Raw genomic sequence first — 115,343 nt, forward strand, 5'->3', positions numbered from 1 at the left:
GCGAAATTATTTCTTTGTTTCCACAGCAGTTTTCTGGGCGCTGTTTGCCCTTGCCCCATTGACTATCTTATTTGATGTTCTTTGGTTGGCCCCAAGGTTTGCTTGGCAAGAAGGGGATAAGGAAGCAGAGAAGGCGGAGGGAAAACTCTTAACTCTTAACTCCTAACTCAGCACTAAAAAAGTAGAGGTATAAAATGAAGTTTTTTCGCCTTTTAACGCCATTATTGTTGGCAATTGTAGCTGTTTTGTGCTTTACACCCGCAGCTTGGGCATTTTGTGGATTTTATGTAGCCAAAGCTGATACAAAACTGTATAACAAAGCTTCTCAGGTGGTAATAGCGCGGGATGGCGATCGCACTGTCCTAACAATGGCAAACGACTTTCAAGGCGAAGTCAAAGATTTTGCAATGGTAGTTCCTGTGCCAACCGTGCTACAAAAAGAACAAGTTCGTGTTACTGAACCCAAAATTATCGAACGCCTAGATGCTTTTAGTGCGCCGCGATTGGTTGAATATTTTGACTCAGATCCTTGTGCCCAAGTTTACAACGAAAATTTACCACAAGCTGCACCTAGACCAGCAGCAAGCCTTGAGTCAGGGAGTACGAGAGGCCGTGATGCTAGTTTAGGCGTGACAGTGGAAGCACGTTTCAACGTCGGCGAATACGACATCTTAATCCTCAGCGCTAAAGAATCTGGTGGATTGGAAACTTGGCTCAAACGCAATGGCTACAAAATCCCCAGAGGTGCAAAACAGTTACTTCAGCCTTACATCCGCTCCTCAATGAAATTCTTTGTTGCCAAAGTCAACTTGGATAAATTTGAGAAATCTGGCTACCAGTTCCTTCGTCCGCTACAAATTTCCTACCAGTCACCCAAATTCATGCTGCCAATTCGCTTAGGCATGATCAATGCTACGACAGAGCAGGATTTGATTGTGTACATCCTCTCGCCCCAAGGACAGGCAGAAATCACTAACTACCGGACGGTAAAAATTCCCTCCAACACAAATATTCCCTTGTTTGTCAAAGATGAATTTAGTGAATTCTACAAATCCATGTTTCAAACTATCTACACCAAAGAAGACAGAAAAGTTGGTTTTTTAGAATACGCTTGGGATATGGGTAGTTGCGATCCTTGTTCTGCCGATCCCCTAACCCAAGAGGAACTCAAGCAAGCAGGCGTATTTTGGCTAGATGATAATTCTGCAAGCAATGTACCAATACGCCCCGGCTTTCGTCGTCCCTTTCCTAGAAGTAATGTCTTCATCTCCCGCTTGCATGTCCGCTACACCCGCAACAAATTCCCTGAAGACTTGATGTTCCAACAAACTGCCAACAGTGAATCTTTCCAAGGGCGTTATGTTTTGCAACATCCGTTCCAAGGGGAACTTAAATGTCAGGCGGGTAGAGAATATAAACGGTCTTTACCCAAGCGTTTTGAACAAGAAGCGCAAACTCTGGCTAAACTAACCAACTGGAAAATCCAAGACATTCGTAACAAAATGAAGCTGAGTGTTGGTAATCTGACATATTCCTGGTGGGAAACTTTATTTTCCTGGCTGGGTTTATAGTCATCGTGGCGAGCGTGGAGATGAGCGAGTTTTGAGTAGCCAGTGCTGAGTGGGGAATCTCACTTCTTTACTTAGAACTCTGAACTCTGAACTCTGAACTCTGAACTTTTTTGCCCAATGCCCAATGCCCTTTGAAAAAAGATATAGCATCTTGACGAAAGGTAATTTTTTAAGGCGTTGTTATAGGCAATACTAAGATATTCTTGCTTTCTGTCCGAAGATTGTCATGGTTCAATTCGATGAACAGCTACGCGGCTTAGTTACCGAAGCCTGTGGACACCCACCTGGAAGCCCTCAGCGTCAGAAGCTGCTCACGCAAATTATTCGCTTGACAGCAAATAAACTCTGGAGGGAAAGTACTCCCTACTATCAAGATGCATTACAACAAACTTGGTTGTATTTCTGCCGCAATGTTTGTGAAGGTTTAACAGGTCAAATCTATGACCCCAATTATGGCAGTGTTGTCACTTGGCTAAATGCTTACCTAAAACGTAGACTACAAGACTTTTACATTAACCAGAACCGGGAACAAGCTATAACAGTCCCTCTTCGGGTTCGTCAGTCTACATCGGGTGGAATAAGTGAAACCATTGATCCTGTAGATAACCTCCCAGCTAGCCCCCAAGCACCTCCCATTCTGGAAGACTTGGAGATATGGGCTAAGACAGATTCTGAAGGAGAACTGCGCCGTACTTACATTAAAGGACATCCAGATGTGAATTGTCAGATGTTAATTCTCAAACGCCTACCTCCAGAAGTTAGCTGGAGAGAATTATCTGAGGAATTTGGGTTGTCAATTCCGACATTAAGCAGTTTTTATCAGCGCCAGTGTCTACCACGTTTGCGTAAATTCGCCGAATTTGAGGGATTGTTATAAACAAGGGAGAAGGGGAGTCAGTCGGTTGCGAACTCTCCCAAAGATAAAAAGACTTCTAATGAGGATGTTTGAAAAGTATTATTGCTAACATCAAAATCTTAAAAACCTAACCCCCCTAGCACTCCTTCCCTACAAGGGAATGGGGGTTTCAAAGCCCCTCGACCTTTCGGGGAGAGGAATGGAAACGGGTTTTTAGTATACTTTTCGACTTTTCAAACATCCTCTAAGAGGTTTTACTACATAAAACCTCTCCCTGCCTTGAACTAAAGTTCAAGGCAGGGAGAGGTTCGTATCACTTGGTAATAGACAAAACCCAATCGCCTAAAAGTTGGTTTACTTTATCGGGTATTTCATCATGGGGACAATGACCGGCTGTTAAGAAATGTTCTGTGAGTTCAGGATAATATTGACGAAATTTTTGAGAACGTTCTCTAGCATTCATCCAAGGGTCAGCTTCTCCCCACAACATCAACAGAGGACAAGTTAATTGCTTTAGTAGCACATCAACTTTTTCTCCTTGAGGAGTGCTAAAGACTGACACAAATACTTCCATTGCACCAGGATCATAAGCAGGGCGAGAAATTTCTTCTACTAATTGTTCTGTAATGGCACTTTTGTCAAGATAAACTTTTTCTAGAGTTTGGCGAATTACCCAACGTTGTCGCACGTATTGAAATAACAAAGATTGGGCTAAAGGTTGTTGAAAAATCCACTTAGTGCCGTCACCAAGAAGTTTCTGCAAAGTAGCGGGTTGTTTTGGAGCCTGAATTTCTGATTGTAAAGCTTCAGGCTCAGATGTAGACTGGCTTTCGCTAAAAGGCCCTGCACTATTGAGCAAAACTAAACCAGCCGCACTGTCGGGACGTTGCCCTGCAACACACAAGCCAGCGTAGCCACCAAGGGAATTACCTGCTAATACTGCTTTTTGACCAATTACTTCACTGATAAAATCATGGAGTTGGTCACGCCACAAGTCGCCGCTATACTGCAATTTCGGTTTTGCCGATCGCCCGAATCCTAAAAGGTCGATCGCAAATACTTCAAAATCTTGACACAATCCTGTGATATTCTTGCGCCAGTGGTCTGTGGAAGCACCAAAGCCATGTACCAAAAGCAAAGGCGGACGTTGCGCTTGCTTCTCTCCCGCACGCACATAATAAACGTTGTGCCCGCGCCACTGCCAATATTTACCAGGAATTGGGGTTGTAGAGAGGGCTGTAGTTGCCTGCATGATTCAAAGAATTGTTAAGTAGCTTTTAATAATTGTAGGCTAGTCGAAGGAGTGAAGGAGCAAGGGAGACTGGAGGGGAATCACTAATGACTAAAGAAAAATTGATTACAGGCAAAACTAGACTACTAGGGGTAATTGGACATCCAGTGGAGCATTCGCTATCGCCAGCGATGCATAATGCTGCGATCGCTAATTTGGGATTAGACTACGTTTATCTTCCCTTTCCTATCGAACCACAGAATTTAGAGGTGGCGATCGCGGGTTTCGCAGCTATTGATCTTGTCGGTTTTAGCGTGACAATACCTCATAAGCAGGCAATCATGCCTCTCCTCTCAAAAATTACCCCTCTTGCTCAAACTATAGGCGCAGTGAATACTGTTAGTCGCCAAAATAATCAATGGGTGGGGACAAACACAGATATAGAAGGATTTATCGCTCCTTTGCAGACAACGTATCAGCAGGATTGGAGCCAGAAGGTAGCGGTAATTTTAGGCAATGGTGGCGCGGCCAGAGCAGTTGTAGCAGGTTGTCACCAACTAGGTTTTGCCAAAATTCATGTTGTTGGGCGTAATGTGCAGAGATTACAAGAATTTGGTAATAGTTGGAGCAATTCACCCATAAGCGAAAATTTACAAGTTCATCAATGGGAGGAATTGCCAAAGCTAATTCCCCAAGCAAATCTGCTGGTAAACACAACCCCCATAGGTATGTATCCCAAGGTTGATGAGTCGCCTTTGAGTCTAGAGGAAATAGGGAATTTACCCAAGGGTGCGATCGCTTACGATTTAATATATATTCCGAAACCGACGCAATTTCTTCAGCAGGCAGAAAAACAAGGCGCAATTGTGATCGATGGCTTAGAAATGCTAGTTCAACAAGGGGTAGCAGCATTAAAAATTTGGTTACAGCAGGAAACTGTACCTGTAGAAGTGATGCGCCAAGCATTGCAAAAGCATTTAGGTTTAGGTTGATGGAGAAATAATTACCTTATTTACCATTTACAGATAAATCTATTGCCAACCTTAGCATTGGCGGATAGATTGTACTTCTTTAAGTCATTTGTCCCGTCCTTTCGTCTATGTTTGCTAAACCCAAAATACTTTTATCATGGCTTGTATTATTACTAAGTTTTGCAAGTCTATTTCTTAGTTCTTGGATTCTTCTTCCTGCTCCAAATATGTTTTTACTAACGCTAGCAGTGGGAGCGCCAGAAGTCAGTCCTTGGTTATTGTTATTAAATTTGCTATCTTTATTGCTTTCTTTGTTTTACATCCGTCGCCGTAAACTACAGCGTTTAGCTTATATTTTCAGTTTGATAGGATTGCTAATTTGTGGATGGGTGCTAGTGAATATCCCACTAACTCAAATGCAGATGGCTAAAGCGATGAAACAAGGACTGGGAACAAATTATCTAGAGCAAATTCCAGTCCAAGTAATGGCTAAGATGCAAACCCATCCCTTTAACTTAGTTAATTTCTTCCGGGGTATTCCATTAGAAAAAACGCGTCATCAAAAAGATATTCTCTTTGCTTCTCCTGCGGGAGTGCCTTTAAAAATGGAAGTTTACCAACCCGCAGAGGTAGGGAAATATCCAGCAGTGGTGGTAATTTATGGTGGAGCTTGGCAATATGGCAATCCTCATGCCAATTCTGAGTTTAATCAATATATCGCTCATCAGGGATATACGGTATTTGCGATCGACTATCGACACGCACCTAAATATCGGTTTCCATCTCAGTTAGATGATGTGCGTACAGCCCTGAATTTTATTCGCAAACATGCAGCCGAATATGAAGCTGATTCAGAACGTATGGTACTTTTAGGACGTTCTGCGGGAGCGCACCTAGCAATGCTAGCGGCTTATCAAGCGGATGCACCACCCATTCGGGCTGTGGTGAACTATTACGGGCCTGTTAACTTAACTGGAGGATACAAAACACCACCAAATCCCGATCCTATCAACACCCGCGCTGTTTTAAAAGCATTTCTCGGTGGTTCTTTAGAAGAATTACCCAATCAGTATAAAATTGCTTCACCAATAAATTATCTGACGCACCCTTTACCACCAACTTTATTAATTTACGGCAGTCGTGACCATTTGGTAGAAGCACGATTTGGCAGACGGATGTATGAACGTTTACATGATTCTGGCAATACTGCGGTTTTTCTAGAAATTCCTTGGGCAGAACACGCTTTTGATGCTGTTTTTAATGGTGTGAGCAATCAATTAGCCTTGTATCATACCGAAAGGTTTTTGGCTTGGGCGTTGTTCAAGTACAGCAGCAATCAGAGTATAAAGGCTCATTAACGAAGTTCAAAGACTCATTGAGCTATATCAGAACTCCTAACTCCTAACTCCTCACTCCTTTTGCGGCCAGCGCCAGTTATAGCGATTCCATTCGTAGATTCCTTGAATTTCATACTCAGAGCCGTTGAAGAAGCGGACGACGCAGTTAGTAGAGGTATCATCGCGTAGGCGTAGCCCGTCGTAGACATCGCTAATTTCCTCGACCTTAATCACCATACAGGGAAACCATTCGCGCTTACAAGGTCCATCTTCTTGCACCCATTCCCATAGTGCATTGGAAACTTCAATGCGATCGCCTACTCTTAACTTTAGTGCATCCTCAAAATAAGAATACTTATCAAAATGATATGACTCAACCCGATTCAGCCACTGTAAACCATAACGTTGGCGAATGAATTGTACTGTTCCAGAGTCATTTTCTAGCAACCAGTCATTGAGTAATTGCACTTTCCAAGTGCGGTTACGTTGTTCTTCATCCTTAACAAACTGTAAAAATGCTTCTAACTCCTCTGGGGTAAGTTCGTCTAAGGGATTAGCAATATTTGACATCCCAAAGGTAGAATTTCCCTGAATTTGCTCGACCACTTGCAGTAATATCTGTTTCTGCGTGTCAGTGAGAGGACAGCTTGCTACATCACAACGATTAAAGGCTGCAAGCATAGCTGTTTCAATCTCATCTGGAGTCATAAGTTAATAGCAATTAAGGGTTTATTTCCCTAATTATTACAAATGTTAAATTAAAGTCTCTAATTACCCTGTAGTTAAATTCAGGTAAGCTGAGGTTATAAGTTACATATTGTTTGTTAAATGAAGTCACGGGGTCTTTTATGCAGTTGCGTTCACTCACGGTCGTTTTTATTTCCTGTCTCATCACCTTTCTATCGTGGGTGATTACTCCCCCAGCTGTAGCCCTGACACAGATTAAACTATTTGATGTCTCTTATAAAGATTGTCCACCAGAACTAGCACAAGGGGCTGTTATCAGTAGTGGTAGCGCCGCTGCCAATTGTTTTCTTGTGATTGGCAAAGCAGAAAATGGCACTAATAAGACAGTCTACGACGCAGATATTTTTGGACGCATCTATGATGCCAATAATGACTCGGTGATGCAAAACCGGACTCGCTTAGGTTCTATTACCGAGGTGCCACCAGGCATTAGCGATTTTGAATTGAGGATTTCTGTACCTGCGAATCAGCCTACTCCGTTGAAGCTAAAGCAGTTTAAGGCTGCCGGGTTTAGTGGTCAAGTGCGTAGGTAATAAATTTTAACTTTTACGGCTAAAAGTCTCGCACTTTATCGAAATATTCGGTATTGGGATGAATAGCGGATAAATAGGAATAGTCCCTTGACAGAATGTAGCGTGTAGCGGTGCTGCTTTCTTTCATAGTAAAATCCCACTTTAGCAGTATTTCTCTAATGAAGAGATCGCTGTTGGGTACTTGACCTTGCATAAGTCTGAGCTAGTTAGCCCAGACCTAAAATTCATTAGTTGAACATGGAATAAAATGCAAGTTCTGTGTTATCAGACGGCTTGCAAACCACCACCTACTATTTGAAGCAGTATAATCGCTAACATTGGCGAAAAATCAATGCCGCCCAATGGGGGAATAATTCTGCGAAATAGATTCAGATAAGGGTCAGTTATCTGGCTCAAAGCAGCAAATGGTTGGTCATACCAGTTAATCGTCGGGAACCAGGTCAACAGCACGCGAATCAGCAGCAGAAAAGTATAAATCTGCGTAAAAGTAGCCAGAGTGTTAATCAGTAACTCTAGAGGATTCATGGATAGTTTGGTTTCCTACTAAGTGTCAAACGCGGTCTTATCTTTTAATTTTAATTTAGTCCATGTCATGGTGTTTGCGGATTCCACATTTACCATATTTGACACTTTCACCACGCCTGAACAAACCTCAGGAGTCTTTAGTGAGGGTGCGTTCATTGCTTGCTTGGGGTGAACCGCCATTAACATTTCCCAGTTGCTTTCGCACTTCATCAATTGTGGCATTTAGCTGGGCAATTTTATCTTCTAGCGATCGCCTAGCCGTTTCTATGCCAATGCTCTCACTTTCTGAGGCTTTCATCTGACGCCGCTTTGCCGCTATCTTCTTAGCTTCGAGTTGGCTATCTGTCAGTTCTGCCTCCTCCTCCGTTAGCAATTCTGGATCGCGTCGAGAAGCAATCAGGGCCCCGATGACACCGCCAAATACGCCACCGACAACCGCCCCTGCTAAAAAACCACTGCCAAAACCATCTCGCTGACTCATATCTTTACCGCCTTCAACAAACCTTGCAACTTTTACAGTAGTTATGCTATTTTCCTGCCCTAGCTGCATACTAGCTTAAGTCCCAAAGATGCGATCGCCTGCATCTCCCAATCCCGGTACAATATACCCCTTGCTGTTCAGTTTTTCGTCAATAGTCGCGGTGTAAATTATTAAACCTGGATAAGCTTCACTCAGTTTTTGCAAAGCTGGTGGAGCCGCTACTACACAAATAATCCGCGTCAAGGCTGGATCAGCACCCCGTTGTGTCAATTCTGCCATTGCCGCCATGATTGATCCCCCGGTTGCCAACATTGGATCGGTAATCAACACTCGTGTTTGGGGGTCAAATTTTTCTGGTAACTTGTTCAGATAACAATGAGGTTGCAGTGTCTCTTCATCTCGCGCCAAGCCAAGGTGGTAAATCGATGCTAAAGGTAATAAAGTCTGCGCTCCCTCAAGTAATCCTAGTCCAGCCCGCAGAATCGGCACTACTGCCATAGGCACTTGCGGATCAATCACCGTTGCTGGACAAGTATCCAAAGGACTCTGCACCGCTGTTTCTTGGGTCGGCAACCAGTCTCGCGCAGCTTCATAAGTCAGCCATCTTCCCAACTCAGTCATGGCACTGCGAAATAGGACTGAAGGTGTGCCTGCATCACGGGCAACTGCCAGCCAGTGTTTGATCAGGGGATGGGGTGGAACATAAACGCGCAATTGTAGCGTCATAGCCGGAAACAGGCGCCTTTTTATTGTATGAGAACTGAAACACCATAATACTCCTTCCTGCATCCGGCTGACAGCTGAAAATTAACACTCTCATTTTTATTGATAAAAATTTTCATTAATAGTTGACATTAATTGTCAATCAAGGTTATATTGTTATACAGTGTTCTCCTCTCTTTTAAGGATCGGCAGACGGGATTAGCCAGCAGTAGCAGGCTCGTCCCTCTTTTTTGTCATTGGGTATTGGAAAATAAACAAAAGACTAATGACAAAAGGCAAAAATGCAAGATATTGATGCGATCGTGATTGGGTCTGGGATTGGCGGATTAGTAACAGCAACTCAGTTAGCGGCGAAGGGAGCGAAAGTGCTGGTACTAGAACGTTATTTGATTCCAGGTGGTAGCGCCGGTTATTTTGAACGCCAAGGCTATCGATTTGATGTTGGCGCATCGATGATTTTTGGGCTGGGACAAAACGGTACTACTAACTTACTCACCCGTGCATTATCAGCTGTAAATGTTAGCCAAGAAGCGATCGCAGATCCGGTGCAGATTCACTATCATCTACCCCAAGGTTTAGACCTGAAGGTTGACCGGGTTTATGAAAAATTTTTGCAAAATCTTACTGCTCATTTTCCTCATGAAGAACAGGGGATTCGTCGCTTTTATGACGAATGCCAAAAAGTATTCAAGTGCCTCAACAGCATGGATTTGCTGTCGCTGGAAGAACCTCGGTATCTACTGCGAGTCTTTTTCCAGAATCCTTTGGCGTGTCTTGGTTTAGCTAAGTATCTCCCCCAAAATGCCGGCGACGTGGCGCGACGTTACATCAAAGACCCGCAATTATTGAAATTTATCGATATGGAATGTTATTGCTGGTCGGTAGTTCCATCAGACATGACACCAATGATTAATGCTGGGATGGTCTTTTCTGACAGGCATTATGGCGGAGTTAACTATCCCAAAGGCGGAGTGGGACAAATTGCCCAAAAACTGGTGGAAGGTCTAGAGAAGGCTGGAGGTAAGATTCAGTACCAAGCTAGAGTCACGAAAATTCTCACAGAACAGGGAAAAGCGGTAGGTGTGCAACTGGCTAATGGTAAAGTATATCGGGGTAAACGCATAGTTTCTAATGCTACACGCTGGGATACATTTGAACAATTATTACCAGCAGAAGCAATGCCATATAATGAGAAAAAGTGGCAACAAAATTATCAAAAATCTCCAAGCTTCTTGAGTTTACACATCGGGGTAAAGGAGTCAGTTTTACCTGCGAAAACAGAGTGTCACCATATTTTGCTGGAACATTGGGAAAAGATGACAGCACCAGAAGGCACAGTGTTTGTTTCGATTCCCACATTGCTTGACCCAGATTTAGCACCTAGTGGATATCACATCATTCATGCCTTCACGCCTCACTGGATTGAGGATTGGCAAAAACTTTCTCCCAGTGAGTACGAAGCGAAGAAAGAAGAGGCGGCTGGGCGAATTATTGACCGACTAGAGAAGATTTTTCCAGGCTTGGATGCCGGATTGGATTATCTGGAGGTAGGCACACCGCGCACCCACCGCCGCTTTTTGGGTCGTCAGGATGGCACATATGGGCCAATTCCCCGGCGCAAGTTGTGGGGTTTATTGAATATGCCCTTCAATCGCACAGCTATTCCAGGACTTTACTGTGTAGGCGATAGTACTTTTCCTGGTCAAGGGTTGAATGCAGTGGCTTTTTCTGGTTTTGCTTGTGCTCACCGTATTGCCGTAGATTTAGGATTGTGAAGTATTTAGATTTCCGTCAAATACTATTGACGCTCTCGATTCCAGGCTTTGACCAAATGTATGGCTGAAATGGTTTATCAAGAGGCGTTTTAGCAATGTGGTTTGTGTAGTTGTGCATCACTTTAATTGCTATGCCCAAAATTACTTCTAGTACTTGTTGCTTACCATAACCAACTGCTAAAAATTCCTGAATTTCAGCATCTTCAACCCAACCCCGTGCTTGAACTATTCGTTGCGTAAAACAGCGCAGTGCTTGCAATTTTGGCTCTTTGAGTGGTGTATTATCACGTAGTGCTTGAATATCTTCACTCTTCATACCCATCATCTTTGCCAAGCCGGAATGGGCTGCCATGCAGTAGTGACACTCGTGTTCATAATTCACAGTCAAATAAATGATTTGCTGTTCAATTGGGCTGAAACTTGTCGTAGTAAACAAATCCCATAGTGTCATTGAACCTTTGAGCAACGCAGGTGCTTGGGCGAAAACTCCCTCTAAATTTGGAATAAACCCAAACGTTTGTTGTGCGTGAACTAATGCTGCTTTAGAGTCTTCAGGCGCGGTATCAATCGTGTAAATGGTAAATTCCATTGATTGTTGCCTCAAATGTACAAAAAAGTAGACAAGTTTGTCTACTAAAAGTTAGTGCTATTGTATTTCAAAGGAGACAAGATTGTCTACTCATTTAACTATGACTACTGAATCAAGTCACGCTCGGCAACAAATCCTGGAAACGGCTTCTGAACTCTTCTACCAGAAGGGAATTCAGCATGTCGGTATTAATGAAGTCATTGCAGCCTCAGGTGTTGCTAAACGGACGCTTTACCGTTGGTTTCCTTCCAAAGACTTATTAATCGAGGAAGTGATGAAATATCGTGCTATCCAGTGGTTATGCTGGTTTGAGGATGCAGTTTCAGAGCGAGGCATTACACCCAAAGAACGCTTATTAGGAACGTTTGATGTGTTGCGTGAGTGGTACTCAAGCCCCAATTTTCGGGGTTGTCCGTTCATCAATGCTGTTTTGGAAATTGCCGATGCCTCTCATAAAGCACATCAGGTTTCGGTAGACCTACGTGAGTCAATTCGACAAATTATTGTGCGCTTGGCGGCTGATGCAGGCGTTAAAAATCCAGAATTCTTTTCGCAACAGTACCTTCTGCTGATTGGAGGGGCCAGCTTAATGGCAACAATCGAACAGTCACCGAACGGAGCAACATTTGCTCAAAGTGCGCTCTCGGTTCTGATTGATGCCAACATAGGAAATTGACATGGACACATGGTCAATTACACAAAAGAAATTAGGTAGACCTCGCTTATATAGGTGCGACTTCTAGTAGTTCGGTGTTCTGGTACAAGATGTAAGTCAACTTAGTTAACAGAGCTAGATGATTTGAATTTTACTTGCAGCTTTCGTAGCTTTTTCCCTAGCCTCTTGTACATTAATACCTTTCGCTAAAGCTACGCCCATTCGCCGATATGGATGGGCACTAGGTTTACCGAATAATTTAATATCTACATCTTTTTCTGACAAAGCATCAGCTACACCACTAAAAGCAATAGAATCAGATTTTTGTGAGGCTAAAATTACTGCACTAGCTGATGCTCCTAGCTGTTCTATATGAGGAATTGGCAAGTCTAATATAGCTCGCAGATGTAGTTCAAATTCATTGAGATTTTGTGAGATTAATGTCACCATTCCCGTATCGTGAGGTCTGGGAGAAAGTTCAGAAAAAATCACTTCATCTTTAGTAATGAAAAACTCAACGCCAAAAATTCCGGCTCCTCCTAATGCATCAGTGACTTTTATGGCTATTTCTTGAGCTTTTAATATTTTGTCTTCAGAAATTAGTGCAGGTTGCCACGATTCTTGATAATCGCCTCTTTCTTGGCGATGACCAATAGGAGAACAAAAAATTGTCGGTGCATTCCACTGTTTAATTGTCAGTAAAGTTATCTCAATTTCAAAATTAATAAATTCTTCTACTATGACCTTTTGACTGTCTCCTCTAGAATTAGCGATCGCATAATTCCAAGCCTTCTCAACTTCACTCTTATCTTGCACTACAGACTGACCTTTACCAGAAGATGACATCACAGGTTTAACAACATTACCAAACCCAATTTCATCAGAAACTGCAATCAATTCTTCTAGAGTTGTTGCATAACCATATTTAGCCGTTCTGATGCCTAATTCTTGATGTGCCAGTTCCCGAATTCTGTCGCGGTTCATTGTATAGTTAGTAGCAGCCGCAGTCGGTATAACAGTAATTCCTCGCTGTTCAAATTCGAGCAGTTTTTCTGTTCTAATTGCTTCAATTTCTGGTATAATAATGTCTGGCTGGTGTTTCGTCACTACAGCTTCTAAATCATCAGCACTGAGCATAGAAATAACTTCATAAGCATCAGCAACTTGCATCGCCGGAGCATTGGCATAGCGGTCAACTGCAACCACATAATTACCAAGACGTTGAGCCGCGATCGCAAATTCTTTTCCTAGTTCTCCTGAACCCAGCAACATCAATTTTTGGGGCAACTTAATACTCATTAATTTATCCAGGTCAATCTCAATTAAATAATTTTATAATTTTGTGTGTTTTAATTACCATCTTCTCAAAAATTAAATCTAGCACCCCGTAGTTGTAAATCTTGACGTTGCAGATGATTTAAACCAGTACCTACTCCAAGCTGACACTTATCTACTAGTGTCTCTAACCAAATAGTCTCGTTCAAAGTTGTACCTCGTAAATCGGCATTTCTCAAGTCGGCTTTCGTAAAATTTGCAAATAAGAGGTCTGCATTGACTAAACTGCTACCTTGTAAATTTGCTCCTGATAAGTTTCCTCGGATGAAATTTACGCCATCTAAAATTAAACCAGATAAATCTGCTCCTATAAGATTAGGAAATTTTAGCTGACTTGGATATTTAAAAAATCGCATCATACAAATGATATTTGCTTCATTTAACCGTATTTTGGTTAAAAAGTCATAACGAGCTATACCCAATTGTTTAAGAATTTGCAGACGCTGTGGAGGACTTTGCTCTAAAAACTGAATGGCTGTGTGGCGTAGGTCGTGAGTACGGTTATTTAACATGATTTTCTGATTGTAGTGATACTTAAAAAGATTAAAAATTGAACAGATTATGTAAGTAAATAATAGATAATATAGCAGTCCTAAATCATTCATGAAAAAGAATAACCCCGATTACTTTGAAAAATCGGGGTTCTAAATTTAGAGATAACTACTTACCTAACGTCCTGCCAATAATGCTTTCGTAGCAGATTCACCTGCTAATCTCACCTGCCTTGTTAACTGGAAGTTTAACAAAGCTAGAACACTCAACTCAGCGAGGAGTGCCATAAAAATTGTTGTCGTCCCAGCGTATTCTATAGCTGCCCAAGGAAAAGTTGAAAACAGCCATACATTAGGATATTTCCACGAGGAGATGCCGATAACTTCTAGAATCATCGGTGGTAGGAACGTGATTGCACCTATAGTACCTATTGCCCAGAAAGAACGTTTGGGAGTTTTGAGCAAAAGTATCAATTGAGCGACGGTAGCATAAATCATCATTAAGCTGATAGACAAAGCTATAGCTAAAAGTACTTTAAACCTGCCAATATCGTTACTCAGCAAATTTTGGCCATCGTTCGCATCAAAAACAGATGTAAATGAAATCCAAACTAGCCAAGGGATAGTAACAATTGTAAGATTAATTGCGATCGCTACGAGTGCAGGGCTTTTTTCAGCCCAAATTAGCTCCTGCCATACATTCTTGTGGCTAGAAAATCCTTGATGTCTATATCTTGCCCAATCTTGTACATCTTGGCGGTGAGGAGAAAGAACCGCAATTAAACTTAAAATTAACGCCAAGTTGTAAAGTACCAGTAAAATATAATTTTCCCCAACCTGTTCAACCCATCTTTCGTTATTTTTACCAACTTGTAGAGCAAATCCCCACATCATGAACTGGCAAAAAGCTACTAATAAATAACTTTGCTTTTTGCTGATTATTGAGCCTTCAGGATTACGAAAGCAACGTTTAAGAGCTTGCGAAATCCCATAACTGCACAATCCAAAGTTAAGTAAGTGGAAACCAACAATACTAATAACACTTGCCCCTAATGGTAAATAGAAAAACTGCCAGTTTTTCAGGGGATAACCATTAGATAGATTGAACAAATTAGGAAAAAGATAATTTGTTACATCCCAAGGACTATAGAGTCTGAACCAAGCAGTTGAATTATTTAAATTGTTGTTATAAGACGATGCCAGTACCATCGTTGTGAACAAAAAAAGCAATACTGCACCACTACCTAACCAAGGCTGAAAACCGCTGAACCAACGACTAACTAAGCCAAAGAGTAATGCAGCACTGTAGAATAAAATACAGCTAGCAGCAAGAATTGCGTAGTAACTCAAAATGTAACTAAAGGCAATTTTGGCAGAACGCCCAGCCCACAAATGTAAAGGAATTGCTGCTAAGATAACGAGATAAATTAAACTCGGGACTCCTAGCAATTTGCCAGTCAATATACTTGTTTCTGATTGGGGACTGAGACGGATAAAATTCAGCGTACCGCGAGTTTCTTCTTTGGCTAAGTCGTTGATTAATAAATAAGTCCCTGCAACTAATAGTGTAAATACAAAAATTACACTAAACGCTAGGAATATATATTCCCAATGGTCTCGCCACCACAACTGCCAATCAATTTCATTTTGTGGGCAAAAATTATTTGAGATTAAATCATTGAAATCATTAATTTTAGATGGAGATGATTGTTGGTAAATCTCTTTTTGCCGCCATTCATATACTTTACGCAAACGACAGTATTCGCCAGTAAGAGAGTATTCATCACCAGGGAAATCGCGGAACTGATATAAAAAAACTACCAGTTGCAGTAATAAGGATGTTGCAACTGCGATCGCTACATTAAAAAATTTCAGCCGTCCTTTGAGTTCCCGCAATAGTTGCGGATTCCAATCGCCAATTTTGTCTATTAAATTGAGAATCATAGCAAAAAATTCTCCAAAAGTGGGGAGTGATATTTATTGACGAATCAAGATGCTTGCTTGTGACCTAATTTTAAGAAAATAGTTTCTAAGTCTTCTTGTATGCAGTGAAAATCAGTCAGAGGAATGCCTGTTTTAATGAGCGATCGCAACAACTCAGCACTATCTTCATCTTTGCCCGAAAAATTCACCCTTATACTGTTTTTTCCTGGCATCACCTCCCACTCTTCTACTAAATGATGATGTTTCAATTCCCTTAATAGTGCTTCTAGGTTCCCCAGAGTTGATATCACAATTTGCTGGTGGGCAAGACGTTGATAAAGTTGTTGTAAAGAGGTACTTTCTACCAAAAAGCCAAGTTCCATAATTCCTACAGAAGTACACAGTTCAGCTAAATCACTGAGAACGTGGGAAGAAATGATTACAGTCATCCCAGCTTCTTGTAAAGCCTTGATGATTTCGCGGAAGTGCATCCTGGCGATGGGATCAAGCCCAGAAACAGGCTCATCTAGTAGTAGTAAAATCGGTTCGTGGATAATGGTTCGCGCTAAACTTAAGCGCTGTTTCATCCCCCGCGACAGAGTAGAAATGCGACTATTGCGTTTATTACCAAGTTGGATTAGTTCTAAAACTTCATGTAAGCGTTGAGTGCGGCGTGGTTCTCGTAAACGATAGAGACGCGCAAAATAATCTAGGTAATCCCAGACTGTCAAATCCTCATACAGTGGGTAGTCATCGGGTAAGTAGCCTAGACGACGCTTAAGCTTGGGATTACTCTTGTCACGGAGTAGGCGATCGCCATTAATATAAATCTCACCCGTAGTTGGTTCCTCAGCAGTTGCCAACATTCGGATGAGAGTTGTTTTACCCGCGCCATTCGGCCCAATCAGTCCGTATACTTCTCCCGCCTGGATTTCTAAATCAACATCATTGACAGCAACATGGCGGTCAAATTGCTTAGTTAGTCCACGGGTACAAATTGCTAATTCTTTTACCATCGCTGCTGGGGTGCGGCTTGTGATTAACAGTTAACCTAACCTTTTTCTACAGCTATTGTCAGTCTGGTTTCGGAAATTGAAACTGACTATAAGGAAATTGGCGACATCAAAAAGTAGTTAAGGCATAAGCCTTAACTACTTATTAATTCTTATTCTGCTATTTAGCAAATCTTTGCAAATAAAACCTTGACTTTTTACTCTACTATCAAGTTATTTCGGATAGTGGTGGGATGGCGTTATTAATCCCATTACCAGATGAACCGTTAACTGTATAACGGTATTCGGGAATTGGATATCCAGCTTCGCTAAAGGTTTCACGGATAGCTTTATTAGTGTCGAAATAAACCTGCCAGTAATGGTCATTATTGCAATAAGGACGTACTGCTAGTACAGGCCCTGCAAAGTTGAAATCCTGAATTTCTACATCCGGTGCTGGATTTTGAAGGACATTAGGAATTTGGCTAATTTTCGCTTTCAAAAGTGCGATCGCTTCGTTATGTCTCACATCATGATGGAGTTGAGCTACCAAATCAACCCGACGGTAAGGATTGGCAGAATAATTCTGGATATTGTCAGCAAAGATTTTATTATTGGCAACAATCGTCAATACGTTATCAGGTGTATTAATACTAGTTGTGAACAGCCCAAGTTCTGTAACAGTACCTGTGACACCTGCTGTCGTAATGAAATCACCAACTTTAAATGGTCGAAAAACGATTAAAAATGCTCCGGCTGCAAAGTTTGCTAGTAGTCCTCCCCATGCTGCACCAATTGCAATGCCGGCTCCTGCTAGCAATGCAGCAAAGGAAGTTGTTTCAACCCCAAAGAAGCCGAGAATTGCCACAACTAGAACAATTCTCAACGTAACGCCAATGATATTCAGAAGATAGTTAATGAGTGTCGGATCAACGTGTTGGCTTCGGAAAGCACGTCGGGCTAGCTTCAATCCAAAATCAATCAAGCGTTGAGCAATCAGCCACAGAGCGATCGCACCTAGAACTTTCAGCCCAAACTGAGTTAAAAGTTGACTAGCAACTACGCTAATTTGTCTGAAATCCATAATTTTTTATTTTTTTGTTTGTGAATTATTAAACACAATAAACATACAATAAATTAAATAAAAATCTCCTATGGATACTTTTTTTTAATTTTTGGTGTGTTACGCAGTAAAAAGCAAAGTGTTATCGAAGAATGTCTGGAAATTTTTGGACGAATATAAATAGTTTCTGGTGGGGTAGGCATCTTACCTGCCCTAAAAGTACAAGGGGCATCATATAAATAAATTAAAAACTCCAACGGTACATTTTGCTAGGTATGATATTTGATCTGTAAGCATTTACCTAGTAATAATCAGCTATGACCCAGAACTACCGCATTACTCTACTCCCCGGCGATGGCATTGGCCCTGAAATTATGGCAGTGGCGGTAGATGTGCTGAAAGTCGTAGGGAAGCAATTTGATCTGAAGTTTGAATTCCAAGAAGCCCTCATCGGTGGTGCAGCAATTGATGCCACAGGTGAACCCCTACCATCTGCCACTCTAGAGACTTGCCGTAACAGTGATGCTGTATTACTCGCCGCCATTGGTGGCTATAAGTGGGATTCTCTGCCATCCAATTTACGCCCAGAAGCAGGTTTGTTAGGATTACGTGCAGGTTTAGGATTATTTGCCAATTTGCGCCCAGCGAAAATTTTGCCCCAGTTAATTGATGCTTCGACTTTGAAGCGCGAAGTTGTCGAAGGCGTGGATATTATGGTGGTGCGCGAACTCACTGGTGGGATTTACTTCGGTAAACCCAAAGGGATTTTTGCCACAGAAACTGGTGAAAAACGCGGTGTAAATACAATGGTTTACACCGAGTCGGAAATTGAACGTATTGGGCGAGTGGCGTTTGAAGCGGCTAAAAAACGCGGTCGGAAACTCTGTTCGGTAGATAAGGCGAATGTATTAGAAGTATCGCAGTTGTGGCGCGATCGCATCACCCAACTTAGTACGGAATATCCAGATATCGAACTCTCTCATTTATATGTAGATAATGCAGCTATGCAGTTGGTACGCGCTCCCAAGCAATTCGACACCATAGTTACAGGCAATTTGTTTGGTGATATTCTTTCTGATGCTGCTGCTATGCTCACAGGTAGCATTGGGATGTTACCCTCAGCTAGTTTGGGCGCTTCTGGACCTGGTGTATTTGAACCAGTTCATGGTTCCGCCCCAGATATTGCCGGACTTGATAAAGCAAATCCTCTAGCACAGGTTTTGAGTGCGGCGATGATGTTGCGCTACGGTTTAGATCAACCAAAAGCGGCAGATCACATCGAACAAGCCGTATTGCAAGTTTTAGAACAAGGCGATCGCACCGGGGATATAATTTCTCCAGGCAAAAACCTCTTAGGTTGCCGCGCTATGGGCGATGCACTGATTTTAGCTCTTGAAGGAAAATAATAAATAATGCAACTTGGGCAATTTGGCAACCTTTGCCATAAGTTTCGGGTAGACTAAAGGGAAATCTAGCAATCAAATAACAGTCGATAGTGTACGCATTACGACAAGGTCAAGCAAATTTTACCGCCCCAAAGATCCAATCGCCTTTGATTGATCCCGCCCTAATCAGAGCCGCTGGGCAGATATACTATACTCACTGTGAAGTACATCCCGAAATAGCTGGGCAATCTTCCGGTGTAGCAATTAATCGTGTGACTCATCGAGGTAAGGTTATTTTTACTAACCAACCAGTTCTTTTACCTCAAGAATGTTTTGTGCCGTTGAGTCAAATTGAATCGCACATGTATTAGTCATTGATCATTGGTCATTAGTCATTAGTTCTCGACAAAGGACAAAAGATAAACGACAAATGACACAGAAGAAATGACAAAGGACAAATGACTGTATGGACATTTTGTTCGCCGTTCCGGCGAGTGTAATGGTCTTTGCTTTGGGTGCATCTATTGGCAGTTTTATCAACGTTATTGTTTACCGGCTACCTGCTGGGTTGTCAATTCTTTGGCCGCCCTCTCGTTGTCCCCACTGCTTAAACCAGCTAAAAGCTTACGACAATGTACCAGTATTTGGTTGGATTTCGTTAAGAGGGCGGTGTCGATATTGCAAAAGCAAAATTTCTGTCCGTTATCCTGTGGTAGAAGGGGTAACGGGCATAATTTTTTTACTAGTTTTTTTGGTATTTCAAGTTTCGACTTTAACAATAGGCTATTGGGCTTTTTGTAGTTGGTTATTGGCACTATCGCTTATCGACCTAGATACAATGACCTTACCCAATCCACTTACTCAGTCGGGTTTAGTGGTCGGGATTTTATTTCAAATGGTGGTTGGTTTTTTACCAGAGGCTAGTTCCGTGGTATTGGTAAATCACCTGATGATGGCGATAGTTGGCGCAGTATTGGGTTTATGGCTGTTTGATGCGATCGCCCTATTGGGTTCAATTGCCTTTGGTAAAGCTGCAATGGGTGCGGGTGATGCCAAGTTAGCAGCCATGATGGGAGCCTGGTTAGGGTGGAAATATTTGCTCTTGGCTAGTTTTATTGCTTGTTTCCTGGGAGCGTTAGTTGGCAGCAGTCTCATTATGGGTAGACGCAAAACCGCCAGTCAAAAGACATCGCTACCAAGGTTAGGACAAAAGATGCCTTTTGGCCCTTTTCTGGCTTTAGGATCTGTGATTACTCTGTTTAGTGGCGAAGCCATTTTGTCTAGCTACCTGCGGTTATTTTTTCCAGCGTCTTAAACTGAGCACAAAAAAAGGGAATGGGGTACAGGTTACAGAGCACAGATTGTTCCCTGTTACCTCTTCTCTAACCCAAATGTGATTTCATAAGAAATATTTATAATTCGTGACTGTAACCAACATTACCCCATCTACCCTTCATATTTTGATAATATTCAGCTTGTGACTTGTATTACCCTCTTAACGACGATTAACCGTTGGCAAGCACAACTAGTGCAACAGATGCTGATTGCTCATAACCTAGCAATACGAATAATTGATTTGGGTAGGAGGGGGAAAGCATCTTATTTGGAGGTTGGTATTCTCATGGCTTTGTCAGTACGTCCATATAATTAAGTCTGCTGAAAAAAGAGCAAGAGACTTGTATTGGCATAAGTATTTTCGTTAAGCTGGCAACCAAAGATGAAAATTAAGGTCTGAATTGCTTAAAAGCGTAGTTTGACGATGTAGCCTTTTTTCATTAATAAAGACAAATGGCAAAAGGCTAAAGACAACCCGATACGGCTTGATATGTTTTCGACCTCATACCCACTTAAAATAAAATAAAAAATGGCTAACAACGAAGAATCACGCGGTTTAAAGTCTCTATTTGATTGGTTTGCCAATCGACGGAAATCAGGATCTACCAGTCTCGAACGCCAAGAGCGTGAAATTGCTGATGGGCTATGGCATAAATGTTCTAAGTGCAGTGTCTTGGCATATACAAAAGACCTGAAAGCCAATCAGATGGTTTGTGCCGAATGTGGTCATCACAATCGGGTAGATAGCGATGAGCGCATCCGTCAATTGATAGATCATAATACTTGGAAACCGCTAGACGAGCATTTGCGTCCAACCGATCCGTTGGAATTTCGCGATCGCAAACTCTACAGCGATCGCCTGCGGGAAATGCAAGAGAAAATTGGCTTAATAGACGCAGTTAAAACTGGTTTAGGTCAAATTAATGGTTTACCCATTGCCCTTGGGGTTATGGACTTCCGCTTCATGGGTGGTAGCATGGGTTCGGTTGTGGGAGAAAGACTTACCCGCATGATTGAGCAAGCCACTCAACGGCGGTATCCTGTAGTTATTGTCTGCACCTCCGGAGGCGCGAGAATGCAAGAAGGAATGCTCTCCCTGATGCAGATGGCGAAAATCTCCGCAGCCCTACAGCGCCATAAAGACGCTCGACTATTATATATTCCGGTTTTGACCAATCCCACAACAGGCGGCGTTACCGCAAGTTTTGCAATGTTGGGCGATATTATTTTGGCAGAACCCAAGGCAACCATCGGTTTTGCCGGTCGGCGAGTGATTGAGCAAACCCTGCGGGAAAAACTACCTGATGATTTTCAGACTGCTGAAGATTTGCTCCTGCATGGTTTTGTTGATGATATCGTACCCCGTACCCAATTAAAGAACACCCTAACCCAGCTGATAGCCCTACACCAGCCTGTACTAACAACACCTCATATGGTGTTGTGGGAAACAATGTCCTTGACTTCTACCGCCGCAGAATAGTCAAAAGTCAAAAGTGAAGAGTTAGGAAGTGAGGAGTTATGAGTGAAAAATTCATAACTCCTCACTCTTAACTTCTAACTTCTCACTTTTCAATCCCTAACCTCTGCCTGGCTCTTGAAGAAACATGAGTGGGACAAGTGCTGTTAGTCGAAATAGACTAGAGAGGGCAAACAACCCCAGCAAGCCTCCAAACTGAGCAAATTGAACTATAAAGCTGCCTATGGTTATGCCTAAAGCACCACTCGCTCCAGCAACGGCAGCTGCGATCGCAAAATAGATAGACTGATTTTTAATTGGTGCGATCGCTAATTGTATATTGTTGTTGCACAAGTCAATCGCCGCCCAAGTACCTCCAATCAAGATGTGTAACAGCGGTAACCATAACCAGATGTCAAGGCGATTAACACCAATCCCCAGCCACAGCAGTGGTGTGGCTGCAACCAAAATTCCAATACAGATGAGGATGGGACGATTGCCTATCTTGTCTGCTAATTTTCCCCACAGGATCAGCATTAGCAAAGTCGCCCCCGCCTGAAGGCTGTTGTAGATAGTCACGTAGCTCACATCCAAATCCAGTGTGTCGAGCATATAGAGGTTAAAAAAAGGACTGCTGAGGTTAACAGCAAGCGTCCAGAAACTTAAATACAGCAGAAATCTCAAAAAGTTAGAGTTTTTCCAGATATTGCTCTCTAATTGGTTTTGTGGAGTAGGTACACTACAAAATTCATCTTTTGCAACCTCTGATTGAATCTCATCTGTTTGAGTGAACTTGCCATAATAAGTGTTTTGCGACCGCGGATTCACATCCACCTGAAAATATTGACACCCCAATCCCACAATCCCAAACACTATACCTACCAGCAGAACCACCCCATAACCTTGGAGACTTCCACCATACCAATGTGATACAACGAGTCCAGCTATTGGTACGCAAACCAAATTGGTGAGACTAGCAGCACTATTGCGTATACCAAAATACCTGCCTCGCAATCGCCGGGGAACTATCATTGCTACCCAACTTAGCCACGATGCCGCTCCTAGTCCTCCCAAAAGACTGCTGAATAGAACAATCAAGAGTGTCAATATAACTAACTGATGAGTATTAAGCGCTCCCCAGCTTACGCCTACAATACCAATTACTAGAACCAGCCATAGCAGTCGACCAATTCCGTGTGTCCGAAGAGAATATTGAAAGCGGCTGGTACTACGTTCAGATAAGTAAGCACCCAACGGCTGAATAAGATTGACCAACATCGGGATAGAGCACAGCATCCCAAATACCACTGGACTAGCACCCAATTCCACTAAGAAATTGCTGAGTAAAATTCCGCCAGTTCCAAGGGAGTAAACCGCTGCTAAGACAGAATCCGCAGTGGAGGCTTTTAAACTAGTGCGAATACTATCCTTGGGAATTCGAGAGGTTGGAGAAAGTGCTGTTGATGGTAAAGCAATCTGGGGAATTTCCAGAGTCAGTGGCGCAGTTGTTTCAACCTGAACAAAATCCATAATGTATGTTTATAAGTAAAGCATTCTGGGAGTAATCCGGTTGCAAAGGAACTCAGTATGCTTTTTTAGCATTTCTGATAATTTTTCGTTATTTTAGCTTGCAATTCTCAACAAAAATTTCAAATAAGTAAAATTTCACTCCTTAGCAACAGAAGGTATAAGTAAGAAGAAAGAAACTATTATTTGTCTGTGATCAAGAAAAAATTATTTAATTTTTTGGGATTGGTGATGGCGATCGCGATCGCTATTATTGCTTGTCAAAGCCTACAATTACCAAGCAAACCGTTAGCATCTACCGCAGTCACCATTAAGCTCAGTGGATGGGGAGGCTCTCCTGTTGAGCAAAAACTTTTGAGGCAGGTACTGCAAGACTTTGAAGCACAACATCCAACTATTAAGGTCAAATATGAGGTAATTTCTGACCAATACATGGATGTAATCAAAACTCGTTTAGTTGGGGAAGCTGCGCCCGATGTCTTTTATCTGGATGCCCTAGAAGCTCCTTTCTTGATGAGTCAAAATGTCCTGGAACCGTTAGAAAGTTATATCACCCCCGAATTTGACCTAGCGGACTTCGAGCATACCCTACTCGACAGTTTCAAATACCAGAACCAGATTTATGGTCTTCCCAAAGACTATTCCACCCTTGCTCTGTTTTATAACAAAAAAGCCTTCGCCGCCGCAGGGTTGAGTAATCCGCCGGCTACTTGGGATGAACTACGTAACTACTCGAAGCAATTGACAGGCAAACTTAATAGATACGGCTTTGGAGAAATTCCAGAATTGGCGCGTCAAGCTTATAAAATTAAAGCCTTTGGTGGGCAACTCGTTGATCAAAATGGTTATGCTACCTTTGCCAGTGAGGCAGGATTACAGGGTTTAGAGTTGGTGGTAGACCAGTATCAAAAAGACCGCTCCTCAGCCCAAAAATCTGATGTAGGGACAAACTCAGGTAGTGAAATGTTTGGTCAGAGTAAAGTGGCAATGGTAATTGAAGGTAACTGGGCAATTCCCTACTTAACTGAAACCTTTCCCCAAGTAGAGTTTGCTACTGCACCAGTGCCTACTATTAATGACAAAAAAGGCACGATGGTGTTTACAGTTGCCTACGTAATGAATAAGCAAGCACAACACAAAGCCGAAGCCTGGGAGTTAATTTCTTATCTCACAGGTAAAGAAGGAATGCAGAAGTGGACAGGAACAGGGTTTGCTTTGCCAACCCGGAAATCAGTGGCAAAGAATTTGGGTTACGACCAAGATCCATTGCGATCGCCATTAGTGGCGGGAGTAGATTATGCTACACCGTGGCAGGTAGGTCAGTATCCAGCTGCGATCGTGAATAACTTTGAGAATCAATTTGTCAGTGCCTTGTTGGGACAACAACCATTAAAGCAGGCGATGCTGAAGGCAGAGAATGAAGCTAATCAGCAGATTAAAGCAATGGATTAAGCAATAGACCTCTTGCAAAAGTGCTTTTTGCACTCTTGGGGAAAAGGTTAAAGGTTAAAGGGGAAGGGGACAATACAGAACCTTTTCCCCTTCCCCCTTTCCCTTTTCCCGACTTATGCAAGAAGTCTAATTAAAAATTGTCCTATTTCTTACTCTCACATTCGTTTAACTTAACTCTTCAATTATTTTGAAATTTTGGCAATTCCGAGTTCAAAGCACGAAGTTTTGAGTTCTGAGGTCGAAGTTCCAAGTTCAAAGCACGAAGTTCTGAGTTCTGAGGTCGAAGTTCCGAGTTCAAAGCACGAAGTTCCGAGTTCTGAGGTCGAAGTTCCGAGTTCAAAGCACGAAGTTCTGAGTTCTGAGGTCGAAATTCCAAGTTCAAAGCACGAAGTTCCGAGTTCTGAGGTCGAAGTTCCAAGTTCAAAGCACAAAGTTCTGAGTTCTGAAGTCGAAGTTCCGAGTTCAAAGCACGAAGTTCTGAGTTCTGAGGTCGAAATTCCAAGTTCAAAGCATGGAGTTCCGAGTTCTGAGGTCAAAGTTCCAAGTTCAGAGGACGAAGTACGATAAATAATCATGCACTACCCATCGCTACAGCCGGGTTAGTGCGGGATTAGATGGAGGTTCAATAGTGTTTGAAATCAGCAGGCGGCGGAGTAACCCCAGGTGGAATATCACAGAAAACTTGGCTGGGTATATGTTCATGATGCCCACCATTTTAGTTTTAGGGACTTTCGTAGTCTTACCCATTCTCTACGCCGTTTTTCTTTCCTTGCAAAAAGTTCAACTTCTTGGCGGTATTGAGTACGAGTTCATCGGTTTTCGGAACTTCACACGATTAGCTGAAGATGAACGAGTTTGGATTGCTTTGAGAAACACAGCAGAATATGTAGCCATTGTTGTGCCAACTCAAACTATCCTGGCTTTAATTCTGGCGGTAACTCTGAATTCAGGGATTCGTGGTAAAAACTGGTGGCGTATCCTCTATTTTTTGCCGACAGTCACTTCTTCAGCAGTGCTAACACTCATCTTCATGTGGATTTATAACACCGATGGGCTACTAAACGATTTTCTCGCGTTTGTGGGGCTACCGACATATAACTGGTTGGGTGATCCAGCAGTTGCGCTCAAAGGCATTATGATCATGAACATTTGGTCAACCGCACCATTTTTCATGGTGATTTATCTAGCGGCGTTGCAAGATATACCCCAAACACTTTATGAGGCGGCGGAACTCGATGGCGCAAATGGGTGGCAGCAATTTATCCACATTACTCTTCCCTTGCTTAAGCCTGTAACCTTCTTTGTGGTAGCAGTGGGGGTGATTGGGACTTTTCAACTTTTTGACCAGTCTTACATCTTTTCTGGGGGTACTGGCGGGCCAAACAACGCTACCTTAACTGTGGTGCTGCTAATTTACCAAGCTGTGTTTCGGAATTTACAAATGGGATATGCAGCTGCGATCGCATTTTTGTTAGCAGCAGTAATCATTGCCATCACTTTAATTCAGCAGCGACTTTTTGGAGGCGAACGGATTTGACTAACATCTCTGGCTTATCCTGGCTCAAAGTCTTGTTATACGTCTTGCTGACACTCTATGCGATCGTCACCCTAATTCCCTTTCTCTGGGCACTTTCAGCATCATTTAAGCCGCTAACAGAGATTGTCGGTGGTGAACCCAATTTTCTCCCCAAGAATTTTACTTTCGATAACTACAGACAAATCTTTCTCCAAGAACCGCTGTTTTGGCGCTGGTTGTTCAACAGTGTGGCGATCGCCGTCAGCGTTACGCTTTTAAACTTGTTGTTAAATTCAATGGCTGGTTATGCCTTGGCAAGACTGCGCTTTGTGGGTAAGCGCTTCTGGTTCTTCCTAATTTTGGCTGTGCTGGCAGTACCGACGCAAATCACCCTAATTCCTACATTTTTGATTTTGAAAGCGATCGGTTGGCTGAATTCTTATCAAGGAATGATTGTGCCCAGCATGGTTAATGCCACTTTTATCTTTATGATGCGGCAATTTTTCGTTAATTTTCCTAAAGAACTAGAAGAAGCAGCTCAACTGGATGGCTTAAATACCGTTGGAATTTTTCGACATATTGTCTTACCTTTAGCAAAACCAGCACTGGCAGCGCAGGCAGTTTTTGTGTTCATGGGAAGTTGGAATAATTTTTTACTGCCTATAGTTATCCTATTTGACCCAGAAATGTTTACCCTCCCTTTGGGGCTGAACACCTTCAAAGGTCAATACATCAGTTATTGGAACTACATTATGGCGGCTTCTATGGTCTTTACCCTGCCAGCTTTAGCCATTTACGCCTTTTTTAATCGTTACTTTATTCAAAGCGTCACCTTTACCGGGGGAAAAGGTTAATAGTCATTAGTCATTAGTTAAAAATTCTTCCCTTGCTTCCCCTGCTCCCCCTACTCCCCCTACCCTCTTTTCCCCTCCCATTCCCCAAACAGTATTTTGGGCAACAAATTGCACTCCTAACGTGATATTGGTATTACAGCGACTCAATCTCTATCTATCAGTTAACAAGCATTATGGGTTTTGCAGACCTATCGATCGCAGAGATAGCAGCCGACTACAGCATTCCTGTAGAAAAAGTGTTTTCTCTGTGCAACCAACTGGGAATCGCCTACAAACACCAAAAGACCCGTTTGGCGTTAGAAGATGCAAAGGCAATTATTTCCCAAATATCATCTGAAACACGCCCAAAAGGTACTAGTGACTTGGTGGGTGATAACGAGGTCATCTGAAGGGTGATCTTGGGCTTTAGCTAATCACTGATAGCTAATGACAAAAAACAATGAGTCATTAGCAATTAGCAGTTTGGAGATTGAGAACCGCTTTCTTAGCTGTGTTGAGCGTCAAAATTTTTAAGGGGAAACATGTTTAGAAGACTAATTGGCGTTGTTATGGCCACTGTTTTACTCTCGTTTCAGTTGTTTGTCGGTAGCGCGACAGCAGTGGAACTGGACGAAGCTACCCGAACAGTGCCATTAAATGCTCAAGGTGATACCGTCGTACTTAGCCTAAAACAAGTCAAAGAAGGTAAACGCTTATTTAATTACGCTTGCGCCCAATGTCATGCTGGGGGAGTTACCAAGGTAAACCAGAACGTGGGACTCACTCCAGATGATCTGGCACTGGCAACACCCAACCGTAATAACATTGAAGGCTTAGTGGATTACCTGAAAAATCCCACTACTTACGACGGGGAAGAAGAGATTTCCGAAATACACCCCAGTATCAAAAGCGCAGATATTTTCACAGCAATGCGAAATCTGACAGATGATGACTTGGAGGCGATCGCCGGCCATATTCTCTTACAACCCAAAATCGTTGGCACTAAGTGGGGAGGCGGAAAAATCTATTACTAAATCCTGGAATTAGTACTGGGTATTGGGTACTGGGTGCTGGGGATTAGGGATTGGAAAGAAATCAGTCCCTAATTCCTAGCCCCCAATGCCTAGTTTTTAGCAAAATTTAGCTGCTTTCGTTTCGCAGCAGCACAACAGGCTCCTGGTTGGGGCACGGAAAATTTTTGAAAAATTAAGATATTCCTCAAGAAAAATAAAAATCTATAATTTTACCGATTACCTCTATTCACAGGCTTCTTGGTCTATAGCAGTCTAGTATTTATTACTGATTGCAGAGCTTTTCTCAATAAATTGCTTCCCATTCTTAAAAAAAAAATGTATCTATGACAGATTGTCATATTTGGCGTTGATTTTATTTAAAATGAGAAAGGAAAAAAAATTGTTTGTTAGGAGAGAGCGATGAAATTGATATCCGCAAGCTTGCGACGCCTTAGTTTAGCTGTGTTAACAATCCTTTTAGTTGTTAGCAGCTTTGCTGTTTTTACTCCCAGTGCTTCGGCTGAAACCTACAAGGTGAAATTGGGTAGCGATAAAGGAATGCTGGCATTTGAACCGAAAAAGTTGACAATTAAACCAGGTGACACAATTGAATGGGTGAACAATAAAGTTCCTCCCCATAATGTTGTGTTTGATGCTGCCAAAAACCCCGCCAAGGATGCCGCTTTAGCAAAATCCCTGTCTCATAAGAATTTGCTAATGAGTGCTGGTCAAAAGGAAACAACCACCTTCCCCGCAGACGCACCTGCTGGTGACTACACCTTCTACTGCGAACCCCACCGTGGTGCTGGCATGGTTGGTACAATCACTGTTGAAGGCTAGAAACCTCGCCGTTGGCACAAGATGATTTATCAGTGAAATTAGCTCATCTCAACATGTCACACTCCTAGAGTGACGCACACAATGGATAAATGGCGGTAACGAGTCCTATCCTCCCCTAAGACGCTAAGTAACCTGTAGCGATAGAGGGGTGAACTCGTTACCGCCAATTTTGATCAAATTTGACTTAATCAGGCATTAATCGCGTTTATACTCTTGCTGGAGGCTTGTTGCGAGGAAATTCTGTTGAGAATACTTTTATTAATCCTACTTTTAGCGATCGCTTTATTCAAATTGACATTCATTAGTCCAGCACTAGCTGCCGAAATCTCCAATGGCGCTAAAATTTTCGAGGCTAACTGCGCTTCTTGCCATATAGGTGGCGGTAATATCCTCATTAGCCAGAAAACCTTGAAAAAGGAAGCATTATCAAAGTACCTAGAAAATTATAATAGCGACTCAATCGAGGCGATTATCCACCAAGTGCAAAATGGTAAAAATGCCATGCCTGCCTTTAAAAGCAAGTTAACTTCTGAGGAGATTCTGGAGGTAGCTGCTTACGTTTTTCAGAATGCAGAACAAGGCTGGTAAAGTAGCTGTACCCTATACTTCTTGTGGGGTAAGTGTCTCGCCAGTAATTAAAGGCGGGTTAGACACCCACCTCACAAGATTGGAGAATTTTATTGTTGGAAATACCTAAGTGTATTTATTAGGTATAATCTTCTAATCAACTTCAAATTTAGTTATATCTGACGAACTAGCTATAGCCAGTTCGTCAACTGCTAAAAACGATATTTTAAAGATGAATGATAAATTCAGAATCTTTATCATTCATAGCTTTTAGCTTGTTCTTAATCCAAAATCAGCCGCTGGTGATTATTTTTCTGGATTAGACTTTTGTCTATTTTCCTTCACTTCACGCAACCGTTCTACTAATTTTCCATCCGATTCAGTAGAGGGTGTAGGCTGAGTCTTATTGACTCTCGGCAGAACTAACGGTTCAGGAGTAGTAGCTGTCGATGAAGGCGTAAGCTGGTTATTTCTGATTTGCAGTTCAGAGAATGGTTTAGAAGTAACAGCTGGTGAGGGCGTAGGTTGATTGCTATTGACTCCCGGTGCAGTTAATGGTTTGAGAGTACCTGTCGGTAAGGACGCAGGCTGGTTATTTCTGATGCGCAGTTCAGATAATGGTTTGGGAGTAGCTGCCGGTGATAACTCAGGCTGATTGCCATTGACTCCTGGTGCAGTTAATGGCTTAAGAGTACCTGTCGATGAAGGCGTGGACTGGTTATTTCTGATTCGCAGTTCAGGAAATGGTTTAGAAGTAGCTGCTGGTGAAGGGGTAAGCTGATTGTTATTGATTCCCGGTGCAGATAATTGAGTAGTCCCAGTGCTGTTGCTAGTGCTGTTTTGGAAACGTAAGTTAAATGGATAGGAACTAATCTGTTTATCTCCCTTGGGGGATTGCTTGTTAAAGTATTCCCTTGCTTCTAATTGCAATTCACGGGAAACTAACTTGTCTTGAAACTTGATATCTAAGACCTTACCATCAGGATCTACCACTAATACACCCAAAACAGAGCCTTCAAGATTCGGTTTATCGGTGGGTAATGTTTGGCGGATGACTGGTTTTTGTTCAGCGTTGGGGTATTGTTGCTGGACTTCTTTTCTCAGGTTTGCGTAAGAGTCTAGCTGTGCAATTGCCAGTTCAGTTCCTTTCACAGATGAATCGGGTGTCTTGAGCGTGGTGTCCCTAATTAGGCTTAAGCTATCCCCAGTCCTTGGAGTTTGTTTTAAAGAATTTATCAGCGGGTTTTGAGCAATTCTAGACGCATCATTCCCTGCTTGCGTCATCTGTGGAGTCGTATTTCGCTGTGCTGTTGTAATGGGGCTAGTGTCAGATAGATTTGGCGGTTGGGTATTTTGCAGAATATCATCGGGTATTTTCTGCGACTGCAATTCTGGCAATCTATTTATAGCCAGCGGCTTAGGTGCCTCGTATTTGGTGTCAGTGACATTCACACGAGGAACTGATGGAGAGAATTTGGCGCTGTTATTGAATTTAGAACTGTCAAATTTAGAGGCATCAAATCGCAAATTATCACTAGGAATCATCCGCAAAGACTGCCTTGTAGGCAAGGAAGACACCCGATAGTTATTCAATGATGCGGGTAACGGAGGCATTACTAACTGGCTGGATGACGGTGGTGCCAATGGAGCTAATCCAGTTTGGGCACTAAAGTTGGGAGCAGAAAGTGGCGCTATTGGAGGAAGTTGTTGTAAACCAACTTGGGGCGTGCTTTGCGGCAAACGGCTTTGGTCGGCTTGGCTCAATTCCAAAAGTCCGACGGTTTTGGATGATTCTGTATCTCTGGGTTTGCTAGAATCCATAGGCATCAATGGCACAATCATTGCGATCGCACCGTGAATGCCAAGAGAAGCTATAGCTGCTATCCCAATTGGCTGGCTTAAGATTTCTGGTATATTTTTAAACAGGGAGACGTAAGACATAGCTGTTATCGTTCACTCGGCTCAGTTGCAGTTGACTAGCGATTTTCTCTTTTTGACTATATTGCAATATCTTGCAATATATGCGTCCCTCTAAGGAAATAATAACTTCATATCCTGGCAATTAAAACGCCAAAATTGCTACTTATTTCACTCTTTAATTGATCAATGACGCTGTATCATGTGTTCTAAATTTGAGCTTACTAAAGAGATATTTGAAAAATTACTACTTTTGATTTCTTATTGTTATGACGCACACAACTAAGATTAATATCTGGGATATTTCTAAAGTTTCGGTGAACACACAAGTCTGAGCGCATCACAACGTCTGCTGAAGTTTCCTTGTTTTTTCTACTGTTTTTCAGTCAACTACGCTTCTGTAACAGATGGCACACTTGCTTTTACTAGACTAGCCCCTATGTGAAAATACTACCACATTAGCAGTCCCTAAAACTGTTGCAAATTGTACAATTTTATTGACATTCTAGCCTTAAACCCCGCTAAAGCTATTTGGGTTTTTATAAAAGGAGTCAGTCATGCGATCGCAATTTTAACTTTTAACTTCTGACTACTTCTTCGCCAAAAAAGTTCAAACCCTAAATCATTGCAACCAAAATTTAAAATGCCGTTACCGACAGTTATTGTACCTGGATATCTAGAAAGCGCGATCGCTTACCGCCAACTAGAACAATCCCTACAAGAGTTAGATTTTCCAACGGTTACAGTACCACTGCGACGGCGTGACTGGCTACCCACTATTGGAGGAAGACCTATAACGCCAATTCTGCAACAACTCGATCTTACGATCAAGCATACATTGCTGCAACATAATGCTACTCAAGTTAACTTGATTGGTCACTCAGCAGGAGGTTGGATATCCCGTATCTACATGGGAGAAAAGCCTTATTTGGCAGGAGGTAACGTTAAACCATCCCTCTGGAAAGCGTATCCCTTGATTGCTACTCTCATAACCTTGGGTACACCCCATATTAGTCAAGAACGCTGGACTCGCTCCAATCTAGATTTTGTGACCAATAACTACCCAGGAGCTTTTTACAAAAACGTTCGTTACGTTTGTGTAGCTGGCAAAACTATCTTTGGGCAAAGGCGGACTGGTAGTTGGTTAGCTTACAGTAGTTACCAATTAACTTGTGGTAAGGGCAACACTTGGGGAGATGGAATCACGCCCATTGAAGCTGCTCACTTAGAAGGCGCAGAAAATCTGGTGATTGAAGGTGTGAAGCATTCTCCGAGAAGTCCTGGGATTTGGTATGGTTCACCAGAACCCTTAAAAGCTTGGGTGCAATATTTGATTTAACTGGTAACTTGCGCTATTTTTAACAATCGCCTAGCAATAAATTACTAAGCTAATAGCTAAAGTCGTCTAAAGACGACTAGTAAACGGTTGGGGCTATTAGGCTCAGACTTAAGTCTGAGGTGGGCTAGTTAGCTCATCGCAAATGGTGTAATATATCCAATTTAACAAACTATAGCGGTTCTAGTTTACGTGAGGTACACCCGTATGGGCAGTGCCGTGCCCCTACACCTAGCAATATAATCTTGTACCGTATCTGAGTGGAAACTATATATTTTATTTGGGTAATGCAACATTTATTAATATTTCTTAGCTAAAATTATAAGTGTAATAAATACCTAGTTAAGAACAGGAGGGGTGAGCTATGCAAAGCACCCAGTTCGATAGGATTTTGCGACGAGTAGCGACGATATTATCGGTCGTGATTCTGACTCTGTGCTTAATTTATATCTCTACCGGAGTAATGCTTTCTTTTTACTATGAACCGACAGCAGGCGGAGCTTATAACTCATTAAAGATGATTAATACACAACTGCCATATGGCTGGTTGTTTTGGAGAGCGCATGATATTGCTGGTAACGCGATAATTGCGATCGCTCTCATTCAAATTGTGGTGATGTTTTTAGGTCGGCAATTTCGCAAGAGTTGGCTGGCTGCTTGGATTAGTGGGATTTTGTTGACCTTAAGTGCGATCGGGCTGAATTGGACAGCGATGATCCTAGATTGGACTCAGGAAGGGTACTGGCGTTTTAACATTGAACTAGGAACCATCGAAGCCATTCCTTTGATTGGTGGACAACTGCGCGACATCCTGACTGGGGGTGGAGCGATTAACACAGTTACTGTCGAACATCTTTACACAATACACAGTTATTTAATTTCCGTGGCGACACTAATTCTTGCCATAGTTCATTTATCTGCTTTACTGTGGCAAGAATGGGAAATGTATCAAGAAGCGCCAAGACCAGAAATTGATAATTTGCAACAACCACCAGAAGGCAAGTTTATTCCTTCCCAAGGATAATAAAGAGTCAAAAGTTAAAAATTTTCCCCTGTCCTCATCCCCCTCATCCCCCAGGAGCCTCACTAGCGGAAAATTGAGACAATTGGGCGAGGGATAGGTCTTCAACCTCCGGTAACTTTTCTAGAGAGAGGGGAGTGGATTGGGTAGCACCAGATAAGCGTTTTAAAAGGCTAGGTCTGGGGTCATGCAACAGGTAAATAATGCGATCGCCAACTTCCCACTCTTGGTTAGCTGGCATTACCTGTAAGCGTTCTTCTCGCTCTACCAATAGTGGTATCAATACCCCAGTCCGAATCTTTTCTTGGATGCGATCGCATTGAGTGGAAAACTCCAACTCATTTAGCGTAGTTGTCCCCAACTTGACTCTTCCATCATTCAAATATTCATTCCAAGTTTTAATCGCTAAGTCTGGGATAAAAGCCTGATTAACTTTATTACTAGCCGAAATATTCGCTTGCGGATCGCGTGGGAAAACAGCTAAGACGCGCGGCGGCTTAAATTCCTCAGCTGCCCTTTGAGCCAAAACAAAATTCACCTCGCCATTACTTGTCATAGCCAAAAAAGTACCCATAGAGGCAAGTCCTGCCTCTTCCAAAACAGCAGCATCCAGCGCACTGCTGGCAATCACCCGCAGATTTTGCGCCTCAGCTTGAACAAGACATTGGGGGTCAGTATCAATCATGACCACGTTTTCTTCTCGTTCTTGAAAGAACCGGGCAATCAAAAGACTCAAGGGATTACAACCCACAATCACTGCCCCAGTTACGTCTTTGGAGGTGATTTGCAGAAATTTAGCAACCCAACCAGCTGTTAGCCCTTGGCAGACAACAGTCATAATAATTGTGAGGAAGACTAAAGCTTTAATGGAATCACCGCCGTTAATGCCACGTTGGGTCAGCGAAATTGCAAAAAAAGAAGCTACGGAGGCGGCAACAATTCCTCTAGGAGCAACCCAGCTTAAAAATAGTTTCTGTCGCCAGTTTAAGTCACTGTTCCACGTACACAAGAGGATATTAATCGGGCGAACGACAAACATTAGTACCAAAACAGTGAATAAACTACCCCAACCCAAAGCAAACACACTGGCAATGGATAAATCAGCAGCTAATAAGATGAATAGCACCGAGACACTGAGAATTGTCAGCTGACCTTTAAAACTCCTTAACAGACGTTCTTCTGGGACTGAAGAGTTAGCAAAGACTGCTCCTGCAACTACTGTTGTCATTACTCCCGATTCACTGCGGATCATTTGCGATAAGGTAAACAAGCTCCAAAGTATTGCCAACACCACTAAGTTTTTTAGCTCGAATGACAGGAAACTGGCGCGTTTGAAAATCAAGCTCATCAGATAACCGCCAGCACCACCAATTGCCGCACCAACACCCAGGCGCATGAGTAAACCGACGATCGCATTAATCGGGTCAGCATCGCCGTTCAAAATGGTATCGAGGACAACGAAGGCGAGGATCGCTCCTACAGGGTCAATTAAAACCCCTTCTCCTTCCAAGAGTGTTGCTACTTGCCGATCTACATTGATTTGTTTAAGCAAAGGCCCAACCACCGTTGGGCCTGTAACCACAACTATAGAAGCATAGAGAAAAGCTATATTCCAGGGAAATTCACCCAGCCAGTGGGCTGCCATACTCCCACCAAGCAGTGTGATCAGCGTTCCTAGAGTGACGAGCAATTGCAGGCTGACTGAAACTCTACCTAACTCTCGCAAATCCAAGTTAAGTCCGCCTTCAAACAAAATGATTGCCGTTGCTAGGGCGACAATAACTTCCAGTCCAGTACCTAGCAAATGGGGATGCAACAGCCCGATGCCATCAGAGCCAAAGAGGATGCCCAACAGCAATAACAAAACAATGCTGGGTATCCGAAAGTATGCAGCCAGCACTTGGGCGCTAATGCCTGCAAGGACGGCGATCGCCATCTGTAGGGTAATTTCAAAAGATGCTTCCATGTTGTAGATTTTGAGCGATTTATTTCAAAATCTTTTATAAAAAACCGTAAACATTAACTTTACACGGTACAACATCATACCCTTTGTCCATTGCTGAATTTAGCGTTTTTTCTATCTGGACATCTTTTTAAATCCCCAGCGCCCGACGCTGACGCACCCTGCGGCTTCCCGCAGAAACGTCTACAGAATTCTTTTTGTGTCTCCATGTCTCTTTGTATCCTCATTCAAGCTTTCGCCTCCACCCAGTTTAGCTGTCATAAACTTTTTTTGGCAAAACCTGTTGACAAAGGCAAGGAAATTGGTTAACTTATAAAAGGTCTGAGTCCGATGCCCCCATCGTCTAGAGGCCTAGGACACCTCCCTTTCACGGAGGTAACGGGGATTCGAATTCCCCTGGGGGTACTTAAAAACAATAAAAAAGCAGAATTATTTCTTGCTATAAATCTACTAAGTAAAAGTGTCATTCAGGAAAAAACCTGAATGACACTTTTACTATACATAAGGTTCATTGCTGGCTAGCTTTTCTACACGTTGGTGAATGGCCAGAAGATTTAACCGCAGGTCTTTGCTCAGGCGATTTTCAATGATTCCCACTGGCATAGTGAGTTTAGGCCAAACTTGAATTGTGTAGCAAAGATTTGTTCCTACATACTCACCGAGAGAATAAGGCTCTAAGCACCAGCTACCAGAAAAGCCTTTAAAATCTCCTTCTACCATGCGGAAATTAATTTCTTTGGGGAAGCATTCTTCCAAATCCAGAACTACCCGCGCACAAAAGTTGAAATTCAATAAGCGCTGGGAGCCTACTTGCTCAAGTCTAATTCCACCATTGGGATGTTCGATTAGACGACTCTTGGCAAGATTGGGAAGAAAGTCAGGCAAGGCTTCATAATCTGTCAGAACCTTCCAGATTTGTTCCACTGGCTGGGGAATTTGGACTTTGGCACTGATTTGTCGCTTTCGCTCTGCTATTTTCTCAATTTGAACTTCTATTTTAGCTGCCAAAGCGACTGCATCAGCAGTCAAATCCCCTTCGAGGTTAATGTCATCACTAGGAGACTGGAAATCAGGGTTCTCTGTTGTGTTTTGTTCTTTAGTCACTTTCAGAATTATGGTTTGCTTTCATCAGAAAATTGGGGCAGAGTCAAGGTGAAGCAAATTTCGCTTTGTTGAGAATCCGATATTTGAAGACTCTCAACTGCGATCGCTCCATTCAGATGCTGCACTAAAGACTTGACTAGAGCAAGTCCCAAGCCAGTCCCTGGAGTCCAGCGCCCTTTTCCGCGACGGAACTTGTCAAAGATGTAAGTCGCTTCTTCTTGAGAGATGGCACGTCCTGTATTCGTCACCTTTATGATAACTTGATCAATTTGTTGATCAACTCTGTGAGCAGCTTCCAAGTGGACGATGGTATCATGCTCTGAGTATTTACAGGCATTAGTTAACAGTTCTTGGAGAATGCGGTCAAAACTCTCTAGTTCAGTTTGCAGTTTTAGCGACTCCTGTGGTAAATCTACAGAAATCTTTAATCCCTTCTCGGCGAGTTTTTTCTCGAAGGATGCTGCTATATCCTGGATTCTAGTATTTAAATCTATAGATTCTAATTGTGGGGCTTCGTGAGGCGACTCTAGTTTCTGGAGTGTCAACAAGTCATTAATCAAGTTAATTTCCTTTGTACATTCCTGCTCTAGGATATCTATGTATCTAGCCTGACGCTCTGGTGCTATTCCTGGCAAACGTAAGTTCCGAATTGACATTAACATGTTTGTCAAAGGATAGCGCAAGCGATCGCTCATATTACTCAAAAATTCATCTTTGAGTTCATTGAGTTTCCGTAGCTGCTCAACATACTGCCGGGTTCTTTCATGCAATTTTGCCTGGAGTTCCAGACTGCTCTGGAGTTTCGCTGTCCGCTCATCTACCAAAGTTTGGACTTGGCGTAATGTCTGTGACTGAATTATGGCGTTACTTACTTGAGCACAAACCATTTCCACAAGATTTATTTCTGCTGCTTGCCAATTGCGAGTGACAGCTTGCTGTAGCACCAAGAATCCTAAGATTTTACCTTGACTCTCTAATGGCACTAATAATACCGCAGGCAATTCCTCTACTGCAAATAATGGAGCAGCTGACGAGGTATCATTTTGATCTTTATAGTCATCGAAGATTACTGGTTTTCCAGTATCCATGAAGGCACGCTGACATAAACCACATTCCGAAAGCAAGAAAGACTGATCTAAGCTATCTGGTTTAGTAGTGTGGGAAATCTGTATTGCCTTAGTCCATTCACCGCTTACTCTAGCTTTCGCTTTAGGAATTTGCTTTTTGGCTTGAGTCCTAAAGAGTGGATCTGTATATTTTAGTAGTATAAGCAAACCCCGATCTGCCTGTAGAGATTCAGCAGTAGAGGCTATAACTAACTGGAGCATTTGATTAAGCTCCAAATTACTGCGACTCAGTATAGTTAATTGCTTGATCAAGCTTTGATACTGATTGTTCTTTTGCAGATACTGTTGTTGATGAGTAATTAGTTGAGCTTGTGCTAGGCGAGAAAAAGCGATCGCACAAGCCGACTCCACATCTTTGAGCAGTTGTTTTTCTGATTCACTCCAATCATAGGGTTGGAATTTAATCAGATTAATCACCCCATTATTATTGCCAGCAAATCGGGTGGGAATTGCCAAAACGGCTTTTATCGGTAGTGGCAAATACTGACAGCCAATTACCAGACTATTTTGAATGATGGAAATATCTTCAATAGTTAATGGTTCAGCAGCACATTGCAACACTGGTGAGTGCATAAGCAACTGTTCCATTGAAAACATCTCTTCTGGATGTGGCAACCCTAGATACTCATCAGCACACCAATTAGTAGTAGTCGCTTCGTCGGATGTCTCACCCGTTACTGAAACCAAGCAGCAACAATCTACTTGAAAGACAACTCCTAGCAATTGGGCAATATCTTGCAGCATCAATGCCGTCGCCGAGCTATTGGCAATGATTTGGTTAATTTTTTGTACCAACTGGTGGGCAGTTTCTTCCTGATGCTGCATCAGCTTACCTTGGTAAGGTTGTAGTCGATCTATGTCATCTACGTACTGTGGCGACGACCATAAAGGCTTTTTCATTCTTGGCACGCCCTTGGATAATAACCCCATTGTTTTTGCACCCAACCTCTTGGCATATTATTCCCCGTTAGTTGTGTTGCTACACCTTGATAATTGACAATTTTTTTATGAATACTTTCTCTCACCTGTTATAGCCCTTTTCTATAGCAGATGGCCAAGTTCCCGCTATTTAAGCAAATTGCTACATAGGTAATGAGATACTTAGGATATTCTAAAATGCCCCAGCCTGATTATTTGTGGCTGCTTTATCTTCTTTATATTGAGATAATTAATTAACTTTGACTTAGAATATCCTGTCTGTAAGTATACATAAACCGTAATTTCTCTGGAATCTAAGCAAAATCCCCCAACCATAACCGTAATAACACTGAATCTATTTTAAAATTTTTGTAAGATTTTGCTTTTAATTTAGTTCTTAACAATAGGTTTTACTTATTGAGAGGAAATAAAGCTAAATTCTGAATGCAGCCCAATTATTTAGTAAAAATAACTGAGCTGCATTGCCTGAATATAAGACTATCCAGCGAGACTCTCGACACTCAGAGGAACCATATCGCCATTCCTCGTCAATCCTAACAACATCGCTTCTTGGGGTTGAATTAGTTGACCTGTGAGTACACAGCGTTCTTCTTGCTGAGCTGTGGCAGCAATACTAGCTCGAATGTCGGTTCGCGAAAATCTAGGCTTCCATTCACCTGATTTTTGCTGGACATAATTCCAAAGGATATCTCGGATCAAAGCTTGATATCCTTGATTGCCAGCTATTTCTTTAAGCTTATCTTTGAGTTCCCGCTCTAGGCGGATGCTGGTGACTTCCATATCGGTAGTTGGGGTGCGAGCGATCGTATGCATCACTATTTCTCCTTAAAGGTATAGACAAGATAGTAATACAAGTGTAGTATGTTTAAAGCAATCTTCAATAGGTGAAATTTTCTGTGAAATCCATTTACCCCATCTCTACTTCAAATTTGTGCGCTACCAATTGCCGAGCCGGTTGGGAATCAGCTGCTATGGAAGTGGAGTATTTATGTATGGGCGATGGTAGCCGAAATCATGGGCAAATCACAGAGGGTAATTATGATTTTAGACATCTCAGCATTAGTGTGCTGATTGCAAAACCAGAACTAGATCAACAAAGCGGGGGGTACAGGCAAAGGAATACTGTACCGATATAAGACCAGAAAGTTTTCCGGTCAATTCTAACCCCCGCTTCACCAAAAACTTGAAGCGGGGGTTTTTTTATAAGGAGTGAAGCTGTGACGATATCTTCCATGCGCGGCGCGAACGCAATGCAAGTGTTAGAGCAATCTGTGGTGGTGTTTTCTCAAAATTACTTGCCACTGTGTCGGATCAATATCAAGCGGGCGATTGTGCTGTTAGTAACAGACAAAGCTCAACCGCTGGATTTTACCACAGAAGGCGGATGGCGAGTTCACTCACCCAGTTTGGTAATTGATGTGCCAAAACACATTCGCTTAACAGTTACTTCTAATGAGCGGATGTGGAAAGTTCCGCCAGTCAATCGACGGGAAGTGTTACGACGAGACCATCACAGTTGCCAATATTGCGGTAGCGGCAAACATCTAACGCTAGATCATGTGATGCCGCGATCAAGAGGCGGTTCTCACACTTGGGATAACGTAGTCACAGCTTGTGAGAAATGTAACTCCCGTAAAAGTGACCGCACCTTGTTTGAAGTTGGTATGCAACTGCGTACCAAACCAAAAGCACCAATCCACCCCGCGATTGCTTTTGCTGAACAGTTTTGGATAGATATGCAAGGAAGCCTGGAATAACAGGAGAGCATAAGGAATGCTGAAATTAACTTACACTGAAAGCAGCTTTTATTTGGAATGTCTCACTCTGTCGCTAGAAGAATGGGTAGCACAGCGAGTGATTTTAGCCCTGCGAGTTGGGCAAAGTTTATGCATTGAACCCAGTACCGCTTCCTTTTTGCTTCCTGCTGATTTGCCAGGGGTAGAAGTGCTTAAGGCTGAGGTAAAAAGAGATGACAGAGGAATCATTGCCCTTTGTGCCTGCGATGCCGAATATATGGAAGTCACCCTGCGGGGTTCTTGGCTATTAGATAGTTCTAAGGATGCTGTAGGTGTGTTTTTCACCACTATGAGCGATCGCGCTGAGTTCTTTTTGCACAAACTTTGGCAAGAAGCTCAAGAGAGCAGTGCTTCTGTATTGAGCGAATAAACGAAATAGTCGGGTGAGTAGAATTGCTCACCCTTTATTGTCTCATTTTTAAGAGTTTGGGAATTGTCACAAATCGGTAGCATTTGAGTTTGCTGATGATTTGTGGCAAAACTTTTCCTACCCAAAGAAATGTCGCATTAACATCATTTGGCTTCAGGATATCTAGCATTTACTAAGATTGTCTTTGGGTAGGGGCCATCATTAATACAACCATTTTTCCTTGAAATTTAGCTGGGGCTGTAAAGGTAGGGTTTACGACTGGCGAATTAATTTGCCCTTTTGCTGGATGATTTTGAACTTGTGCATGTGCAGTATAGATTTTGCTTATTGGCTAGTTCAACCCAATTGTGGGGAAGTGTCTGGAGCAATACTACAAGCTGTAATCATAGTGGCGATCGCGACAAAACTAATTATCTGTTGTCGCTTGAGGGAGTTGTCTGTCACGTCAGGCTTTTAAATATTCACCCAAGCATAACTGTAGTTTTACTTTTCAGAGTGGTTAATTAAGTTCAAACCTAAGTACAGCAACTTTTTTAGACAATTTCAAAAAAATTTTCTGAAACCCCTTGACACCTCTTGTAGTTTTTTGTAGTATAAATGTAGTAAAACGGAAAACAAGCTTCCCAAGAGTCAAAGTTATGTTCTACATAAAACTAAAGGACAGGCGTTGAAATAAACCAGAGTCCCCAATCAAAAAAGCTGCTTTTACTTGTAAATCATCGGCAGTAAAAGCAATAAACGAAAAAATTTCTAAGTTTGCAATCATCAAAACCATTGAATACATCCGTAATAAATAACAGGCTTGCTACCTAGAGTTTCGGTTGTTTTCCTAACAGTTTCTAAAAGTAAAAAGTAGATTTTCTGAACCTTGAAAACTAAATAAGAAATGGGCAAGTTCACCAAAATTCTGTGTCTAAAAACCTAAAAGTTTAAGCACAGATTCAAAAAATCGGGGTGTAGCTCAATTGGCTAGAGCGTTCCGTTGTCTGCGGAAATGTTGCGGGTACCCTGCGGGAAGCAAGCTACAAATCCCGTCACCCTGGTTGTAGTCCTGTAGGCGAATAGTTTAAGCCGTCAGCCTCTCAAGCTGAAGATTGCGAGTGCGAATCTCGTCAGGACTCCCAAATGGCTGAGTAGCCAAGTGGTCGAAGGCGTCGGTCTGCAAAACCGATATCGTGAGTTCAAATCTCACCTCAGCCTCTGGTGCGATCGCAGCGTAGCTTAACCAGCAAAGCCCCGGCTGGTATATGCGGGTGCAAATCCCGCAGCTGCCACCAAATGCAGGGATAGTGTAACGGCAACACCTCGTGACTCCAAATCCGATGTTCTAGGTTCAAATCCTAGTCCCTGTGTCAGACAATTTTGGATTAAATTTTTTAATCCAAAATCTACAACTCGGTCAATTATGCCCTCGTGGACGAATGGTTAAGTCAGTGTTCTTTCAAAGCACAGATACGAGTTCAATTCTTGTCGAGGGAATAATTATGGGTCGGTGGCCGAGTCTGGCTGAAGGCGACAGTCTGTAAAACTGTTCTTTTTTGCACACAGGTACCCTTCCTTCTCTACGAAAGGCTGCGCCAACGGGACGCTCCGCGAATGGGAAGCACTGCTCGACCCACTATGGAGAGGTGGCTGAGTGGCTGAAAGCATCCTCCTGCTAAGAGGAAGCGGGTTTTAATATCCGTCGCAGGTTCAAATCCTGTTCTCTCCGTTTTGAGAGTGTGGTCTAACTGGATAACATCTCAGTCTACGAAACTGAAGATTTGAGGGTTCGATTCCGACCTGGGGGCTTTCGTTGCCTCATAGCTCAATGGTAGAGCAAGCGGCTGTTAACCGCGCGGTTGTAGGTTCGAGTCCTACTGAGGCAGCCATTCATTGCCAGGTGGACGAATTGGTAAGTCGCATTGCTCTGAACGATGAGGTTGCAGGTTCAATTCCTGTTACCAGCTTGATGCGGGTGTGATGTAATCGCTAGCATCTGAGTACGCCATACTCAGTGTGTGGGTTCAATTCCGACCAGTATCCACCAAATATGGGGTCATAGCTCAAATGGCTAGAGCGCCTGCCTTGCAAGCAGGAGGTTATGGGTTCAAGTCCCATTGGTTCCACTGATGGTGTCTGAAGCCAAGGTGGTCGAGGCGCTGGTTTGTGGAACCAGTCATAGCGGGTACCCTTCGGGAACGCTTACGCGAACAAGTCCCGTCAGGCACCCTTGAATGGAAGATGCCGCTGTAGGCGATAGCCTTCTCGAAGAGTATGGATGGCAACTGGTCTTGAAAACCAGGTACAGCAAACTGTAGGGGTACCCTATGGGAAGCAAGCTACGATTCCTCTATCTTCCTCTTTTCCACCTGAAGCCGAAAAGCGAGGCGCTGTGCTGATAACACAGAAATAGGAGGGGCAGTACCTCCCTGGTGGATTTATATTTAGCGTTGTATAAAAAAGCTTGCGATATTAATACGGTCGCACTTGCTCATTTCTTTTTCAAATTAATTAGGGTGGTTGGCATACCGGCTGTGCAGCGGGCTTTTAACCCGCAGAAATAGGTTCGACCCCTATACCACCCATTTATGAATAGCAACTAGCGATCGCTAGTTGAGCATGTTGCAATAATATATCTTGATCCAAAGCATGTACGGGATATTGCGGTGTTACTGCCAGTAGTTTATCGATTCTTTCTCTGGCTGCTTCCACTAATGATTCGTCTAAGCTACCCTTGGTTAGAGAATCAACAAAATCTTCAGCAATGTGATAAGTTCTTTCAATTGATGATGAATTAATGTTACGCGAGACAATAAACAAGTCGCAGCCTGCATGAAATGACCGCGCCACAGTACCAGCTTTAATAAACATATCTGAGATAGCTTTCATATCCAAGTCGTCAGATACAACTACTCCCTCAAAGCCAAGTTCCCCTCTAAGTATGGTTTTGAGGATAGCTTGGGAAAGGGTTGCTGGTACATCAGCATCTATCCTGGGAAATAAAATATGGGCAGTCATGATTAAAGGAATCTGTACTTCGATTAAAGCTCTAAAAGGTATGAGTTCTCGAATTCGCAGGTCTTCTAGAGTTAAATTAAGTATTGGTAGTTCAATGTGAGAGTCCTTGCTAGTGTCTCCATGTCCGGGGAAGTGTTTGGCACATCCCAAAATTCCTGACTCTTGAAGTCCAAGGTAGTAGTCACGGGCACCTTGAGTAGCAGTTTCGGGAGTGTTACCAAAGGCACGAGGCCCAATAATGGGATTGTGGGGATATGAAAAAATATCTGCTATGGGTGCCCAAGATAAATTGATTCCCAGTGATTTTAGCTCTAATGCTGTGGCTTTTGCTACTTCGCGGGCGTGCGATCGCAGCAATAACGCATGAGGAAATCGCGTAATCGGCTGTGGTGTGCGAATGACACGACCTCCTTCATGATCCAGAGTCATAAACATGAAATCGCGTTCGGTATATTTTCGTATTTGACTGGTCAAATCTTTAAAGCTTTCCAGCCAAACTTGATATGGGGTACCATCCAAAAAGTTCTTCGCAAAAAAGATCACCCCGATTGGTCTCAATTCATTGAGTGCACGTTTATCATCATCGCTTAATGTAGTGCCGGAAATACCTAGAATCAGGTGATGTCCAAAGCGCCTTAGCTCCTGCGATACACTCATAATCTTTTACCTATAAGTTGTGCGGTAAACAACAGAGTTGTTCAACCTAGAGGACATAAACCTTTATCCTACATCCTTATGGAGAGTGACGAGCTTTCAAACGGAGGTTTTTATTCTAGTTTCCATGCCGAGTATGGGAATATCTTTTAGAGGCTGTGACCTAAGATAATTAAGCCAAAATATTCAGCATAATTACTGGTGCTACTAGAGATTAGTTTTCCCACAAAAGCATTCTGCTGTTTCAATAGATATTTGCTCTGTTGCGCCATCAAACAACTCCCTAATGACTCAGAATTATTGCTAATACATACTAACTACTCAACAGTCAAAATACTTAAACTAGAACATAATTGGTCTTAATTTTTACTTTATTTATGTATTCACTTTAGGAAAATATATCTTAAATTAACTAGCAGTCTTCAACTACTACCCTAAATATTTCCTCAGAGTAAATATACGACTTAGCAAAGAAATCAACTACTTTAAGACAATATTTAGGATTAGCTATTTTCAGTCAAAGGAATTACTTTTGTTTCCCTAAATTTCTTACCCGTAAATCTAGATAAAATGTTCGCCAAAACCTATTAGCAACAATGGTGTTGGCAATTTTGTTGGGTAGGTGCGCGTAGGTAAAATTCCCTTTGGTAAAAGTTTTTTGGGGAAGCGATCGCACAATGACTGCCAAATGTAACGGTTTGCAACGTATAATGAGAATCAACAAAACCATTAAGAAATATTGAAGGGCATTAAGGTTAAATGCGAGTAGCGATCGCGGGTGCTGGTCTAGCAGGACTTTCCTGCGCGAAATATCTCACGGACGCAGGTCACACTCCCATTGTCTTGGAAAGCCGGGACGTATTGGGTGGGCTGGTTGCGGCGTGGAAAGACTCTGACGGCGACTGGTACGAAACCGGGTTACACGCCTTCTTTGGGGCATATCCTAATATGCTCCAATTGCTCAAAGAGTTGGGCATTGAAGACAGACTCCAGTGGAAAGAGCATACACTGATTTTCAATCAACCAGACAAACCTGGGACACTCTCACGTTTTGATGTTCCAGATATTCCATCACCTTTCAACGTTATTGCATCGATTCTTCGCAACAAAGACATGTTGACTTGGGAGCAGAAGATTCGATTTGCAGTTGGCCTACTTCCAGCAGTGGTTCGAGGTCAACAGTATGTTGAAGATATGGACAAGTACAGCTTCTTAGAGTGGTTGAAAAGGCAAGGTGTTGACGAGCGGGTAACTAGTGACGTTTTTATCGCCGCATGTAAAGCCCTCACCTTTATCAACCCTGATGAAGTTTCGGCAACGATTTTGTTAACTGCACTGAATCGCTTTCTGCAAGAACGATATGGCTCCAAAATTGCATTTTTGGATGGTTCTCCCACAGAACGTCTATGCAGCCCGATCGTCGATTACATCACAGAACGCGGTGGAGAAGTGCGATTGAATGCCCCCTTAAAAGAGATTTTGCTCAACGCCAATGGCACGGTGAAAGCATACTTGATTCGAGGGTTAAATGGTGCAGAAGATGAAGTTTTTACGGCTGATGCCTATGTATCTGCCATGTCAGTTGATCCTTTAAAGGTCATGTTGCCTAAATCTTGGAAGCAAATGGAGTTTTTCCAGAAGCTAGAAGGTTTGGAAGGAGTACCAGTGATTAACCTGCATCTGTGGTTTGACCGTAAACTTACAGAAATTGATCACTTGCTTTTTTCGCGATCGCCCCTCCTAAGCGTTTATGCTGATATGAGCAATACCTGCCGTGAATACGCCAACCCCAATCGCTCAATGCTGGAATTAGTTCTAGCTCCGGCAAAAGATTGGATTGCCAAATCTGATGAGGAGATTGTGGCTGCAACGATTGCCGAGTTAGAAAAACTTTTCCCCGACCACTTTGGGGGAGACAATCCAGCAACATTGCTGAAATCTCATGTGGTGAAAACGCCGCGTTCAGTTTACAAAGCGACCCCTGGTCGTCAACAGTACCGTCCCGCACAAGTTACGCCCATTGCCAACTTCTATCTCGCCGGAAGTTATACCATGCAACGCTACTTAGGCAGTATGGAAGGTGCCGTACTTTCTGGTAAGCTGACAGCGCAGGCAATTTCTGAGGCTCTCCCGGTAGCAAATTCCTCAAACCTGCAAACGCTCACCCGACCGCCCGCAACGAATGCTGCAACTGCCTGATTCCCCCCCGCGCATGAAAACGCTGGTCTCTGTAGACGAGTCCTACAAACTTTGTCGGGATCTCACAGCAAAGTATGCCAAGACTTTTTACCTGGGTACTTTGCTCATGAGTCCGGTAAAACGTCAATCTATTTGGTCAATTTATGCTTGGTGTCGCCGTACAGATGAATTGGTGGATGGGCCCGCATCTGCTATTACCACGCCAGAAACCCTAGACCTATGGGAACAGCAGCTGGAATCGATTTTTGCGGGACGCCCATTAGAAAATTACGATGTCGCTTTAGTTGATACCCTCCAGCGCTTTCCGATGGACATTCAGCCCTTTCGGGATATGATTGCCGGTCAACGCATGGACTTATATCGCAGTCGTTATGAAACCTTTGAGGACTTATACCTCTACTGTTACCGCGTTGCTGGTACTGTTGGCTTAATGTCAACAGAAGTCATGGGTGTGGATAGCACCATATACACCGCTCCGTGGCATCAGAACAAACAACCATATCTTCCCACAGAAGAAGCGATCGCTCTGGGAATTGCCAATCAACTCACTAACATCCTGCGGGATGTGGGAGAAGATGCCAAACGGGGGCGGATCTACATTCCCCTTGAGGACTTGGAAAAATTCAACTACACCGAGCAAGACTTCTTCAAAGGTGTGGTAGATGATCGTTGGCGGGCGCTGATGCGCTTTCAAATCGATCGGGCCCGCCAATTCTATAGCACATCCGATCAGGGAATTACTTATTTAGCATCCGACGCCCGTTGGCCTGTATGGGCAGCATCGATGCTGTACGGTCAGATTTTGGAGGTGATTGAACGCAACGATTATGATGTATTCAGTCAGCGCGCTTACGTTCCCCAGTGGAAAAAGTTACGCACTTTGCCCTTAGCTTGGATGCGATCGCAAGTCCTTTGAGAAATTAGTCATTTGTCGTTACCGAAGACAAATGACTATTGACTCTTAAAAGCAAGTCTGGTAACATTGATATTCGTGAGTCATGGAGAGGTGGCTGAGTGGTCGAAAGCGGCAGATTGCTAATCTGTTGTACGGCAGGCAACTCCGTACCGAGGGTTCGAATCCCTCCCTCTCCGTTTTCCAGCTTTTAATACACAGAGCATATGCTGTGTATAATACTAATACTAGTGTAGTGGTAAATATTTCTACTCCCAAAGATGGATGATATGATTTATCCTTTGGAGTCCTGATAAGATCCAGCTAAGTTTGAATCTTACTTTTAGGCTCCTAGATATCTGAGGAGTGAAATATACTTATGAGAAAAATTAGCGCTGCCTTAACCTTCAGTATAGCTACCCTAGCAACTGGGTTCCTAGTTGGGGCTTGTGGTGATACCAGTGCCCCCAATAGCACAGCTACCAACGGAAGTACTGCTACCCCAGCGGCAAACTCAACTACTACAAGCACTGGTAAAGGGCTAAAAATTGGTTCCCTGCTACCAACAACAGGCGACTTGGCTTCTGTGGGACAACAGATGCTAGGTTCTGTCCCTTTACTCGTCGATACAGTCAATGCTTGCGGTGGGGTGAATGGTGAACCTGTTACCTTGGTGCAAGTAGACGACCAAACCGACCCCAAAGCTGGTGCTGCCGGTATGACCAAACTAGCAACTTTAGATAAAGTTGCAGGTGTCGTTGGTTCTTTTGCCAGTAGCGTTTCTAGTGCAGCAGTCTCCATTGCAACGCCGAATAAAGTTATGCTGGTTTCCCCTGGTAGTACCAGTCCTGTGTTTACTGAAAAGTCCCAAAAAGGCGACTTTAATGGTTTTTGGGCGCGTACCGCTCCCCCCGATACCTACCAAGCACTAGCATTAGCCCAACTTGCTAATAAAAAAGGTTTCAAGCGAATTTCTACAGTCGTGATTAATAACGATTATGGCGTAGGCTTTGAAAAAGCATTTGTGCAAACTTTTGAAAAATTGGGTGGAACCATCGTTAATAAAGATAAGCCTGTCCGCTACGACCCGAAAGCCCAGACATTTGATACAGAAGCGGCTGCTGCTTTTGCTGGGAAGCCAGATGCAGTCCTAGCTGTACTGTACGCTGAAACTGGCAGTCTGTTCTTGAAAGCCGCCTATCAGCAAGGTGTAGCTAAGGGAGTGCAGATTCTGCTTACAGATGGAGTAAAATCACCCACTTTCCCAGAACAAGTTGGCAAAGGCAGTGATGGTAAATATATTTTAACTGGTGCGATCGGTACAGTACCCGGTTCCGATGGTAAAGCACTAGAAGCTTTCAACAAGCTATGGAAAGATAAAAAGGGTGGTGCGCCAGGGGAATATGCTCCTCAAGCTTGGGATGCGGCTGCCCTATTGACGTTGGCAGCGCAAGCTGCTAAGGAAAATACGGGCGTTGGCGTAGCCAGCAAAATTCGTGAAGTTGCTAATGGGCCTGGCACAGAAGTTACCGATGTCTGCGAGGGGCTAAAGTTGCTTAAAGAGGGTCAAGATATCAACTACCAAGGTGCCAGCGGCAACGTAGACGTTGATGCTAACGGTGATGTTGTTGGTGTATATGATGTATGGACGGTAGGAGACGATGGCCAAATCAAGGTAATTGACAAAGTTACCCCTAAATAGAAAGTTAGGAGTTGTGAGTTATGAATTTAATCTTAATAACTCCTAACTCCTAACTTCTAACTTCTAACTTCTAACTCTTAAAACCCACTGAAGTTGTAACCAACTCCTAACAACAAGCCTATATCAGTTTCATTGAAAAAGCCGGCATTCACAGCGGCCGTTGCTGTGAATTGAGGAGTTAGAGGCACATCAATGCCACCAGATACTAAAAAGGCAAATTGCGAATCATCACCAGTTTTGTAAGCTGCACCTACTCCGACGTAAGGTGCAATTGGTAATGGTTCGCTAAAAGCATCTGCTGATTGGAAAGTAAAATCGTAGGTGATAGGAAGTAAAACTGTGGTGTTGTCCCCAAATACGGCTGAGGGTCGCACAGATATAGAATTTGTCAGTCCGATTTTACTGACTACCGCGAAATTACCATCGCCCAAAGATGAGTCTCCACCACTCAAACCAATGTTAGCAGCAACGCCAATATAACTGCTGCCACCAGCAGTAGTTCTACCTAAATCAATATCCGATTGCGCTACCTTGGTAGCAGATGGTTGAGCAGTAGTTTGAGAAGTCGGTTCTACAAACTCAGAGGTGAGCGTCGCAGATGAGGTTGCCACTGTACCTGGAATGGGTGTAAGCGTTACACTAGCGTTTTCCTGTATCGCAGCGTTGGGCAGCTGCTGTACATTAGTTAAATTTGTTACTGTAAGTGTTTCAGTTGTTTCTGTAGCGAAATTTTGACTTGCAGTGTCTAGTTCTGTACTAAACTCGTTGGGAGACGCTACGGTTGTGGAAGGGTCGGTTAATGCCTGACTGCTCACCTTGTCCACTGTCTGGGCACTTGCAGATAAGCCACTACTCAGGACTGTGAGAGCAGCTATACTTGGTAACCAAAAAACACCTTTAAGAAAAATAGTATTCACGTTCACTCCTAAAACAATATTGCCGCGAGAAATAAAGGTTTTTGTTGACATAAATCAACGAAATCGCGCAATACTCAAAATTTAACACCAAAAAATCGGTTTTTCCATTTTGACTTTGCTGGATCTATCTAGTTAATATTTACTAGCAAAAAATTAAATATCATATCCTAAATATCTGGAATTTGACAGATGACAAAAATTATATTGGCTTTCAGCAAAGAGTCTATTTGTTGAAAAGGTTATCAAAATTGCGAAAACTTTTCCCAAAAAAATTAGTCTACGTCAACATCCAGTTTTCTTAGTCTTTGTACCAACTGTTCACCACATTAGCTTGAATCTGGTAGGGTGTAGATATTAGTCCTAACGCACTGAAAATCTTGCATGGTGCGTTAGCCTATGCGATAACACACCCTTAGGAGAATTCCAGACAGCGACGAGTACAGGAGAAAGGCTTCCCATAGGCTATGCTCTATTTACGCCATGCTGTACTATAAATTGCGCTTTGTAACGAAAAAAGTTGATTGTGAAGTGATATTACGAAGCTTGCAAAAATATTTAGAAATTGTCTACAAAGCAAACATGGTTCTAAGGTAGAACCTATTAGGAGAGACTTGAGGCAAATGTGATGAGCGGAAATAATATTCAAAAGTATCGGTTTGTCTGTACCCTGACTTTCGGTGATATCTACGGTCAAATAATTGTTTGGTTGATTACAATTACCTTAAGTTTGGCATCAGCTTTGGCGCTGATGGGTGCCAAGCGCCCCGTATACGCTTTAGCAACAGCGGGTCTGGTCGTTCTGCTATCACTACCTTTCTTGTTGTTTGCGTTTGTCACTACCTTGTTAAATCATATTGAAGTCACTCCTGTAGGGCCTGGAACCAAAATGGAACCCATACCAGGTAATGTGTCTCAGCAACAACCTGCACAAGCAACTAGCTAAAGAGTTACAAATTAGGAGTTAGGAGTTAGGAGTTAGGAGTTATAAGTGAAGACCCAACTCTTCATTTTTAACTCTTAGTTTAAAATTTGTAATATTATCCCTGTCTATAGGCAGGGAATTTTTTTGTAGAGACGCGATCGCAATTCCTCTTACTACCTGATTAATCACCTCTCTACAATAGAACAGCAGGGGTTTGCAATCAGGGGCTAATTATGCTGGAACACGATGTGATTATTGTCGGGGGTGGATTGGCGGGATGTCGCGCTGCTGTGGAAATTGCCCGCACTGACCCCAATTTAAATATTGCTGTGGTTGCCAAAACCCACCCAATTCGTTCCCACTCAGTGGCGGCTCAAGGTGGTATGGCTGCATCGCTGAAAAATGTTGATTCAGAAGATACTTGGAAGGCACATGCCTTTGATACTGTCAAGGGTTCTGATTACTTGGCAGACCAAGACGCTGTAGCAATTCTCACCCAAGAAGCGCCAGATGTGGTGATTGACTTGGAACACATGGGCGTTTTGTTCTCTCGCTTACCTGATGGGCGCATTGCCCAACGGGCTTTTGGCGGACATTCCCACAATCGTACTTGCTACGCCGCTGACAAGACCGGTCACGCGATTTTGCACGAATTGGTCAACAACCTGCGGCGTTATGGGGTGCAAGTTTATGAAGAGTGGTATGTGATGCGTCTCATTTTGGAAGAAAATGAGGCGAAAGGTGTAGTGATGTTCCATCTTTTGGATGGACATATAGAGGTGGTGCGGGCTAAGGCAGTGATGTTTGCCACAGGGGGCTATGGTCGCGTTTATAACACCACCTCTAATGATTACGCTTCTTCGGGTGATGGTTTGGCAATGACTGCGATCGCAGGTTTGCCCCTCGAAGATATGGAATTTGTCCAATTTCATCCCACCGGCTTATATCCAGTAGGCGTGCTGATTTCAGAAGCGGTACGGGGGGAAGGGGCGTATCTGATTAATAGTGAAGGCGATCGCTTTATGGCGAACTACGCACCCAGTCGTATGGAACTGGCTCCTCGTGATATTACCTCACGAGCGATCGCTTACGAAATTCGCGCCGGACGTGGCATTCATCTTGATGGAACTGCTGGTGGCCCCTTTGTCTATTTGGATCTACGCCATATGGGCAAAGAAAAAATTATGAGTCGCGTCCCCTTCTGTTGGGAAGAAGCACACCGTTTGGTGGGTGTTGATGCGGTAACTCAACCTATGCCAGTCCGTCCGACAATTCACTATTGTATGGGTGGTATTCCAGTTAATACTGATGGTCAAGTCCGCAGTAGTGGTGATGGTTTAGTTGATGCCTTCTTTGCTGCTGGCGAAACATCTTGTGTATCCGTACATGGTGCTAATCGCTTGGGGAGTAATTCTCTGCTGGAATGTGTCGTTTATGGCAAGAGAACTGGGGCTGCGATCGCGCAATTTGTGCAAAAACGCAAGTTGCCCTCTGTGGATGAGCAACGGTATGTAAACGAAGCCCAGCAAGAAATTCAAGCTTTGCTAGAACAACCAGGACAGTATCGCATTAATCAAGTTCGTCAAGCCTTCCAGGATTGTATGACTGATTACTGCGGTGTTTTCCGCACTGAGGCATTAATGAGTGAAGGGTTACATAAATTAGAAGAAATACAACAGCAATATCCACAAATTTATTTAGATGATAAAGGTAGTTGCTGGAATACAGAGCTTGTGGAAGCCTTAGAATTGCGAAGTTTGATGATAGTGGGACAGACTATTTTGGCATCAGCTTTAAATCGTCAAGAGAGTCGTGGCGCTCATTTCCGCGAAGATTATTCCGAGCGAGATGATGCCAACTTTCTGAAACACACAATGGCTTACTATTCACCAGCAGGAATTGATATTCAATATCGTCCAGTGGCGATTACCATGTTTGAGCCAAAAGAGCGGAAATATTAGCCAAAAGTAAATTTATGTAAGAAATCGAGGGGACTACAAAAATTTTGTCCACCTCGATTAAGAATATGAAATGATTAAGTTATCAATCAGAACCTAATTGTTTCTGAATCACAGCTATTATCTTTTCTTCCCAAGCCGGATCATTTAATTGTATTGCAGCATCACGATGACGAGATTTTCGTCTATCCATGTAAGCATAAAAGGCTTCCTTATCATTTTTATGGGTAAGAAGGTAACTCTTTAGCTCTTGGTCGCTCATTGCTGTATAGTTTACCTGATTCATAGTTCTATACTACATTCATGGTTATATACTACATTAATGGTTTAATTTCTAGCTCTATTCCTTCATTTTGCCCAGCTAATATAAATATATTGAGCGATCGTTCATCTAATCGCACGATGTGAATTGGCTGAAACATCACATTTGTAAGTTGATGGCAAAGTCTATATAAGGATTGTAGCTGTTCTACTCTTGGTTGTAGCTCGTCCATGAATGTTTATCTTTATAAATTTATATGTAACATATTTAATCATATAAACCCATCCAGCGATGCTCTGATAGTTGTAATTCTCACATCCTATTTAGCATTCCAAATGAACTTTCCCTTCTCACCGGGATATGCTGCTCCCTCTTTTTCACGCCACTCGAAGTATATTTCAATTGGCATTTTCAAATTCTTCATTAAGTGCAAAGTGTTACGCCAAGCAAGATTTGAATCTACACCTTGTATCGAAATGTTTACCTCTGGTAAGTAGTGAAAACCAGAATTAATTTTTTCACCCTTAACAACATGGGCAAGGGTTAGCTTCATGAGTTCCTCTACAGAAAATCCTTGTCGAATAGCAATTTCGTGTGCTGCATCAACGATTTTGTTCCAATTCGGTTGATGAATTTCCTGACTACCAATGACGGCTCGAAGCACTCTGGTATAGTGCAAATTGCTCGGAGTATCAGGTTCAAGAACTTTATAATTCTCGGTTTCAGAAACTTTCTGAGGCTGGTAACGTGCCTCATATTCATTCAATAACTTCTCAATAACAGTGATGGGTGTATCCTCGAAAGGGACAGCTAGAGCTTGGAGCCTTTTGTAAATGGGATCAGGTATTCTGATAACCGGCATCATATATCCTTGTGTATTTACTCTTTTATATATATGTAACACATATATATTTAAAATGCCAGTTACTTTTTAATCTGCACCAGTCTATCCAGGATTTCCGCTACGACCAAAATTTGAAAGTGAATGATTGCCTAACAGTAAAATTTAATGACGTTATAAGCATGTTAGTTCAGCCTAATCCGGCATTGAAAAAGCTGGTGACAATGATGGCTCACTGGTGTGAGATCCTAGAGACAGTCAATGGAGGCTGAACAGAATGGAACAACATCACAAGCCAACGGTTATAATCACAGGTGCTTCTTCAGGAGTCGGTTTGTACGCTGCCAAGGCTCTTACTGAAAGGGGATGGTATGTAGTGATGGCCTGTAGGGATATAGCGAAGGCTCAACTTGCAGCGCAATCTCTGGGAATCCCCCACCAGGGTAGCTACACTATCATGCACATCGATCTTGGCTCTTTGGATAGCGTTCGACAATTTGTGAATAACTTCCGAGCAAGCGGTAACTCTCTAGATGCTTTGGTGTGCAACGCCGCAATTTATATGCCTTTGTTAAAGGAGCCACTGCGAAGCTCAGAAGGTTACGAGTTAAGTGTTGCTACAAATCATCTTGGACATTTCCTGTTGTGCAACCTGATGCTAGAGGATCTGAAGAAATCATCTTCACAGCCAAGGCTCGTCATTTTAGGAACTGTCACTCACAATCCAGATGAACTGGGTGGGAAGATTCCGCCGCGTCCCGACTTGGGCGATTTCCAGGGCTTCGCAGAGGGATTTAAAGAGCCAATCTCGATGATTGACGGCAAGGAATTTGAACCCGTCAAAGCTTACAAAGACAGCAAGGTTTGCAACGTGTTGACCATGAGGGAACTGCATCGGCGCTATCATGAGTCAACCGGTATCGCCTTCAGTTCTCTCTATCCAGGATGTGTTGCAGAAACGCCGCTATTCAGAAACCACTATCCCCTGTTTCAGAAAATCTTCCCATTATTCCAGAAGTACATCACTGGGGGATATGTGTCTCAGGAGTTGGCAGGAGAACGGGTTGCTGCGGTGGTTGCCGATCCTGAGTATAATCAATCCGGTGCTTATTGGAGTTGGGGAAATCGTCAGAAGAAAGATGGCAAATCCTTTGTTCAAAAGGTTTCTCCTCAAGCCCGCGATGATGAAAAAGGCGATCGCATGTGGGAACTAAGTGCAAAGTTGGTTGGACTGGCATGATGCGACAGGATTTGGCGTTACCTTTGTGCATGATTCATCGATTTATCGATCCACTTTTTTGAATCGATATTATGTGCAGGAAACCGATGCTTGAGGTGATTATTAAGTCACCTCTGACTTTATTGATAGCTGTATTTAACTACCACTTCTTCTTGTAAGCTATAACTCTGACATAAACCTCAGTCAAAGCAAAGAAGATTGCATGATAAATTATAACTGGTAAAAAAAGTGCACTTTATAGGATAATTACAAATTATGATGACGTTAATTTGCCATTGTTGCACGTAGTGTTTTAGAGGATGTTTTAAAATTGCTAAATCCTGTATCCAAAAGTTTAGATGCTTCTAAGCCTTGCTTTTTACTGAAGACTTTTAGAAGGTTATTCCCCCTTTTTAAGGCTTGATCGAGGTTATCTTTATTCAACTGGATACTTGACTGTTAATGCACTGACACGAACCCTAGAAAATTCTGCTGCTTTCTGCTTGTTCATAAAAATACCGCCAAATTTAACAAAATCCTAACTATGCACATCTTGCATATATAGCTATATTGCAGTGCTTACTAGATTAAAGTTAATTGGCTTTATATAAAGAAACTTGAAGAAGAATTCAGACTCAATTATTGGAAGATTCAGACCCACCATTGAAGTCCACTAAAGTGAATATTTAGTTGGGTTGAAAACGCCCTAATTTATTCCCCAGTTGCTTAACCTTCTTCTGAATTATGGCCGCTGATTCCTGAATTGTTTCTTGATAAAATTCAACATCTTTACTGAGGCTGTTTAATTTTAAAAAAGCGAAGCTAGGAGATTCAGCGACCTCATCTTTGCAAGCAAGAAAGCGGAGGATTCAGCGATCGCATCTTTGCATGTAAGAAAAATAGCGATCGCACTTGGAGCACCAACCAATGCCTGATTTCGCTTGTGATTCTGTATCTAAAGGTTTAAGGAAAAACGGTTATGGCAGCAGAAGAAGCATCGATTAACCTCATAAAAGATATAAACACCGGTGGAGTTTCCTCTAACCCGAACTCTCTGACCAATGTCAACGGCACACTGTACTTCAGTGCCATCGACAGTAGTGGTGGTTCTGAACTGTGGAAGAGTGATGGCACCGAGGCTGGTACTGTCCGCGTTAAGGATATCTTCTCTGGCACAGGTAGCTCTTATGCGAACTCTCTGACCAATGTCAACGGCACGCTGTACTTCAGTGCTACTGACAGCAGTGGGGGCAATGAACTGTGGAAGAGTGATGGCACCGAAGCTGGTACTGTCCGCGTCAAGGATATCTTTTCTGGCATAGGTAGCTCTAACCCGCAAAATCTGACCAATATCAACGGCACACTGTACTTCGTTGTCACCGACAGCAGTGGAGGTCGGGAACTCTGGAAGAGTGATGGCACCGAGGCTGGTACTGTCCGCGTCAAGGATATCTTCTCTGGCACAGGTAGCTCTAACCCGCAAAATCTGATCAATGTCAACGGTACGCTGTACTTCAGTGCCATCGACAGCAGTGGAGGTCGGGAACTCTGGAAGAGTGATGGCACCGAGGCTGGTACTGTCCGCGTCAAGGATATCTTCTCTGGCACAGGTAGCTCTAACCCGCAAAATCTGACCAATGTCAATGACACCCTGTACTTCGTTGCCACCGACAGCAGTGGTGGCACTGAACTGTGGAAGAGTGATGGCACTGAAGCTGGTACTGTCCGCGTCAAGGATATCTTCTCTGGCATAGGTAGCTCTAACCCGCAAAATCTGACCAATGTCAACGGCACGCTTTACTTCAGTGCCACTGACAGCAGTGGGGCCAATGAACTGTGGAAGAGTGATGGCACTGAAGCTGGTACTGTCCGCGTCAAGAATATCTTCTCTGGCATAGGTAGTTCTTACGCGAACTCTCTGACTAATGTCGATGGCACACTGTACTTCAGTGCCATCGACAGCAGTGGAGGTCGGGAACTGTGGAAGAGTGATGGCACTGAAGCTGGTACTATCCGTGTCAAGGATATCTTCTCTGGCACGGGTAGCTCTTATCCGCAAAATCTGACCAATGTCAATGGCACCTTGTACTTCAGTGCTACCGACAGCAGTGGAGGCAATGAACTGTGGAAGAGTGATGGCACTGAAGCTGGTACTGTCCGCGTCAAGGATATCTTCTCTGGCACAGGTAGCTCCAACCCGAACTCTCTGACCAATGTCGATGGTACCCTGTACTTTAGAGCCACTGACAGCAGCGGTGGCTCTGAACTGTGGAAGAGTGATGGCACCGAAACTGGTACTATCCGCGTCAAGGATATTAATACTGCTACACTCTCCTCTGACCCGTATTTTCTGACCAATGTCAATGGCACCCTGTACTTCAGAGCCACCGACAGTAGTGGGGGCAATGAATTGTGGAAGAGTGATGGCACCGAGGCTGGTACTGTCAGTGTTAAGGATATCTTCTCTGGCACGGGTAGCTCTAACCCGCAAAATCTGACCAATGTCAACGACACCCTGTACTTCGTTGCCACCGACAGCAGTGGTGGTCGGGAACTGTGGAAGAGTGATGGCAACGAGGCTGGTACTATTCGCGTCAAGGATATCTTCTCTGGCATGGGTAGCTCTGACCCGAACTTTCTGACCAATGTCAACGGCACGCTGTACTTCGTTGCCACCGACAGCAGTGGGGGTCGGGAACTATGGAAGAGTGATGGCACTGAAACTGGTACTGTCCATGTTAAGGATATCGTCTCTGGCACGGGTAGCTCTAACCCTCAAAATCTGACCAATGTCAACGACACCTTATACTTCAGTGCTACCGACAGCAGTGGGGGTCGGGAACTGTGGAAGAGTGATGGTACTGAAGCTGGTACTGTCCGTGTTAAGGATATCTTCTCTGGCACTGGTAGCTCTCATCCGCAAAATCTGACCAATGTCAACGGTACTCTGTACTTCGTTGCCTATGACAACATTGCGGGCAATGAACTGTGGAAGAGTGATGGCACCGAAGCTGGTACTGTCCGCGTTAAGGATATCTTCTCTGGCACGGGTAGCTCTAAACCGCAAAATCTGACCAATGTCAACGGCACCCTGTATTTCAGTGCCACCGACAGCAGTGGAGACAATGAACTGTGGAAGAGTGATGGTACTGAGGCTGGTACTGTCCGTGTCAAGGATATCTTCTCTGGTATGGCTAGCTCTAACCCGCAAAATCTGACCAATGTCAACGGTACTCTGTACTTCGTTGCCTATGACAACATTGCGGGCAATGAACTGTGGAAGAGTGATGGCACCGAGGCTGGTACTGTCCGTGTTAAAGATATCTTCTCTGGCACAGGCAGCTCTAACTCGCAAAATCTAACCAATGTCAACGGCACCCTTTATTTCAGTGCCACCGACAGCAGTGGGGGCAATGAATTGTGGAAGAGTGATGGCACCGAAGCTGGTACTGTCTGCGTCCAGGATATCTTCTCTGGCACGGCTAGCTCTTACCCTAACAACTTAACTTACATCAATGGCAAACTCTACTTTTTTGCTGACAACGGGAACACTGGGCAAGAACTTTTTCAGCTTGACCTGAACAGTACTCCCACTGGTCTGAGCCTGAGTGCCACCAGTGTTAACGAGAATGTTCCTGCCAATACAGTAATTGGCAACTTTAGCACTGCTGACGTTGATATAGACAATACCCACACCTATACCCTCGTTGCAGGTACAGACAGCACCGATAACAGCGCCTTCACAATTGTAGGTAACGAGTTACAAATCAACGTTTTACCTGACTACGAAACCAAGAATAGCTACAACATCCGTTTACGCACTACAGATCAAGGTGGCTTATTCTACGAAAAAGCGATCGCGATCGCAGTCAACAATGTTAATGATGCCCCAACACTGGAAAATACCATTGCCGACCAAACGGCAACAGAAGACACCACTTTCAACTTCACCCTACCAGCAAATACCTTCGTGGATGTAGATGCGGGAGATAACCTCAGCTATAGCGCCACCCTGGAAAATGGTGACCCAATCCCCAGTTGGTTGACGTTAAACGGCATTACTTTCAGTGGTACTCCCACAAATGAAAACGTTGGCAGCCTCAACATCAAAGTTATCGCTAGTGATGAAACGACAAGTGTCAGCGATGTTTTTGCACTGACAGTGGTTAATAGCAACGATGTATTCACCGGTGGAACTGGTCAAGATAGCTTCAACCTGACTTATCCCCTCACTGGAGGCTATGATATAATCGTTGATTTTACTGTTGGAGATGATACTCTCTTTGTTTCCAAGGCAGAATTTGGACTGGGGCAATCTCAGGATACGACACTTGATTCGAGCTTATTCCTTCTTGGGACTAGTGCGACAACCGCAGGCGATCGCTTCATCTATGATCAAACTACCGGTAACCTATTCTTTGATCAAGATGGAGTTGGTGCTACAGCACAAGTTCAAATAGCCCAGTTCCCGAATCAGGCAATGCTTAGTAGTGCAAATATTACTGTGATTGCATAACAAAAGCTATATAGCAAGCATTGGTAAATTACCCAGTTAGGTAGAAGCATTTAAGGATTCAGATATAAGTTGGGTTTCGCTATTGCTCTCCATTCCCAACTATTGACTTCTACCTTTAGTAAAGGTACAATCACGTTTGCGTAGAAGGGGAGTAGCTGCTGGCAAAACAATAAAAGCCAGTACGTCTGAATCAACATACTGGCGATGAGCCTGGTTCAGGTGGCAAATAATCAAATATTTGAAAGCGAGACCTTCACTAAGTTCACACCGAAAAGTGTAAACTTGGTGAGGTCTTTTGGTTCTCATCAAGCTTCACATCGGTAAAGGATTATTCAGGAGCTTGAGAGAGTGTTAACAGCTTTTACCGCAGGTTTATTATTAATAACAGTTTCAGAACTAGGGGATAAAACATTTTTTATCGCTGTAATTTTGGCAATGCACCACTCGCGGCGGCTGGTATTTATAGGTGTGACAGCTGCTTTAGCCGCAATGACAATCCTTTCGGTGCTATTTGGACAAGCTGCGTCTTTGTTGCCAAAAGTTTATATTCATTACGCTGAAATCGTTTTGTTTCTCGCCTTTGGTATCAAGCTGTTATATGACGCTAGTAAGATGTCTGCTGCTTGTGATACAGAAGTTATAGAAGAGGCCGAAGCTGCGGTAAAAAAAGCAGATTTGGAGTTACCAAAGCAAAAGACTTCATTGGCAATTATCATAGAAGCCTTTGTGTTGACATTTATGGCAGAGTGGGGCGATCGCACGCAAATTGCCACCATTGCCCTAGCAGCAGGTAATAATCCCATTGGAGTAACAATAGGTGCAATTTTAGGACATGCCATTTGTGCTGCGATCGCAGTTATTGGCGGTAAAATGATTGCCGGACGCATTTCTGAGCGTCAACTCACCCTGATTGGCGGATGCCTGTTTTTGGTCTTTGGTGTCCTTGCTGCTATTGAAGGAGTGTGAGGGGATGAGGGGGATGAGGGGAAAAGGAAGAGACTTATTCAATAATTACTTTTTGTCCACACTTAGTACAGACGCAATTAATCGCGTCTCTCCCTACTCCCCATTACTTAGGCGTACTTTCCAATGAAGGCGCGGGAGATACAGCAGGATTAGGCGTAGGAGAAGCCGTTGCTGCGTTCTTAATTTCATCTTTGTACTGAGCAGGTGCTAAAGCTGCGGCACTATCAAACAAAAGTTTTGCATCTGCGTCTTTACCCTGTTGTTTTAGGAGCATCGCTTTTGCCACAACGGGGCGAAAATCCTTAGGATCTTTCTTAATTGCTTGGTCATATACAGAGCTAGCTTGAGGGTAGCGTTTCTGGGAAGCGTGAACAGAACCTAACAGCACCTGCACGGCTACTGTATCTACACTTCCAGGCTGAATTGTATTTGCTTGGGCTGCGTTCGAGAGGGTTTCTTGCAGCAAACCAATGGCTGCTTCTGGCCGTTGCTGACTGATCAACAAAGCCACCATTCCTTGTAAAGCTTTCAAATCGCCTGGTTTTGTAGACAAAATCGAACGATAAGCTTGAGCGGCTCCTTCGCGATCGCCAATTTGCTGTTTGGCTTGAGCCAGTAGCACTGAATATTCTGACTGTTCGGGATTCAGCTTGGCTAGCTTTTCTAAAGGTTCAATAACGACTTGGATATCAGCTGGTTTAACCTCACTTTTTTCTTTTTGACTCAGTAATTGTAGCCGCGCCTGCAATAAGCCCTTGAGCGCAGTCTGATTTTCTGGTTCCCTTTGCAAAACCTGTTCATAACCCCGTACTTCGTCTTCCAGTTTTGATTTTTGGTCAGAGGAGGGCAAGCTGCCTCTGGTGCTAGCAGTATTCTGGTTTGAGGGTGGCGTATTATTAAATGCTCCAATGATCGGAAGCACTGAAACACCCACAAAAGCAAGAACTGCCAGTGCCAAGACGACTTGAACTACCCAGCGATTGCGCGGTTGAGACACAGTTTTGTCTTTCTCCTGAACTCTAATGACATTATCCTTTACACAAATCGGAAAGTTAAAAATTTCCAAAACTTTGCGGAATACCGCCAATTGCCTGTGAATTTTATAACAATTAACTATCTACACTGCTAAAGTAAGTGATGACTTTAGGAGGAGCCGTCAGAATTGTAGCTATGATATGCTTCCGAAACTAGTGTAAAGGCGCTAAATTACACGTTTAGTGTTTATACACTCAATTTAGCGCCTTTAGTATTGTATAGAGCACTCTGGTGTGATTTTGTGAAAAGCAAATATACTTTCATCAGTCGCACAAATGCTCTTTCCAGCTGCCTTTGTAAAATCCCACAATGGGATGTGTCTCCGCCGCAAGGAGTTTTTATGAATTCCGACCTGATGCCGTTGCCTGAATCCTCCAATTCTTCTGCCTCTAACCAGGGCCCAACTAAAATAGGGGCAGCCGCTAATGTTCATATAGCAGCCCAGTCCTCTAAAGTTGAAAATTCGCCTGTTAACCCCAGCGAAACTGACTCAAATGGGAACCTCGTCAATCGACAGCAACCGATTCCGCCTCCCAGTGAACCGATGCAGTACCGAGCCATCGGGTTAGTCCGGGGTCGCTATCATGCTAGCAGCGAACAATTTACTCAAGGTACGCTGCTGACTACCGATGGTGTAGAACTCAATGCCGTCCTCCTAGGCCGGATTATGAGCTTAGTCAAGAATCACCTAGATTTAGAAAAAGAACATTTGTGGGTAGTATATCCACGGACAAGACAAGAAAATGATACCTTGCACATCCAAATCGTCGGAGTTTGGGAGCCAGAAAATTTGGCTAAAAGCTCAACAGATGAAGACGAGTCAGACTTGGAGTTGCAAGAGTCACAGACACCCGATGATGGCTTATCCGAAAACTCTGAACTAAGCACAATTCCCGTAATCCCCTCATCAGAAGTTGCAGATGGTGGTTTTTCTGTTCGTGGTGAGGTAGTATACCAATCTTTTGACGCTAAGAGCTTGGTAGTCAAAATTAGGCAGGCTGCACGCAAACCAACTGACAAACCCAAGTATTTTAAGTTGAAATTGAGGGGTGTGCTGACCACCAAAGCAGTAGGAAAGTTCTGGGACTTCCAAGCCAAGCGAGAAGCTGACGTTTTGATAGTAGAAAAAGCTGAGGCGATCGCTGACTTGCCCAAAAAACGCAAACCACCATTCAGAGGTGGCCCTCGTACTGGTAGTGGTGGTGGTGCTGGTGGTAGAAAACCATTCCCCCCCAGACGCAGTGGCGAAACCCCGCGTCCTATCAAGAAAACAGGCGCAGGCGGTGATACCTCTGTGGTGTCAAAACCTATACCCAAAACACCCGCTCCTAAGCCGATCAAGCGACCGAAACCAACTCAAGAGTAGGGAATTGGGCATGGGGCATTGGGCATGGGCAAGAGGACTTGGGGACAAGGAGAATTGGGGACAAGGGGAAAGACTTGTTTCAAGTTTTCAACCCTTGTCCCCTTGTCCCCCCTGCTCCCCCTTCCCCCTGCTCCCTACTCCCCACTCCCAAATCTCCTTAAAAATCCGTCCGACGGTCTTGGGGTAGAAAAGATCGCTCCATCGGAATTGGAGAAACTGGTTCTGTGAGGGTAAATGTCCCTGCTTCGATCCACTTTTTCAACTCTAGGGCGACTTGCCTAGAAAAAAATAAACTCGCTAAGGGGGCAGAGCGTACAGCTTTGCCCTCAATAGTGATCCGCCCAGATTTGAGTTGGGCGTAACTCACCAAACCAAAAGTGGGACGGACGCGCCGGGGAATGGAAAAATCCACTATTGGGGCTACTAAGTCTTGATCTTGCACGGCACAGTGTTCAACTACTTGTTCATTTAATACAGGGAGTGGTACACCAACACCTAACATCAATGAGGGACCATAGCTTTTGAAGTAACAACCCCGCACCCAATGAGCATCCATTTGCTTGGCATCACCAATTAAAGCTAAAGTGGCGGAAGGACCAATCGGTGTACGATTAGCTAAACGCTTTTGTAAAGGGAAGTGCTGAGTGCCTTCCCAGGCAACATAACCAATACCACCGCCTAAAAAAATTCTTGTACCTATACCAACGAGTTGCAAATCGGGGTCGTTGAGTAAGGGAGAAATAGCACCTGGGTTAGAGTAAACAGCATTTCCCAGACGCGGTTGTAAAGGGCCGAGATAGGTGAAAAGGGGGCGATCGCCACCATTTACACCAACAATAAAATTTTGATAAAGATTGCGCGGATTAAATAAGTAAAACTGATTAATAGTTTCACTGGTAACTGTAGTTTCAAAAGTTGCTCTGGGGTAACAATCTGTTACCTGTCCTTGCGCTTTTACGTGTATAGCTTTGCCAGCAATCAAATCTTCGATTACATGACCGCCGCCACGTTCTCGGACTTCTTCTCCATCCGTCGTCTCTACAGCACAACTCGCACCCAAATATAAATCTACTGCCCCAAAACCAGAGTATGCTGGCACACCATCTAACCAGCAGCGGCGAATTTTTATCGGCGGATCGGTGTGTCCAAGATTGATAATTGCACCACTTGATTCCATCGGCTCAAAGGTGCCAGTGGTAATTACATCCACCTCTTTAGCAGCTTTAGTAACACCGATTTCTACAACTCGTGCTTTTAACTCTTCAGTTGTCAACACTACCGCACGTTGGCGGCTAATTTTCTCGTTAATTTCTGCAATTGTTCGCATCTTATCAGTGCTAGCGCTTCCTGCTGTCTTCCTTTTTGAAGGATATCTTGATAAATCACAGACTCTTGCATAATTTACTCTCAAAATATTTGTCGCCAATCTCTGCACGACAGCTTATCACCCCAGATAGGGTTAAAATTCTAAAAAAACAATTCAAGTATTGCAAAGTCTAAATCATATATTTTTTGGGGCAGGCACGTTACTTATGTTTTAAATATTTTTTGTGCCTACGTAAAATTACTATCAAGAAAGTCTTGCATTGTCAATCAAATATATGTATGGTTAGGATTGACTAGACTTACTGGACTTAAATAATTTTATGTCAACCGAAAGAAATATGTCTGACTGTTGTAAAGCATTTTAAGCCAACTAGTCAATCGTAAACTGGGAGCAAATAGCAGATACTAGAAGGTTTTGGGAAGGAAAAGAATTACCTAACGGTTATGAAAAGGATATTTAAACAAAAGTTAGAAGATTAGCTATTTATAGTAAAGCTGCTCTCTGGCTAACTTATCCTGACTTCAACCCCCTTAAAGCAATTTTACTTGTTGCTATTCATTTGATTGCTACATTTAATCTGATAACGAATTGAGTAAGAGGCAATGACTACTTCTGAATTAACTAATTTTGAGCAAAAAAACCAAAGTAAGGTTTCTGATAGGATTGAAAATTTATCTTCTCCATCAGATGAAAAAAAGTTGTTTAACTTGAAGGTAATTGAGTATTTATTACTTGCAGCTTTTGTATCTTCTGGACTCTTTATTATTTTTCTTTCAGATGATAAAAAAGTTGTAATTTCTGGAGCAGTATCTCTAACATTTTTGTTTTTTTTATTGCTCATCAATAGACAAGTATTTCAGAACTATAAGAAGGCCGCTTATCAGTCTGAACTCACCAAAAAAGCTGAACTCTATAGTTATCTATTGACTAACCCTAATTCATGGGATAAAGATACGCTGACTCTGACAAGAGGGAAGGCTTTACAATACAGCCAAGACTTAATAGACGATTATAAAAGAATTAGAGGTGTATCAAGGAACCTTTACTATAGTTTGCAAATTGCGACAGTAATTTTATCAGGAGTCACACCGATTTTAGTTCTGGTAGACAAATTAGAAGCTGGACAAGCTTGGCTCAAGTGGCTCCCTGTAATTTGCCCAGCTATTGCTTCTATAGTTGCCAGTATAGTTACCTCTTTTCCTTTTCAGAAGAATTCGCTTGCTGCTAATACAGCCGTTGAATTGTTAGAAGCTGAACAAGAGAAATTTATATTGGGAGTGACTCCGCCTTATCGTTGCTATGATGTGTCTGACGAAGCCCAACAGCAACAAAAGGCAAGTCAAGCATTAGAATACTTTATTGTTCAAGTGAACAACATCCATCTCAACCAATTGCAACAAACGAGTGAGACGCAATCAGAGAAAACAGAATCACCTTCATCTAATGAGTCAAACAAAGCAGGAGCAGAGGTAACGAACGAAAAGAGCACCTGATTAGCTAATTGTGATGTGGTCACGAATCAGTCGAGTCTTCTTCGTAGTTATTGTTTTAAATAGGATTTATTCAGACTGGCTCGAAAGTCTCAGATTCCCGCCTTTTCTAAAAAGTCGGGAATCTTATTGTTATTCCACTTCAGTATTGCTTGTGCCAATCGCTGCCTAATCTGCAACATTTAACCCTACTTGTGTGCGAAGCCTTTTGCCGACTTCTGAAACATAGCTGGGTTTGTGATTAAAAGTGGTGTGAATCCAAAGTCAGTATTGGGTCAATCAGGTCAGGTTTTTTTGTTAAGAACTAAAGATTAGAGGATTAGATTATGACTGAATCTATCGAGTTGAATTTGGATGTTGAGAGTGGGCAACCCCAACTGAGTTTGAGTACCGCAGCTGCGCGTAACTTGGCAACGACAACCAAATCTGCGCCACAGATGCAGGAGATTACATCGCGGTGGGCAGACCAAGGGTGGCACTTATCGGGTAAACCGTCGATTGACCTATGCCATTGGCGTTGGCAAGTATGACGAACAGACCGTGTTGGGTGTGTTGGCTGACGGTGACTATTTTGGCGATCGCATCTTAGTAGAGCCTCAGAGCAATTGGGAGTTCACAGTCCAGGCAGTCACCCGAACCACAGTATTAGTGCTACCACAACAGGCGTTTCGAGAACTGCTCAATCAGTCACAGGCACTACAGGCTCACGTTGATCGCTTCAGAACCCGCCCACAAGTCCCACAGAACAAGTACGGTGAAGCTGCGATCGCTTTAACTTCGGGGCATATCGGGGAGACTGAGTTGCCGGGAACCTTCGTAGATTATGAACTTTCACCCCGTGAATATGAGTTGAGCGTCGCTCAAACCGTGTTGCGGGTGAAAGTTGAAATATAAATGAGGGTATAGGCAATTTGTGAAGTTGCTAATACCCTCAAATCAACATGCTAGGTTTTTGTAGTAGCGTATAGGTCTAAGTTAATGCCTGAGCAACTGCTGCCGAAAGTGACTCGTTTGCTGCTTGCTTCAACAATTCGGCTTTATCGGTCTGTTCCCAAGGTAAGTCTAAATCAGCCCGCCCAAAATGACCGTAAGCCGCGACGTCCTGATAAAAACGTCCGCCTCGTTCACTTGGTAAGTTGCGTAAGTTGAAGGTATGAATAATCCCTGCTGGTCGCAGTTCAAAGTGCTGGTTAATTAATTCCAGTAAGGTTTCTTCATCCACTTTACCAGTGCCAAAGGTATCTACTAGAATGCTTGTTGGTCGCGCTACGCCAATAGCATAGGATAGCTGAATTTCAACTTTTTCTGCTAACCCAGCGGCGACAATATTTTTCGCGACATAGCGAGCCGCATAGGCAGCAGAACGGTCTACCTTTGTGGGGTCTTTTCCAGAAAAAGCGCCGCCACCATGTCGTGAATAGCCACCGTAAGTGTCAACAATTATTTTCCGTCCTGTCAGACCAGAGTCTCCCTGAGGACCACCAACGACAAATTTGCCAGTGGGGTTGACTAAAAAACGTGTTTCCTGATTAGGCTTAACATCAATGTCGCCAAAAACAGGTTCGACCACTGCTGACCAGAGGTCTTGTTTAATTTTGGCTTGTACAGCCGTCTCATCCGTAATTTCCCCCATACTGGCTGTATGCTGGGTGGAAATTAGAATAGTATCAATACCTACTGGGCGTCCATCTTCGTAGACCACAGTTACTTGGGTTTTACCGTCAGGACGCAGGTATGAAAGTTCACCCGTTTTGCGAACTGCTGCCAATCGGCGAGCAATGCGGTGGGCAAGACTGATGGGTAAGGGCATCAGTTCTGGTGTTTCGTTACTGGCAAAACCGAACATTATACCTTGATCGCCCGCACCAATTTTGTCGAATAGCTCATCACTATCTTGCTGGCGAGTTTCTTGGGCGGTGTTAACGCCTTGGGCGATATCAGGTGATTGTTCGTCTAAAGCCAGCAGAACGCTGGTGCTATTAGCAGAAAAGCCATTATCGGCATTGGTATAGCCAATTTCGGCAATTTTTTTGCGGGCGAGATTGACGAAATTAACATTGGCTTTGGTGGTTATTTCACCAGTGATTAGCACCAAACCAGTATTAACTACTACTTCAGCAGCGACACGGCTGCTGGGGTCATGTGTCAGTAGGGCATCCAGAATGGTATCAGAAATCTGATCGCAGATTTTATCTGGATGACCTTCGGTAACTGACTCGGAGGTAAATAAATATCGACGAGACAAAGCAAATTCCTCCTTTCTTGGGTTTTTTTCGCTGACTAAATGTGAGTATTTAGTTCAACTACCTAATTTATGAAATCATAACAATATTTATACTTCAGTAGTTAGTATCTTCTTGATATTGATAAAAATCACTAACTATAAGGTAAGTATCTGTAAAGAAGACAAATGTATGTTAATTATTTTTTGGTTAAAATGTATTTAATAACACAAAAAAAGGGGGACACCCGGAAGCGCCCCCACAAGCTTTGACACAAACACTGCTGCTTTAAACCTGAACCGCTAACTTTGCTTCTGTAGCTGTCAACCGCTCATAGGCAGCACGCATTTTCAAACCTGTAAGCACTTGGAAGAAACCAGTACCATTGTTGGAACCTGGATACTCACGGTGCTGGAGTAACAAGTGAGTCAATTCGCCTTGATATTTAGTGGATGTATTGCTGAGATGGGTTTCGATATAAATTACTTCTTCCAAGTTGTCAAATTGACCATCTACCTCTAGTACTGAGACATAGCGCCCGTAGTAAACATCTGAACCGTAGTACAGTTGCATACCAGGATAAGAACAGGTCAGCTTGCGTCCACAAGGAGTCCAATTAATTGTTGACCCTTCATCAAACAGGTAGGTTGGATCAAAGCCTTCCTTACCTTCCCTTTGGAGCATACGTACCCTTAAGACTCTACGCTCGGTGTCGTTTTTGATTAAGTTTGTGGGCAATACCTGGAGAACCACATCGGCAAATTCTCTTTGTGGTTCAATAAACTTTTCAAAGTCAGGTTTGCGGGAATTGATTTGCGCTAACACATCTTCGTAGCGATGACCGCGTTCAGCCATATCTCGCTGGATTTTCCAGGCAATTTTGACCTCATCGCTAATGTCAAAATAAACACTGAAGTCGATTAGCGATCGCACCCGCTCATCATATAAAGGATGCAGCCCTTCAACAACTATAATATGATTCGGCTCCACCCGCTCTGGCGGATCAATCAAGCCGGTTTCGTGGTTGTAAATCGGCTTATCAATCGCTTGACCACTTTTGAGCGTTTTAATTTGCTCATACATCAGGTCAAAATTGTTCGCCCTGGGGTCTAAAGCCGTTATCCCAGTTTCTTTACGCTGTTTGCGATCCAGGGAATGATAGTCATCCAAGCAAATGACTGTCATTAAATCTTCACCAAACAAATCTATCAAACGACGCAAAAACGTAGATTTACCGCACCCAGAGTCTCCGGCTACTCCAATCAGTACCACGCGTTCCGGCTTACTTGTCATAAATCTCCTCTAAAATACTAAAGTTGTGTCAATAATTTTTCACACAGCAGATTCTGAAGCCAGGAGTTTACCTCTTTGGTTTATCCTGCGTTCTTGCTACCTAGCACAGCTATAAGACACCAAGCGGGCAGACAACAAATTAATTAAGTTGCTACTCGTCGGACTAGCCTGAATGTTGGTGCCGGTAAGTATTTAATCCTAGTGGTATATTTGATTTTAACAGAAGGGGGTATCCCATACAAGATTGCTGTCAAGAAGAATTAGCTTGGTTCATCAATCATTTTTTTGTTGATTTAGTTATTAATTTAAAAATGGGGATCAGCACCGCCCATCAGCGTTGCGCCTTTATCACTCCGCTACTTGTGACTCTATATAATCAAGACTGTAAAGTATAATTTATTATTGCAGCCAATTTTCTAATACTCCTAAATTCTAATTCCTGTTCGAGATACTTAAGATATTTAAAGCAAAAATCTATCCAACGAATGAGCGAACAACTTGCATTAGTCAAATTATTGGTTGTAAATTTATGGATATGCTCAAATAGAAGCGTTGGCTTTATGGCAAAGTACTGATAGAGGTTGACAGATTTTTCACATCAAGTGAAACTGATTACAGTTGCTTAAATGAGGGTTCTCTATCTCGCTATGTTTGTAGCTGGAGTTGTTCTAGTCATGTCATTATCCATAGACAAGTCATGAATATAACTAACAACATTGTGGGAGAGCAGTAGATTGTGAGAAGTAAAACCAATCGGAAGAAGACCTTCCAGGATTGGCATTCTCCGATTAAATCCTTGGATTAGGCAAGCGCAACCGCAATTTTTGGAAGCCAACTGAGCAGTAGCTTCCACTAATCGAAGTAGGCTTCCTACAATATCATCTGGTCTTTTAATTTGCTCTTTTGGTAGTAAGGAAAAAAACTATCTCCCTAATAGGGTTGGTAGTTAACGAAAAAAAGATTAAATTGACTCATTATTAACATTCTCCACAAGACTTATCCTTTACCTTAGAAGGTGAACAGGTGTGTTTTTTGCTATGCCTGCATGTCTCTGGTGAGTGTACTTAGCAAGGCATTAATTTAACGATGCCGTTTTTCCTACATGGCCAGTTTTGTGAAACAAAAATCCGGTAAACTAAAGCTGGCATGGGATGGGAATAGTTTTTTTTGAAAAACGGTTAAGTAAATTATCGGAGTGGTAGAACGAATGTACAATCAAGGTGCTGTTGAGGGTGCTGCCAACACAGAATTAGGTAGCCGCGTCTTCCTTTATGAAGTGGTGGGTTTGCGTCAAAGTGAAGAAACTGATCAAACTAACTACCCAATTCGGAAAAGTGGCAGTGTGTTCATCAGAGTGCCTTACAACCGCATGAATCAAGAAATGCGACGTATCACTCGTCTAGGCGGCACAATTGTTAGCATCCAGCCTGTAACTGCTTTACAGCCAGTTAATGGTAAAGCCTCACCTGGAAATGCTACAAGCGAAGTCAGCGAGTTAGCTACATCTGGGGAAACTGCTAACAGTGAAGGGAATGGTAAAGCCACACCTGTAAATGCTGATAGTGAAGCCAAAGGCTTTGCTAAATCATCAGCTGAAGAACAGCTCAAGAACAAGGACAAGAAAGGCAACACCATGACTCAAGCGAAAGCCAAAAAAGACCACGGTGACGTTCCTGTTAACACTTACCGTCCCAATGCTCCGTTTATTGGCAAGGTAATATCTAATGAACCGCTAGTTAAAGAAGGCGGTATTGGTATTGTTCAACACCTGAAATTTGACCTATCTGGCGGTGATTTGAAGTATATAGAAGGTCAAAGTATTGGGATTATTCCACCAGGATTAGACAAGAACGGCAAACCGGAAAAACTTAGACTCTATTCCATTGCCTCAACTCGTCATGGCGATGATGTAGATGATAAGACAGTATCACTTTGTGTCCGCCAGTTGGAGTATAAGCACCCAGAAACTGGCGAAACAGTCTACGGTGTTTGCTCTACACACCTGTGTTTCCTCAAGCCAGGGGAAGAGGTAAAAATTACAGGACCTGTGGGTAAGGAAATGTTGTTACCCAATGATCCTGAAGCTAATGTCATCATGATGGCAACCGGAACAGGTATTGCTCCTATGCGGGCTTATCTGTGGCGTCAGTTTAAAGATGCGGAAAGAGCAGCTAACCCAGAATACCAATTTAAAGGATTCTCTTGGCTAATATTTGGCGTACCAACAACTCCAAACCTTTTATATAAGGAAGAACTGGAAGAAATTCAACAAAAATATCCTGATAACTTCCGCCTCACTGCTGCTATCAGCCGCGAACAGAAAAATCCCCAAGGCGGTAGAATGTATATTCAAGACCGCGTAGCTGAACACGCAGATGAATTGTGGCAATTGATTAAAAATGAAAAAACCCACACATACATTTGCGGTTTACGCGGTATGGAAGAAGGTATTGATGCAGCCTTAACTGCTGCTGCTGCTAAGGAAGGCGTAACCTGGAGTGATTACCAGAAGCAACTCAAGAAAGCCGGTCGCTGGCACGTAGAAACATACTAAATGAGTCATTAGTCATTGGTCATTAGTTTTAGACGAAGGACAAATGGCAAAGGAAGCAGGATAATCAGTAGGTAGGGCAAACGCTCTACCTACAATTGTTATTGGTGAAATTGGGTGCAAAAATTGTGGGTGTGAAACTAGGAATACTCGGATTAGGCACCGTGGGAACGGGGACAGTGCAATTATTGCAAGATAGGGTTGGTCGTCACCCTTTGTTGCAAGAGATAGAAATCTATCGGGTGGGAGTGCGATCGCTCGATAAACCCCGTGCAGTAGAATTGTCTACGGAAGTCTTAACGACAGATTTAGATTCTATTGTCAACGATCCGGCGGTAGATATAGTTGTTGAGGTGATGGGCGGACTGGAGCCGGCGCGATCGCTCATTCTCAAAGCTTTAAGTAATGGGAAGCATGTAGTCACTGCTAATAAAGCCGCGATCGCCCGCTTTGGGGCGGAAATTTTCACAACTGCCAATAAAGCCGGTGTATACGTCATGCTAGAAGCGGCTGTGGGTGGTGGAATTCCAGTGATTCAACCCTTGAAGCAGTCTTTAAGCGTTAACCGGATTCACACTGTAACTGGCATCGTGAACGGTACAACTAACTACATCCTGACACGGATGCAAACAGAAGGCAGCAACTTCAGCGATGTCCTAGCTGATGCCCAGCGATTGGGTTATGCTGAGGCTGACCCTACAGCTGATGTTGAAGGCTTAGATGCAGCAGATAAAATTGCCATCCTGGCATCATTAGGCTTTGGTGGACGCATCAACTTACAAGATGTATATACTGAGGGGATTCGGCAAGTCAGCAAAACAGATATTGCCTACGCCGAAAAATTGGGATTTGTGATTAAATTGTTAGCGATCGCTAAACGTGATACTCCCTCATCCCCCCTTTCCGTCAGAGTTCATCCTACCCTAGTGCCCAAAGCCCATCCTTTGGCTAGCATCAACGGCGTTTACAATGCCATTCTTGTGGAAGGAGAACCAATTGGGCAAGTAATGTTTTTTGGCCCCGGTGCTGGTGCTGGTGCAACCGCCAGTGCTGTTACATCAGATATTTTGAATTTAGTTGCTGTCCTCAAAACCAATACAGCAGTTGCAAATCCCTTATTAGCTTGTGGACATCAGGAATACTGCCAAATTGCGCCGATGGCAGAATTGATAACTCGGTTTTACGCGCGTTTCCTCACCAATGACCAGCCTGGAGTTATCGGTAAATTGGGAACTTGCTTTGGCAATTATGGCGTTAGCTTAGAGTCAATTGTCCAAACTGGCTTTCAAGGGGAACTTGCAGAGATTGTAGTTGTTACCCATGATGTGCGAGAAGGTAATTTTAGGCAAGCTTTGGCAGAAATTCGGGATTTGTCAGCGATCGAAAGCATTCCTAGCTTACTGCGTGTACTTTGAGATTAGTCGGGAGTGAAGCTCGTCAAGTTGCTTTGCTCCAATTCGTAATTACCCCAAGGGATTCCAATTTCCATCTTATACAGACCAAGCTCTGAGTAAAACTTGCTTAACTACGCAAGTTAAACTAAAAAATAAACTTCACCCCAGCGCGAGGCTAGACCTATGACCTCTGCAACCGATCCATCCACCGCCCTCACTCCTTTTCCCGACCATACACAGCTACCAGAGTCAGATGGTACATTTGTGAAAAATTGGCTAGAGCATCCCCAAAGCATTTTACTCACTGACTCGATTACACCTATCCTTAAACAATTACATCCTGAAGGTGAATATTGTATAGGTCAGGACTTAGGTATTTACTGGCGCTTGACAGACCCGCCAGAACGAGGAGCAGAAGCACCAGATTGGTTTTATGTAGGAAATGTACCGCCCTTGCTCGATGGACAAACGCGGAGGTCTTATGTACTGTGGCGAGAATTTATTGCCCCCTTAATTGCCTTAGAATTTGTTTCTGGGGATGGTAGTGAAGAACGAGATAAAACCCCTTGGCAAGGCAAATTTTGGATTTATGAGCAAGTAATCCATCCCGCTTTTTATGGCATTTATGAAGTGAATAAAGCCAGTGTAGAAGTTTATGAATTAATTGGTGGACAATATCAGTTATTAGCAGCAAATGAACGCGGACATTATCCGATTACGCGCTTGGGAGTTGAGTTAGGTATTTGGCCAGGAGTTTATCAAAATGCGGAATTACCTTGGCTGCGCTGGTGGGATTTGCAGGGTAATTTGTTGTTGACTGGTGATGAAAGAGCCGAACAAGAATCTCAACGTGCTGAACAGGAAAGACAAAGAGCTGATCGCTTGGCTGCACAATTGCGATCGCTCGGCGTTGAACCGGAAGCATAAGTTTTTAGCTGATTGGTATGAGAAAAACCCCGGTTGATTTGTACCGTATGGGAAATGCGACTTCTTCGAGAATATATAACATTCGTTAATTTAATTGATGGGCGAAATTGCGATCGCTTGGCGTTTAACCAGAATCCTAATCTGCTTTCTCCAATGTCCAATTGTTAATTAGCAGGTTTTATAGTTGAAAAATATTTTTCTAAATATTTTTACGTAGATTGAGCATGAGAAATCAAGGCGATCGCAGGGAATCTTCATCAGCGAAACGAGAAGCGCAATATTAAATTCGGGCGATTGTTTCTTGAATTCGGGCGATCGTTTCTTGAATTCGGGCGATCGTTTCTTGAATTCGGGCGATCGTTTCTTGAATTCGGGCGATCGTTTCTTGAATTCGGGCAGTCGTTTATTGAATTCGGGCAGTCGTTTATTGAATTCGGGCAGTCGTTTATTGAATTCGGGCAGTCGTTTATTGAATTTGGATAATCCTCAGTAAATTAACTTAAAAATCATAATAATTTCTGTATTAAAAACTTTAAATAATACTGAATATTGCGGGTGTTAATCACCCCGATTTTGTTTATCCTAATGTTGTAAAGACAAGGATATAAGTCAGTTTTTATCCTAGTGCATGATTAACAAAAGGAAAGTTATTTATGTCACGTCCAAAATGTGGGTCTAAAGTACTTGATAGGGCACAGCGTCGGATTGCCGCTTTGAAATCGATTAGTTCCACCTTAGATTTAGGTAATGGAGTCACTATTGACACCTTTGCCGCCGCCATCAAAAAAACACAGGACAAGTTGGAAGCTTATAACTCCAGCCTCTCCACCGTGGATCTAACTCAGGGAGCCTTAGAATTAGCCGAAAAGTCGCTGATGGAACTAACAGAACATGCCTTAGTTAGCGTAGCTGCAAGGTATGGCAAGAATAGCGATGAGTACAAAATGGCAGGTGGCGTTCGTCGCAGCGAACGCAAGCGTCCAGTGCGGAAGCCTAAGCAAGAGGTTGTTATTTGATAAAGACAATACATTTGAGGTTTTTTGACACTCTCCCGAATTTAAATCGGGAGATTCTTGGTTAAGTGGTGAACCAATCGATAAATCGATAAATATTATATTGGCTCCCTTTTGCGCGATCGCTTAATATCATGTCCTTTTGCAATCACACCATTAGTAAAACTCAAGCAGAAGCGTTGGCGGACTATTTTAATGTAGATATCAGTTTATTTAGCTAGCTTATGTTTCATAACAACGCTCTTAAAACCAGCGTTTAGTGTTGAGGCGGAAATTTAATATTTTGGTATGAGGTTAAAGGTACATAGACACGTAGCGGCTTGTCTTTTAGACATCGCTTCTCTACTCGATACAACAGCTACAAAATCTTTTGCCAGTTAGCTTCTAGAGCTTGAGTAAGCTATGTACCTATATTAAAAATCCTATGTCCTAACGATCCCAAACCCAAGCCTAAACTAGAAGTGCTAGCTAAAATTAGAAAAGTATGAAATTTGCTAAAAGATTCTAGTAATTTATTTCCAGCCACAGCCACAGCCCAAGCGCCAGCCACAGCCACAGCCCAAGCGCCAGCCACAGCCACAGTCCAAGTCACAGCCACAGCCCAAGCCCAAGCCCAAGCCCCAGCCACAGCCCCAGCCACAGCCACAGCCCAAGCTACAGCCACAGCCCCAGCCACAGCCACAGCCCCAGCCACAGCCCAAGCCCAAGCCCAAGCCCAAATTATGTACGGAGCGTTAAACGCTGCTAACAAATAGCCTATCAATAGGTAGCTTAGTAATACACCAATCAACCAGCCCCAGGGAATAATTCTAGGTGGTTTAGTAGTTGGTTTAACTCGAAGAATTGGCTTTGAGGGTAGCTTGACTTTGGAAAGAACAACTTCTTTTCTATGAACTGGATCAACAGGTGGTGGAGGCGTTGCTTTTGGTGCTTCTAACATTGCTAACCATGCGTGCATTGACTGAGGGCGGTCTTTTGCCTCTAGCGCCATACCCTTGAGAATTGCTTGATTTAATTGCTCGCTGATGCTTGGATTAATTTGTTTAGGTGGAATCAGGAAAGTATTGTCTAACTTGCGAGCCAGAGAAGTTGTAGGGCGTTGGCCTGTCACCCCATAATAGAGTGTTGCAACCAGACAGTAAACATCGACCGTTGGATCTCGACTACCTCTGCTCATCTGCTCATAGGGCGCAAATCCCTCATTACCTGCAATACCCTTTGAACTCAAAGTTTTAGGCACGAGTTCTTTAGCAATGCCAAAGTCAATCAGAACTGCTTTGCCATTACTCCGCAACATGATATTTCCGGGATGGGCATCACGATGTACTAAACCTGCCCGATGCACCACCACTAAAGCTTCCCCAATCTGGCGGATACAGGGTATAATCTCTACTTCTGGTAAGGCCCCTCTACGTTTTACTGCCTCAAACAAATTTTCTCCCGGTACAAAATCCATCACCAAGCAGTGGATAGTACCTTCCTTAAACAAGTCAATCACTCCCACAATGTGAGGATGAGGGTTTTGAGACAAGTGTGCTAGTGTTCGTCCTTCTTGGATAAATCGGTCTATATACTTGTCATATTCTGGGTCATGGCTGAGATATTCATTGGGTGTCTTGATGACAACTGTCCGGTTTAGCTCAACATGCAATGCCTTATAAGTAATCCCGAATCCCCCCTGTCCAAGGACTTTATCAATTACATATTTGCCACCTTGTAATCGTTGTCCAGTTGTCCAAGGCATGAAAACCCCTAAATAATTCGTAATTCGTAGTTCGTAATTCGTAATTACAACACTTTAAAAAGGCTGGACATGGGTGTTTTTGACTTAAGTATGTTTCACAAATAATACAGTTTTGCAGAATTTTGCACAACACACAATGAAAGTTGAGCTAAATCTACGGTGTTTTTGTAGATGATGGACTGGGAGATGACGGTTGATTAGATGGATTGAAAATAGGAATCCAAGAAGGTATGGCTGCAAGTAAGCTTACAAAAACTGCGATCGCAGCTATCACCACTCCCCAAACCTGAATTTTTCGCTCCCAATTTGAGTTAGTGTTAGAGGATACAGTTGAGACAGGCTGAGGAGTTTCCCTTGTTAACCCCAAAGAGTCGAGCCATTCTCGCATTGATTGAGGACGCTGCTTAAAATCTAGCTTCATCCCTGTTAAAATTGCGCGGTTGGTGCGATCGCTAATTTGAGGATTATGTTCTTTCGGAGCTACTAAACGAGCATTATCTACTTTCCGTTTAAAGGCATCCACTGGTGTTTTTCCGGTCAGAAGCACATAAAGAGTTGCCGCCAGAGAATAAATATCGCTATATGCCCCTGTTGGTTTAGTATGTTGAGCATAAAGCTCAGGCGGTGTAAATCCCTCAGAAGTTTCCTTGGTTCGATTTGTGGTTAAAATGTGGTCAAAATCCAGAGCTAAACCAAAATCGATTAGCACCGCTTCAGGTTGTCCTTCTCGCACTCGCAAAAAGATATTTCCTGGATGTACATCTCGATGAATCAACCGATTTTTATGTACTTCGATCAGCGCTTCCCCAATTTGTTGAATGTAGCGTAAAGCCTCTTGTTCAGAAAATATTTGTTGGCGACGATCAGCTAAACTCACACCATCTACATACTCCATTACCAAACACAAACGGTCTGCTTCCTCAAAGGAGTCTACGACCTCCACAATATACTTGTGCTTACACCTCTGAAGCTTTAAGGCTTCCCGCAAAAACATTGTCTTTAGCCGTCCGCGCTCCAACTGGTTAAGGGAATTTAGTAAATCATCATTTAAGGTTTTAATGACTTGGCGATCGCCTTTTTTATTTTTTACTAAATAAGTAATACCAAACCGTCCCCTTCCCAATTCCTTTTCAATAGTATATTTGCCACCTTGCAACGGATCACCTGCTACCCAAGCCATCTTTGCAACTCCCAATATATTTGTATTAATCTTCACACAAGTAAATCTTGACAAGCTAAATTAGTTTTGAGAAAGAGAGCGATGTCTACGACGGGCTATGCCTACGCTTTTTTCTCCCACACCCTAAAATTGCTAAAGTGAATTCTAGAATAGGCTTTCACCCCGCATAACTTTTATGACTACTGTCACCTTAGAACTACCCGAAGAAATATTCTCTGCTCTGCGCCTGTCACCTAATGAGTTTGTCCGTGAATTGCGTTTGGCTGCGGCCATACACTGGTATGGACGTGGTGAAATTTCCCAAGAGAAAGCAGCTAATATCGCCGATTTAGATAGAACAGATTTTCTCTTGGCTCTATCCCGTGAACAAATCGATGCCTTCATTGTTGATTTTGATGACTTACAACGGGAATTAGAACGTGGCTGAACCACCTGTAATTAATGCTTCACCTCTCATATTTTTGTCTAGAAGTAGTTTCCTGGATTTGTTGCAGTTATTAGGTGAAGAAGTTTTAGTTCCATCAGCAGTAGCTGTTGAAATTCAGCAAAGAGGCGTAGAAGATCCAACTGTTGCAGCGCTTTTACAAACAAACTGGCTAACAGTTGTAGAAGCACCTCCAACTCCTGAGATTATCCAATCTTGGGATTTAGGTAAAGGCGAATCATCTGTTTTGACTTGGGCGTATACTCACCCTGGTACAGAAGCAATTATGGATGATCTTGCGGCTCGTAGATGTGCAGCAGTACTGGGGATTCCTGTACGAGGAACACTAGGTATAGTTTTGACAGCAAAGCAACGTGGCAAAATAACAATGGCACGACCAATTATAGAGAATCTACGCTCATCAGGAATGTATCTTTCTGACCGTGTGATCAATCAAGCACTGGCATTAGTTGGCGAGTAGTAAGCGATCGCCCCATCTCCTCTTCCACTGCTAAACTAAAAAACAACCCTTACTCCTGCAAAGGTAGCCTTATGACCTCTGCAACCGATGCATCCACCGCCCTCACCCCGTTCCCAGACCATACGCAGCTACCAGAGTCTGACGGTACATTCGTGAAAAATTTTCAGGAACATCCCCAAAGCATTCTACTAACAGACTCGATTAAACCGATATTACAAAAACGTCATCCCGATGGGCAATACTGTATTGGTCAAGATAGCGGTATCTACTGGCGGATAACTGACCCTCCAGAAAAAGGCGCAGAAGTTACCGACTGGTTTTATGTAGGGAATGTACCACCTACTCTGAATGGGCAAACGCGCAGGTCTTATGTATTATGGCGAGAGTTTATTGCCCCATTGATTGCATTAGAATTTGTCTCTGGCGATGGTAGTGAGGAGCGAGATAAAACTCCTTGGAAGGGGAAATTTTGGATTTATGAGCAGGTGATTCGTCCTCCCTTCTACGGCATTTATGAAGTGAATAAAGCCAGCGTGGAAGTTTATGAATTAATTGGTGGACAATATCAGTTATTAACAGCAAATGAACGCGGACATTATCCCATACATCCTTTAGGAGTTGAGTTAGGAATTTGGCAGGGACAATATTACAATATGGAATTACCTTGGCTACGGTGGTGGGATTTGCAAGGTAATTTGTTATTGACTGGTGAAGAAAGAGCCGATCGCTTAACTGCTCAATTGCGTAGACACGAAGTGGCTTGTCGTTAGACATCGCTCGGCATTGAACCAGAGGTTTAAGTATTTGGTTTAAGGGTGCGATCGCGCCAATTTTGGATTTGCCTGGGGAACGTAAACAAGTAATAGACTAGGTACGTAGAGGCGCGAAATTTCACATCTCCATTATTTGGGGAAATAGTAGGATTGAAATACGCCAGTTAAAAAGTCCAATTTGCTGATGTAATAACACCAAGTATTACTAATAACTGAGTGAACAAACAAGTGTTAATACTAAGGAGTAAGGGCTGTGACAGATTTGAGTGACTATAATCCAGAATTAGCTGATGAAGAAACTTTAGAAGAAGAAGATCAAGAGGAAAAAGTTACTTTTCAGTATGATCCTGATAAAATTAACATTGTAACTAGGGAACCAACAATAGAGTTATTGCTTAAAAGAATCAATGAAGAAGCCCTTGATTTAGCACCTGATTTCCAACGTCATGCTGATATATGGAAAGAAGATGCCCAAAGCAGGCTTATAGAATCTATTATTATCCGCATCCCCATACCAGCATTTTATATAGATGCTACTAATGAAGATAAATGGTTAGTAGTCGATGGATTACAGCGTCTATTTGCACTCAAGCGCTTTATTCTTGATAAAAAACTCAAATTATCTGGATTAGAATATCTTACAAATTTGGAAGGGAAAACCTACGATGAAATTGATCGCAGATACCAACGCCGCCTTGAAGAAACTCAACTAACAGTATATTTGATTGAAAAAGGTACACCTCCAGAAATTAAATATAATATTTTTAAACGCATTAATACAGGAGGGCTTGCTTTATCTCCTCAAGAATTACGCCATGCTCTTAATCCTGGTAAGGGAACAAAGTTTTTAACTAAACTTGCTGCATATCCAAAATTTCAGCAGGTAGTAAAACTTGGAGATGACCGGATAATGCGTATGGATGATCGGGAATTTATACTAGGCTTCATAGCCTTTACTTTGACTCATTATAAAGATTATGCCGACAACAGAGATACTTTTTTAACAAAAGCACTATCTAAGACAAATAAACTCTCTGAAACTGAGCTACATGACATTGAAAATAATTTTCAAAGAGCAATTCTAGCTAACTGGAACATCTTTGGTAAAGATGCATTTCGGAAAATATCTAATTCTCAGAAAAGAAAGTTTCCTATAAATAAAGCTCTATTTGAATCTTGGTCAGTACTTCTGAGTAAATTGAGTGATGATCAAATACAAGTTTTAGTAGATAAAAAACAAAAATTGATTAATATATTCAAGACATATATAGACAATGACAAATATTTTTTAGAATCTATATCTCAGGCTGCTGAGAAAGTACAGTATAGATTTAGTACTATAGAAAAGATAATTCAGGAAGTGCTTTCATGATTAGTTCTCTTCGCCTGATAAATTTCAAACGTTTTGATAATCAGTTCCTTGAATTTAGACCTTTAACACTAATTTCTGGTCTTAATAGCACTGGAAAATCTTCTGTACTTCAATCATTACTATTACTACGTCAATCATATCAACAGGGTTTATTGCCAAAAACTGGCTTGGCGCTAAATGGTGATTTAGTAAGTATTGGTACAGCACAGGATGCTCTTTGTGAAGGTGCAAAAGATAATTATATAAGTTTTGAGATTATCTCAGAAAAGTATGAATATATATGGAATTTCAATTACAACCCAGATAAAAAAGAAGAAGATGTCTTAAATGTCATTTTAGAACCAAATGACTCAGAAATTTTTAAATCAAATATTTTTAGTAAATATTTTCACTACCTTCAAGCAGAACGTATTGGGCCACGTTCATTTAATGAAATGTCTGATTATCAAGTTAGGCGACTTAGACAAATTGGTACTAAAGGAGAATATACAGCCCATTTTCTTTATATTTATGGAGATGAACCAATTTTTATCTCCAATCTCAGCTATCCAGAAGCAAAATCAATGAATCTGATAGATCAAGTGGAAGCATGGATGAGAGAGGTTAGTCCTGGTATACGTATCAAAATAGAAGCTAACTCAGCGATGGGTTTGGTGACTATAAAATATTTTTATGGAGATAGTAATCGTTACCGTGCAACCAACGTTGGTTTTGGGATTACTTACACTTTATCAATTATTGTAGCTATACTTTCATCTCCTCCTGGTACACTAATCCTAGTTGAAAACCCAGAGGCTCATCTCCATCCTAGAGGACAAGCGAAAATGGGAGAACTATTAGCGCTTGCCGCTAGTTGTAATATTCAGGTTGTAATAGAAACTCATAGCGATCATGTTTTAAACGGGATTCGTCTTGCTGTTCATGGCGGTATTATTCCCCCAGATTATGTCCAGCTGCATTACTTTCAGCAACAAGAAAAACAAGGACAAGCTTTGACAGAGGTAATATCACCACGAATTAATCGCAGTGGAAGAATTGACAAATGGCCAGATGGTTTCTTTGATGAATGGGATAAGAGTTTGGAAGTTTTATTAGAACCGGTGGGAGAATAAAACGGTGGATTTAGAAATCGTTTTTAATGAACTCTCCTTACACACTTATGCTTCTGATATTACTACAGCAAGACAATTGATGACAGAATTCATCAATACAATACTTTCAATCAAGCCTCCCAGTGGAAGCAAGAGAAAGCTTTACACTAAAAGTGATTTTAATTACTTAGAACTTGCACTAGATTATAGAGTAGTGCAGTGGCGTAACGATCCAGATGTAGATTTAGAAGCTCGAAGATTCCTTAAAACTCTTCAAGATAAAAACGATCTGCCTTTAGCAGATATTCTAGATCCGGGAATTGAGGTAAGTTATCAAGGACAACAAGCTATTGGACTTTATTATGCTTTTGTGTTTAATTCTCTTGCAGTGAGCCTAAAATCTGAACCACAGTGGGATTGCAGTAGCTTGCAGTTGCAGGTAATAACAGTAGATGAAGAGGAACAAGAAGAGCCATTAATTATCAGGTATGAAAATGTGTTACATGCCAGTTGTAGTAATCATGTGCAGGAACACTATGATTGGATTGACGGTTTTCAAGAGCGTATACGTCAAGGAGTTAGTGACGGCTTAGATTTATGGAACCGTAGAGGAGAATTATTCCCTTCTCTAGTCTTTTGCGAAAGTGTTAGCAAGCAGATACAAAGCCTTGGGAATGGTAGCTCAATGTTACGACAAATTGTGAGAAAGTTGTTTGAACTAGAAAACGGCTGTAAAACTTGGACTGATGGAGATTTTAATTTAGACATTCTTGCTAGTAAAGCTACTCCAGAAAGTGACTCTAGGCTTCAAAAGTTAGAGGATAAGTTAATCTTTAAGTGTCCTGATGATGTGTATCGCCTATTCAGTTTGCACTTAAGAATGACTGGTGCAGGAGCTTGGCGGCTTCATTTTTCTACAGAATTAGGGGCTGGCACAATAATCATTGGGTATATCGGCCCAAAAATACAATAGATCAATCTTTAATCAGAAGAAGAAATTGATTTGAACCGAGTTTTGTAGAAAGACTGCGATCGCTAGGTATCGAACCAGAAGCCTAGATTTTTGGATGAAGTGGCCCCACATTTGCAATTTCATAGCCAGTGGGATAGCTGGGGATAGGAGAGTCAATATAAAAATTAGGCTGATTCCGAGGTGGGAATAACCGGATTAATTTAGCTCGGATTTTTAGTAGACTTACCATAGCCGATCGCAGCAATGGCGAAGGATAGGGAAAACCAAAGGCATCGAGCATGGTGTCATCCAGTAAAGCGTAGATACCTGGTTTGATAAAAGAACGCATCCACGAAGGAAACCAACTCAAAAATAAATCGCGTGTAGCTTCCCCAACTCGACAATTTGTATCTGAGTAGCGAAATTTTTGGCGTTCGTAGTCAAGGTTATAGCGCTCGAATTCTTCGTAGGTTCCAGGGATATTCTGAATCTGCATTCGCTTACCTACTTCTCGCCAGAAGTAAAAAGACGCTAATTTTTCTTGTTCGCACATCAGCCGCCAACCAAACCGTACATTCCAACGGATAGGCTCGAAAATGAAAGTTGAAAGTACATACAGGAAATCACCGTTGTCAATCTTGAAGCGTCCGTGGAGTGCATTCATGCGTTGCAGGGCTTGTTTGCCGCGATCGCTATCATAACCCCACTTAATCATCTCTCCAACAATTATTGACGTATCATCGTAGCGTTTTTGCGGACAATGGGTAAATTCTCCTGTGTGATTCAGCAATTTAGAAATACTAGGAACGCAGTAAGTTCGCATCAAAGCAACTTCGAGCGATCGCGTCATATCCCAAGGAAACTCATAGCCGTTCATCAAGTTATAAATCCGGCAATGATCTTGCACTGGATCAAGTTGCTGAATTAGGTGAAAATTTTTATAACGATTGAGAAGCATCTAAAATTTCTCTGTATAAATTCAGTTATGTATTCACATCCAGCAACCGCGAAGTTTCTAACCGACTCATCCACTTCTCTAAATAAACTCGATTACCTTTTTCCTCATTTGGATCTTTAGTATCCAAAGGATGAGGCATCAGTCCCAAAATGGTTGCTGTTGTCACGCAAAACATCGATTTTTGGAAACTCATGCAAATTTGTACCCGCAAATCATCTTCACCTCGAAGACTGCGACGATAAATTTCGTGCAAATACTCTGGAAGATAATGACGCATATCCTGCATCAACAAGGTGGGAGGAATACCCGCGCCGCCAATGGGTAAAGGATCGGCATACAATGCGCCATATTGGAATCGAGTTTGATCTGGGGGAATTTGATAACCTTGGGCATTGTATGAAACTGTACCGTGGAAAGGAGTTCCTCGGAAAAATACTGCTTCTACATAAGGTATTGCTGTATCTGCTAAAAAGGTCAAACCAACGCTTTTGGGAATGATTTCATAGACTTCACCCCGAATTTTGACGGCGTAGGTAATTGGGTTTGATGCATTTGCCACTAACCCTGCTTTAATATGTTCTACAACTTGGGGAATCGATTTGATTTCACCTCGGTCGTAGCGGTCTGATAAGTTGAGGAACATATCAGCCATAACTCGCCAGAATTGACCTAAACCGGTGTAGTAAGCAGAGACGCGCAATTGTTCTGTTAAAAAATCTGGAAACAGTTGGTTAATACCCGAAATTAAAGGATTATTTTTAAACTTTGCGGCGATAACGGCTTGCGCTCTTTCTTTAAATTCATTTGTATCTAAATACGTATCTAGCCCGCCGCCACCGTGCCACATCATGCCTTTCATGCAATACTCGGCATATTCAAAATTAATTCGGTCATGCCACCAGTGACGGAGTAATTTCTGAAAAGAAACCTCTCCATTAAAGTATTTAAAAAATGGGAAAAATATTAAAAACTGATGCTCGGCAATATAATTAAGATTTTTTGAGTAAGCATCTAAAACTACGCCATAGCTTTTAAGAATACCAACAACTTCCAGAACATTTTCTGGATTATCAGGGACTAATGCCTCTCCTGTTTGCAAACGTTCAATATACTCAGCTAAGGGATTATGAACCGCTTTCTTTTTAATAGTTACCATTGATATCTCTCCAAAAACTTTAGGAATTAGGGCATTGGGCATTGGGCATTGGGCATAGGCAAGAGGACTTGGGGAAAAGGAGAATTGGGGACAAGGGGAAAGACTTGTTTCAAGTTCTCACCTCTTGTCCCCTTGTCTTCTCTGCTCCCTGCTCTCCTGCTTCTTCCCCATTCCCCATTCCCTACTCCCTAATCCTTAGTCCCTATTGCTTTATCCAAAGACACAGCTACTACTACGTTTTGGCTATTAACCATTGCTGTAATTGTTGGTTCAGTCCAGCGTGCTAACCAACCAGGTTGAATGCCGAAAATCACAATCAGCACAGCTAAAATTGCAGCTGGGCCGCGATCGCTCCAATACACCCGTGGTAAGTTGGTAACTTGTGCAGACAAGCGTCCAAAAAAGGCGCGGTTGAGAAGTATTAGAAAGTAAACCGCCGTTAAGCCTGTGCCAATCATTGATAGCAGCGTTTGCACTGGAAAAACTGGGAAACTGCCCCGAAAAATGATGAATTCGGAAATAAACCCCAGCATTCCCGGTATCCCAGCGCTGGCCATCACTCCCACAACAATCAAGCTACCAATTACAGGCATACCGCGTTCTGGGTTCAGCAGTCCTTGGAGAACTTCTAAATCTCGGCTTCCGGCTTTTTTATACACAACCCCTACCAACAAAAACAGCATGGCGGAAATCAAGCCGTGGCTAATCATCTGCATAACAGCACCCAACACACTTAATGGTGTGGAAGCCGCTGCCGCTAAAAGCACGTAGCCCATGTGTCCAATAGAACTGTATGCTACCATTTTTTTCATATCGGTTTGAGCGATCGCGCAGGATGCACCATACAGTACACTTACTACTGCCCAAGTCGCTAACCAAGGAGCCACATAAGCCCAAGCTTCTGGTAACAAGTTCATGCCAAACCGCAGTAAGCCATAAGTTCCCAACTTCAACAACACTCCAGCCAACAGTACAGAAATTGGTGTGGAAGCTTCAACGTGAGCATCTGGCAACCAAGTATGGAAGGGAACTAAAGGAATTTTAATCCCAAAACCTACCAAAATTCCCCCTAGCAGTAAAAGCTGTGTCGCTAGAGGTAGAGTTGTAGGGTTCAAGGTTGCTAGTGCAAAGCTAGAGGAACCACTCAACCAAACCATTCCGAGGAAACTTGCCAAAATCAAGATTCCCGAAACGGCAGTATAAATGAGAAATTTTGTTGCAGCATAACCCCGCTTTTCCCCACCCCAAATCGCTATCAATAGATATAGCGGGATTAGTTCCAATTCGTAAAACAAGAAAAATAGCAGTAAATCCTGTGCCAGAAAAGCTCCAGTCACCCCAGCGCTCAATAATAGTATCAAAGAGTAATAAAATTTAGGACGCTGAAGGGATTCATCGCTACTGTAAATGGCAATGCAAGTTAACAATCCATTCAAAACCAGCAGTGGCAAAGATAAACCATCTATTCCCAGGTTATAGTTCAAGCCTAAGACATCTATCCAAGGGAGAGACTCGGCAAATTGTTGAGTGATTTCCCCTGGATGGAACTGAATTGCTAGTACGATTGTCCACAAGAAAGCAATACTGGCAAAGACTAAAGCCACCCCACGGGCAAATTTTCCACTGATGCCAGAGGGCGAGAAACCAATTAAAGCTGCACCGATTAACGGCACTAGAATTAAAACACTAAGCATAGATAGAAGGGGATAGGGGAAAGGGGACAGGGGATACGGGATAGGGAAAGAGGGAGAGAATAATCCCTAACTCTTAACTCCTAACTCCTAACTTCTCACTCAGCACGGATTAAACCATAGCTATCCGCTAACAGCACTCTTAAAAAGGCAATTTATCTAGTAAACCTAATGACCAGCTGATGAAAAAACCCAGGACGCTGACAACTGCTAGGATGGTCAACATATAGCCCTGAGATTGCCCAGAAATGCTGTATTTTAAAGTTTGTCCGCCAAGGATTGTTGCAAATCCAACTAAGTTCACTAGACCATCGACTAAATAGCGATCGCTCCAAGCAGAGATTTTAGATAGCAGTGCGACTGCACCTACTACCGTTACCCGATAAACTCGGTCAATATAAAAATCATAACCTAACAAGTCCTGCACAAATCTCCATGCCAAGATTCTGGATCTTGACCAAGCTTTGTGTAGATGAACTGTAGAACCTACACCTACCCCCACGACGGTAGAAGTAAACAACGCTAACGCCACATACCAATTAATACTTTCCCAATCTGGTAGCAAGTACCATTGCTGTAGCATCAAAGGTACAAGCAGAGTGAAGACTGTGAGAATCACCATTGGTAAGGCCATCTGCCAAGCAACTTCTGGGGTGCGACGGGTCTTCTGTTGCGGTTTCCCCCAAAAAACTAATCTGAATACTCTGGTCAAGTTCAATGCTGTCAAGCCATTGACTAATAATAAAACCCCAATTACCCAAGGGCTAATATTCACAAAACCGTCAGCCCATGCTAACATTGCCCAAAAGCTTCCCAAAGGTAGCAGTGTTACCATTCCGGCTGAACCGACAATAAAGGCAGTAGTTGTGGCTGGCATCCTTGACCAAAGACCGCCCATTTCTGTTAAGTCTTGGCTTTGGGTAGTCAAGATTACTGAACCGGAACTCATGAATAATAATGCTTTAGCGATCGCATGAGTTAACAGCAACATCAAGGCCACACCCCCTTGCTGCAACCCCACCGCCAAAAACACTAACCCCATGTATGCACTGGTGGAATGAGATAGCGATCGTTTAATGTCAATTTGAGCTATGGATACTAATGTTGCCCCAATCGCTGTCACCGTTCCCATGACTACTAATACATTCAAGGCAACTGGCGACAAAGCTAATAATGGTTGCAGTTTATACAATAGATAAGCACCACCAGCTACTACCAGTGAGTTCCGCATTACCGAGGCAGGGTTGGGCCCCTCCATTGCCTCATCTAACCACAGGTGCAGTGGAAATTGCGCACATTTACCAGCAGGCCCAGCAATTAACGCCAACCCCAGCAATGTTGATGTAATTGGGCTTAAATTAGCTGTTTGCGCCCACTCATATAAATCCGAAAAGTTCAAACTGCCAGCTAAGGTGGAAAGCGTCACCACTGCCATTAGCAGTAACAAGTCTCCCACCCGTTTGGTTAAAAACGCATCCCGCGCCGCTGTTACTACTAGTGGTTGAGCATACCAGAATCCCACCAACAAGTAAGTTGAAAGCGTCAGCACTTCCAAAAGGGCATAGCTGAAAAACAAAGAATCACTGATTGCTAGAGCACTCAGCGCTGCTTCAAAAAATCCGAGCAACGCAAAAAAACGCGCCAACGACCAGTCTTTTTCCATATAACCCAGAGCGTAAACTTGTGCCAGTAAGCTTAACCCTGTAATTAAAACTGTTGCCCCAATACTGACTGCTGAGAGTTCTAAGGCAAAAGATAAGTCTAAATCAGCAGCTTTGAACCACCGCACCAGTAACTTTTCTGGTTCTCTATCCCAGATAATGTTAAATACAGACAGACTATGTACAAAAGCTAAAACGGTTGTCAACAAGTTTATGTATGCCGCAGGTCTTGGTCCTGTTCGCTGAATTATTCCTATTCCCCACGGCAACGTCAAAATTGCGCCTAATAAGCTATATAAAGGCACAAACCAACTTGTTGAAAATAGAAATTGATCCATTTAAATTTACCTTGATGACTCAGCCTTGATTTAAAAAAACTTTAAAAACAATTATTTAATGTAATAAAATTAATTTACCAAAACATTGATGTTTTTTTACTATTATTTCAATTAAATTCCCGGAAGTACTTTTACTTAACGTTATCCTATTAAATATAAGTAAAATATAACTTTACATAAGCAAAAGCATTTACTTGCCTTAACATCACAACCGTTTTTACATTTGTATTTCTACTTTGAGCAAAGTGCTTTATACGATATATTTGAAAAAATTATATATTTTTCACCTAGTCCTTGTACATATAGCAAAACTTGAGAAAAGATATAGACAGTAAAAGATACAGCCTCTGCTCGTCCCTCGCCAGATGGAATTACCCTTGGTTATGAATGTCGTTTTGTAAATGTGATAAAGAAATTATAAAGCATAAGTGGCTGCTCTAGGAATCAGTGAACTTTAATTACTCAGAAGCACAGATAAATTTTTGTTAAGTTTTTTAAAACTTTCTTATCATAAACTATTATAGTAATTTATATTGCCAGGAACGCCAAGCTTTCCTATGCTTAATTTGGAAGTGTTTTCTTAGCTCTAAGATCAGGCTCTCCCCGTCAAAAAATTCAAACGACAGTACAGATTGCATTAATTTTGTAGGAGTTCTGCGATGCCAATTGCAGTTGGAATGATTGAAACGAAGGGCTTTCCAGCAGTGGTAGAAGCTGCTGATGCGATGGTGAAAGCCGCCCGTGTCACTTTAGTAGGGTATGAAAAAATTGGTAGCGCTCGCGTCACCGTGATAGTTAGGGGAGATGTTTCGGAAGTGCAAGCTTCTGTAGCTGCTGGGGTTGAAGCGGCGAAAAGAGTAAATGGTGGTGAAGTGTTATCCACTCACATCATTGCTCGTCCTCACGAGAACCTGGAATACGTCTTGCCGATCCGTTACACAGAAGCTGTGGAACAGTTCCGTACCTAACTAAAAAGCTGTTTAAAAAAAGTAATTAATGCTCTTTACCTTTTTGAGCATCGCTTTTGTCCAGGGCTAAAAACTTTAAATAGGGATTAAAACTAATGTCAATCGCAGTGGGAATGGTTGAAACGCTAGGCTTTCCAGCGGTAGTGGAAGCTGCTGATGCAATGGTGAAAGCTGCCCGCGTTACTCTAGTAGGCTATGAAAAAATCGGTAGTGGTCGAGTTACGGTCATTGTCCGGGGTGACGTGTCGGAAGTGCAAGCTTCCGTAGGCGCTGGTGTTGAATCAGTGAAGCGAGTCAACGGCGGACAAGTGCTGTCTACTCACATCATTGCTCGTCCTCACGAAAACTTGGAATACGTCCTACCAATTCGTTATACAGAAGACGTAGAGCAGTTCCGGGAAAATGTGAATGCAATTCGTCCTTTCGGTAGAAGACCGTAATTTGTAATGCAAGTCGCCAAAGTTCGCGGCACAGTAGTTAGCACGCAAAAAGATCCAAGTCTTCGAGGTGTGAAACTACTGTTGTTACAATTAGTAGATGAAGACGGAAACATCCTGCCACAATACGAGGTAGCAGCGGATAGTGTGGGAGCAGGAGTAGATGAGTGGGTACTTGTCAGTCGTGGCAGTGCCGCTCGTCAAGTTATTGGTAATGAACAGCGACCATTAGATGCAGTGGTAGTGGCGATCATAGATACCATTCACGTTGAAGATCGCCTCATTTACAGCAAAAAAGATCAGTATCGTTAGTCAACAGTTAGAGAAGTGAGGAGTCAGGAGTGAAAAGTTAAAACTGATAACTCCTAACTCATAACTCCTAACTTAATACAGGAGGAATCTCGAAATGGCAGTCCGCAGCACGGCGGCACCCCCAACCCCGTGGTCGAGGAATTTAGCTGAAGCCCAAATCCATGAAACTGCCTTTGTACACCCGTTTTCCAATCTGATTGGGGATGTACGGATAGGTGCAAATGTAATCGTTGCTCCGGGGACTACGATTAGAGCGGATGAAGGCACACCTTTTTATATTGGTGAAAACACTAATATTCAGGATGGTGTTGTGATTCATGGGTTAGAGCAAGGTCGAGTAATTGGAGACGATCAAAATAAATACTCGGTGTGGGTTGGCAAAAATACTTGCATTACCCATATGGCTCTAATTCATGGACCAGCTTATGTAGGAGATAATTCCTTCATTGGCTTCCGCTCTACTGTGTTTAATGCCAGGGTGGGTGCAGGTTGCATCGTGATGATGCACGCTTTGATTCAAGACGTAGAAATTCCCTCAGGTAAATATATACCTTCGGGAGCGATAATTACCAGCCAGCAGCAAGCTGACCGCTTGCCAGATGTGCAAGATCAAGATAAGGACTTTGCTCATCATGTGGTTGGGATTAATCAGGCGCTGCGAGCTGGTTATCTTTGTGCTGCGGATAGCAAATGTATTGCACCAATTCGGGATGAGAACACTAAATCTTATAAAGGTAATGGTGTTACTGTTTTAGAGCTAGAAAGGAGTAGTGAAGTGTCGAGCAATAGCTTGGGTGCAGAAACAATAGAGCAGGTGCGCTATCTATTGGAACAAGGGTATAAGATTGGTACAGAACACGTAGACCAAAGACGGTTCCGCACGGGTTCTTGGACTAGTTGTCAACCAATTGAACCAAGATCCATCGGTGAAGCGATCGCAGCCTTAGAAAGCTGTGTAAGAGACCATAGCGGCGAGTATATCCGGCTGTTTGGTATTGACAAAGATAGACGGCGTGTGTTAGAGAGCATCATCCAACGCCCGGATGGTGATGTTAAACCCGCTACCAGTTTTAAAGCTCCGGCTAGTAGTCATAGCAATGGCAGCTACAGCAGCAATGGTAATGGTAACGGCTCTAGCAGTGGCAAAGTCAATGGCGAAACTGTAGAGCAAATCCGCCAACTTTTGGCAGGTGGTTACAAAATTGGTATGGAACACGTAGATGAGCGCCGCTTCCGGACTGGTTCCTGGACTAGCTGCAAGCCAATTGAAGCAACTTCCATAAATCAAGTAATCTCCGGCTTAGAAGAATGTATAGAAAGCCATCAAGGTGAGTATGTGCGTTTAATCGGCATTGATACGAAAGCCAAACGGCGGGTATTAGAGAGCATAATCCAACGCCCAAATGGTCAAGTAGCCTCCTCTGGTGGTGGTAAAAAATCATTTACTAGCAGTGGAATTTCTGCTACTGCTACGGCAACAGCTACCAGTAACCGTTTAAGTACAGAAGTCATAGACCAACTCCGGCAATTATTGGCTGGTGGGTATAAAATTAGCCTTGAACACGTAGATGAACGACGGTTCCGTACTGGTTCTTGGACTAGTACCGGTCAAATTCAAGCCTCCTCAGAAAGAGAAGCGATCGCAGCCTTAGAAGGACACCTTGGCGAATACCAAGGGGAATATGTACGCTTAATTGGTATTGACCCCAAAGCCAAACGGCGGGTATTAGAAACCATTATCCAACGTCCAAATGGTCAAGTAGCCTCCTCTGGCAGTCAGAAATCATTTACTAACAGTGCACCCTCTGCAACAGCAACAGCAACAGCAACAGCTACCAGTACCCGTTTGAGTGCTGAAGTAGTAGATCAACTCCGACAATTATTAGCTGGCGGCTCTAAAATTAGCCTTGAACACGTAGACCAACGGCGGTTCCGTACTGGTTCCTGGACTAGTACTGGTCAAATTCAAGCCTCTTCAGAAAGAGAAGCGATCGCAGCCGTAGAAGGACACCTTGGCGAATACCAAGGGGAATATGTGCGCTTAATTGGTATTGACCCCAAAGCCAAGCGTCGGGTATTAGAAACGATTATCCAACGACCTTAAGGAGTTAGGAGTTAGGAGTTAGGAGAGACGCGATTAATCGCGTCAGTACAGGAGTTAGGAATAAGCTTTGAATCAAAACTCTAATCTTAAAAATTTCCAACTTATAACTTCTAACTCATAACTTCTGACAAACTCCTCACTTTCTAATTTCTTCCGGCTTCCGAGGTTAAAATTTCCATGTCTGTGCTGTCACTGCGCCTCAGCAATAACTTTGATTCTTACATTAGTGGTGAGGTGACTATTCATCCAAGCGCAGTACTTGCACCTGGGGTGATCCTCCAAGCAGCTGTAAACAGCAAGATCATCATTGGGCCAGGGGTCTGTATTGGCATGGGAGCAATTCTCCAAGTCCATGAAGGAACCCTAGAGGTAGAAGCAGGCGCAAACTTGGGAGCCGGTTTTTTGATGGTTGGCAAAGGCAAAATTGGAGCAAATGCTTGCATTGGTTCAGCAACAACAGTTTTTAACTATTCAGTTGAACCTGGACAAGTAATTGCACCTGGTTCAATTTTAGGAGACACCAGTCGACAGATTGCTCAAACAATGCAACCGGAACCATCTACAAATAACCAAACTCCTACAAGTGCAACACCGCAGAAGGAAAAGGAAAATGGCTTAGGGGAAGTTAAGGAAAAGGTAACTTCCTCAACTAACTTCTCAGCTTCAGCTTTTGTGGATTTCAAACAAAATAAGTCGATTTCTTATTTTAAATCTCCCGCCACTCCAGAAAGCCAGTCTCCTCCAGTAGAGGAACCGACCAATGATGCTGACTCCACCTTGCAAGAAGCCCCCCAAGAGTCTACAGAACATGACTCAGACCCCAATCAGCCAACCACAGAATCCTCTAACGGTTTCGGGACTCAAATTTATGGGCAAGGGAGCATACACAGACTGTTGACTACATTGTTTCCCCATAGACAATCCTTGAACGACCCAAACTCTGACGATTAGTCTGAGTAAGTGTTAATTGTAAGTTGTCAGCTTTGTGATTATCTGGGAAAGTTCACATGGAAACATCTAATCAACGGTCTATGAGTACCATGCAGGACACTGCTTTGGGTTTAGTTTCTACTCGCAGCTTTCCAGCAATAGTTGGGACAGCGGATATGATGCTAAAGTCCGCAGGAGTTCACCTAATTGGATATGAAAAAATTGGTAGTGGGCATTGTACTGCGATCGTCAGGGGTGGGATTGCTGACGTGCGTCTTGCCGTAGAATCTGGTGTCCAAACTGCTGAACAGTTTGGTCAGTTGGTTTCTAGCTTGGTGATTCCCCGACCTTATCCAAACCTAGATATAGTACTTCCCATCACAACCCGTTTCACTAAATTGATGGAGGAGGGTAATTACAGCCGTCTGAGTAACCAAGCAATTGGTTTGGTAGAAACGCGAGGATTTCCAGCGATGGTAGGAGCATGTGATGCCATGCTCAAAGCTGCTGATGTTCATTTGGCAGCTTATGAAAAAATTGGTGCGGGTTTATGTACAGCCATTATTCGTGGTTCTGTAGCCAATGTAGCGGTAGCAGTGGAAGCGGGAATGTTCGAGGCAGAACGCATTGGAGAATTAAATGCAGTGATGGTAATTCCCCGACCGCTAGACGAAATGGAGCAAACTTTGCCATTAGCAAGCTGCTGGATAGAAGAACGCCAACCGTTAAACTTACCAGTCAATATTAAAGAGCAAGTTGCCGAAATAGAGGTGCTAAGATTACCAGATTTAACCAAGCTACCTACAAAAATTGCAGAAGAATTATGGAATGATGAATGATGATAGATGAATTTTGGAAAAGCCTTATTCATCATTCAGCATTCATCGGGTGATGGAAGGCATCTTACGCTTTTCTTGTTGTTCTGATAATAGCTTCTTAAATCCATAAGTAAAATACCTTTATTTTAATAGGAACAATAGAGTTTTATCTATAATAAAACTCGTAGCTTTCTATGAGCATAGCTATATCATTTGCAAGCCTTCAGTAATACTAGTTTTATATCTATGAATAGCTATTTACAGGAGAATCACCTTTGAAGCAAGCGACGCTGCACCAGTTAAAGGTATTCGAGGCGGCGGCACGACACAGTAGCTTTACTCGCGCTGCTGAGGAATTGTTTCTCACTCAACCTACCGTTTCTATGCAAATCAAGCAACTCACAAAATCGGTAGGGTTGCCATTATTTGAGCAAGTGGGGAAGCGATTGTATCTCACCGAAGCAGGACGGGAATTATTTGCCACTTGTCGGCAGATTTTTGAAAATATAGCCCAATATGAAATGAAGGTAGCAGATTTAAAAGGGGTAAAACAGGGACAATTACGCTTGGCAGTGATTACAACAGCAAAATATTTTATCCCACGTTTGTTAGGGCCATTTTGCGAACTTTATCCAGGGATTGATATCTCCCTGCAAGTAACGAATCACGAACAAATTTTGGAACGGATGAGTAATAATCTGGATGACTTATATATTATGAGTCAAATTCCAGACAATATAGATGTGAATTGCGAGCCATTTCTAGAAAACCCTTTGATAGTCTTTGCACCAATTAATCATCCGTTATCTAAAGAAAAAAATATTCCGATACAACGACTGTCTAACGAACCTTTTATTATGCGAGAACCAGGTTCAGGAACTCGTCGTGCCGTCCAAAACCTATTTGAAGAACAAGGGGTGACAGTAAAAGTCAAGCTGGAATTGGGAAGTAACGAAGCAATCAAACAAGCGATCGCAGGTGGTTTAGGAATTTCTGTTTTATCCCGTCATACCTTACTATTAGACGCCTCAGAGTTCAGCATTTTAGATGTACAACACTTCCCCATTGAACGACATTGGTACATGGTTTACCCATCGGGCAAGCAGCTATCTATCGTTGCTCGGACTTATTATGAGTATCTTCTGGGTGCGGCAAAGAATTTTGTACAGCAAAACGCTGCTACTACTTCCACTACGCTTGAACCAACTCACGGGTAAAATAATTCGGAATTACAAATTACATTAGCGGCTCTTGGAGCGTCATTACGAATTACCTAAAGGGGTTGACGGCTAGACGGGAAACATTGACAATTAACCAGCAGAATTATTAAAAATGGGGGAAAACTAGTAGTGGTTAACCCGGAAATACCGTCTTGGCGCAAAACAGTACAAAGCGAGATTGTAGCTGTTACAGTGTACTCTGACAGAGCATTGGTTACACGACGTGGTGTAATTGATTTAACAGGAATTGAACAAGAATTAGTAATTACCCCAGTACCAGAGACTCTGGAAACTGAGTCTGTCAGAGTTAGTGGTACAGGTACGGTAGGGGTGCGCTTGGTGGGAGTAAGTAGCGATCGCATCTACACTACTGAATCAGTAGCCGAGCGAGTCGCACATTTGACAAGGCAAATTCAGCAACTAGAAGCAGAAAAACGCCACCTGCAAGCCCAGGTAGATGCTTTAGTGTTGCAATCTAGTTTTATTGCAGGCTTACGTGAAAAAACAGAAGAACCCTTTGCACAGAGTTTATCCCGTAAAAATCTCAGCCTCAGCGAAACTTTGGATTTTTTGAACTTTCTCGGAAGCCAGTATAGTGAATATGCGATCGCATCTGGAGAGTGCAAAACCCAACAGCAAGAATTAGACAAACAACTGCAAGCACTCCGCGCCTCGTTGCAAAAAATCCAAACACCCCATCCCAAAGAGAGTTTTAGCTTAGTTGTAGGAGTTGAAGTTGCAGGTGAAGGCGAGTTTGAGCTAGAGCTTTCCTACCTAGTAAATCGTGCCAGTTGGACTCCGCTATATGACTTGCGCTTTAGCACCAGCAGCGATATTGTACATCTGAGTTACCTTGCAGAAATCACTCAAAGCACCGGTGAAGATTGGATTGGTGCAAATCTCACCCTTTCTACCGCTAAACCGGGATTAGGTACACTTCCACCCAAACTTGAACCCTGGTATATTGATGCCCCACGTCCACAACTGGTACGACAACGACGATTTTCTGCCCAGCCACCACTCCTGCCTACCATCGCAGAACAGGCTGCTCCTGCTGCCAGAGCAGATTGGCAAGGAGAAGATGAAGTTGCAGAGGATAGTCTCATTCCAGCAGAAACCGTTACAGCAGAAGTATCCAAAGAAGGAAGTGTAGTTACCTTTAAATTGAATGGAGGCGGTAATATTCCTAGTGATGGCGCACCTCATAAAACTACAATTTTCAATGATGATTATCCTTGTAGCTTCGATTATCTGGCAATGCCACGCTTAGTAAGTTTTGCTTATCTGCAAGCCAATGTAAAAAATAGTCCCAACGGTGCAACTCTGTTACCAGGCAAAGCGAATATTTTCCGCGACAATGTTTTTATAGGAACAACTAAGTTAGAAAATATTGCACCAGAGCAAGAGTTCAAACTGAACTTAGGAATTGATGAAGGTTTGAAAATAGAGCGCGACTTAGTTGAACGTCTGGTAGACAAAAGATTGATTAGCAACCAGCGCCGGATTACTTATAGCTATCGATTGTTCATTACTAACTTACTAGACAAAGAAGTAAATCTAAAACTAACTGAACAATTGCCGATTAGCCGTAACGAGCAAATTAAGGTGCGCCTCAGCCGCAGCAACCCGCAAATTCAACTTGGTGAAATGGCGATTTTAGAATGGCAGTTAACTCTTCTAGCACAAGAAAGAAGAGAGATATATTACCAGTTCAATGTTGAACATCCACCTGACTTAATGGTGGTTGGGTTAGATATTTAGAATCAACATGAGCATTGAATAGAATATTATAGCAGTTCTTAATTGGCTGCAATAGGCTCTGCTTTGGGAAGACAGGAGTCAGAATATTCTGACTCCTGAGATGTTTGTCAGCGTATTTCATACATTTGAGAATCGCTATATTGTTTATTTAAACATTCATTTTTATTACAGCAGATTGCAAATGTAATAATACCAGTTTGAAAAACACTACAAAAATTTTTTGCGAAAATTCTATTGTAATTAAAGAACTGAAGCTCCTATCTTCATTAATTGCTGCTTACTAACAGCATAGTAATTTTATGTCTAAAAATTCTTATTAACGCTTTCTTAATAATACCTTAAAGGCGGACTTTTACTATTTATTAGGTTTCTGAACTTTTGCTGACAGTATACTAATGAATTTATCAAGACGTAACTTCTTTACATTAGCTGGTGCGAGTGCTGTCGGTGTTACAATGCTTTCTCCTCTGGAAGCCTTATATGCAAGACGTGCTAATGGCCAAGTTGTAGGATTAACTGATGGTTACGGTCCATTAGCACCTAAGCTAGCCGAAAATGCAGATGAACTCCAAGGTGTCATTCTGGGTGGTATTAATTTGGGCAATACTCCCATTTTGCAGCTTCCTCCTGGCTTTAATTACACAGCGATCTCAGTAAGAGGTCAGGCAATGAGTGATGGTGGTACTGTGCCTGGGAGTCATGATGGCATGGCTGCATTCGAGGGTCCTAAGAACACCACAATTCTGGTGCGGAATCATGAAGTGGGTGCTTTGGGTTCTAACCCAGTTCGTGTAACTCAATCAAAACTATACGATCGCCTGGGTGGCGGCACGACAAATATTGTAGTTGGGCCCAATCGTCGGGTAATCAAGGATTTTGCTTCTCTGGGCGGCACAATTCGTAACTGTGCGGGTGGTCCCACTCCCTGGGGTACCTGGATTACCTGTGAAGAGGACGTAACGCTTCCCTCAGCTGGTGGAGCAACCAAAAGGCATGGCTATAATTTTGAAGTGCCAGCGACAGACGAAATTCAGGTTGCCGACCCAGTGCCTCTGGTTGCTATGGGACGTTTTAACCATGAAGCTGTTGCTGTTGATCCGGCAACTGGATGGGTCTATCAAACCGAAGACAGGGGCGATAGCTGTTTCTATAGGTTCCGCCCTAACCAGGAAGGTAACTTGCAAAGCGGTGGCGTGCTTGAGGCGCTTGTAATTGTAGGCGCACCTGCGGATACGCGCAGAAACTACCTCGCCTATAAGAATATAGCGTTGTCAACCACCTGGGTTCCGATTAACAACGTTGATCCCAATACTGATAGTGGTTCTCCTTCAGTGCGAGGACAAGCGCGGGCAAGCGGTGCTGCAATCTTTGCGCGGGGTGAAGGTGCTTGGTATGGCAATGGCGCGATCTACTTTACCTGTACCAGTGGTGGCGACGCTGGTTTTGGTCAAGTTTTTGCTTACAATCCTAGTAACGGCACATTGACTTTAGTCGTTGAGTCTCCTGGAGAAAGCGTACTAGACTTCCCTGATAACATTACAGTTGCTCCTTTTGGTGACCTGATTCTTTGTGAAGATGGAGGCGGAGACAGTTATATTGTCGGCGTTAATCAAAGCGGCGAACTGTATCAGTTTGCAAAAAACAATATCAATGACAGTGAATATGCAGGAGCCTGCTTCTCACCTGATGGCCGCACAATGTTTGTCAATCTCCAATCCCCTGGAATTACCTGTGCGATTTGGGGGCCTTGGAACAGAAACCGAGCATAAGGTTAGTTATATCTAAGTGATTTGATCGCTTACAGGGCTACTCCAGTTTATTCTTGGAGTAGCTCTGTTTTTAGCATTTACTCAAGATATCTTTCGTATACCAGATTACTTGTAGTTTTTAATGTACAGGGTTTTATTTGTTTGATGGTGAATATTAACCAGTGGAACCCAATCCACAAGGCTGGTTGTGAAGTCAACAGCTAGGTTTATATTTAGGTGCTTATCAAGAAAATTTACGCTTTTTTACTCCTGGATGAGAACTAGTTTCAACACCAGAAGAAGTTGCCCAACAGGCTGAACAACAAAAGCAACGCGCTAACCAAGAGAAACAATGCAGCGATCGCTTGGCGGCAAAACTGCGAGAATTAAATATAGATCCCCAAATACTATTTAACCTCCGCGCTGTCTTGCTTTTGCCTGTTGGCGCGAATGCTATGGATCTTCAGGAAAAACCCATTTTGGTGGTTCTGTCATTTTTTTCCGCAGGCGTTCTTGTGCCAACTCCAACATTTTGTCTAAGGGAGTCTCTTCAATAAATTTTGCAGCGGCTTCTCTAAACTCGATATTGGGGCATTTATCCCCTAAAACACAGCCGTTAACACAGGCTACAGCGCAGTTAATTTTTTGCTCCACAATAAATTCCTCTCTTTAAAAGTTATGAGCAGAGACGCGATTAATCGCGTCTGTACAGGAGTTATAATTTTCACCTTTAACTTTTTACTATCAGGCATTATCCTCCAGGTAAATTTTACCTTGCCAGTTGCCATCCCATTAGTCTAAATACTTACCATTTAGAAAGTTATCGGTTATGAGTTATGATTTTGACTCCTAACTTCTCACTCTTATGAAAGGCGCTCATGTCAGAAGTTTTTGCTACTACTGGAACTATCGCTGCGATCGCTACTGCTGTTGTCCCTCAACAAGGTAGTGTTGGTATTGTGCGGGTGTCTGGTTCTCAAGCAATGGCTCTAGCCCAAACTCTTTTTCACGCACCAGGGCGACAAGTTTGGAAAAGTCACCAGATTCTCTACGGTTACATTCGCCATCCCCAGACGCAACAACTGGTAGATGAAGCCCTATTGTTGATTATGAAAGCACCCCGTTCTTACACCCGTGAAGATGTGGTGGAATTTCATTGTCACGGGGGAATTATGGCAGTGCAGCAGGTATTACAACTGTGTCTGGAAAACGGCGCTAGATTAGCCCAACCAGGAGAATTTACTCTCCGTGCCTTTTTGAATGGACGATTGGATCTAACTCAAGCTGAAGGTATTGCTGATTTAGTGGGAGCGCGATCGCCTCAAGCTGCCCAAACTGCCTTAGCTGGTTTGCAGGGGAAATTAGCTCATCCGATCCGCCAGTTACGCGCCAACTGTTTAGATATTTTGGCAGAAATCGAAGCTCGAATCGATTTTGAGGAAGACCTTCCTCCGCTGGATGATAAAGCAATAATATCAGAAATCGAGAAAATTGCCGCCGAAATCACTAGGTTAATAGAAACCAAAGACAAAGGTGAGTTGCTACGTACTGGTTTAAAAGTGGCAATTGTGGGGCGGCCTAATGTGGGTAAGTCGAGCTTATTGAATGCTTGGAGCCAGAGCGATCGCGCCATTGTGACTGACTTACCCGGTACAACCCGCGATGTGGTGGAATCGCAGTTAGTTGTTGGGGGAATTCCCATACAAGTGCTAGATACAGCAGGGATTCGGGAAACAACAGACCAAGTGGAAAAAATTGGCGTCGAGCGATCGCGTCGTGCTGCCAATGCAGCTGATTTAGTCTTGCTTACCATTGATGCTTCAGCAGGTTGGACAGAAGGCGATCAAGAAATTTACAAACAAGTGCAACACCGTCCATTAATTCTAGTTATTAACAAAATCGATTTATTAGAAGAAGACGAAAGCAAATATCTTCAATCCAAAATCCAAAATCCAAAATCTAAAATTGTCACAGCCGCAGCCCAAAATCAAGGCATTGATGGTTTAGAAAAAGCAATTTTAGAGATAATTAAATCTGAAAAAATACAAGCTGCTGATATGGATTTAGCCATTAACCAAAGGCAAGCAGCAGCCTTAACTCAAGCTAAAATTTCTTTAGAACAGGTACAAGCAACAATTGCCCAGCAGTTACCTCTTGATTTTTGGACTATTGACTTACGTGGTGCAATTCAGGCACTAGGAGAAATCACTGGTGAGGAAGTAACAGAATCAGTTTTGGATAAAATTTTTAGCAAGTTTTGTATTGGTAAATAAAAAGTAGATTGGCAAAAGCGAAATCCAAAGCAACATTTATACTAATCTTTGTAAAGTTTTACTATTGTTCAACTTAACCTGCAATTGATAACTAAATGTACATATCAATTCGTCAAGCAACCATACAAGATACGGTGATAGTCTCGGATGTATTGTTAGAAGCAGCTTTGTGGCTCCAGGAGCGTGGTATGCCTCTGTGGGATGATAGCGAGGTATCGCTAGAAAGTATCTCGGAAGATGTTGCTAACGGCTTGTTTTTTATTGCTGAATGGGCGGGTGAACCAGCTGGTACAATCAAATTTCAGCTTGAGGATTTACTTTTCTGGCCCGACATTTCTCAGGAAGAGTCAGCATTTGTACATCGTCTTGCTATTCGGCGACAATACTCTGGCGGTAAAGTCTCTTCGGCACTGCTGGCTTGGGCTGTTGAACGCGCACAAACATTTGGTAAACGTTATTTACGTCTAGATTGTGATGCTTCGCGTCCGCGCTTGAAAGCAGTATATGAAAACTTTGGTTTCCGTCATCACAGCGACAGACAAGTTGGCGCTTATTTCGTCTCTCGCTACGAATATGAAATACCTCTAAAAGTAAGCTAAATTGATATGTCTTTTATCGATGAAATTAATCCTGTTAACGCATTGATTGTGGGAGCCAACCGAGGTATTGGTTTAGGTTTTGTAGAAAAATTGCTACAAGATGACAGAATAGCCAAAGTTTATGCAACTTCTCGTCAACCGGAATCAGCCTCCGATTTAATAGCTCTTGCAGGCGAACATCCTGGGCGATTAATTTGTCTGGAGATGGATATTACTGACGAATTGCAGATTGTTGAAGCTGTTCAAAAAATACGTATTCAAGTTGATAAACTGCATTTGGTAGTCAACTGTGTAGGACTGCTGCATGAAGATAATTTGCAACCTGAAAAAAGCTTAAAACAGATCAATTCAGAAAATTTGCTACGCTACTTTCAAATAAATAGTATTGGTGCTGTCTTACTAGCTAAACACCTATTGCCTCTGTTTCGTCATGGAGAACGCAGCGTGTTTGCCACTATTTCTGCTAAATTGGGCAGTATTGGCGATAACCAACTTGGTGGATGGTATGGCTATCGCGCTTCTAAAGCAGCACTCAATATGTTAATGCGAACTGCGGCAATTGAGTATAAAAGAAGCTGTCCTAAAGCATTCATAGTGACATTGCATCCTGGTACAACTGATACGCGCCTTTCCCGTCCTTTCCAGGGAAATGTAACTGCGGAAAAATTATTCTCAGTGGAACGCACCGTTACCCAATTACTGGCTGTCATCGAACAGCTTCAAGAAGGCGATAGTGGACAGTTTTTCTCGTGGGATGGGAGTAGATTGCCTTGGTAACTGCGTTACGCTGGTGCTAGTGAAATTTACGTTATTTGTAACTAAAGCCTATGAAGTTTTTTGTGCCAGCAGCTAAGGATGATATCAAAGCAGAGCAGGTGTATAGTGCGATCGCTCAGTCTGTCAAAGCACCAATAACCCAAAAGCGCATTTGGAAGTTACAGTGGCGCGATCGCGAAATTGATATGGAATGCGAGGTAGGCAAACCCTTACCATCCTCTTACCAAACCGGGAAAGAGTTAGTTATGGCAATATTTGAGTGCGAAAACCTTTATAAAATTTGTACTCTTACCCGTGGAGGGGTAAAGGGAGAGCCTATCTTGGTTGGCAAAAACTCTGTATCCTCAGCAACGTATTTTTCAGATAATGTAAATAACTGACTCTGCATTTTAATATGCGATCGCCCTGGTAAGATACAGTGATCAAGCCTCAGTACTGAAAGCTAAGAACTAGGAAACTCTAACTCAGTGCTTCCCCGTACTAACTGCACTGTTTCAGATGGTAGATGTCGCTCCAACCAATCCTCCAAATCAGCCATTACCTCTTGATAGTTGAGGTCACTCTGAATTTCGTGATAGGCTCCCGGATACTCAATTCTTAGCTTATCTTTGCACTTTACCCGTTGGTAAAAGATGTCACTTCCCGCAGGTAAAGCAACTCGGTCTGCACCACCGTGGAGAATCAACAATGGTAATTGCCAATCACCTGCATGAGCATTAATCCAATCAACTGTTGCAAAGAATTCAGTAGCTAGACGGGCTGTGGCAAGGGTATGTCGCAGCTTATCTTGGGCATAGGCGGCTAAAACCTGCTGATCTCGTGAACCAGCACTCAGGTCAATGCCTGTATTCAGGGTGAAACGCGGCCACACCCGTGAGAGCATTTTTCCTAAAAGCACGCGGATAGGTGAAACCCCAACTTTCCCCAAGGTTGGCGCTAAAGCGATCGCACCCTGCAAAGCTGATGCTTGTTGGGGATAGCGCAGAATGTAATCTAAAACGATCACCCCACCTAAACTATGACCCAAAAGAAAAATTGGGCATCCAGGATTCTGAGTCTGAATTAACTCTAAGAAAGCTTTTAAGTCTTCTCGAAACTCACTCCAAGCGTTGATATAGCCTCGCTGGCCTGATGAGCGTCCATGACCACGCAAGTCTAAGGTGTAGACAGCATATTGTTTGGGTATCAGATGTTGAATTACATTACTGTAGCGATCGCTGTGCGCTCCAAGTCCATGCACAATGGCTAATATTGCCCGTACTTTACCCTCTGGATGCCAGCTTTGGTAATACAGGTCAAGTCCTCCAACACCCTGAAATCTGCCTTCTCTACGAGACGCTACGCGATCGCTATGGTCAATCATAGGGTTAATTTTTTACGTATTTTCCCAGCAAGTTACTAACATGTCAACAGTCATTGTAGTAAAAATAGCTTCTGGCTATGGGAATAATTACAGTGAATTGAGTTACCCTTATGTATTTAAAATATCGAAAAAATAATTCCACAGCTTCTAACCGTGGGTTGGTTAATAATATGACCTCAAGAATTATGATTTATTCATGAATTCAAAGAGGTTTTTATCAAAAGTTCTTCTAGGGAATCTGTTCAGGAAAACCTAGCTGATGGGGTAACTTCCGAAGTTCATGCCGACTCAAAATCCAGCCATCAGCAGGAAGATAGTACACAATTAAAAAGTTTGACTGCTGCAAGTATCAAGCGGGTAAAAGAGGGTGTAGCTGCGGCTGGCGATCGCGCAGTTCGCCAAATTATCGAAAAAACTCTCAATCGCTTGGAAGGTATTAATCAGGGACATTCGGAACCTAGAGCCAACTCTGGGCTGCGTCGTTTTGTAATGCGATCGCTCATCCATTCCTTTTTCAAGGTACGGGTCGAACACCTCGAAAGAATACCTCAGAAACCTGCAATTCTAGCTGTCAACCATCTCCACCACATCGATCCCTTACTCCTCTTAGCCGAACTCCCTACCCAACCCCACTATTACATCCTGGGCGATGCCCGTACTCTCTATAACAAGTGGTGGAAGCGCCTAATTCTGGGTTTTGCAGGGGGTGTGATTCCTTTGGAACGGGTGTGGAAAGAAGAAGTTGCTGTTATGGAAGCGGCTAAAGCAGGAAGGCAAGATTTAGTTGAACTAGCCGCAGCAATTAAACAGACAGTACCCACAGGGGAAGATATACACACACTGCGACAAATAGACCGCATTATTCTGGCAATTTTGACTCGTGGAGATGGGATGATTCTTTTTCCTGAAGGACGACTAGGAACTGCTGAGGGTAAGTTGCATCTCCCTTTGAAACGCGGGACTGTGATTTATGCCTTGCGGGCTGGTGTACCGATTATTCCAGTTGGGCTGATTGGAACTCATGACCTTTATTTGGGAAAAGAGTTAACAATTCGGGTAGGTGAACCGTTACACTTTACCCAAACAACCAGACCAAAGCGCCAGGAAGTGGACGTAGCTTTAGAAATGTTACAGGATGCAATGCTGGCTCTGTTACCAACTAATTATCAGGAACCAACAGGAGCCAAACTGTTACGTTCTTTCCTCAATCACATGTTGTGGTAAGAGATTATTGCTCTAAAAAGTTTGTAACTTTGAAATTTGATGTTCCCTCCCAACAGTGGTTTAAAAATGCGTTTACCTGAGCATCTGCCGAGTCAGCCGATTCCCTAGATGCATTAAACTGGACTGCTGTCACAATGTACTCAAAGATAATTACGAACTCCTTTTGAGGTGAAATTCTTTCAACTACAATTGTTTCACCTATCTTAGGGATTTGAGGCATATTTACCACAAATGTCTCAACTTTTGGTTTATCTAGTGGATTTTTGAAATTGAAGTATTTACAGTAAACAATAATTTTCACTTAGACAACCACCAATAAGATTATAGATAATCAAAATTATCCTTTAATTGAAAAATTGTAAATATTATAATATTTTTTTAAAAAATATCGATCAGCTTATACCGATTATCCAAAATTAGGCTACAGCCATAAAGCTGTAAACCAAACTAATATTTGGCGAATTACGAATTACGAATTACGAATTACGAATTAGTATTATTTCCCCTGCCATAGTTGCCGTAACGACCTAAAAATCTTTACAAATCTCTCTTCTAGCCAGAGCATAGCATAATCAACCCATTCCAAAAGTTGCTCTAAGGGGTGCTTCTCATAGCCCGTTGAAGTTGCTTTGGTTTCTATCCAGTCTGGTTGTGCCTCAACTTGACTGCTTTGATAAAACTGTTGTTGCAACATTTCCCCTTTACGACTCTCACTTTTAGTTTGGGAAATACTGGTTCGGGTTTGTTTTGCAAAGGCAACTTTTTCAGATATTTTTTGACTTGAGGCGAGATTACTAGTTAATTGTTTCCTTTGCACCAAGCCAGATTTAACTTTAGATTGTTTTACAGTCAAATTATTTTGTGAAAAATGTCCTACTGATAAACTTGAGGCTAAAGCAGGATTTTTTCTTTGAGAAAGTGTAACTGGCTTATCAGCAATTATTTCAGTATTACCAAATAAATCATTCCACGTTAGCCAAGGATCATCTGTTAAATCCTGATTCTGCAAATGACGGCTTTTGGATAAGGCTTTTCTAAGGCGTGAAGATAATAGTTTACCTGGCAAACGCTCATCACTGGTTGTTGGCTCAAGTGTTTTTCTATTACCAACACCAAAAAAATAATTAAGCGCAGCCTCAATCAAAGCCTGAAGATTCAGTGTATGAGTTTCCAAACCATCAGCAGTAGTTGCAATTTCTCCTTTAGCAGCTAATTGCTCTTTGCCATAAAGAAATATGTTTAACTGAGTTTGGGCAACTTGGACAATTTCCTGGCTACGTTCTTGCACAGGTACTAAAGCATTTGATTCCAACTTAGCAACGGCTATATCTAGAAATGCTAATAATTTATCTGTATTAATTAAATCTTTTGATATTCCCTCAGCTAAAACTGGCATTTTAGCTGTATTCCCATCAGTAAGCTTTGCTAATAAACGGTCAATTTGTGGTAATAGCTGCGTTTCTTTTCTAGCTATAATCAATTGCCAAGACTGCCAGTAATTAGCAACTTCATTAATAATTCGGTCTTCTAATTTTGCCTGCTGTTGAGGTGTTAAAACATCTAAAATTTCATTGTCGGTAGTAACAAGTACTAAACTACGATTCATCAAATTTGTGGCGATTCCCCGCACTACCGGAAGATGCTGCTTGAGAGCCTTCTCTAACTGTGAAGAATTGAGACTTTCGGCTTGATTATCTGTAATATTTGATGATTGAGTAAGATGAGAGTGATTATCAACGAATTTAAGCCGGGAAAGTCCCAAAAAAACCAAAGGATTGAAAGGTTCAGATGTTTTCGTAAGAGTCGAGCCGGGTTCATCAGATGACAGATGATAAACAGCTTCTAATATATTTTGAATGGGGCTATCAGCATTTGGCAGAGTTTCGGGCTGGAAATCGGTATCATTTGGTTGTAACTTTAGCCTAGTTTGTGGTTCTTTGGTGTGTAGCGTTTTCCCAGAAGATTCCGATGACTGAAACAGTAGATACACTGGGTAAAGTAGTACCTCGACACCCCACTTAGTAGCAACTTGCAAATGCCGGAAGGTGTGTTCCCACTGTTCTGTCACTCGCCGAGATTGCTGGTGGACAAAGTTAAATAGTCTGCTTTGATAACGACCAGAAGAACCAGAAGACATAGTAGTAATTTTTTAGTTCAAGTCTTGTTAAGTTGTGAGACTCGCGCCAAACAATAAAAACAACCAACACCTCATCTTAGCGAAAATATGACCCCGACTGTCTCTCAATCCCAGACCAAATTTATCTCCCAAGCAATTGAGCAACTGCGCTCTTTTTGTCAAGTTAATCTTCAGTCTAATTGGCTATACCAGGAATGTGACCTGATTATTACTGATGTTGTAGCTGCTGATTTGTCTAATTGGCAACCTGTTCAGTTGAATGCTAAAGAACATATCGCTTGGACAGGCGGTAAAAAAGTGCTATGGCTAGTGCAAAGATTGGTGGTTCCCCAAGATTTACAGGGTTATCCCTTAGCTGGGTTATCTTTGCGGCTGGCGCTAGTTTGGTGGGCAGATTCTGCTGAGATTTATGTGAATGGGGAGTTAGTGCTGGAGGGTGATTTATTTGATTGTTCGCCTAGAGTGCTTCTGGGTCGAGGGGTGACACCAGGGGAAGAATTTACTGTGGCTTTGCGGTTAGTGAGTCCGGGACATTGTGATGGTGCTTTAGTACGATCTCTCCTAGTTTATGAGTCTACTGTTGATAATAATCCCGATCCGGGTTTTGTGGCTGATGAGTTAGCTGTGCTGCAACTTTATTTGGAACGGTTTGCGCCGGAGAAACTGGAAGTTTTGGCGGCGATGGTAGGGGAGGTTACGAACCGCAGAGGCGCAGAGGACACAGAGAAAGAAGAGTTGGTAAGGTCATTTTTATCTTTACGCCAAAACCTAATTCAATCAGATATATTAGCACCCCTTTTGAAGGGGGGTTGGGGGGATCAAAAATCTAAAATTTTCTTATTGGGTCATGCTCACTTAGATTTAGCATGGCTATGGCCTGTGAGTGAAACTTGGAATGCGGCGCAAAATACTTTTGAGTCGGTTCTGAAGTTACAAGAAGATTTTCCTGAGTTAATTTTCTGTCATTCGACTCCCGCACTTTATGCTTGGATTGAAGAACATCGCCCAGATTTGTTTCAAGCGATTCAAGCACAGGTAGCCGCTGGACGTTGGGAAGTTATCGGTGGGATGTGGGTGGAACCGGAACTTAACCTGATTGCTGGTGAATCAATAGTCCGTCAGCTATTGTATGGTCAGCGCTACATCCAAGAAAAATTTGGTAAGCTTTCAACTGTGGTGTGGGTTCCAGATACTTTTGGTTTTTGTGCAACTTTACCGCAGTTTTTCGCTAATGCCGGAATTGAGTATTTTGTGACGCAGAAGTTGCGGTGGAATGATACTACTAAATTTGATTATGGGGCTTTTTGGTGGCGATCGCCTGACGGGTGCGAAGTCTTTAGTTTGATGTCTGCACCCATCGGTGAAGCTATAGACCCAGTTAAAATGGCATCCTATGCTCTTGAGTGGCAATCCCAAACTGGTTTACCAGAATCTCTCTGCCTTCCCGGTGTCGGTGACCACGGCGGGGGCCCCACCCGTGATATGTTAGAAACCGCCCAACGCTGGCAAAAGTCGCCTTTCTTCCCAGATATCGAATTCACGACGGCTGAAAAATATTTACAGCAAATCGTAGAGACGCGATTCATCGCGTCTGTCAGTCATTATGATTCTTCCCCTGCTTCCCCCCCTTCCCCTTCATTCCCTACTTGGAATGACGAACTATACTTAGAATTCCATCGCGGTTGCTACACTACTCACGCAGATCAAAAACGTTGGAATCGTCGTTGTGAAAATTTATTGTATCAAGCTGAACTATTTGCTACCTTGGCAACCGTAAGCTGTGGTGTGACGTATCCTAAAGCAGAAATCGAAGCAGCTTGGAAGCTGGTGTTATTTCAACAGTTTCATGATATTTTACCTGGTTCTTCAATTACCCAAGTTTACACAGATGCGTTGCCCCAGTGGCAGCAAGTGGAACAAATAGGAACGAAGATATTACAAGAATCACTTTTAGCGATCGCATCTCACATTACCCTATCAGAACCACCAAAACCCGATAGTTTGCCTATTTTTGTTTTCAATTCTCTCAGCTGGCAACGTTCTGAGGTAGTCTCTGTAGCCCTACCCACACCAGAAGAATGGCAGATTTACGACACTTCTGGAAAGCAGCTTGTCTCCCAATTATCTGAACCATCAACGCTACTATTTCTCGCCACCGAAATTCCACCCGTAGGCTACCGCATATTTTGGCTTTCCCCCTCATCTCCCCCACCCCCGTCATTTCCCCCACTCCTCCCAGACTGGATTTTAGAAAATGAATTCCTACAAGTTGTTATAGACCCTGACACCGGAGATTTATCAAGTGTTTTTGACAAAATTCATCAACGAGAAATTTTAAGTGGGGCGGGGAATCAACTACAAGCTTTTAAAGATAGTGGTCAATATTGGGATGCTTGGAATATAGACCCCAATTACGCTCAACATCCTTTACCCTCAACAAATCTTCTATCTATTCAGTGGTTAGAACAAGGCCCTGTGCAAAGCCGTGTGCGCGTGGTACGTCAATTGGGTAAATCGGAATTTTGCCAAGACTATATTCTACAAACTGGTTCACCTCTGCTGAAAATAGCTACTACCGTTAATTGGCAAGAAAATCATGTATTGGTAAAAGCTGCTTTTCCTCTAAATGTTGAAGCAGACTTTGCTACATACGAAATTCCCTGTGGCGCAATTCGCCGCCCAACTAAACCGCAAACCCCCGCAGAACAAGCAAAATGGGAAGTTCCCGCTTTGCGTTGGGCTGATTTAACAGGAGAAACACAGAAGGGTATTCACGGTGTTAGTCTGCTAAATGATTGTAAATACGGTTACGACAGCAAACCGAATCAACTCCGCCTGACACTGCTACGCAGTCCTAATTGGCCGGACTCAGAGGCTGATAGAGGTTTTCACGAGTTTACATATACCTTGTATCCTCATGCTGGTAGCTGGGAATCAGCCCATACAGTACGGCGTGGCTATGAATTGAATATCCCATTGCAAGTGATATTGAATCCACTTACAACTCACAACGTAAACGCCCCGCTACAGCTAACAGCACTCGCTCAACGCACCGCTACCGCTAACAGTACTATTGAAAGGGTGAGTTTCCTAGATTTATCAGATGAAAATTTAATCTTGATGGCCTTGAAGCCATCAGAGGATGACCCACAACAATTAATCCTGCGGTGCTATGAATGTCACGGAGAAACAGCCGAGTTATCTTTGCAAACTGATTTAGGGATGAATATAGGAGATAAAGTAGATTTGTTAGAGCGTTCCTCTACTACTGAATTCTCATCTGGGCAACAAATCTTGACGATACAGCCTTGGAAAATCGCCAGTTTCAAGGTAGTACCAGCAATTAATCCCAGACTTGGATAAGTCAATACAGACCTAACCCTCAGCCCCTTCTTCCCTTGTAGGGAAGGGGAGTAGGATTCAAAGCCTCTCTCCTAAAAGGAGCTAACGTGTACACACAAGTTAAATTACCCCCCTTAATCCCCCCGATATATTGGGGGGAAAAAAGAAATCTAGTTCCCTCCCCAAGGCATCCGCTACGGTGTATACACAAGTTTTCTAGAGTTGCCCCACAGGCTTTTTATCCCCCCAACCCCCCTTAAAAAGGGGGGCAAAAAGCTCTCAAAGTCCCCCTTTTTAAGGGGGATTTAGGGGGATCTAGGACGATTTTGGTTTTCTAGAAAGATGTGTGTACACCGTAGCCTAAAAGGACAGAGGTCTAGCTGTACTAGCGGCTGACTCCTAACTCCTGTACAGACGCGATTAATCGCGTCTCTCCAAACTCCTAACTCTTTTAATCTTCGTGGTCATCAAAAGGATCGTTCAATTCCTTGCTAGGAGGGCCAAAGGAGGTATAAATCGAAATTCCAGTGATGGCAACCACTACGGCAGCCATAGAAATGCTAAGAACTATTGCGGGTTCCATAATTGAGAGATAGATTATGAGTGCTATTCTTATAGAATATTACAGAAGATTAAAAAAAGCTTTGGCAAGTAATCTTAGGTGAACTATGGCGCAAAGGACTAGGTTGGGAGATATCCTGAAACCACTTAACTCTGAATATGGGAAAGTGGCTCCAGGTTGGGGTACTACCCCTGTGATGGCTGTTTTTATTTTGCTATTTTTTGTGTTTCTGCTAATTATTCTGCAACTTTACAATAGAACACTGTTGGTTGAGGATGTAGTAGTCGATTGGCGGAGTTTAGGACGCTAATAGATACACAGCTATCAAGTTTGGATAACAAGTTAAGTTACACCCGGTACTTCCGGGTTTTTTTGTAGGTTGTGATTTGCTACTGGGCAAGAAGGGGCGTAAGGTCTTGCGCCCCTTCTAGAAATAATTCGGGATAATTTATTTTTTGCAAGTCCCTTGAGGAACGTAGCAAGATCCCACAGGGTAAAACAATATTTCCAGGGCTTTGTTGGATTGCGCTTTGTTTAACCCATCGCAATAGTTAAAGAGCTTAGATTTGCTTAAGCTGAACTACTATCGCAAATTCACTGGCACTGCTAATATCAACTATAGTTTTGTATAAACACTATTTAGACTAATTGTTACAGCAGATTTCAACCAACTTGTTCACGTACAAAACCTAAGTCTGATAGCCTTGCGTTTGGGAGCATCTTGAGCAAAGAGAACGACTAGAAATTTCCGCCTATACTCAAATCTTAGCCGGGTTAAAATACGAAAAAGACTTGATTAGAAACTTGTTTCGGGAGGGTATGATGCGCGAATCAGTGATTTATCAAGAGATTCTCGCTGAAGGGGAACAACGAGGAGAACGACGAGAACGATCGCTGATTGTTCGTCAACTAACTCGGCGCGTGGGAGAATTACCCCAAGAAGTGCGTGAGCAAATTGAAAGCCTCGACCTAGAGCAATTAGAAAATCTCGGTGAAGCTTTGTTAGATTTTCAAGCGATGCCTACGGCGGTAAACTACGCAGATTTAAAAACTTGGTTCAGTACATTAGAGCAGAAGGGCCAATAATAATATATGAGTCTATGGTAGTGGTTCTATAGTTGACAGGAGACAAAATGAATATATTTGGTATCGGTTTGCCGGAAATGGCTGTAATTATGGTAGTTGCATTGTTAATCTTTGGCCCAAAGAAGCTGCCAGAAATTGGTCGGAGTGTGGGCAAAACAATTCGTAGTTTCCAAGAAGCTTCTAAGGAGTTTCAAACCGAGTTTCAAAAAGAAGCAGAACAGCTAGAAGAAGTTGTCAAGACTACTGCTGAACTGGAACCTAAGCAAATCTATCCTGCTAAATCTGAGCAGGATACCGCTAGTTCTTCGCAACCTAGCTAGTACCGCTACGCGGAAGTCAAAAGTCAAAAGTCATGAATGCTTTAATTCTGGACTTTTTGGCTGTAATGAAATAGTAGGTTTATTTCCGCCTTTACTTAAGTCGGAGAGAAGGCTCCCACCATAATCTTTGATTTGGCGGCGAGATGAATCGAGGGCGAAAAACGAGAAGCGATCTTTGCAATCCCCCGCTATATCAGGTACTCCTGATATAGCGGGGGGAGGATGTCAATAGGAGAATGCTGGATATCAATTGACTGTAGGCAAAATGACAGAAGCTGTTAAGCAACCAGCTTTGGTGATTCCCCAGCTAATTGTTGGATTGGGGAATCCAGAAAGCAAGTACGACCAAACACGCCATAATATTGGCTTTGCTGCTGTAGAAACTCTCTCCCGTTCTTGGCACATTTCCTTAGCAGAAAACCGCAAGTTTCAGGGTGAGTATGGCGAGGGTATAGCCCCAGGTAGAGGTAAGATCCGCTTGCTAAAGCCGTTAACTTACATGAATCGCTCAGGACAAGCAATCCAAGCGGTAACAAGTTGGTATAAATTGCCGCCTGAGTCAGTGCTAGTGATTTATGACGACATGGATTTGCCTTTGGGAAAAACTCGTCTGCGCTTATCTGGTTCGGCTGGTGGACATAACGGCATGAAAAGTGCGATCGCACATCTTAGTACCCAAAACTTTCCCCGTTTGCGAATCGGTATTGGTAAACCCAAAGGTGCAGCTAATAACGATGATTCTGATGCTGTTTCTCATGTGCTGGGGCGATTTTCTGCTGCCGAAAATCAGCAGATGTCTCTTGTACTTCAGTTCGTGGTTGAGTGTATTGAACTAAGCCTCAAGCAGGGAGTAGAAAAGGCGATGAATATTTGTAATAGCCGCACCATTAATAATTCTGAGTCTTAGGGTTGGATGAATACTATCCTATAAGCTTGGCAAAGGCTCTTATTTTGGTTGATGGGCAGCGATTTTAGCTTGCTCCATCCAACCGAGATAAAGCCCTTACGCCTTCTGTGCTTGGGAAAAGTGACTCATCTACATCCTAATTTGGGGTGCGGCATAGTTTGCTTAATTTTTGTAAGAATAATGGCAATCACGTTGTTGCCTGTTTTAGGTCATAACCTCAAGCAACGCCACTACCAAACCAAGTAAGTTTAGTTAAAACGTCTTTTGCGTCTAGCTGCCACTGCCTTACGTTTACGCTTTTCTATCGGTGTTTCAAAGTGCCGATGATATTTCACATCAGCTAATATCCCAGCTTTGGAAACCTGACGTTTAAACCGACGCAAAGCTGAGTCTATTCCTTCGTTCTCTCCTAGAACCACCTGGGTCATTCTTGCCTATTCCTCATAATGAATAGTTTCCATTGTAATAGTAGCCTCAACCTTAGTAAAACCCCCCTGAGCTAAAGTCATGATTAAGAGGCTATTCGTCTAGTTGAGGCTAGTTGTGTGTGCTTCTAGATTGTGAAATTGGCACTTAACTAAAAGTTAATCTAACTGCCCTAATGCGCTCTCCGCAGCAGTAAAGAAGATAGCAAAATTGCAATGTCAAATTTTCCTGACTGTAATATTAACTG

Annotated in this window: 104 protein-coding genes, 12 tRNA genes and 5 pseudogenes (1 of these 121 cut by a window edge); 80 read left to right on the forward strand and 41 right to left on the reverse strand. The window is 42.8% G+C overall.

The genetic code is table 11. The features are described from left to right. From H6G92_RS03870 to H6G92_RS03880, 3 genes are all read left to right on the forward strand, one after another. On the forward strand, window positions 1-166 hold the final stretch of the coding sequence (locus H6G92_RS03870; RefSeq protein ID WP_190890964.1) for an RnfABCDGE type electron transport complex subunit D. 671 nt of this gene lie to the left of the window's left edge; the window shows 166 of its 837 coding nt (coding positions 672-837); the start codon falls outside the window, past its left edge; it ends in the stop codon at window positions 164-166. 28 nt (window positions 167-194) lie between these two features. Further along, window positions 195-1,571 (forward strand): DUF2330 domain-containing protein, encoded by a 1,377-nt coding sequence (locus H6G92_RS03875; protein ID WP_190890966.1) that lies wholly within the window; start codon window positions 195-197, stop codon window positions 1,569-1,571. A gap of 226 nt (window positions 1,572-1,797) precedes the next feature. Further along, window positions 1,798-2,448, forward strand: coding sequence for a sigma-70 family RNA polymerase sigma factor (locus H6G92_RS03880; RefSeq protein ID WP_190890968.1), 651 nt, complete (start codon window positions 1,798-1,800; stop codon window positions 2,446-2,448). Window positions 2,449-2,740: 292 nt separating this feature from the next. Here the strand turns inward: H6G92_RS03880 and H6G92_RS03885 are convergent, their stop codons facing one another. After that, window positions 2,741-3,679, reverse strand: coding sequence for an alpha/beta fold hydrolase (locus H6G92_RS03885; RefSeq protein ID WP_190890970.1), 939 nt, complete (start codon window positions 3,677-3,679; stop codon window positions 2,741-2,743). 86 nt (window positions 3,680-3,765) lie between these two features. Here H6G92_RS03885 and H6G92_RS03890 point away from each other — a divergent pair, with 86 nt between their 5' ends. Together H6G92_RS03890 and H6G92_RS03895 are read left to right on the forward strand one after the other, a co-directional pair. Then, window positions 3,766-4,650: a shikimate dehydrogenase gene (locus H6G92_RS03890; RefSeq protein WP_190890972.1), complete on the forward strand. Its 885-nt coding sequence runs from the start codon at window positions 3,766-3,768 to the stop codon at window positions 4,648-4,650. Between the two features lie 107 nt (window positions 4,651-4,757). Then, the gene (locus tag H6G92_RS03895; protein ID WP_190890975.1) at window positions 4,758-5,987 is read left to right on the forward strand and encodes an alpha/beta hydrolase; all 1,230 of its coding nucleotides are present in this window, start codon (window positions 4,758-4,760) and stop codon (window positions 5,985-5,987) included. 51 nt (window positions 5,988-6,038) lie between these two features. Here the strand turns inward: H6G92_RS03895 and H6G92_RS03900 are convergent, their stop codons facing one another. Next, complete coding sequence (locus H6G92_RS03900) at window positions 6,039-6,674, reverse strand: hypothetical protein (protein ID WP_190890978.1); 636 nt, start codon at window positions 6,672-6,674, stop codon at window positions 6,039-6,041. Between the two features lie 140 nt (window positions 6,675-6,814). On the opposite strand from H6G92_RS03900, the gene H6G92_RS03905 reads away from it, so the two are divergent. Beyond that, window positions 6,815-7,246, forward strand: a complete 432-nt coding sequence (locus tag H6G92_RS03905) for a biotin carboxylase (protein WP_190890980.1) — start codon at window positions 6,815-6,817, stop codon at window positions 7,244-7,246. A gap of 264 nt (window positions 7,247-7,510) precedes the next feature. On the opposite strand, the gene H6G92_RS03910 is transcribed toward H6G92_RS03905, so the two are convergent. From H6G92_RS03910 to upp, 3 genes are all read right to left on the reverse strand, one after another. Beyond that, a complete protein-coding gene (locus tag H6G92_RS03910; RefSeq protein ID WP_190890983.1) occupies window positions 7,511-7,771 on the reverse strand; it encodes a YggT family protein in 261 nt (86 codons plus the stop codon). Between the two features lie 127 nt (window positions 7,772-7,898). Beyond that, complete coding sequence (locus tag H6G92_RS03915) at window positions 7,899-8,252, reverse strand: hypothetical protein (RefSeq protein WP_190891464.1); 354 nt, start codon at window positions 8,250-8,252, stop codon at window positions 7,899-7,901. Window positions 8,253-8,327: 75 nt separating this feature from the next. After that, on the reverse strand, window positions 8,328-8,978 hold the full coding sequence (upp, locus tag H6G92_RS03920) for a uracil phosphoribosyltransferase (protein ID WP_190890985.1): 651 nt from the start codon (window positions 8,976-8,978) through the stop codon (window positions 8,328-8,330). A 278-nt stretch (window positions 8,979-9,256) separates the two neighbouring features. On the opposite strand from upp, the gene crtH reads away from it, so the two are divergent. Beyond that, window positions 9,257-10,750, forward strand: a complete 1,494-nt coding sequence (gene crtH, locus H6G92_RS03925; RefSeq protein ID WP_190890987.1) for a carotenoid isomerase — start codon at window positions 9,257-9,259, stop codon at window positions 10,748-10,750. Window positions 10,751-10,766: 16 nt separating this feature from the next. On the opposite strand, the gene H6G92_RS03930 is transcribed toward crtH, so the two are convergent. Continuing rightward, the gene (locus tag H6G92_RS03930) at window positions 10,767-11,339 is read right to left on the reverse strand and encodes a carboxymuconolactone decarboxylase family protein (protein ID WP_190890990.1); all 573 of its coding nucleotides are present in this window, start codon (window positions 11,337-11,339) and stop codon (window positions 10,767-10,769) included. Window positions 11,340-11,439: 100 nt separating this feature from the next. On the opposite strand from H6G92_RS03930, the gene H6G92_RS03935 reads away from it, so the two are divergent. Further along, window positions 11,440-12,015: a TetR/AcrR family transcriptional regulator gene (locus tag H6G92_RS03935; RefSeq protein WP_190890993.1), complete on the forward strand. Its 576-nt coding sequence runs from the start codon at window positions 11,440-11,442 to the stop codon at window positions 12,013-12,015. 114 nt (window positions 12,016-12,129) lie between these two features. On the opposite strand, the gene purT is transcribed toward H6G92_RS03935, so the two are convergent. The 5 genes from purT to H6G92_RS03960 form a co-directional block, all read right to left on the reverse strand. Beyond that, window positions 12,130-13,293, reverse strand: a complete 1,164-nt coding sequence (purT, locus tag H6G92_RS03940; RefSeq protein ID WP_190890995.1) for a formate-dependent phosphoribosylglycinamide formyltransferase — start codon at window positions 13,291-13,293, stop codon at window positions 12,130-12,132. 65 nt (window positions 13,294-13,358) lie between these two features. Further along, window positions 13,359-13,841 carry a pentapeptide repeat-containing protein gene (locus tag H6G92_RS03945; protein WP_190890997.1) on the reverse strand — a complete coding sequence of 161 codons (483 nt, stop codon included), beginning with the start codon at window positions 13,839-13,841 and terminating at the stop codon, window positions 13,359-13,361. Window positions 13,842-13,997: 156 nt separating this feature from the next. Beyond that, a complete protein-coding gene (locus H6G92_RS03950) occupies window positions 13,998-15,764 on the reverse strand; it encodes an ABC transporter permease subunit (protein WP_190891000.1) in 1,767 nt (588 codons plus the stop codon). Between the two features lie 44 nt (window positions 15,765-15,808). Next, window positions 15,809-16,759 (reverse strand): ABC transporter ATP-binding protein, encoded by a 951-nt coding sequence (locus tag H6G92_RS03955; protein ID WP_190891003.1) that lies wholly within the window; start codon window positions 16,757-16,759, stop codon window positions 15,809-15,811. Between the two features lie 205 nt (window positions 16,760-16,964). Further along, window positions 16,965-17,819, reverse strand: coding sequence for a mechanosensitive ion channel family protein (locus tag H6G92_RS03960; protein ID WP_190891006.1), 855 nt, complete (start codon window positions 17,817-17,819; stop codon window positions 16,965-16,967). A 296-nt stretch (window positions 17,820-18,115) separates the two neighbouring features. Here H6G92_RS03960 and leuB point away from each other — a divergent pair, with 296 nt between their 5' ends. The 5 genes from leuB to accD all read left to right on the forward strand — a co-directional run bounded on the left by leuB (window position 18,116) and on the right by accD (window position 21,998). Then, entirely contained in the window at window positions 18,116-19,204 is a 1,089-nt protein-coding gene (gene leuB, locus H6G92_RS03965) for a 3-isopropylmalate dehydrogenase (protein WP_190891008.1), read from the forward strand. 89 nt (window positions 19,205-19,293) lie between these two features. After that, on the forward strand, window positions 19,294-19,554 hold the full coding sequence (locus H6G92_RS03970) for a hypothetical protein (RefSeq protein WP_190891010.1): 261 nt from the start codon (window positions 19,294-19,296) through the stop codon (window positions 19,552-19,554). A gap of 95 nt (window positions 19,555-19,649) precedes the next feature. Further along, complete coding sequence (locus H6G92_RS03975; protein WP_190891013.1) at window positions 19,650-20,498, forward strand: prepilin peptidase; 849 nt, start codon at window positions 19,650-19,652, stop codon at window positions 20,496-20,498. A gap of 162 nt (window positions 20,499-20,660) precedes the next feature. Further along, window positions 20,661-20,834: a hypothetical protein gene (locus H6G92_RS03980; RefSeq protein ID WP_190891015.1), complete on the forward strand. Its 174-nt coding sequence runs from the start codon at window positions 20,661-20,663 to the stop codon at window positions 20,832-20,834. Window positions 20,835-21,047: 213 nt separating this feature from the next. Next, complete coding sequence (gene accD / locus H6G92_RS03985) at window positions 21,048-21,998, forward strand: acetyl-CoA carboxylase, carboxyltransferase subunit beta (protein WP_190891018.1); 951 nt, start codon at window positions 21,048-21,050, stop codon at window positions 21,996-21,998. Between the two features lie 96 nt (window positions 21,999-22,094). Here accD and H6G92_RS03990 read toward each other — a convergent pair whose 3' ends face one another. After that, complete coding sequence (locus tag H6G92_RS03990) at window positions 22,095-23,504, reverse strand: MFS transporter (protein WP_190891020.1); 1,410 nt, start codon at window positions 23,502-23,504, stop codon at window positions 22,095-22,097. Window positions 23,505-23,732: 228 nt separating this feature from the next. Between H6G92_RS03990 and H6G92_RS03995 the strand changes: the two genes are divergently transcribed. Next, window positions 23,733-24,953, forward strand: coding sequence for an ABC transporter substrate-binding protein (locus H6G92_RS03995; protein ID WP_190891466.1), 1,221 nt, complete (start codon window positions 23,733-23,735; stop codon window positions 24,951-24,953). A gap of 178 nt (window positions 24,954-25,131) precedes the next feature. Here H6G92_RS03995 and H6G92_RS04000 read toward each other — a convergent pair whose 3' ends face one another. Next, window positions 25,132-25,461, reverse strand: coding sequence for a hypothetical protein (locus H6G92_RS04000; protein WP_190891022.1), 330 nt, complete (start codon window positions 25,459-25,461; stop codon window positions 25,132-25,134). 120 nt (window positions 25,462-25,581) lie between these two features. Here H6G92_RS04000 and H6G92_RS04005 point away from each other — a divergent pair, with 120 nt between their 5' ends. From H6G92_RS04005 to petJ, 6 genes are all read left to right on the forward strand, one after another. Beyond that, the gene (locus H6G92_RS04005; protein WP_190891025.1) at window positions 25,582-26,490 is read left to right on the forward strand and encodes a carbohydrate ABC transporter permease; all 909 of its coding nucleotides are present in this window, start codon (window positions 25,582-25,584) and stop codon (window positions 26,488-26,490) included. After that, window positions 26,487-27,323: a carbohydrate ABC transporter permease gene (locus H6G92_RS04010; protein ID WP_190891027.1), complete on the forward strand. Its 837-nt coding sequence runs from the start codon at window positions 26,487-26,489 to the stop codon at window positions 27,321-27,323. The genes H6G92_RS04005 and H6G92_RS04010 overlap by 4 nt, the downstream gene beginning before the upstream one ends. A 173-nt stretch (window positions 27,324-27,496) precedes the next feature. Next, window positions 27,497-27,712 (forward strand): hypothetical protein, encoded by a 216-nt coding sequence (locus tag H6G92_RS04015; protein ID WP_190891030.1) that lies wholly within the window; start codon window positions 27,497-27,499, stop codon window positions 27,710-27,712. A 132-nt stretch (window positions 27,713-27,844) separates the two neighbouring features. Next, complete coding sequence (gene psbV, locus H6G92_RS04020) at window positions 27,845-28,336, forward strand: photosystem II cytochrome c-550 (protein WP_190891032.1); 492 nt, start codon at window positions 27,845-27,847, stop codon at window positions 28,334-28,336. Window positions 28,337-28,735: 399 nt separating this feature from the next. Next, window positions 28,736-29,155 (forward strand): plastocyanin, encoded by a 420-nt coding sequence (petE, locus tag H6G92_RS04025; RefSeq protein ID WP_190891035.1) that lies wholly within the window; start codon window positions 28,736-28,738, stop codon window positions 29,153-29,155. Between the two features lie 243 nt (window positions 29,156-29,398). Next, a complete protein-coding gene (petJ, locus tag H6G92_RS04030) occupies window positions 29,399-29,743 on the forward strand; it encodes a cytochrome c6 PetJ (RefSeq protein WP_190891037.1) in 345 nt (114 codons plus the stop codon). A gap of 285 nt (window positions 29,744-30,028) precedes the next feature. Here petJ and H6G92_RS04035 read toward each other — a convergent pair whose 3' ends face one another. Next, window positions 30,029-31,663, reverse strand: coding sequence for a hypothetical protein (locus tag H6G92_RS04035; RefSeq protein WP_190891039.1), 1,635 nt, complete (start codon window positions 31,661-31,663; stop codon window positions 30,029-30,031). 619 nt (window positions 31,664-32,282) lie between these two features. Here H6G92_RS04035 and H6G92_RS04040 point away from each other — a divergent pair. Both H6G92_RS04040 and H6G92_RS04045 read left to right on the forward strand, forming a co-directional pair. After that, window positions 32,283-32,978 (forward strand): esterase/lipase family protein, encoded by a 696-nt coding sequence (locus tag H6G92_RS04040; protein ID WP_190891041.1) that lies wholly within the window; start codon window positions 32,283-32,285, stop codon window positions 32,976-32,978. A 361-nt stretch (window positions 32,979-33,339) separates the two neighbouring features. Then, window positions 33,340-33,999, forward strand: a complete 660-nt coding sequence (locus H6G92_RS04045; RefSeq protein WP_190891044.1) for a cytochrome b N-terminal domain-containing protein — start codon at window positions 33,340-33,342, stop codon at window positions 33,997-33,999. A 43-nt stretch (window positions 34,000-34,042) separates the two neighbouring features. Here the strand turns inward: H6G92_RS04045 and H6G92_RS04050 are convergent, their stop codons facing one another. Further along, window positions 34,043-35,962 (reverse strand): cation:proton antiporter, encoded by a 1,920-nt coding sequence (locus H6G92_RS04050; protein WP_190891046.1) that lies wholly within the window; start codon window positions 35,960-35,962, stop codon window positions 34,043-34,045. Between the two features lie 329 nt (window positions 35,963-36,291). Between H6G92_RS04050 and H6G92_RS04055 the strand changes: the two genes are divergently transcribed. Beyond that, window positions 36,292-36,364, forward strand: a tRNA-Glu gene (locus H6G92_RS04055). Window positions 36,365-36,454: 90 nt separating this feature from the next. Here H6G92_RS04055 and H6G92_RS04060 read toward each other — a convergent pair. The 3 genes from H6G92_RS04060 to H6G92_RS04070 all read right to left on the reverse strand — a co-directional run bounded on the left by H6G92_RS04060 (window position 36,455) and on the right by H6G92_RS04070 (window position 39,942). Then, window positions 36,455-37,063: an SRPBCC family protein gene (locus H6G92_RS04060; RefSeq protein ID WP_190891048.1), complete on the reverse strand. Its 609-nt coding sequence runs from the start codon at window positions 37,061-37,063 to the stop codon at window positions 36,455-36,457. 8 nt (window positions 37,064-37,071) lie between these two features. Continuing rightward, window positions 37,072-39,120: a GAF domain-containing sensor histidine kinase gene (locus H6G92_RS04065; protein WP_190891051.1), complete on the reverse strand. Its 2,049-nt coding sequence runs from the start codon at window positions 39,118-39,120 to the stop codon at window positions 37,072-37,074. A gap of 486 nt (window positions 39,121-39,606) precedes the next feature. Then, window positions 39,607-39,942 carry a hypothetical protein gene (locus H6G92_RS04070; RefSeq protein WP_190891054.1) on the reverse strand — a complete coding sequence of 112 codons (336 nt, stop codon included), beginning with the start codon at window positions 39,940-39,942 and terminating at the stop codon, window positions 39,607-39,609. Between the two features lie 71 nt (window positions 39,943-40,013). Between H6G92_RS04070 and H6G92_RS04075 the strand changes: the two genes are divergently transcribed. The 14 genes from H6G92_RS04075 to H6G92_RS04135 all read left to right on the forward strand — a co-directional run bounded on the left by H6G92_RS04075 (window position 40,014) and on the right by H6G92_RS04135 (window position 43,862). Next, window positions 40,014-40,265, forward strand: a complete 252-nt coding sequence (locus H6G92_RS04075; RefSeq protein ID WP_190891055.1) for a hypothetical protein — start codon at window positions 40,014-40,016, stop codon at window positions 40,263-40,265. A gap of 114 nt (window positions 40,266-40,379) precedes the next feature. Next, window positions 40,380-40,886, forward strand: a complete 507-nt coding sequence (locus tag H6G92_RS04080; protein ID WP_190891468.1) for an HNH endonuclease — start codon at window positions 40,380-40,382, stop codon at window positions 40,884-40,886. Window positions 40,887-40,902: 16 nt separating this feature from the next. Further along, a complete protein-coding gene (locus H6G92_RS04085; RefSeq protein ID WP_190891057.1) occupies window positions 40,903-41,295 on the forward strand; it encodes an alr0857 family protein in 393 nt (130 codons plus the stop codon). Window positions 41,296-42,245: 950 nt separating this feature from the next. Further along, window positions 42,246-42,338, forward strand: a tRNA-Asp gene (locus tag H6G92_RS04090). Window positions 42,339-42,342: 4 nt separating this feature from the next. After that, window positions 42,343-42,419, forward strand: a tRNA-Glu gene (locus tag H6G92_RS04095). Between the two features lie 3 nt (window positions 42,420-42,422). Further along, window positions 42,423-42,495 (forward strand) — tRNA-Cys (locus H6G92_RS04100). Between the two features lie 80 nt (window positions 42,496-42,575). Then, window positions 42,576-42,647: transfer RNA gene (locus H6G92_RS04105), tRNA-Trp, on the forward strand. A gap of 56 nt (window positions 42,648-42,703) precedes the next feature. Then, window positions 42,704-42,774, forward strand: a tRNA-Glu gene (locus tag H6G92_RS04110). 143 nt (window positions 42,775-42,917) lie between these two features. After that, a tRNA-Ser gene (locus H6G92_RS04115) sits at window positions 42,918-43,006 on the forward strand. A gap of 85 nt (window positions 43,007-43,091) precedes the next feature. Beyond that, window positions 43,092-43,166: transfer RNA gene (locus H6G92_RS04120), tRNA-Asn, on the forward strand. Window positions 43,167-43,177: 11 nt separating this feature from the next. Continuing rightward, window positions 43,178-43,241 (forward strand) — tRNA-Gln (locus H6G92_RS04125). Window positions 43,242-43,329: 88 nt separating this feature from the next. Further along, a tRNA-Ala gene (locus H6G92_RS04130) sits at window positions 43,330-43,403 on the forward strand. Window positions 43,404-43,555: 152 nt separating this feature from the next. Next, the gene (locus tag H6G92_RS40170; protein WP_277926720.1) at window positions 43,556-43,690 is read left to right on the forward strand and encodes a hypothetical protein; all 135 of its coding nucleotides are present in this window, start codon (window positions 43,556-43,558) and stop codon (window positions 43,688-43,690) included. Window positions 43,691-43,791: 101 nt separating this feature from the next. Then, a tRNA-Lys gene (locus H6G92_RS04135) sits at window positions 43,792-43,862 on the forward strand. A gap of 1 nt (window position 43,863) precedes the next feature. Here H6G92_RS04135 and nagZ read toward each other — a convergent pair. The 3 genes from nagZ to H6G92_RS04145 all read right to left on the reverse strand — a co-directional run bounded on the left by nagZ (window position 43,864) and on the right by H6G92_RS04145 (window position 45,670). After that, window positions 43,864-44,952, reverse strand: a complete 1,089-nt coding sequence (gene nagZ, locus H6G92_RS04140) for a beta-N-acetylhexosaminidase (RefSeq protein ID WP_190891059.1) — start codon at window positions 44,950-44,952, stop codon at window positions 43,864-43,866. Window positions 44,953-45,098: 146 nt separating this feature from the next. After that, entirely contained in the window at window positions 45,099-45,221 is a 123-nt protein-coding gene (locus H6G92_RS40175) for a hypothetical protein (protein ID WP_277926721.1), read from the reverse strand. 254 nt (window positions 45,222-45,475) lie between these two features. Next, entirely contained in the window at window positions 45,476-45,670 is a 195-nt protein-coding gene (locus H6G92_RS04145; protein ID WP_190971397.1) for a hypothetical protein, read from the reverse strand. 38 nt (window positions 45,671-45,708) lie between these two features. Here H6G92_RS04145 and pds point away from each other — a divergent pair, with 38 nt between their 5' ends. The 4 genes from pds to H6G92_RS04165 all read left to right on the forward strand — a co-directional run bounded on the left by pds (window position 45,709) and on the right by H6G92_RS04165 (window position 49,742). Beyond that, complete coding sequence (gene pds / locus H6G92_RS04150; protein WP_190891063.1) at window positions 45,709-47,148, forward strand: 15-cis-phytoene desaturase; 1,440 nt, start codon at window positions 45,709-45,711, stop codon at window positions 47,146-47,148. After that, the gene (gene crtB, locus H6G92_RS04155; protein ID WP_190891065.1) at window positions 47,132-48,064 is read left to right on the forward strand and encodes a 15-cis-phytoene synthase CrtB; all 933 of its coding nucleotides are present in this window, start codon (window positions 47,132-47,134) and stop codon (window positions 48,062-48,064) included. Before pds ends, crtB begins: the two co-directional genes overlap by 17 nt. A gap of 84 nt (window positions 48,065-48,148) precedes the next feature. Then, window positions 48,149-48,240, forward strand: a tRNA-Ser gene (locus tag H6G92_RS04160). A 179-nt stretch (window positions 48,241-48,419) separates the two neighbouring features. After that, entirely contained in the window at window positions 48,420-49,742 is a 1,323-nt protein-coding gene (locus H6G92_RS04165; RefSeq protein WP_190891067.1) for an ABC transporter substrate-binding protein, read from the forward strand. A 77-nt stretch (window positions 49,743-49,819) separates the two neighbouring features. Here the strand turns inward: H6G92_RS04165 and H6G92_RS04170 are convergent, their stop codons facing one another. Continuing rightward, complete coding sequence (locus tag H6G92_RS04170; RefSeq protein ID WP_199344679.1) at window positions 49,820-50,710, reverse strand: hypothetical protein; 891 nt, start codon at window positions 50,708-50,710, stop codon at window positions 49,820-49,822. A 574-nt stretch (window positions 50,711-51,284) separates the two neighbouring features. Between H6G92_RS04170 and H6G92_RS04175 the strand changes: the two genes are divergently transcribed. Together H6G92_RS04175 and H6G92_RS04180 are read left to right on the forward strand one after the other, a co-directional pair. Next, window positions 51,285-51,602, forward strand: a complete 318-nt coding sequence (locus H6G92_RS04175; RefSeq protein ID WP_190891069.1) for a hypothetical protein — start codon at window positions 51,285-51,287, stop codon at window positions 51,600-51,602. A 212-nt stretch (window positions 51,603-51,814) separates the two neighbouring features. Further along, window positions 51,815-53,542 (forward strand): succinate dehydrogenase/fumarate reductase flavoprotein subunit, encoded by a 1,728-nt coding sequence (locus H6G92_RS04180; RefSeq protein WP_190891071.1) that lies wholly within the window; start codon window positions 51,815-51,817, stop codon window positions 53,540-53,542. A gap of 82 nt (window positions 53,543-53,624) precedes the next feature. Here the strand turns inward: H6G92_RS04180 and H6G92_RS04185 are convergent, their stop codons facing one another. The 3 genes from H6G92_RS04185 to H6G92_RS04195 form a co-directional block, all read right to left on the reverse strand. Further along, window positions 53,625-53,825: a DUF6887 family protein gene (locus H6G92_RS04185; RefSeq protein WP_190891074.1), complete on the reverse strand. Its 201-nt coding sequence runs from the start codon at window positions 53,823-53,825 to the stop codon at window positions 53,625-53,627. 28 nt (window positions 53,826-53,853) lie between these two features. Beyond that, window positions 53,854-54,033, reverse strand: a complete 180-nt coding sequence (locus H6G92_RS04190) for a DUF6888 family protein (protein ID WP_190891076.1) — start codon at window positions 54,031-54,033, stop codon at window positions 53,854-53,856. Between the two features lie 87 nt (window positions 54,034-54,120). Further along, complete coding sequence (locus H6G92_RS04195) at window positions 54,121-54,666, reverse strand: T4SS efffector SepA family protein (protein ID WP_242059042.1); 546 nt, start codon at window positions 54,664-54,666, stop codon at window positions 54,121-54,123. Window positions 54,667-54,919: 253 nt separating this feature from the next. Here H6G92_RS04195 and H6G92_RS04200 point away from each other — a divergent pair, with 253 nt between their 5' ends. From H6G92_RS04200 to H6G92_RS04210, 3 genes are all read left to right on the forward strand, one after another. Further along, the gene (locus H6G92_RS04200; RefSeq protein ID WP_190891078.1) at window positions 54,920-55,882 is read left to right on the forward strand and encodes a protochlorophyllide reductase; all 963 of its coding nucleotides are present in this window, start codon (window positions 54,920-54,922) and stop codon (window positions 55,880-55,882) included. A 958-nt stretch (window positions 55,883-56,840) separates the two neighbouring features. Further along, window positions 56,841-60,377 (forward strand): ELWxxDGT repeat protein, encoded by a 3,537-nt coding sequence (locus tag H6G92_RS04205; RefSeq protein WP_190891080.1) that lies wholly within the window; start codon window positions 56,841-56,843, stop codon window positions 60,375-60,377. A gap of 348 nt (window positions 60,378-60,725) precedes the next feature. Beyond that, window positions 60,726-61,343: a TMEM165/GDT1 family protein gene (locus H6G92_RS04210; RefSeq protein ID WP_190891083.1), complete on the forward strand. Its 618-nt coding sequence runs from the start codon at window positions 60,726-60,728 to the stop codon at window positions 61,341-61,343. 103 nt (window positions 61,344-61,446) lie between these two features. On the opposite strand, the gene H6G92_RS04215 is transcribed toward H6G92_RS04210, so the two are convergent. Then, window positions 61,447-62,340 carry a tetratricopeptide repeat protein gene (locus H6G92_RS04215; RefSeq protein WP_190891085.1) on the reverse strand — a complete coding sequence of 298 codons (894 nt, stop codon included), beginning with the start codon at window positions 62,338-62,340 and terminating at the stop codon, window positions 61,447-61,449. 378 nt (window positions 62,341-62,718) lie between these two features. On the opposite strand from H6G92_RS04215, the gene H6G92_RS04220 reads away from it, so the two are divergent. Further along, window positions 62,719-63,744, forward strand: a complete 1,026-nt coding sequence (locus H6G92_RS04220; protein ID WP_190891087.1) for a hypothetical protein — start codon at window positions 62,719-62,721, stop codon at window positions 63,742-63,744. A 157-nt stretch (window positions 63,745-63,901) separates the two neighbouring features. Here the strand turns inward: H6G92_RS04220 and H6G92_RS04225 are convergent, their stop codons facing one another. Beyond that, a complete protein-coding gene (locus H6G92_RS04225; RefSeq protein WP_190891089.1) occupies window positions 63,902-65,071 on the reverse strand; it encodes a homocysteine biosynthesis protein in 1,170 nt (389 codons plus the stop codon). A 602-nt stretch (window positions 65,072-65,673) separates the two neighbouring features. On the opposite strand from H6G92_RS04225, the gene H6G92_RS04230 reads away from it, so the two are divergent. Together H6G92_RS04230 and H6G92_RS40770 are read left to right on the forward strand one after the other, a co-directional pair. Next, entirely contained in the window at window positions 65,674-66,564 is an 891-nt protein-coding gene (locus tag H6G92_RS04230) for a DUF4231 domain-containing protein (protein ID WP_190891091.1), read from the forward strand. A 323-nt stretch (window positions 66,565-66,887) separates the two neighbouring features. Next, a pseudogene (locus H6G92_RS40770) lies at window positions 66,888-67,452 on the forward strand (cyclic nucleotide-binding domain-containing protein); the annotation flags it as partial. A gap of 79 nt (window positions 67,453-67,531) precedes the next feature. Here the strand turns inward: H6G92_RS40770 and metK are convergent. Both metK and H6G92_RS04245 read right to left on the reverse strand, forming a co-directional pair. Then, a complete protein-coding gene (gene metK, locus H6G92_RS04240; protein WP_190891093.1) occupies window positions 67,532-68,806 on the reverse strand; it encodes a methionine adenosyltransferase in 1,275 nt (424 codons plus the stop codon). Between the two features lie 265 nt (window positions 68,807-69,071). Then, a complete protein-coding gene (locus tag H6G92_RS04245; protein WP_012409283.1) occupies window positions 69,072-70,076 on the reverse strand; it encodes a phosphoribulokinase in 1,005 nt (334 codons plus the stop codon). 1,207 nt (window positions 70,077-71,283) lie between these two features. Between H6G92_RS04245 and petH the strand changes: the two genes are divergently transcribed. The 4 genes from petH to H6G92_RS04265 all read left to right on the forward strand — a co-directional run bounded on the left by petH (window position 71,284) and on the right by H6G92_RS04265 (window position 75,964). Continuing rightward, complete coding sequence (gene petH / locus H6G92_RS04250; RefSeq protein WP_190891095.1) at window positions 71,284-72,630, forward strand: ferredoxin--NADP reductase; 1,347 nt, start codon at window positions 71,284-71,286, stop codon at window positions 72,628-72,630. Between the two features lie 125 nt (window positions 72,631-72,755). Then, a complete protein-coding gene (locus H6G92_RS04255) occupies window positions 72,756-74,042 on the forward strand; it encodes a homoserine dehydrogenase (RefSeq protein WP_190891471.1) in 1,287 nt (428 codons plus the stop codon). Between the two features lie 162 nt (window positions 74,043-74,204). Beyond that, window positions 74,205-74,948, forward strand: coding sequence for a Uma2 family endonuclease (locus H6G92_RS04260; protein ID WP_190891097.1), 744 nt, complete (start codon window positions 74,205-74,207; stop codon window positions 74,946-74,948). Between the two features lie 653 nt (window positions 74,949-75,601). Then, on the forward strand, window positions 75,602-75,964 hold the full coding sequence (locus H6G92_RS04265; protein WP_190891099.1) for a hypothetical protein: 363 nt from the start codon (window positions 75,602-75,604) through the stop codon (window positions 75,962-75,964). Between the two features lie 397 nt (window positions 75,965-76,361). Here H6G92_RS04265 and H6G92_RS04270 read toward each other — a convergent pair whose 3' ends face one another. Together H6G92_RS04270 and H6G92_RS04275 are read right to left on the reverse strand one after the other, a co-directional pair. Next, window positions 76,362-77,705, reverse strand: coding sequence for a serine/threonine protein kinase (locus H6G92_RS04270; protein ID WP_190891101.1), 1,344 nt, complete (start codon window positions 77,703-77,705; stop codon window positions 76,362-76,364). Between the two features lie 154 nt (window positions 77,706-77,859). After that, window positions 77,860-78,885, reverse strand: coding sequence for a serine/threonine protein kinase (locus H6G92_RS04275; protein WP_190891103.1), 1,026 nt, complete (start codon window positions 78,883-78,885; stop codon window positions 77,860-77,862). A 175-nt stretch (window positions 78,886-79,060) separates the two neighbouring features. On the opposite strand from H6G92_RS04275, the gene H6G92_RS04280 reads away from it, so the two are divergent. The 6 genes from H6G92_RS04280 to H6G92_RS04305 all read left to right on the forward strand — a co-directional run bounded on the left by H6G92_RS04280 (window position 79,061) and on the right by H6G92_RS04305 (window position 83,999). Beyond that, window positions 79,061-79,312 (forward strand): UPF0175 family protein, encoded by a 252-nt coding sequence (locus H6G92_RS04280; protein WP_163930595.1) that lies wholly within the window; start codon window positions 79,061-79,063, stop codon window positions 79,310-79,312. Then, window positions 79,305-79,790 (forward strand): DUF3368 domain-containing protein, encoded by a 486-nt coding sequence (locus tag H6G92_RS04285; protein WP_190891105.1) that lies wholly within the window; start codon window positions 79,305-79,307, stop codon window positions 79,788-79,790. The genes H6G92_RS04280 and H6G92_RS04285 overlap by 8 nt, the downstream gene beginning before the upstream one ends. 71 nt (window positions 79,791-79,861) lie before the next feature. Continuing rightward, window positions 79,862-80,560, forward strand: a complete 699-nt coding sequence (locus tag H6G92_RS04290) for a Uma2 family endonuclease (RefSeq protein WP_190891106.1) — start codon at window positions 79,862-79,864, stop codon at window positions 80,558-80,560. A 256-nt stretch (window positions 80,561-80,816) separates the two neighbouring features. Then, complete coding sequence (locus H6G92_RS04295; RefSeq protein ID WP_190891108.1) at window positions 80,817-81,935, forward strand: DUF262 domain-containing protein; 1,119 nt, start codon at window positions 80,817-80,819, stop codon at window positions 81,933-81,935. Then, on the forward strand, window positions 81,932-83,047 hold the full coding sequence (locus H6G92_RS04300; RefSeq protein WP_163930587.1) for an AAA family ATPase: 1,116 nt from the start codon (window positions 81,932-81,934) through the stop codon (window positions 83,045-83,047). Before H6G92_RS04295 ends, H6G92_RS04300 begins: the two co-directional genes overlap by 4 nt. A 4-nt stretch (window positions 83,048-83,051) precedes the next feature. Further along, a complete protein-coding gene (locus tag H6G92_RS04305; RefSeq protein WP_190891111.1) occupies window positions 83,052-83,999 on the forward strand; it encodes a hypothetical protein in 948 nt (315 codons plus the stop codon). 82 nt (window positions 84,000-84,081) lie between these two features. Here H6G92_RS04305 and H6G92_RS04310 read toward each other — a convergent pair whose 3' ends face one another. From H6G92_RS04310 to H6G92_RS04325, 4 genes are all read right to left on the reverse strand, one after another. Then, window positions 84,082-84,936, reverse strand: a complete 855-nt coding sequence (locus H6G92_RS04310; protein WP_190891113.1) for an oxygenase MpaB family protein — start codon at window positions 84,934-84,936, stop codon at window positions 84,082-84,084. Between the two features lie 25 nt (window positions 84,937-84,961). Beyond that, a complete protein-coding gene (locus tag H6G92_RS04315) occupies window positions 84,962-86,092 on the reverse strand; it encodes a CO2 hydration protein (RefSeq protein ID WP_190891115.1) in 1,131 nt (376 codons plus the stop codon). 188 nt (window positions 86,093-86,280) lie between these two features. Continuing rightward, window positions 86,281-87,786, reverse strand: a complete 1,506-nt coding sequence (locus H6G92_RS04320) for an NADH-quinone oxidoreductase subunit M (RefSeq protein ID WP_190891117.1) — start codon at window positions 87,784-87,786, stop codon at window positions 86,281-86,283. A 139-nt stretch (window positions 87,787-87,925) separates the two neighbouring features. Further along, a complete protein-coding gene (locus H6G92_RS04325) occupies window positions 87,926-89,782 on the reverse strand; it encodes an NAD(P)H-quinone oxidoreductase subunit F (RefSeq protein WP_190891119.1) in 1,857 nt (618 codons plus the stop codon). 659 nt (window positions 89,783-90,441) lie between these two features. On the opposite strand from H6G92_RS04325, the gene H6G92_RS04330 reads away from it, so the two are divergent. The 11 genes and pseudogenes from H6G92_RS04330 to H6G92_RS39200 form a co-directional block, all read left to right on the forward strand. Continuing rightward, a complete protein-coding gene (locus tag H6G92_RS04330) occupies window positions 90,442-90,750 on the forward strand; it encodes a carbon dioxide-concentrating mechanism protein CcmK (protein ID WP_190891121.1) in 309 nt (102 codons plus the stop codon). A 95-nt stretch (window positions 90,751-90,845) separates the two neighbouring features. After that, a complete protein-coding gene (locus tag H6G92_RS04335; protein ID WP_039748664.1) occupies window positions 90,846-91,190 on the forward strand; it encodes a carbon dioxide-concentrating mechanism protein CcmK in 345 nt (114 codons plus the stop codon). A gap of 6 nt (window positions 91,191-91,196) precedes the next feature. Beyond that, a complete protein-coding gene (locus tag H6G92_RS04340; protein WP_100899927.1) occupies window positions 91,197-91,499 on the forward strand; it encodes a EutN/CcmL family microcompartment protein in 303 nt (100 codons plus the stop codon). 94 nt (window positions 91,500-91,593) lie between these two features. Next, window positions 91,594-93,249, forward strand: a pseudogene (locus H6G92_RS04345) (ribulose bisphosphate carboxylase small subunit); the annotation flags it as partial. 105 nt (window positions 93,250-93,354) lie between these two features. Beyond that, a pseudogene (locus H6G92_RS41045) lies at window positions 93,355-93,603 on the forward strand (ribulose bisphosphate carboxylase small subunit); the annotation flags it as partial. Between the two features lie 177 nt (window positions 93,604-93,780). Continuing rightward, the gene (locus H6G92_RS04350; RefSeq protein ID WP_190891125.1) at window positions 93,781-94,554 is read left to right on the forward strand and encodes a transferase; all 774 of its coding nucleotides are present in this window, start codon (window positions 93,781-93,783) and stop codon (window positions 94,552-94,554) included. A gap of 56 nt (window positions 94,555-94,610) precedes the next feature. Beyond that, window positions 94,611-95,372, forward strand: a complete 762-nt coding sequence (locus tag H6G92_RS04355; RefSeq protein ID WP_190891128.1) for a BMC domain-containing protein — start codon at window positions 94,611-94,613, stop codon at window positions 95,370-95,372. A gap of 254 nt (window positions 95,373-95,626) precedes the next feature. Continuing rightward, window positions 95,627-96,568 (forward strand): LysR family transcriptional regulator, encoded by a 942-nt coding sequence (locus H6G92_RS04360; protein WP_190891130.1) that lies wholly within the window; start codon window positions 95,627-95,629, stop codon window positions 96,566-96,568. Between the two features lie 132 nt (window positions 96,569-96,700). After that, the gene (locus H6G92_RS04365) at window positions 96,701-98,332 is read left to right on the forward strand and encodes a mucoidy inhibitor MuiA family protein (RefSeq protein ID WP_190891132.1); all 1,632 of its coding nucleotides are present in this window, start codon (window positions 96,701-96,703) and stop codon (window positions 98,330-98,332) included. 395 nt (window positions 98,333-98,727) lie between these two features. After that, window positions 98,728-100,101, forward strand: a complete 1,374-nt coding sequence (locus H6G92_RS04370) for an alkaline phosphatase PhoX (RefSeq protein ID WP_190891134.1) — start codon at window positions 98,728-98,730, stop codon at window positions 100,099-100,101. A gap of 128 nt (window positions 100,102-100,229) precedes the next feature. Continuing rightward, window positions 100,230-100,490 (forward strand): annotated as a pseudogene (locus H6G92_RS39200) (Uma2 family endonuclease); the annotation flags it as partial. 43 nt (window positions 100,491-100,533) lie between these two features. Here H6G92_RS39200 and H6G92_RS04375 read toward each other — a convergent pair. Beyond that, window positions 100,534-100,734: a hypothetical protein gene (locus tag H6G92_RS04375; protein WP_012410641.1), complete on the reverse strand. Its 201-nt coding sequence runs from the start codon at window positions 100,732-100,734 to the stop codon at window positions 100,534-100,536. Window positions 100,735-100,958: 224 nt separating this feature from the next. Between H6G92_RS04375 and mnmE the strand changes: the two genes are divergently transcribed. From mnmE to H6G92_RS04395, 4 genes are all read left to right on the forward strand, one after another. Beyond that, entirely contained in the window at window positions 100,959-102,353 is a 1,395-nt protein-coding gene (gene mnmE / locus H6G92_RS04380) for a tRNA uridine-5-carboxymethylaminomethyl(34) synthesis GTPase MnmE (RefSeq protein WP_190891136.1), read from the forward strand. A 95-nt stretch (window positions 102,354-102,448) separates the two neighbouring features. After that, window positions 102,449-102,952 (forward strand): GNAT family N-acetyltransferase, encoded by a 504-nt coding sequence (locus H6G92_RS04385; protein ID WP_190891138.1) that lies wholly within the window; start codon window positions 102,449-102,451, stop codon window positions 102,950-102,952. A 6-nt stretch (window positions 102,953-102,958) separates the two neighbouring features. Next, a complete protein-coding gene (locus H6G92_RS04390) occupies window positions 102,959-103,729 on the forward strand; it encodes an SDR family NAD(P)-dependent oxidoreductase (protein ID WP_190891140.1) in 771 nt (256 codons plus the stop codon). A 50-nt stretch (window positions 103,730-103,779) separates the two neighbouring features. Next, a complete protein-coding gene (locus tag H6G92_RS04395) occupies window positions 103,780-104,109 on the forward strand; it encodes a hypothetical protein (RefSeq protein ID WP_190891142.1) in 330 nt (109 codons plus the stop codon). A gap of 62 nt (window positions 104,110-104,171) precedes the next feature. Here H6G92_RS04395 and H6G92_RS04400 read toward each other — a convergent pair whose 3' ends face one another. Beyond that, on the reverse strand, window positions 104,172-105,092 hold the full coding sequence (locus H6G92_RS04400) for an alpha/beta hydrolase (protein ID WP_190891144.1): 921 nt from the start codon (window positions 105,090-105,092) through the stop codon (window positions 104,172-104,174). A gap of 333 nt (window positions 105,093-105,425) precedes the next feature. Between H6G92_RS04400 and H6G92_RS04405 the strand changes: the two genes are divergently transcribed. Further along, window positions 105,426-106,316 (forward strand): lysophospholipid acyltransferase family protein, encoded by an 891-nt coding sequence (locus tag H6G92_RS04405; RefSeq protein WP_190891146.1) that lies wholly within the window; start codon window positions 105,426-105,428, stop codon window positions 106,314-106,316. 4 nt (window positions 106,317-106,320) lie between these two features. Here H6G92_RS04405 and H6G92_RS04410 read toward each other — a convergent pair whose 3' ends face one another. After that, the gene (locus H6G92_RS04410) at window positions 106,321-106,617 is read right to left on the reverse strand and encodes a hypothetical protein (protein WP_190891148.1); all 297 of its coding nucleotides are present in this window, start codon (window positions 106,615-106,617) and stop codon (window positions 106,321-106,323) included. Window positions 106,618-106,812: 195 nt separating this feature from the next. Beyond that, window positions 106,813-108,453, reverse strand: coding sequence for a hypothetical protein (locus H6G92_RS04415; protein WP_190891150.1), 1,641 nt, complete (start codon window positions 108,451-108,453; stop codon window positions 106,813-106,815). Window positions 108,454-108,540: 87 nt separating this feature from the next. Here H6G92_RS04415 and H6G92_RS04420 point away from each other — a divergent pair, with 87 nt between their 5' ends. Beyond that, complete coding sequence (locus H6G92_RS04420; protein ID WP_190891152.1) at window positions 108,541-111,816, forward strand: alpha-mannosidase; 3,276 nt, start codon at window positions 108,541-108,543, stop codon at window positions 111,814-111,816. Window positions 111,817-112,246: 430 nt separating this feature from the next. Here the strand turns inward: H6G92_RS04420 and psbN are convergent, their stop codons facing one another. After that, window positions 112,247-112,378 carry a photosystem II reaction center protein PsbN gene (gene psbN / locus H6G92_RS04425; protein WP_012410654.1) on the reverse strand — a complete coding sequence of 44 codons (132 nt, stop codon included), beginning with the start codon at window positions 112,376-112,378 and terminating at the stop codon, window positions 112,247-112,249. Window positions 112,379-112,463: 85 nt separating this feature from the next. On the opposite strand from psbN, the gene psbH reads away from it, so the two are divergent. From psbH to pth, 4 genes and pseudogenes are all read left to right on the forward strand, one after another. Further along, window positions 112,464-112,667, forward strand: a complete 204-nt coding sequence (gene psbH / locus H6G92_RS04430) for a photosystem II reaction center phosphoprotein PsbH (protein WP_109011888.1) — start codon at window positions 112,464-112,466, stop codon at window positions 112,665-112,667. 410 nt (window positions 112,668-113,077) lie between these two features. Beyond that, window positions 113,078-113,443 (forward strand): annotated as a pseudogene (locus H6G92_RS04435) (DUF4351 domain-containing protein); the annotation flags it as partial. A gap of 47 nt (window positions 113,444-113,490) precedes the next feature. Further along, entirely contained in the window at window positions 113,491-113,763 is a 273-nt protein-coding gene (locus H6G92_RS04440) for a TatA/E family twin arginine-targeting protein translocase (RefSeq protein WP_190891154.1), read from the forward strand. Window positions 113,764-114,028: 265 nt separating this feature from the next. After that, window positions 114,029-114,670, forward strand: a complete 642-nt coding sequence (gene pth, locus H6G92_RS04445) for an aminoacyl-tRNA hydrolase (protein ID WP_190891156.1) — start codon at window positions 114,029-114,031, stop codon at window positions 114,668-114,670. A 248-nt stretch (window positions 114,671-114,918) separates the two neighbouring features. Here pth and rpsU read toward each other — a convergent pair whose 3' ends face one another. Beyond that, window positions 114,919-115,098 (reverse strand): 30S ribosomal protein S21, encoded by a 180-nt coding sequence (rpsU, locus tag H6G92_RS04450; protein ID WP_190891159.1) that lies wholly within the window; start codon window positions 115,096-115,098, stop codon window positions 114,919-114,921. Between the last annotated feature and the right edge of the window lie 245 nt (window positions 115,099-115,343).

It is taken from the genome of Nostoc foliaceum FACHB-393, assembly GCF_014698505.1.
In the GTDB taxonomy this organism is placed as follows: Bacteria; Cyanobacteriota; Cyanobacteriia; order Cyanobacteriales; family Nostocaceae; genus Nostoc; species Nostoc foliaceum_A.

Coding starts and splice junctions, on each gene's coding strand:
- rpsU (WP_190891159.1), bottom strand. CDS start 115,098: ATGACCCAGGTGGTTCTAGGAGAGAACGAAGGAATAGACTCAGCTTTG.
- H6G92_RS04070 (WP_190891054.1), bottom strand. CDS start 39,942: ATGCATACGATCGCTCGCACCCCAACTACCGATATGGAAGTCACCAGC.
- H6G92_RS04320 (WP_190891117.1), bottom strand. CDS start 87,786: ATGCTTAGTGTTTTAATTCTAGTGCCGTTAATCGGTGCAGCTTTAATT.
- psbV (WP_190891032.1), top strand. CDS start 27,845: ATGTTTAGAAGACTAATTGGCGTTGTTATGGCCACTGTTTTACTCTCG.
- H6G92_RS03910 (WP_190890983.1), bottom strand. CDS start 7,771: ATGAATCCTCTAGAGTTACTGATTAACACTCTGGCTACTTTTACGCAG.
- H6G92_RS04195 (WP_242059042.1), bottom strand. CDS start 54,666: ATGATGCCGGTTATCAGAATACCTGATCCCATTTACAAAAGGCTCCAA.
- H6G92_RS03890 (WP_190890972.1), top strand. CDS start 3,766: ATGACTAAAGAAAAATTGATTACAGGCAAAACTAGACTACTAGGGGTA.
- H6G92_RS03950 (WP_190891000.1), bottom strand. CDS start 15,764: ATGATTCTCAATTTAATAGACAAAATTGGCGATTGGAATCCGCAACTA.
- psbH (WP_109011888.1), top strand. CDS start 112,464: ATGGCGCAAAGGACTAGGTTGGGAGATATCCTGAAACCACTTAACTCT.
- H6G92_RS04180 (WP_190891071.1), top strand. CDS start 51,815: ATGCTGGAACACGATGTGATTATTGTCGGGGGTGGATTGGCGGGATGT.
- H6G92_RS03960 (WP_190891006.1), bottom strand. CDS start 17,819: ATGGATTTCAGACAAATTAGCGTAGTTGCTAGTCAACTTTTAACTCAG.
- H6G92_RS04035 (WP_190891039.1), bottom strand. CDS start 31,663: ATGTCTTACGTCTCCCTGTTTAAAAATATACCAGAAATCTTAAGCCAG.
- nagZ (WP_190891059.1), bottom strand. CDS start 44,952: ATGAGTGTATCGCAGGAGCTAAGGCGCTTTGGACATCACCTGATTCTA.
- H6G92_RS03930 (WP_190890990.1), bottom strand. CDS start 11,339: ATGGAATTTACCATTTACACGATTGATACCGCGCCTGAAGACTCTAAA.
- H6G92_RS04050 (WP_190891046.1), bottom strand. CDS start 35,962: ATGGAAGCATCTTTTGAAATTACCCTACAGATGGCGATCGCCGTCCTT.
- H6G92_RS04045 (WP_190891044.1), top strand. CDS start 33,340: ATGCAAAGCACCCAGTTCGATAGGATTTTGCGACGAGTAGCGACGATA.
- H6G92_RS03875 (WP_190890966.1), top strand. CDS start 195: ATGAAGTTTTTTCGCCTTTTAACGCCATTATTGTTGGCAATTGTAGCT.
- H6G92_RS04420 (WP_190891152.1), top strand. CDS start 108,541: ATGACCCCGACTGTCTCTCAATCCCAGACCAAATTTATCTCCCAAGCA.
- H6G92_RS04065 (WP_190891051.1), bottom strand. CDS start 39,120: ATGGGGTTATTATCCAAGGGCGTGCCAAGAATGAAAAAGCCTTTATGG.
- H6G92_RS04175 (WP_190891069.1), top strand. CDS start 51,285: ATGAGCGGAAATAATATTCAAAAGTATCGGTTTGTCTGTACCCTGACT.
- H6G92_RS03905 (WP_190890980.1), top strand. CDS start 6,815: ATGCAGTTGCGTTCACTCACGGTCGTTTTTATTTCCTGTCTCATCACC.
- H6G92_RS40170 (WP_277926720.1), top strand. CDS start 43,556: ATGGCAACTGGTCTTGAAAACCAGGTACAGCAAACTGTAGGGGTACCC.
- H6G92_RS03915 (WP_190891464.1), bottom strand. CDS start 8,252: ATGAGTCAGCGAGATGGTTTTGGCAGTGGTTTTTTAGCAGGGGCGGTT.
- H6G92_RS04185 (WP_190891074.1), bottom strand. CDS start 53,825: ATGAATCAGGTAAACTATACAGCAATGAGCGACCAAGAGCTAAAGAGT.
- crtB (WP_190891065.1), top strand. CDS start 47,132: ATGCTGCAACTGCCTGATTCCCCCCCGCGCATGAAAACGCTGGTCTCT.
- H6G92_RS04205 (WP_190891080.1), top strand. CDS start 56,841: ATGGCAGCAGAAGAAGCATCGATTAACCTCATAAAAGATATAAACACC.
- H6G92_RS04080 (WP_190891468.1), top strand. CDS start 40,380: ATGCAAGTGTTAGAGCAATCTGTGGTGGTGTTTTCTCAAAATTACTTG.
- H6G92_RS04015 (WP_190891030.1), top strand. CDS start 27,497: ATGGGTTTTGCAGACCTATCGATCGCAGAGATAGCAGCCGACTACAGC.
- H6G92_RS04190 (WP_190891076.1), bottom strand. CDS start 54,033: ATGGACGAGCTACAACCAAGAGTAGAACAGCTACAATCCTTATATAGA.
- H6G92_RS04225 (WP_190891089.1), bottom strand. CDS start 65,071: ATGCGAACAATTGCAGAAATTAACGAGAAAATTAGCCGCCAACGTGCG.
- H6G92_RS03995 (WP_190891466.1), top strand. CDS start 23,733: ATGGCGATCGCGATCGCTATTATTGCTTGTCAAAGCCTACAATTACCA.
- H6G92_RS04350 (WP_190891125.1), top strand. CDS start 93,781: ATGTCTGTGCTGTCACTGCGCCTCAGCAATAACTTTGATTCTTACATT.
- H6G92_RS03990 (WP_190891020.1), bottom strand. CDS start 23,504: ATGGATTTTGTTCAGGTTGAAACAACTGCGCCACTGACTCTGGAAATT.
- H6G92_RS03935 (WP_190890993.1), top strand. CDS start 11,440: ATGACTACTGAATCAAGTCACGCTCGGCAACAAATCCTGGAAACGGCT.
- H6G92_RS03885 (WP_190890970.1), bottom strand. CDS start 3,679: ATGCAGGCAACTACAGCCCTCTCTACAACCCCAATTCCTGGTAAATAT.
- H6G92_RS04260 (WP_190891097.1), top strand. CDS start 74,205: ATGACCTCTGCAACCGATCCATCCACCGCCCTCACTCCTTTTCCCGAC.
- H6G92_RS04265 (WP_190891099.1), top strand. CDS start 75,602: ATGTCACGTCCAAAATGTGGGTCTAAAGTACTTGATAGGGCACAGCGT.
- H6G92_RS04355 (WP_190891128.1), top strand. CDS start 94,611: ATGGAAACATCTAATCAACGGTCTATGAGTACCATGCAGGACACTGCT.
- H6G92_RS03880 (WP_190890968.1), top strand. CDS start 1,798: ATGGTTCAATTCGATGAACAGCTACGCGGCTTAGTTACCGAAGCCTGT.
- H6G92_RS04400 (WP_190891144.1), bottom strand. CDS start 105,092: ATGATTGACCATAGCGATCGCGTAGCGTCTCGTAGAGAAGGCAGATTT.
- H6G92_RS04310 (WP_190891113.1), bottom strand. CDS start 84,936: ATGCTTCTCAATCGTTATAAAAATTTTCACCTAATTCAGCAACTTGAT.
- upp (WP_190890985.1), bottom strand. CDS start 8,978: ATGACGCTACAATTGCGCGTTTATGTTCCACCCCATCCCCTGATCAAA.
- H6G92_RS04270 (WP_190891101.1), bottom strand. CDS start 77,705: ATGCCTTGGACAACTGGACAACGATTACAAGGTGGCAAATATGTAATT.
- H6G92_RS03945 (WP_190890997.1), bottom strand. CDS start 13,841: ATGTTAAATAACCGTACTCACGACCTACGCCACACAGCCATTCAGTTT.
- petH (WP_190891095.1), top strand. CDS start 71,284: ATGTACAATCAAGGTGCTGTTGAGGGTGCTGCCAACACAGAATTAGGT.
- H6G92_RS04385 (WP_190891138.1), top strand. CDS start 102,449: ATGTACATATCAATTCGTCAAGCAACCATACAAGATACGGTGATAGTC.
- purT (WP_190890995.1), bottom strand. CDS start 13,293: ATGAGTATTAAGTTGCCCCAAAAATTGATGTTGCTGGGTTCAGGAGAA.
- H6G92_RS04230 (WP_190891091.1), top strand. CDS start 65,674: ATGACTACTTCTGAATTAACTAATTTTGAGCAAAAAAACCAAAGTAAG.
- H6G92_RS04390 (WP_190891140.1), top strand. CDS start 102,959: ATGTCTTTTATCGATGAAATTAATCCTGTTAACGCATTGATTGTGGGA.
- mnmE (WP_190891136.1), top strand. CDS start 100,959: ATGTCAGAAGTTTTTGCTACTACTGGAACTATCGCTGCGATCGCTACT.
- H6G92_RS04280 (WP_163930595.1), top strand. CDS start 79,061: ATGACTACTGTCACCTTAGAACTACCCGAAGAAATATTCTCTGCTCTG.
- H6G92_RS40175 (WP_277926721.1), bottom strand. CDS start 45,221: ATGGCGCAACAGAGCAAATATCTATTGAAACAGCAGAATGCTTTTGTG.
- H6G92_RS04275 (WP_190891103.1), bottom strand. CDS start 78,885: ATGGCTTGGGTAGCAGGTGATCCGTTGCAAGGTGGCAAATATACTATT.
- H6G92_RS04245 (WP_012409283.1), bottom strand. CDS start 70,076: ATGACAAGTAAGCCGGAACGCGTGGTACTGATTGGAGTAGCCGGAGAC.
- crtH (WP_190890987.1), top strand. CDS start 9,257: ATGCAAGATATTGATGCGATCGTGATTGGGTCTGGGATTGGCGGATTA.
- H6G92_RS04165 (WP_190891067.1), top strand. CDS start 48,420: ATGAGAAAAATTAGCGCTGCCTTAACCTTCAGTATAGCTACCCTAGCA.
- H6G92_RS04370 (WP_190891134.1), top strand. CDS start 98,728: ATGAATTTATCAAGACGTAACTTCTTTACATTAGCTGGTGCGAGTGCT.
- H6G92_RS04335 (WP_039748664.1), top strand. CDS start 90,846: ATGTCAATCGCAGTGGGAATGGTTGAAACGCTAGGCTTTCCAGCGGTA.
- pth (WP_190891156.1), top strand. CDS start 114,029: ATGACAGAAGCTGTTAAGCAACCAGCTTTGGTGATTCCCCAGCTAATT.
- H6G92_RS04040 (WP_190891041.1), top strand. CDS start 32,283: ATGCCGTTACCGACAGTTATTGTACCTGGATATCTAGAAAGCGCGATC.
- H6G92_RS03975 (WP_190891013.1), top strand. CDS start 19,650: ATGGACATTTTGTTCGCCGTTCCGGCGAGTGTAATGGTCTTTGCTTTG.
- H6G92_RS04415 (WP_190891150.1), bottom strand. CDS start 108,453: ATGTCTTCTGGTTCTTCTGGTCGTTATCAAAGCAGACTATTTAACTTT.
- H6G92_RS04330 (WP_190891121.1), top strand. CDS start 90,442: ATGCCAATTGCAGTTGGAATGATTGAAACGAAGGGCTTTCCAGCAGTG.
- H6G92_RS04220 (WP_190891087.1), top strand. CDS start 62,719: ATGAATTCCGACCTGATGCCGTTGCCTGAATCCTCCAATTCTTCTGCC.
- H6G92_RS04200 (WP_190891078.1), top strand. CDS start 54,920: ATGGAACAACATCACAAGCCAACGGTTATAATCACAGGTGCTTCTTCA.
- H6G92_RS03955 (WP_190891003.1), bottom strand. CDS start 16,759: ATGGTAAAAGAATTAGCAATTTGTACCCGTGGACTAACTAAGCAATTT.
- H6G92_RS04340 (WP_100899927.1), top strand. CDS start 91,197: ATGCAAGTCGCCAAAGTTCGCGGCACAGTAGTTAGCACGCAAAAAGAT.
- H6G92_RS04300 (WP_163930587.1), top strand. CDS start 81,932: ATGATTAGTTCTCTTCGCCTGATAAATTTCAAACGTTTTGATAATCAG.
- leuB (WP_190891008.1), top strand. CDS start 18,116: ATGACCCAGAACTACCGCATTACTCTACTCCCCGGCGATGGCATTGGC.
- pds (WP_190891063.1), top strand. CDS start 45,709: ATGCGAGTAGCGATCGCGGGTGCTGGTCTAGCAGGACTTTCCTGCGCG.
- H6G92_RS04325 (WP_190891119.1), bottom strand. CDS start 89,782: ATGGATCAATTTCTATTTTCAACAAGTTGGTTTGTGCCTTTATATAGC.
- H6G92_RS04440 (WP_190891154.1), top strand. CDS start 113,491: ATGAATATATTTGGTATCGGTTTGCCGGAAATGGCTGTAATTATGGTA.
- H6G92_RS04290 (WP_190891106.1), top strand. CDS start 79,862: ATGACCTCTGCAACCGATGCATCCACCGCCCTCACCCCGTTCCCAGAC.
- H6G92_RS04395 (WP_190891142.1), top strand. CDS start 103,780: ATGAAGTTTTTTGTGCCAGCAGCTAAGGATGATATCAAAGCAGAGCAG.
- H6G92_RS04315 (WP_190891115.1), bottom strand. CDS start 86,092: ATGGTAACTATTAAAAAGAAAGCGGTTCATAATCCCTTAGCTGAGTAT.
- H6G92_RS03900 (WP_190890978.1), bottom strand. CDS start 6,674: ATGACTCCAGATGAGATTGAAACAGCTATGCTTGCAGCCTTTAATCGT.
- accD (WP_190891018.1), top strand. CDS start 21,048: ATGGCTAACAACGAAGAATCACGCGGTTTAAAGTCTCTATTTGATTGG.
- H6G92_RS04085 (WP_190891057.1), top strand. CDS start 40,903: ATGCTGAAATTAACTTACACTGAAAGCAGCTTTTATTTGGAATGTCTC.
- psbN (WP_012410654.1), bottom strand. CDS start 112,378: ATGGAACCCGCAATAGTTCTTAGCATTTCTATGGCTGCCGTAGTGGTT.
- H6G92_RS04170 (WP_199344679.1), bottom strand. CDS start 50,710: ATGTCAACAAAAACCTTTATTTCTCGCGGCAATATTGTTTTAGGAGTG.
- petE (WP_190891035.1), top strand. CDS start 28,736: ATGAAATTGATATCCGCAAGCTTGCGACGCCTTAGTTTAGCTGTGTTA.
- H6G92_RS03895 (WP_190890975.1), top strand. CDS start 4,758: ATGTTTGCTAAACCCAAAATACTTTTATCATGGCTTGTATTATTACTA.